Below are 115343 nucleotides of genomic sequence, written 5' to 3' on the forward strand. Positions count from 1 at the left end.
TTCGTTCCGGCAGTGATGCTGGTCGCCTTGCTGACCTTTCTGGTCTGGCTCGTGTTTGGCCCGTCGCCCGCCCTGACTTTCGCCTTGGTCAACGCCGTAGCCGTGCTCATCATCGCCTGCCCGTGCGCTATGGGCTTGGCGACGCCGACCTCGATCATGGTCGGCACCGGCCGCGGCGCCGAGATGGGCGTGCTGTTCCGCAAGGGCGAGGCCTTGCAACTGCTCAAGGATGCCAAGGTGGTGGCCGTGGACAAGACCGGCACCCTGACAGAGGGTCGCCCGGTGCTGACCGACCTGGAAATCGCTGAAGGCTTCAGCCGCGACCCAGTGCTGGCGAAGGTCGCTGCCGTAGAATCTCGCTCGGAGCACCCGATTGCGCGCGCGATCGTCGAATCTGCGACAGAAGGTGGCATCGCGCTGCCGACCATGACCGATTTTGATTCGGTCACGGGCATGGGCGTGCGCGCAACCGTGGACGGTTCCCGTGTCGAGGTTGGCGCCGACCGCTACATGCGTTCGCTGGGCCTGGACGTCGGTGTATTCGCAGGCACTGCCGAGCGTCTGGGCAACGAGGGCAAATCACCGTTGTACGCCGCGATCGATGGCCGCCTGGCCGCCATCATCGCCGTGGCCGATCCGATCAAGGCTAGCACGCCCGCCGCCATCGCCGCGCTGCATCAGCTTGGCCTGAAAGTGGCAATGATCACCGGCGACAACGCGCGTACCGCACAGGCGATTGCCAAGCAACTGGGCATCGACGAGGTGGTGGCCGAAGTCCTGCCTGAAGGCAAGGTGGATGCGGTGCGCCGGCTGAAAGCCAGCCACGGCCAGATTGCTTACGTGGGTGACGGCATCAACGACGCCCCGGCGCTGGCCGAGGCCGACGTGGGCCTGGCAATCGGCACCGGCACTGACGTGGCAGTCGAGTCAGCCGACGTGGTGTTGATGTCCGGCGACCTGCGAGGCGTGCCCAACGCCATCGCGCTGTCGAAGGCTACGCTGGGCAATATCCGCCAAAACCTATTCTGGGCGTTTGGCTACAACACCGCGCTGATTCCGGTGGCCGCCGGGGCGCTGTACCCAGCATATGGGGTGTTGCTCTCGCCGATCTTCGCCGCCGGCGCGATGGCACTCTCCAGCGTGTTCGTGCTGGGCAACGCGCTACGCCTGCGCGGCTTTCGGCCGCCGCTGGCGGCGGATACCACTCATTGAGAAAGGGGAGGAAGACCATGAACATCGGTGAAGCATCCAAAGCATCCAAGGTCTCGGCCAAGATGATCCGCTACTACGAGCAGATCGGCCTGATTCCGCCAGCGGATCGTACCGAATCTGGCTATCGCACCTACACCCAGGCCGATATCCACCGGCTGCATTTCATCCGCCGCGCGCGCGATCTCGGCTTCTCGGTGGCCGAGATCACGAATCTGCTGGGCCTGTGGAACGACAAGTCGCGCCAGAGTGCCGACGTCAAGCGCCTGGCCCAACAGCACATCGCCGAACTGGACCGACGCATCGAGAGCATGCTGCAGATGACAGAAACGCTCAAGGCGTTGATTCATTGTTGCGCGGGTGATGAACGACCAGACTGCCCGATCCTTCAGACGCTGGAGCAACCCGACACCAGTGAAGACGAACCTGAAGAGCGCACTGGTGCCGTACCGCGCCGCTCGCACGGCACCAGAACAGCGAAACGCTCGCGCTGACGACCAGGAGAGACATGCCCAAAATCACTGTTCTTCCCCACTCAGAACTGGCACCTGAAGGCGCGGTGCTGAACGTGCCAGCAGGCACCTCGATTTGTGAGGCCCTGCTGGACAATGGCATCGAGATCGAGCATGCCTGCGACATGAGTTGCGCATGCACCACCTGCCATTGCATCGTGCGCAAGGGGTTCGACTCTCTAAACGAAGTCGAGGAGTGCGAGGACGACCTGCTCGACAGGGCCTGGGGACTGGAGGCGCAGTCGCGCCTGAGCTGCCAGGCCATCGTGTCGACAGAGGATCTGACCGTCGAAATCCCCAAGTACACGATTAACCACGCCAAGGAGAACCACTAGGGCCTGGCGTGCCGCCGCAGACACGCCGGCCTGTGGCCGGATTGTCCTGGCAGGTGGAGAACAGCCTGACGACCTACCCATGAGCCAGGCGCCTACACACTCTTGCGCCAGGGCGGGTTAGGGTAGAGAGGTAGTCTGAAGTCTTTTGCTCACGGTCGGCTCCGCCGACCTCCCTTAAGGAAGACCCCACAGGAGAAGTCCAGCATGTCTGCGCTCAAGCACGCCAAGCTCTACCGCATGGTCATGCCCGACCATACCTGCCCCTATGGGCTGAAGTCGCTCGATCTGCTCAAACGCAAGGGCTACAAGGTCGAGGACAAGCACTTGGCGAGCCGCGAGCAGACGGATGCGTTCAAGCAGGAACATGGAGTCGAAACCACGCCGCAGACGTTCATCGATGGGCGGCGCATAGGGGGCTACGACGAATTGCGTAAATTCTTCGACATGCCCGTGAAGGACAAGAACGCTGTGACCTATACCCCCGTGGTCGCGCTGTTCCTCATGGCCGCCGCGCTGGCGCTCGGGGCGAGTTGGGCCGCCTTCGGCCAGCTACCGGGCATTCAGACCGCAGAGTGGTTCGTGGCCTTTGCCATGTGCTTGCTGGCGTTGCAGAAACTCAAGAACGTGGACAGTTTCGCGACGATGTTCCTCAACTATGACCTGTTGGCCAAGCGCTGGGTGCGGTATGGCTATCTCTACCCGTTCGCAGAGGGTACCGCTGGCGTGTTGATGGTCGCGGGAGTGGGTATGTGGCTGTCGATTCCGCTGGCACTGTTCATCGGCACCGTCGGGGCCGTGTCGGTCTTCAAGGCGGTTTATGTCGATCGCCGGGAACTCAAGTGCGCCTGCGTGGGCGGGGACAGCAATGTACCGCTGGGCTTCGTATCCCTGACAGAGAACCTGATGATGGTGGCGATGGCCCTTTGGATGTGGGTCAAGGTCGCCTATTTCGGGATGCACTGAGCAACAACATGGCGCGTGCGCCAGCATCGCGGCCAACCTGCGTTCAGGTCGACCGCGATCGGATGTTACTGCGCGCGCGGCGGGAAACCAGCCTCGCGCAGGGCTGCGACGATCTGCCCTTCGGATGCCGACGTTTGCACCTCGACCCGGCGGGATGGCGGATCAGTGACGACACTGGCGTTGGGGTCGATCATCTGAATCGTCTTCGTCACGGTGCGGGCGCATCCACCGCAGGTCATGTCATCGAGATGGAATTGCATGGAAAACTCCTTTCGGGTTGGGGTGCTTGGCAGTTTGGTCCTTGCCACGGTTGGAAGGTCAAGTGGTAGTTGCATCGACGGGACGCAGCGGCTGCCAAGTTCCCTCACGCTGTCACTGACGCGCAACCTTATTGATTCGCGCCGATGGCATTTGCAACGAAGCCAAGCAGCACACCGTCATCAAGCCGGCTCCGATCCCTTATCAAGCTCCAGATCAGAGGCAGGAGGTCTTTTTTGATAAAATATATGAACATATGTATTATTGTTCAATCGAATCAATGGCCTTTTGCCCTGCCCTGAAGGGGAGCACCTGCTACTTCATCCACTGAGCACACTTCGGCATCAATGCGCCGTGGCCAATTGAATTGACCAAGATTGCTGAAGGACGCAACCATGGAACTTCGTCACCTGCGCTGCTTTGTGGCGGTCGCCGAAGAACTGCACTTCACACGAGCTGCCGAGCGCTTGCATATCGAACAATCCCCCCTGTCTCGAACGATCAAAGAGCTTGAGGATGAGCTAGGGGTAATACTTTTTGACCGAAACCGTCGAGGCACTGTGCTGACCCCCGCTGGAGCCGTGTTCTTGCAGGACGTCCGCAGACTGTTCACTGTTTTGGAGCATGCACGGGAGAACGTCCAGGCGGTCGCGGCGGGTCTGCGAGGGAGCCTGCGCATCGCTGTCTCCGATGGTGCAATCGATCCCAGGTTATCGGCGTTTCTGGCTCGTTGTCGCGCAGAAGAGCCGGAGGTCGAGATACGCCTATCCGAAGTACCTCTGGCCGAGCAACTGCGTGGTTTGCGATCAGGCGACTTCATGGCCGGATTCGCGCACACTGCCAACGTCGGTTACGGCATCGTCGCCGAACCGATCTGGCAAGACCCGCTGGTTATCGCGCTCCCCGCCCGCCACGAACTACTCGCTCACAAGAAGGTTCCGCTCCATACCCTCGGGGGGCATCCGCTCATCATGTGCGATCCCCAGGCGTGCGAAGGTTGCTGCCTCGAACTGGCTCGACTTCTTCGGCAACTGGAGCATGAACCGAACATCGTTGAGCACGCGTCCTCACTAGACATGATGCTCACCTTGGTCGGTGCAGGCTACGGCATCGGCTTCACGACGACGACCAGGATTACTGCTTACCAGCGCTCTGACGTTGTAATCCGCCCTCTGGCAGTGGAATCAGCGGTCATCACCACCTACTTGCTGTGGCCCGAAAACACCCGTTTGTCGGTTCCACTGGAGCAGTTCATTGCTCGGCTACGCGACCGATTGAGCGACTAACGAAGCTGGCCAAAGAAGGCAAGGCTCAAGAGCCGTTGCCAGAACCAAGGTTGTCCTCTGTTGCAGTCATCAATTCAGCCGAACTTATCCTGAGCGCCACGGCAATTTTCAGTATCAGAGCCAACGTGGCCATGTGCTGCCCGCGCTCAATCTTGCCCATGTGAGAACGTTCGATCCCGGCCAGTGCAGCCAGTTCTTCCTGAGAGATTCCTTGCGCCTTGCGGGCGGCACGCACTGCCTCCCCGAAGGCCTGTGCTGGCTCGGCTTCAAATGTGGTTGTACCTGGGGGACGGCCTCGTTGAACTATACGCTTCTGCATTGACAGAAGCGTCGGGCAGCCATGAGAATTTAACCACGTTAAATTTAACTCATTGCTATCATATTGGGTTGCTTTTTTGCGGCCAGATAGCTTCGCGGGGCTCTCATGCACCACGCCACCAGCCGATCTTTCAAACTCGCTATAGCGCCCGGCGTACCATCCTCTCGGCTATCAACGCTTCTTGCCCTTCAGCGTGCAGAGGAACCGGATATCGCCATCACGTTCTTCGAGGTCGCAGGCGACGACCTAGCTGTCGGCCTTCAAGAAGGTCGCTACGACGCTGGGATGTCACTTCAAGATACGAGCGCCCCGAGCCTGAGCAGCCAGCCCTTATGGTGTGAAAACATGGCCGTTGCTGTACCGCCACGGTTCCCCTTACCGAACCAGGCGATGCTCACGGTTGCTGAGTTGTTGAGCTATCCCGTTTTTCGCTGGCAGGCAGAGGCCTGCCCCCTGCTGGATCAACGGCTGTCTTCCTTGGCGCCGCCGGTGGATCAGCAGAGCATTCAGCACGTCACTTCGTTCAAGCTGTTGGCCCTATGGGTCGCGGCTGGCTATGGTCTTGGCATCTCTGCGCAACCGCGCATCGAGCGCGCCCATGAGTGGAGGATTACGATGAGGCTGCCCTCGGATGGCCCCTACGAAATCGTGACCCACCTGCAGCGCCCCCACCGGCCAACCAATGCTGTTACGGAGCGGTTCGCGCGCAGAGCGCTGCAGGTTGCCAGGGCCGGCGCACGGTAATGACAACCTATGGCCGGGGCCACTTCCCGGCCATAGGTTGCAGCGTGCAGGTTAGGCTTCCTCAAGAACCACCGCACTATCCATCAGCCGACGAACGCTCTGCCGCACGTCCTCGGGGATCGGCTGTGGGATGACCGTCTCAGGGGCATCCGCATGCTCCTGACCGTTCGTGATGATCCGGATGATTTTGGCCAGATTGGTCGGCGTGACGGTATCGATGGCCGTCCGATCGCCCAATTCCGGATGCGGCCGGGTCAACATGCGGTACAGATCCCACGAATCCGCGTCCGGACACCGCTTCATGAGGGTTTGGGCCAGCTTTTGCTTGAGTGGCACCAATTGCCAATCGGGAACGCGTTGTCCCCGGTTGCCCAAACCGATGGACAGCAATTTGCCGGCTTTCAGTTCGCGGTTGATCTGGTCTTTGGACTTCCCGGCCAACTTGCCGAACAACTGAACCGGCATGTTGCACGGCAATTCGTAGATCTCGAGCATTTCCTCGCGCTCACGCTGGATCGCGGACACTTCCGGCTCCGGAACTGGCTCAGGGGGCGGCGGCACCTGTGACAGCCGCTGAAAGGTGCCTCCCGAGGCGTTTGCCGTCACGACGATGGGAGTTGCCGCTACCGGTGGGATGGTGCCAATAAAAGACGCTTCCTCGGCAGAAACGGTATTTTCCGCCTCTACCATCGTTGGCACCCCATCGATACGGATGGTGAGATGCACGCTGGCGGCCTCCACCTGGCCCTGCTCCAGCAGGTCGAGGCGATCGGCCCAATCCTGCATCATCCTGCGGCGCGGCTCCACGTGTTTGGCGTGGTTATAGGCTGAGCTCACCTTGTTCGGGTCCGAGTGCGAGAGTTGCGCGTCCACCCAAATCTTGGGGTAGCCGATTTCATTGAGCGCCGTCGAGAGGGTTCCACGAATACCGTGGCCGGTCAGTTGATCGTCGTAGCCCATGCGCTTCAAAGCCTGATTGAGCGTGTTCTCACTGATGCGCTTCTTGAGGTCGCTGCGATGCGTCAGCAGGTATCGCTGGGCTGGCCGCATTTCTCCCAAGAGGTGGCGTACGATCTCGACGGCCTGGATGGACAGCGGCACGATATAAGGCGGGATGTCTTGCGCACGCTTGCCAGCCTTGCGCATCTCGTCCAGAAGTTGCTTGACGCTCTCTGGCGGGATGATCCACAGACCCCGGTCGAGGTCGAACTGGTCCGGGGTCGCCAGCCGCAGCTCGCCAGTGCGCACTCCGGTCAAAAACAACAGCCGAATGCCGAGCTGGGTCTGCCAACCACGAGTGTTGTAATGCCTGAGCTTCTGGAGAAACGCGGGAAGCTGGGGCAGAAGCAGGTACGGGTTGTGGTTCACCGGAGGTTTAGGCTCGGCTACGACATCAAGATCCGAGGCCGGATTGATCTCCAGTCCCTCAACGATCACCAGAGCGTAGCGGAACATCTGCCGGAACCAGGTACGAATTTTTTCGGCGGTGGTGTAAGCCTTGCGTCCCTCAACCCTTGCCAGCACACCCAGCAGTTGGGGACGACGGATATCGTAGATCGACATCCTCCCGAGGGTGGGCAGCACATCGTTGTCGAAGATACGGAGTATCTGGGACATCGTGCTTTGCCGGCCTTCCTTGAGCTCCTTGCGGCGATGCTCGACCCAGGCGTCGAAAACCGCCTTGAAGGTGTATTCGGACGCCAGCTTGATCGCGTGCCGCTTCTGCTTACGGTCGGTGTGAGGATTGATGCCCTTGGCCAGGAGCGCCCGGGCCTCGTCACGCAATGCGCGTGCTTCGCGCAGGCCGATCTCAGGGTAGTTGCCCAGCGAGATGCGCTTTTGTTTGCCGAGCCAGTAGTAGCGCAGGTGCCACGACTTGCCGCCAGTGGGAGCGACGACCAGGCCGAGGCCATCGGTGTCGGGGAGGTTGTAGGCTTTGTCAGCGGCCTTGGCTTGCCGCACAGTCAGATCAGAGAGAGTCATCTTTGAGCTCCTAAGTTAAGAACTTAGACTCAATGCTCGTCACGACTCCCGCCCAACCCCAGCAACAATCCGGAACCGGCACCACCCGCATTCTTTGGCCTCAATTTTGGCCTCAAAAACGCTGGCTGTCAGTGGATTTCCATGGCTTTTGCTGGAATGAAAAAAGGGCCTTTCGGCCCTCTTTTCAACGACTTACAGACGTCAGTGGAAGTCTGTAGATCATAAATTGGAGCGGGAAAGGAGATTCGAACTCCCGACCCTCGCCTTGGCAAGGCGATGCTCTACCACTGAGCTATTCCCGCAACATGAACGGCATTACTTATGGAAACCGCTTACAGAAACCGGTTAAAACAACCGATGGCGACAACCAGGTGACAGCGTCATGCGAATGGCGTCCCATAGGGGGTTCGAACCCCTGTTCCCGCCGTGAAAGGGCGGTGTCCTGGACCACTAGACGAATGGGACACATATACACGCAGACGACTGGAGCGGGAAAGGAGATTCGAACTCCCGACCCTCGCCTTGGCAAGGCGATGCTCTACCACTGAGCTATTCCCGCTTGATGTCGCTAAAAAACCGGATTGGCGTCCCATAGGGGGTTCGAACCCCTGTTCCCGCCGTGAAAGGGCGGTGTCCTGGACCACTAGACGAATGGGACGCATAAACACGCATGATTTATCACATACGTATTATGGAGCGGGAAAGGAGATTCGAACTCCCGACCCTCGCCTTGGCAAGGCGATGCTCTACCACTGAGCTATTCCCGCAACTCCGATAACCTGAACGATACGATGGCGTCCCATAGGGGGTTCGAACCCCTGTTCCCGCCGTGAAAGGGCGGTGTCCTGGACCACTAGACGAATGGGACGTTTCATTGCCTCGTCGAGGTGGCGCGTATATTAATCAGAGCACCTCTTACTGTCAAGCCCTCTGATATCGAAACGTTTTGTGTCTGCGCAACGAGAGTGCCTGACGGCGATAACCTGCGCGATTATGGTGCACGACATTAGCGCATCCTCACCATACTCCCCCACGGAAGATCCGACAAAGCCCCAAAAATCTTTTATTTAAAATAAAATCGATTTTTTGGCATATCCCTTGCTTTGTACACAGCGTCCCTCGGCGATTGGTGCTCCCCTACCACTGCCGTCTTTCCTTACTGCATGAGGTGCTGTATGTCCTTTACCCGTCGCAAGTTTCTTACCAGCGCTGCTCTGACATCCACTGCGGGGCTGGTGCTGGGCGCCCCTTCCCTGGCCAAGGCGCAGTCGAGCGAACAGTTCAACTGGCGAATGACCAATGCCTACAGCCCCGGCTCCCCGTTCTATGTAGAAGGGCCCGGCAGCCCGCGGGACGTGATTGCCAAGATCAACGCCATGTCGGGCGGACGGCTCAATATTCAGCACTTTGCAGCAGGAGAACTGATCCCGGCTTTCGAAGGCTTCGAGGCCGTGCAGAGCGGCACTATCGAAATGAACGCCGCCAACAGCTACTTCTGGTCGGGCACCACGTTCGCCGCTCAATACTTCACCACCGTGCCCTTCGGTATGAGCTTCATGGGCCATATGGCCTGGCTGTATCACGGCGGTGGCCTGGAGCTATGGGAAGAGGTGTATGAGCCTTACGGCATGATCGCCCTGCCGCTGAACAATACAGGCGTGCAGATGACCGGCTGGTTCCGTGAGCCCATCGAGGACATCGGCCAGTTGAATGGGCTACGCATGCGTATTCCGGGCCTGGCCGGGAAAGTCTATGCCGCGCTGGGGGTCGATGCCCGGGTACTGCCCGGCGGTGAAATCTTCCCGGCGCTGGAGCGTGGCGTCATCGATGCGGCGGAGTTCGTCGGCCCTTACCAGGATCGCCGCATGGGGCTTCACAATGCCGCCAAGTTTTATCACACCACCGGCTGGCACGAGCCTGCCACCACCGGTGAGCTACTGATTTCCAAACAGCATTGGGATGCCCTTCCCGACGATCTCAAGATGATCGTGAAAAGTGCCTGCATGGCAGCGTGCCTGGAAAGCGTCACCTGGTCGGAGGCCGTCAACGGCGAGGCCATGGCCGACCTGGTGGACAACCACGGCGTTACTGCCAGCCCCCTGCCTACTCCTGTGGTCGAAGCGCTGCGTGAAGCGACGATGGATACCCTGTCCACCGAAGCCAACGCCGACCCGCTTGTGCGCAAGGTCCACGATAGCTACATGGCCTTCAAGGCCAACCATGACCGCTGGGCAGGTCCCAGCGAACGCGCCTGGTTAACCGACATCATCGGGGTGTGATATGCAAGCCGTGGAACGTCTTGTCCACGGAATCGAGGCGGTGGTCCGGCTGTTTGGCTTGATCGCTGCCTGGATTTGCGTGGTGCTGGTTGCTCTGGTCGCGGGCGATGTGGTCATGCGCTACCTGTTCAGCATTGGTGCCGTCTGGCTTCAGGAGCTGCAGTGGCACTTGATCTCCCCCATCGCCCTATTCGGCATGTCGTATCTGCTGCTGATGGGCGAACAGGTGCGGGTGGATGTGTTTTACGAGCGTTTTCCCGCCATCGTTCGGCGCATCATCGAAGTGATCGGCGGTCTGCTGCTATTGGTCATGGGGCTCTATATCGCCTGGCTGACCCTGCCCTGGGTAGAGCAGTCGTATGTGCGTAACGAGGCCTCCCCTAACCCGGGTGGCCTGCCCTTCCGCTGGTTGCTGAAATCGTTCATCCCTCTGGGGTTTCTTCTATTGGCACTGCAAGGCCTGGCTCACGCGCTGCGCCAAGGGCTGGCCCTTCCAAGCCGAGGTGAATAACGCATGTCTCCTAATGAGTGGCTAGCGATCGGTATGATCGTGGCCTTTTTCGTACTGCTGCTGATCGGCATTCCAGTGGCCATCAGTATCGCCGTCACGGCCTTCGTGTTTGGCTACCTGGGGTTTGGCCCCATGCTGTTCAACCTGCTGCCCTCGCGCATCTACGGCGTGGTCACCAACTATACCTTCATGGCCATCCCCCTTTTCGTATTCATGGGGGTGATGCTGGAGAAGTCGAAGCTGGCCGAAGAACTGATCGACGTGGTCGGTCACCTGTTCGGGGGACTCTCCGGCGGCATGGGGGTGGCCATCATCTTCGTGGGCGTACTGCTGGGCGCTGCCACGGGTATCGTCGGGGCGACCATCGTCACGCTGGGCCTGTTGACGCTGCCCACCCTGCTGCGCCGTGGCTACCCTAAAACCCTGGCCACCGGCATGATTTGTGCGTCGGGCACGCTGGGGCAAATCATCCCCCCTAGCCTGGTACTGATTCTGCTGGCGGAGATCCTCGGTGAATCCGTGGGCACCATGTTCGCAGCGGCCATGGTGCCGGGGCTGGCCCTGGCCGGGATCTATATTCTGGCGATTCTGATGCTGGCCAAACTCTACCCCGGCATGATGCCGCCCATTCCCGCCGAAGAGCGTGCGCTGCTCAGCAAAAAGCAGCTATTGTTCAAGGTGGCCACTGTAGTGGGGCCGCCGGTGGGGCTGGTGTTTGCCGTGCTGGGTTCGATCATCGGCGGGATTGCCGCCCCCACCGAAGCCGCTGCCATGGGGGCGCTCGGCGCGCTGGTCTTCGTCGCGTGCTCTGGGCGGCTCACGGTGGCCCTGCTGAGCGAGGTCGCCAAGGCCACGCTGATCATTTCTGCCATGGTCTTCTTCATTCTGATCAGCGCTCAGGTCTTTGGCCTGGCCTTCCGTGGGCTGGGTGGAGAGCATCTCGTGGGCCGCATGTTCGACTGGGTCCCCGGGGGCGAGCTCGGCGCGCTGCTGTTCATGCTGCTGCTGATGTTCGTGCTGGGCTTCTTCCTGGAATGGATAGAAATTACCTATATTGCCCTGCCGCTGTTTTTGCCCTTCTTCGTACAAATGGGCATCGATATGGTATGGCTGGGCATTCTGGTGGGTCTGGTGTTGCAAACCTCGTTTCTCACGCCACCGTTTGGCTGGTCGCTGTTCTTCCTCAAGGGCGTGGCCCCCAAGGAGGTCACCACTATCGATATTTACAAAGGCGCGCTGCCCTTCATTGGCCTGCAATTCCTGGCCGTGGCGCTGGTCTTTATCTTCCCAGCCATTGCCACCTGGCTACCCGACGCCATTGGCTGGTAGCCCTTGATAACAGTAGCCCTTAATAACAAAGGATAACGTCATGCTTCATACACAACGTAGTTACGGCGGCAGCTGTGTTGCCCCCCACCACCTGGCTGCCAGTGCCGGTCGCGATGTGCTCAAACAAGGCGGCAATGCGGTAGAAGCCATGGTGGCCGCCGCAGCGGCCATCGCCGTGGTCTACCCGCACATGAACGCGCTGGGTGGCGACGGTTTCTGGCTGATTCACGAACCAGGCAAGCCGCCCATTGCCATCGATGCCTGCGGGCCAGCCGCCGCGCTGGCCAGCGCCGATTTTTACGCTGGCGAATCACACATCCCGGAACGCGGCCCCCAGGCAGCCCTGACCATGGCGGGCACCATCGGCGGTTGGCAGGAAGCGCTCAACGTGGCCGCCCAGTGGGGCTCGGCGCTGCCGCTGACGACCCTGCTGGCCGATGCCATTCGCCATGCCGACGAAGGGGTGGCGGTTTCCCAAAGCCAGGAGGCGCTGACCGCCAAGCACCTTGCCCGGCTCGGCCAAAGCCCCGGCTTCAACGAAGCCTTCCTGCTCGATGGCAAGGTCCCCCGGGAAGGCGAGCGGCTGCGCCAGCCGCGCCTGGCCCGTACCCTCGAACGCCTGGCCAGTGCAGGGCTGGATGACTTCTACCGTGGCGAACTGGCCGCCAGCATGGCCCAGGACCTGGCCGCGCTGGGCAGCCCGCTGCGGCTGGAGGATTTCCACGCCTATCGCGCCCAGCAGGTCACGCCGCTGCATGTACAGGTGCAGGACGCGACACTCTACAACCTGCCCGCCCCGACACAGGGCATGGCCTCGCTGATGATTCTGGGCATCTACGAACGCCTCAAGGCTGCCGAGCCCAACGGCTTCGAGCATCTGCACGGCTTGATCGAGGCCACCAAACGCACCTTCATGCTGCGCGATAGCCACGTCACCGACCCCCAGCGGGTGCCTGCCCCCCTGCAGTCGCTGCTAAGCGCCGAACGCCTGGCCGAAGAAGCCGCCGCCATTGACCCGGCCAGCGCCCTGCCCTGGCCCCATGAGCCCGCGCCGGGCGACACCATCTGGATGGGCACCGTGGATAGCCAGGGCCGCTCGGTGAGCTTCATTCAGAGCATCTACTGGGAGTTCGGCAGTGGCGTCGTGCTGCCGGAAAGCGGCGTGCTCTGGCAAAACCGAGGCATCAGTTTTTCACTCGACCCCAATCATCTGCGCGGCCTGGCCCCGGGGCGCAAGCCGTTTCACACCCTCAATCCGGCGCTGGCCCTGTTCGAAGACGGGCGCACCATGGTGTACGGCACCATGGGCGGCGAAGGCCAGCCACAAACCCAGGCCGCGGTGTTCTCCCGCTACGCGCTACATGGCATGCCACTGCAGCAGGCGGTCACCGCGCCACGCTGGCTATTGGGGCGCACCTGGGGCGAGACCAGCACCAACTTGAAGCTGGAAGCGCGTTTTGACGATGCCTTGGTGACCGCCCTCGCCACGGCGGGCCACGATGTAGAAGTACTGCCCGAGGCCTTCAGCGACACCATGGGCCATGCCGGTGGCATCGTACGCCACCCGGATGGCCTGATCGAAAGCGCCCATGACCCCCGCAGCAACGGCGGCGCCGCCAGCGTTTAGGCCCGGTACTGGCGCTATCGCCCACTTTCGCACATGCTGAACCTGAGCAGGGCTGCCATTGTCACTGGTATAGCGTCAGGCATAACGGTGGTATCCTGCCTGCCCCATAAGCCTCTGCTTATCAGCAACCGGAGGGAGAGGAGAGCCCCATGGCGAAAATAGCGAAATCCCCTGAAGAGTGGCGCCAGCAGTTGACCCCGGAGCAGTACCGCGTCGCCCGGGAGAAGGGTACCGAGCGTCCGTTTACCGGTGACTATCAAGTGAGCGATGCCCAGGGCATCTACCACTGCGTCTGCTGTCATGCGCCGCTGTTCGAGAACGAACACAAGTTCGATGCAGGCTGTGGCTGGCCAAGCTTCGACCGGCCACTGGGCATCCGCTGCGTGGAAGAGCATCGCGATACTTCCCACGGCATGATTCGCACCGAAGTAGTGTGTTCCCACTGCGATGCCCACCTGGGACACGTGTTTCCCGACGGCCCCCCGCAAACGACGGGCCTGCGCTACTGCATCAACTCGGTCTCTTTGGAGTTTCACCCCGACGAATAATTGATCCCAAACGAAGCGCAGCAAGGCGGGCACCATCTGTTAGAATGGCGGCCCGCTTTTTTATGCCGAATGTTAGTGCTTGCAGGAGATCCCCATGCTCGGCTGGTTCCCAGGACACATGAACAAGGCCCGCCGCCAGATCAAGGACGCGCTGCCGGAAATCGATGTCGTGATCGAAGTGCTCGATGCGCGGCTCCCCTATTCCAGCGCCAACCCGATGCTGGCCGAGCTGACCCGCCACAAGCCGGTCCTCAAGATTCTGTCGCGTGCCGACCTGGCCGACCCTGCGCGTACCGACGAGTGGGTCGCGTTTTTCGATGCCCAAGCCGACACACGGGCGCTGGCCATCACCACCACCAACACCCGGGAACTGAAGCGCATTCCCCGGCTTTGCCATGAGCTGGCCGGTGCGGTGCGTGCCGACCGTGATGTTCGTGTGATGGTCATGGGGATTCCCAACGTCGGCAAGTCGACGCTGATCAACGGCCTGGCAGGACGCAAGATCGCCAAGACCGGTAACGAGCCCGCCGTGACCAAGCGCCAGCAAAAGGTACGCATCGATGGCCGCGTGGCACTGATCGATACGCCTGGTGTGCTGTGGCCCAAAATCGAGGATCAGGCCAGTGCCTACCGGCTGGCGGCCAGCGGTGCCATTCGCGACACGGCCATCGAGTATACCGATGTGGCCATGGTGGCCTGTGCCGAACTCGCCAAACGCTACCCCGACGCGCTGACGGCCCGCTACAAGCTCAAGGCGCTGCCCCGCTATGAAGCCCCTGCCACCCCTCAGGCAGAGGTCGATGCCGATGACCCCCAGAAGCCCGACTTTATGGCCATTGCCGGGTTCGATGGCCACGCCATCCTCACCGAAATTGCCAGCAAGCGCGGTGGTTTGCGCCCTGGCGGCGCCGTGGACCTGCACCGGGGCGCCGAAGTGCTGCTGCATGAACTGCGCGACGGCAAGGTGGGCAGGCTGACGCTGGAAACCCCCGAGGACATTCCACCGCCCGTGGAGCAAATCGACCAAGACAGCTCGCCATCAAGCAACGCATAATGGGCGAATAATCAGTCACTCCCACGGCAATGGACACTTTTGGATAACGCACCCCATGGACACCGCGCAGCCTAACGAATCACACACGCTCAAGAAGTCCCATAAACTGCACAATGTCTGCTATGACATTCGCGGCCCGGTTCTCGACCATGCCAAGCGCCTGGAAGAGGAAGGCCAGCGGATTCTCAAGCTCAACATTGGCAATCCGGCCCCCTTTGGTTTCGAGGCACCGGAAGAGATTCTCCAGGACGTCATGCGCAACCTGCCCACCGCCCAGGGCTACTGTGATTCGAAAGGGCTCTACTCTGCGCGCAAGGCCATCATGCAGGAGTGCCAGCGCAAGCAGATCCCCGGCGTCGGTATCGAAGATATCTATATCGGCAACGGCGTGTCCGAGCTGATCGTCATGGCCATGCAGGCGCTGCTCAACGATGGCGATGAAGTACTGATCCCGGCACCGGACTACCCGCTCTGGACCGCTGCTGCCCACCTGTCGGGCGGCCACGGCGTTCACTATCTGTGCGACGAGCAGGCCGACTGGGCGCCGGACATGGCCGACATTCGTGCCAAGGTCACCAGCCGTACCCGGGCCATCGTCATCATCAACCCCAACAACCCCACCGGGGCAGTGTACTCTCCGGAAGTGGTGCGGGAAGTCCTCGAGATCGCCAAACAGCACAATCTGGTGGTATTCTCCGACGAGATCTACGACAAGATTCTCTACGACAGGGTCGAGCACACCGCCACGGGGGCGCTGGCCGACGACGATCAACTGGTCATCACCATGAACGGGCTTTCCAAGAGCTACCGCTGCGCTGGTTTTCGCTCCGGCTGGATGACCATTTCCGGCACGCTGGCCAAACAGCGGGCCAAGGATTTCATTCAGGGCCTGACCATGCTGGCCTCCATGCGGCTGTGCGCCAACGTACCTGCCCAGCACGCCATTCAAACGGCGCTGGGCGGCTACCAGTCCATCAATGACCTGATCCTGCCTGGCGGGCGCCTGCTGGCGCAGCGGGACATCACCATCGAGAAGCTCAACGCCATTCCCGGTGTCTCCTGCGTAACACCCAAAGGGGCGCTCTACGCGTTTCCGCGCTTGGACCCCAAGGTCTTCAATATCAAGAATGACCAGCAGCTGGTGCTGGACCTGTTATTGCAAGAAAAGATCCTGCTGGTGCAAGGCACGGCCTTCAACTGGCCAGACCCGGACCACGTGCGCATCGTGACGCTGCCCTGGGCCGACCAGCTGGGCGACGCGCTGGATCGCTTTGCCAATTTCCTGTCACGCTATCGGCAGTAGTTATTTCAGTCTTCATGTCCGTCGCTACAGCATTAAAAACAGCTACTTGAAACTGTAGCGACGGGCACGCATCTAAGCCATATTCCAGCAAGACCCCGCTATAAACCTGAAGGGAGAAACCCACCCATGATGCGAATTATGCTGTTTCTGGCGACCAACCTCGCCGTCGTACTGGTGGCCAGCTTTACGCTGCGCCTGTTCGGCGTCGAGGGCTATCTGCGCAGCCAGGGAATCAACTTCACTGGCCTACTGCTGTTCTGCTTCATCGTCGGCATGGCGGGCTCGATCATCTCGCTGTTCATGTCCAAATGGCTGGCCAAGCGCTCCACGGGCACGGTGATCATCGAAACGCCCTCCAACGCCACCGAAAAGTGGCTGGTGGACACCGTGGCCGAGCTTTCCCGTGAAGCCGGGATCAAGACCCCCGAAGTGGGCATTTTCCCGGCCCAGCAGTCCAATGCATTTGCTACCGGCTGGAACAAGAACGACTCGCTGGTAGCCGTCTCGGCGGGCCTGCTCAACCGCATGCGCCCCGAAGAGGTCCGCGCGGTACTGGCCCACGAGATTGGCCACGTGGCCAACGGCGACATGGTCACCCTGGCACTGATCCAGGGCGTGGTGAACACCTTCGTGATGTTCTTTGCCCGTGCCGTCGCCCACTTGATCGACACCTTCCTGAAAAGCCGCAGCGACGGTGAAGGCGGCCTGGGCTTCATGGGGTATTTTGCGGTGGTCATGATTGCCGAGATCGTGTTTGGCATCCTTGCGTCGGCCATCGTGGCGTGGTTCTCGCGCTACCGCGAATACCGCGCCGACGAAGCGGGTGCACGCCTGGCGGGCACCGGCGCCATGGTCAACGCCTTGGCGCGCCTGAAGGCCGAAACCGAAATGCCCGACCAGATGCCCGACCAGATGCGCGCCATGGCCATCACCAAAGGCCAGACCCGCTCGCTGATGGAGCGCATGTTCGCCAGCCACCCACCGCTGGACGACCGCATTCGCGCCCTGAAAGAAGCCGCCTACCGTCAGTGATGCTAACCGTCACTTAACGGCAGTCGCTACCATAAGGCCCGCATCGCGGGCCTTATGCGTTTTGTATCCAGCTCTTTTCAGCCGAGCTGGACTTGAAAACCGGCAGCTTCCAAAGCCGCACACAGTGGCTGGGCATCTTCTTTCAACAGCACACTCAGCGTGGCAAACTCGCGACGCAGCGGGTAATGGGCACGGCAGTGATCGAACCCCTTGGCAACCCCTTGCTGCATCACGTTACGCTGCAGCGTGTCGTGGTCACGGCGCACGTCATACACCGCTCGGATACATAGCCGCAGTGCCTCTTCAACGGGCAGTGCCTGTGAGAGGGTCAGCGAGGCCAGCACCGGGGGCGGGCACAAGTCACTGAATGCCAGGCCGGAGGGGCGGCCTTCATGTGCCGCCAGCGCCTGCTGAATCATCCAGGTGCCGCGCAGCTTGCCGTCCAGGCTGTGGCCGGCAATGTGCGGGGTTGCCAAGGCCACCAGATCCCTCAGGCCGGCATCGATGCCAGGCTCCTCCTCCCACACATCGAGAATGGCAGAGATGTCGCCCTTGCCTGCCAGGCGGCTGCGCAGTGCCAGCCCATCGATGCAGTCCCCGCGCCCGGCGTTGAGCAGTACCGTTTGCGGGGCCAGTTCCTGGAGCCGCTCGGCGTTCAACAAATGGTACGTTGCGTGGGGGCCGTGCTTGACCAGCGGCGTATGTAGGCAAATGACATCGCATTGCTCGATCAGGGTATCCAGGTCTACGAAGCCCTCAGGCCCTTCCTGCTCGGCGCGGGGCGGGTCACATACCAGCACTTCCATGCCCAGTGCACTCAGCCGCGTCAGCAAGCGGCTGCCGACGCTACCGGCCCCGACGACTCCCACACGGCGCGACAGCAGCGGCCACCCTTCCCGCTCGCTCACGGTCAACAGGCTGCTGAGCACATAGTCCACCACGGCGTCGGCATTGCAGCCAGGCGCACTGGCAAACCCGATGCCCTGGGCTGAGAGGTAGTTCAAGTCGATATGATCGGTGCCGATGGTGCAGGTGCCGACGAAGGCAACACGGCTGTTGGCCAGCAAGGCCTCATCGACCCGGGTGATGGAGCGCACGATGAGCGCGTCGGCATCGGCCACGTCGGCCGCGCGAATCTCGCGCCCGGGCAGGCGGTGCAAGGTGCCCAGCCCGCCAAAGCACGCGTCGGCGGCGGGGATGTTGGCATCGATGACAAGTTTCATAGGCGTTTTGATTTCCGGGCTTTACAATACGCCCGCAATGGCTTGCTGTGCAGGCGTGAACATGATGGCGTTAAGGAGATGGGTGTGATCGTACGCTGGGAAACCGACCATGACTATGTGTTGGTGCACATTCACCAGGATATGTTCGGCGACTGGATTTTCAGCCGCGCCTGGGGGCAGATCGGCACCCAGTTTGGCGGGCTGAAACATCAGTTGGCCGACACCCTGGCGCAGGCACAGATGTGGCTGGAGGACGAGTCCACCATCCAGACCTCGCGAGGCTTTCGCAAGGTACTGGAAGCCGCCGACCACACCCCCGAAGGCCAGGAGGCCATGCGCCAGCTGTCGCTGCTGGATGTGCTGTAGGCACGCCTACCCCAGAAATCGACGCCCATTACGCTGGTGCGCCCCCACCGGGGGCGTCGGGGCTGGCGGGTTGGTCAGGGCCGCCAGCGCCGCTTCGTCCAGCCAGCCTCGTTGCTCCAGCCATTGGCTCAGCCGCGCCAGGTCGAAGCCACGGTCCAGCTCTTCCCCCTGCTCATCCAGCAACACCGGTATACGCACGCCGAAGCGCTCGACCAGCGCGTCGTCTTCGCTGATTTCGATGCGCCGCAAGTCCACTGGCTGGTTGGCCAGGGTGGTCACCAGCGCTTCGAGTTGAGCGCACAGGTGGCAGCCCAGAGTGGTGTAGATGGAGAGTTTAATCATCGGCTCGGCTCTTGATCAAAAAGACGTGATGCAGGTTGGTGCGGCGCTGGAAATCCGGGTCGAAGGTGCGCGCGGTGATCTCCTCCACTGCGTAGCGCTGCACCAGCGCGTCGTCCAGCTTGAAACGCCGCTGGTTATTCGAGAACACCAGCACGCCACCCGGCGCCAGGCGCGCCATGGCCAGCTCGACCAGCCTTGGGTGGTCCCGCTGGATATCCAGCGTATCGCGCATCTTCTTGGAGTTCGAGAACGTCGGCGGGTCCATGAAGATCAGGTCGAAATCGGCATTGGCCGTTTCCAGCCAGCGGAAGCAGTCGTCCCTGACCACCCGGTGCCGTCGGTGATCCAGCTGGTTCAGGCTGAAGTTGTCTCTGGCCCACTCTAGGTAGGTGTTGGACATGTCGACGCTGACGCTGTCACTGGCCCCGCCTAGCGCGGCCTGCACGGTGGCCGTGGCGGTGTAGCAGAACAGGTTCAGGAAGCGCTTGCCGCTGGCCATGTCGCCCAGCATACGCCGCACGGGGCGGTGGTCGAGAAACAGCCCGGTGTCCAGGTAGTCGCGCAGGTTGACCCACAGCCGCGCACTCCCCTCACGCACTTCGAAACGCTCGCCGCTGGCATCGCGCTTCTGGTACTGGGCGGCGCCGGTTTGCCGCTCACGGCGCTTCACGTAAATCCTGGCGGGGTCCACGTTCAGCGCCTCAGGCAGCACTTCCAGCGCGTCGAACAGCCGCTTTTGTGCCTGAGCAGGGTTCACGGAGCCCGGCGCGGCATACTCCTGCACGTGAACGCGGTCGCCATAGCGGTCGATGGCCAGCGCATACTCCGGCATATCGGCATCGTAGAGGCGATAGCAGGTTTCACCGCTCTGCTTGAGCCACTTTTTCAGGCGCTTCTGGTTCTTTGCCAAGCGGTTGGCAAACATCTGGGCATTTTCCGACACCGCTGGCTTGGCAGGCCGTTCCGGCGCCGGGGCCTCTGCCGTGGCGGAATCGGTGGGCGCGGCGGGCTGCCTGGCTGCGCCGATCTGCATCATCAGCAGCTTGGCATCCAGCGCACCATTCTTCAGCGCATACTGCTTATGGGCGCGCAGCCCCAAGCGATGCCCCAGGTCCGGATTGCCGGTGAACAGCGCCAGCATCCAGCCGGGGAACAACGCCTTGGCCTTTTCCCCCAGTTGGGCATAGAGCCTGACCAGTTCCGGCAATTCGCCCAAACGCTCGCCGTAGGGCGGGTTGGTGATCAACAGGCCCTGCTCGGCGGTGAGGTCGGCGGGGCGAGTGAGCTGGGCCAGGCTTTGGCCATGCAGGCTGATCAGCGCAGGAATGCCCGCACGCATGGCGTTCGACTTGGCGGCACTCAGCGCTGCAGGGCTTTGGTCGAAGCCGATCAGTGGGTTCCTGCAGCGCTTGCGGCCAATCGACGCCCGCGCTTCGGCTTCGCGCTTGAGCTCACTCCAGAGCGCAGGCTCATGCCCCGCCCAGCCATGAAAGCCGAAACGCTCACGGTTGAGGTTGGGGGCCTGGTCGGCGGCCATCAATGCGGCCTCGATCAGCAGGGTGCCAGCCCCGCACAAAGGGTCCAGCAAAGGCTCGCCAGCTCTGGCGCGCTCGGGCCAGCCTGCACGTACCAGCAAGGCAGCGGCCAGGTTCTCCTTGAGCGGCGCATGCCCGACGTCACGCCGGTAGCCGCGCCGGTGAAGGCTCTCACCGGAGAGGTCGATACCCAGGCTCAGGTTGGCGCGATGCAGGTGCGCATAAAGGCGCAGGTCTGGCGTTTTGGTATCCACATTGGGGCGCTCCTGCCCCGAGAGCTGTAGCGAGTCCACCACCCCGTCCTTGACGGTTTGCGCGCCAAACCGGGTGTGGCGAATGTGCTCACTGCGGCCATGAAAATCCACCGCCAGGGTGCGTCCTGGTGCCAGATGCTGACGCCAGGCAATGCGTGCTACCACATCGCGCACCTGCTCGGCGGTCTCGATCATGTTTTCCCGGGCCAGCAGCAGAATGACGCGGTTGGCTAGTCGCGACCACAGGCAGACCCGATAGGCGGTGGCCTGGTCGGCAGTGAAATAGACACCAGCCACGGTGGTTTTACCAGGCTCGGCGCCCAGCGCTTGCAGCTCGTCTGCCAGCAGGCCTTCGATGCCTTTGGGGCAGGTGGCCAGCAGATTCAAAGAGGGTGTTTGGCTCAGCTCGGTCATGTTCTTCGCCGCGCGTCACCGCGCGATATTCCTGTATATGTCAAATGAGTTTACGTCTTATGACAATTTGATGGTCGACAAGTGACCCCATGATGGTCTATCAATAAGAGGGTAGCTACTAAAAACGCATGCGTTGCTTGTCTGGGTCATTACTGTGCACTTCCGCAAGGAGACTCCTGTAACGACCCACGGCTTGTCGAGTCAGCGGCTTTACCTGTTCAGCACGTGAGTGCTAGACACCAAGGTACTGGCGAAGACTCACTCTTGGACTTGAAGTCACCTCTCGAAGCAGAGTTGGCAGCAATGGTCGGCGTCGTGATGACGCTTGAAAGGAGCTCGGTAAACAATGAGCTGCCCAATTGCTGGCTGTTTGCTTCTTATCAAAGGTTTTCGTGAAAAGAGGTTAGCCAATGAAACGACAAAAACGTGATCGCTTCCAGCGGGCTTATGTTCACGGCTACAAAGCGGGTGTTACGGGTCGCTCCCGTGATGATTGCCCCAGTCAAGATGTCAATTTACGCGAATACTGGATGAGCGGTTGGCGTGAAGGTCGCGGAGACCAATGGGATGGCATGGTCGGCGTTTCCGGCATCCATAAAAACCCCATGGTCATGACCTGATTTATTTACCTTTTACACGGACATTTGGAGTACGGAGCCCGCTAGCCAGCGGGCTTTTTATTGCCTACCCCTTTTATTGCCCACCTCTCCCCCAGCGCTTACCCTCTCAGTGGTCAGAAGCCTGCTTCTTGAGCGCCTCGGCACACTGTTTCACCAGCGTCGGCCCCTGATAAATCAAGCCTGAATAGAGCTGCACCAGGTCGGCACCTGCCTCGATTTTCGCTTGCGCTGCCGCCGCGCTGTCGATGCCGCCCACGCCAATGATCGGCAGGTCAGGCAATTCGGCACGCAGCAGCCGGATGACCGTATTGGAAGCCTCGAACACCGGTCGGCCCGATAACCCACCGGCTTCCTGCGCCTGGGGGTCCTGCTGAACGGCCTCACGAGACACCGTGGTATTGGTGGCGATCACGCCATCCAGCCCATTGCGAGAAATACTGCCCGCCACCAGCGCCACTTCCTCAGCGTTCATGTCGGGGGCGATCTTCACCAGCAGCGGCACCTTGCGGCCCAGCGCGTTGTCCAGCGCCTGGCTGCGGGCACGAATCGGCCCCAGCAGGGCATCCAACTGCTCGCCAAACTGCAGCGTGCGCAGCCCCGGCGTGTTGGGCGACGAAATATTCACCGCGATATAATCGGCCACCCCATGCACGGCGTCGAGACACAACAGGTAGTCATCCAGCGCCTGCTCCACCGAGGTGGTCAGGTTCTTACCGATGTTAATGCCTACGATACCGCCGTAGTGGCGCTTCTTGACCTGTGCCACTAGGTGCTCGACGCCCTTGTTGTTGAAACCGAAGCGGTTGATGATGGCCCCGTGTTCGGCCAGGCGAAACAGACGCGGCCTGGGGTTGCCCGGCTGCGCTTTCGGCGTGACGGTGCCCACTTCCACGAAACCAAAACCCAGCTCACCCAGGGCATCCAGGTGATCGGCATTCTTGTCCAGCCCAGCTGCCAGACCGACGCGGTTGGCAAAGCTCAGCCCCATCAGCTCGACCGGGTCGCTGACCGGCTCGCCATACAGCCGCTTCACGCCACCGACTCGGTGCAGCGTATCCAGCGCGCCAAGCGCCAGACCGTGGGACGTTTCCGCATCCAGGCGGAACATGAGCGAGCGGGCAAGGGTATACATCAGCGAGACACTCCTGGGCGATGGGCTGTGGGCGAGGCGGCCGCAGTATAACGCACTTGGCCCAGCGAGGCAGAATGAAAAGGCCGCGCCCTGGTGAACCAGGGCGCGGCCTTGAGTGGGCCTGTCGTCAGGCGTCAGGCTTCGCTATCGCTCTCGGCCAGGTCCACCAGCTCACGGACGGCGACCGCAAACAGGGCAAAACCGCCTTCACTGCCGCTACGCACCTCTTCGATCAAGCGGCACCAGCGACGGTGCAGCTCGGCGTGTTGCTCCAGCCACTGAGCCACGCGCTCCTGGGTGTCGCGGCTGCCCGCTTCCAGCTTCAATACGCTGGTGGTCAGGGCCAGCTGTTGGCGATCGATATCGTCACGGAAGGTTTCGCGGGCCTGTGCCTGCCAGGCATCGCGCACTTCCAGACGAGTCACCTGCTGGATCATCCACGGTAGCTCCAAGCGGCTGCCAATCTCGTGGAAGACTTCCGCCACCCGCTGGGGCTTCTCGTTGGTCAAGCGGGCCGCCTGAATGATCCCCAGGCTGGCGTACAGGCGCGGTGCCGCAGCCACCGTAGCGGCCAGCGACGCCGGTACCCCGGCTTGCTCCAGCTCTTCACAGCGCGCTTGCCACTCCTGCTGCTCTTCACCGCTGAGCAGCTCACCGATGCTCTCCTGCAGCTGCGCCAGACGCGGTCCGAAGTACTCGATGGTGTCCTGAGTCGACAGCCCCAGGTGCTGACGCAGGAACCAGCGGGTGGCACGGCGCACCAGACGCATCAGGTCCAGCATCATGGAGTACTGCACCCGGCTGGAGACCTGATTGTCCAGCGCTTCGATTTGCGCCCACAGGTCCGCCAGGTTGAAGGCATCGCGGGCGACCACGTAGGCCCGGGCAATATCGGCCCGGCCGGCGCCGGTGGAGTCCATCAAGCGGCGCACGAAGACGATGCCCATGTGGTCGACCAGGTCGTTGGCGACCTGAGTGGCCACGATCTCACGCTTCAGGCGGTGCTCGTACATCTCGCCCTGGTAGCGCTCGGTGAGCACCGCCGGGAAGAGCCGCTCGAGATGGCGATGGATGTAGGGGTCGTCGGGCACCTCGGAATTGATCAAATCCCCCTTCAAGGTGCTCTTGGCGTAGGAGATCAGCACCGAGAGTTCCGGCAAACGCATGCCCTGGTCGCTGCTGGCACGCTCCTTGAGCACCTCGTCGGTGGGCAGGAACTCCAGCTCGCGGTCGATCTGACCAGCGGCTTCCAGTTCGCTGATGAAGCGGCGGTACGGCCCCATCCCCTGATGGGAAAGAATTTCCGACAGGTCCAGCGCCTGGGTCTGGCGATAGTTGTCCAGAAGGACCAGGTTGGCCACTTCGTCGGTCATGTCGGCCAGCAGCTGGTTGCGCTGCTTGTCGGTCATGTCGCCACGCTTGACCACTTCGTCGATCAATATCTTGATATTGACCTCATGGTCGGAGCAGTTGACGCCCCCGGCATTGTCGATGAAGTCGGTGTAAACCCGCACGCCGTTGGCGGCTGCTTCCATCCGGCCACGCTGGGTGAGACCCAGGTTACCGCCTTCTCCCACGACTCGGCAGTTCAGCTCCTTGCCGTTGATACGCAGCGCATCGTTGGCCTTGTCGCCCACGTCGGCATCGGTTTCATCGGCGCTTTTCACGTAGGTGCCGATACCGCCGTTCCAGATCAGGTCGACCTGGGCCTTGAGCATGGCGCGAATCAGATCATTGGGCGACAGACGCGCCTCGGTGATTCCGAACACCTGCTGCATTTCCGGGCTGATGGCGATGGATTTGGCACTGCGGCTGAACACCCCGCCCCCTTGAGAGATCAGCTCGGCGCTGTAATCTTCCCAGCTGGAGCGCGGCAGGTCGAACAGCCGTTGACGCTCGGCAAACGCCGCTGCCGCATCAGGGTTGGGGTCGACGAAGATATGCAGGTGGTTGAACGCCCCCACCAGTTGGATCTTGTCCGACAGCAGCATGCCGTTGCCGAACACGTCCCCCGCCATGTCACCGATGCCCACCACGGTAAACAGGTCCTGCTGGGTGTTCACGCCCAGGTTGCGGAAGTGGCGCTTGACCGACTCCCAGGCGCCCCGTGCGGTGATCGCCATTTTCTTGTGGTCGTAGCCGTTGGCGCCGCCCGAGGCGAACGCATCCCCCAGCCAGTGGCCATACTCGACGGAAATGGCGTTGGCGATATCCGAGAACGTTGCGGTGCCCTTGTCGGCAGCCACCACCAGGTAGGTGTCGTCGTCATCGTGGCGCACCACGCTCTTCGGCGGCACGACCTCTCCTGCGACCAGATTATCGGTGACGTCCAGCAGCGCCCGAATGAAGATCTGGTAGCAGGCAATGCCCTCTTTCTGCTGGGTTTCACGGTCGGCATTTTCAGGCATGCGCTTGCACACGAACCCGCCCTTGGCGCCTACCGGCACGATGACCGCGTTCTTCACCTGCTGCGCCTTGACCAGCCCCAGCACTTCGGTACGGAAATCTTCCAGGCGATCCGACCAGCGCAGGCCACCGCGCGCCACCTTGCCACCCCGCAGGTGCACGCCTTCGACACGGGGCGAGCAGACGAAAATCTCGTAGGCCGGACGCGGCTTGGGCATGCCGGTCACTTTCGACGGTTCCAGCTTGTAGGCAATGTAATCCTTGAAGCGGCCATCGTCGGTCTTCTGGTAATAGTTGGTGCGCAGCGTGGCCTGGATCAGCTCCATGAAACGGCGCAGCAGCTGGTCGTCATTGAGGCTGGCAACGCCTTCCAGGTGCTCGTTCAGGCGCGCCAGGCAGTCGTCGGTCTGGCCAGGCTGCTGCTGGGCCGGATCGAAGCGCAGGCGGAACAGCTCCACCAGCGTCTGGGTGATCACCGGGTAGTTGGCCAGCGTGGCGGCAATGTAATCCTGGGACATGCCAAAGCGAATCTGCTTCAGATAACGCGCGTAACCGCGCAGCATGGCCACTTCCCGCCAGTCCAGACCGGCCCCGACGATCAGGCGATTGAAGGCATCGTTATCGGCTTCGCCGGCCCAGATACGCTTGAACGCTTCGCTGAACGTGTCGCGCATATCGCCCAGATTGGCGCCCTGGCTGTGCTCCAGCTCGAAGTCGTGTATCCAGTAGCGCTGCTGAGGCGCATTGATATCGTAGGGGCGCTCGCCGATCACGCGCAGGCCGAGATTCTCCATCATCGGCAGCACGTCCGAGAGCGGGATCTGCGATTCGCGATGGAACAGCTTCAGGTTCATGCCGCCTGCCTGCTCTTCCAGCGGACGATACAGGGAGAGCGACAGCGTGTCGCCATTGTCCAGATTCAACAGGTGCTGAATGTCGAATACCGCCGTGCGGGCGTTGAAGTCTTCGCGGTAGCTGGCCGAAAAGGCATCGTGGAAATTATCCAGCAGGTGGTTGGCGCGCTCTTCTCCAAACCCTTCGATCATGGCCGCGTGCAGGTCGTCGCGCCAGCTGCGCGACAGCCGTGCCACTTTACCCTCCAGACGCTTCAGGTCGTACTGGCTGGGCGTGTCGCCATTGAAGCGCAGGATCAGCTGAATACGCGCCAGCACCGACTCAGAGAGGTAGGTGTTGAAATCGCCAAAGTGCGCATCCAGCTCGTCGCACAGCATGTTCTGAATACGCTGGCGCAGGTCGGTCGAGAACACGTCGCGGGGAACGAAGACCAGGCAGGAGTAGAACTTGCCGCTGACATCGGTGCGGATAAACAAGCGTACCTGACGGCGCTCACGGATGTTCAAGATGCCCAGTGAGGTAGTGGCCAGCTCGTCGGTGCCGATCTGGAACAGATCATCCCGCGGGTACACTTCCAGCACCTGCAGCAGCTGCTTGCCATTGTGGCCCTGAGGGTTGAACCCGGCGATGTCGGTCACGGCTTTCAGCTTGCGACGCAGCAGCGGAATGTTGCGCGGCGACTCGTTATAGACGGTCGCGGTGAACAGGCCAAAGAAACGACGCTCGCCGATCACGTTGCCATCATCATCGTAGCGGTCCACGGTGATGTAGTCGGGATACGTAGGACGATGCACGCGAGAGTGATGGGCGCTCTTGGCAAACGAGAGCAGCTGCGGCACCAGCACGTAGTCATTGTGCTCATCCACCCCCTCTTCGGTGCGGATGCGCTCCCGGTAGCGGGGCTGGTCCAGGCGGAACACGCCCAACACGCTGTTGGGATCACGCTGCAGCTCGCTGCCTTCCAGCAGGTACTCGTCATACCCCAGGAACGTGAAGTTGTCCTTCAGCAACCACTCGAGAAATGCAATCGCTTCTTCGTGGTCGTCAGGGTCGATCTGTGGTGGGCAGTTCTTTTCCAGCTCCTGGATGGCGGAGGTGATCTGCCCGCACATGGCGTCGTAATCACCCACTGCCGTGCGCACGTCGCGCAGCACTTCGTGCAGATTGCGCTCGATATTGGCGAGGAGTTCAGGATCGGTATGGCGATCCACCTCGATGACGATCAAGGATTCGCGGGGCTCGGGGGCATGCTCATCCTTGGGCGAGGTCAGCGCCTTGAGCTGGTGCTGGCCATCGCGGGCCACCGCAAACACTGCGTTCTGAATGGCATGTACGGTCAATCCACGCCGGTTGAGCTCGATACGTACCGAGTCGACCAGAAACGGCATGTCTTCATGCAGCACGGCCACGAAGGTGTGGTTGGACTGCCAGCCGTGCTCTTCGAAATCGGGGTTGAAGATACGCACTTTAGGGTGTTGACGGTCATGATGCTGGAGAAACTGCCAGATCGAGAGCGTGGCCCCATAGAGGTCGTCAAGACGACGGTCGATCAGGTCCTCGACCGGCACCGTCGCGTAGAAATGGCGCGCAAAGGCTTCGACATCCGCCGCTCGCGCTGGCTCCAGTCGCGCATCCAGGCGCTCTTGTAGCTGCTTCAAAAGATCCCGCCGACTCTCTTCAATCGCAACGTAATGCATCCATCACCTCGACTGCCTGGGGCCACAACCTGGGCCAAAAAAACGAAGGACAATAGGCCTTTAGGCCACGCTACCGGATAGCTTACGCTACCCTCGTCCAGCACCCTAACCATCTGGCATGTTATTCATGGTGTATGCCGCTTGTGCATCATAAGCACTATTGACAAGCGGCCCATGACACTTGCGTTCAAGCGCTACGCCGTGTCAACAGCACCCCGCACTCACAGTGATGGGTAAACGGAAACTGGTCGAACAAGGCAAAACGCTCGATCTGATGGGTTTTGGTGAGCTGCGCCAAATTGTCGGCAAGCGTGACCGGGTTGCATGAAATATAGACGATTTGCGCGTACTCGCTGAGCTGTTCGCAGCTCTGCTCGTCCAGCCCGGCTCTGGGCGGGTCGACCAGCACGGTGGAGAAACGGTAATCGTCCAGCCCCATCTCCGCCACTCGCCGCCCGGCTTTTTCGCCTTTCAGCGCCAGCGCAAACTCCTCCGCCGACATGCGCGCCACGTGCGCGTTGTTGATCCCGTTGGCTTCAAGGTTGACATTGGCGCTGGCCACCGAGGTGCGCGAGATTTCCGTGGCCAGCACGCGCCGGAAATTCTCCGCCAGCGCAATGGTGAAGTTGCCGTTTCCGCAATAAAGCTCGACCAGGTCTTCCTGCTGACGTCCGGCCGTCACTTCACGGGCCCAGCTCAACATCGTTTGGCAGATATGCGCATTGGGCTGGGTAAAACTGTTTTCGACCTGCTGATAGTGCAGCGTACGGCCGTCCACCTCCAGGCGCTCCCAGACGTGGTCACGGCTGAGCACCAGGCGCTGTTTGCGCGAACGGCCAATGATCATGATGCCCAGCTCGGCTTCCAGAGCGCGCGCCTGCTCTTCCCAGGCGTCGTCCAGCGGACGATGGTAAATCAGCGTGACCAGCGCTTCTCCCGACAGCGTGGTCAGAAACTCCACCTGAAACAGCCGGCGGCGCAGCACATCGCTGGCCAGAAAGGCATCCCGCAACTGCGGCATCAGCTCGTTGATGCGTTCGCTGGCCACGGCAAACTGGTCCAGACGAATGACCCGCTTCTGTTTGGGGTTGTCAGAGTCGACCTCGAACATGGCATAGAACAGATCATCGTCTTCATGCCAGATACGAAACTCGCAGCGCTGCCGATAATGGCTGGCGGGCGAGGGATACACTTCGAGCCCAGGCGGCGCAAAGTCCGCGAACATCTGTTCCACGTAGGCTTGTTTGTCAGCCAGCTGTTCGGCGTAGCGTGCCGGATCGACGGTAGGGATGGCCAAGGTGGCTCCTATTGACTGGAAAATTGAACTTAGCGGCAGCGGCTCACCGTTAATCAGCGTCGGGCAGCGCGAGCAGCTGGGGGGCACTGAAACCGTACCGCGCCATGCCATCGGCCAGGGCAGCAGCGGGCGCCGTGGTAAAACAACGGCCATCCGGCACGCTGCTGATCAGCGTGGCGGCTACCTGTCCAACGCGCCGCGCGATGGCGTCTCCAGAGTCCACCCAGGCCAGCGGTACGGGGGAGAGTGACACCAGCAGCGGCTGCAGCAACGGAAAGTGCGTGCACCCCAATACCACGGTATCCAGGGCAGGGGTCGCCTGGGTCGCCTCCCAAAGCGGGGCTAACGCCTGCTGAATATGAGCGGCGTTCAGCGGCTTTCCCGCCAACCAGGCTTCGGCTTCCACTACCAGCGGGTCTGCTGCCAGCCGCGTGACGCGGCAGTCGCTGGCGAAGCTTTCGATCAATCCTTGGGTGTAAGGGCGGTTGACCGTGGCCGAGGTAGCCAGCAGGCCAATATGGCGCGTCGTGCTGACCTGCGCGGCGGGCTTGATGGCGGGCACCGTACCAATCACCGGCACCGACAGCGCCTGACGCAGCGCTTCCAGCGCCAGCGTGCTGGCCGTGTTACACGCCACCACCAGCACGCTGGCCTGGCAGGCGGCCACGGCGGCCTGGCAAACGTCCACGATACGCTTGGCCAGTACCACGTCATCGCGCAGACCGTAAGGAAGCCAGGCATTATCGCAGGCGTAACACAGCGAGGCGTGGGGGTAGTGCTGACGCAGCGACTGAGCCACGGAGAGCCCACCCACCCCCGAGTCGAATACCAGTACGGGGCCGGGCATCAGTGGTTACCCAGCCGATCAATCGATATTGGGGATACGTTGCCCACCCTGCGCTGCCCTCTTTGCATGAACGTTTGCATAGATATTGATCAAAACGGGGCGCTAGTTTAACACGCCCCGTGCAGCGCTGAAGGGGGAGACCGCGGGAATTACAGCGAGGGCACCTCGGCACCGCGCAACTCGGCGTAAAGCTCAGGATAGGCCAGCTGTAAACGCTCGAGTTCTTTCTCCGCACCTTCCGGCAGCGCCTGGCGCAGCTCTTCCAGCTCCTCGGACGTGAAGTGCTGGTCGATCAGGGGGAATAGCCCTTCCCGCTCGTGGCGCAGATAGGCGCGGTGCGCTTCCAGATACGACTTCAGGTCGTCCGCGAAACGGTCCATGGGTAGAATGTTGTCCATGAGAATCATATCGATATCATGGGACAGGCGCATCAAGCGAGGCTTTAGCTCACGGTAGTCATCGGCCATTTGGGTCATCAGCGGCTGATGCTCCGTCGCTTGCGCTTGCAGCCGCTCGACGCAGATTCGTTCGAGAGGCGCGGCAAAACCGTCCATGTAAGACAAGATGTAGTCGACCACTTCACGCATTAGTTGAAAGTCAGGCCGCTCTCCTTCGGCCAGCGTTTTATGCTTGAGCTGAAGCACATGCAGCATGCGCGCCATATTGGCATGATCCAGACGCAGTTGGTTTAACATCTTGCCGTCTCCTTTGATAAGTATCGTACCCCGTGCTTCCCCTACCGAAACCAGGGTACGCGACCATGATCAGGGTTCTACTACACTAGCGTTAATCCTTGTCTTGCGCCTGGGGATTTGGCCAACCAATGCAGAACTTCCCAGTTACGCCCAAAGGTAGCCTGACGTAGCGCTACTTACCACAGACACTTGTTAAGCATTGAATGTTCAACGTAACGATTTACAACGGAAGTTGCCATGGACCTTTTTGACGCCCAACCCGCCGAGGAGGCGCCGCTTGCCTATCGCATGCGCCCTCTAACCCTCAACGAATACGTTGGCCAGCAGGCGCTGGTGGGGCCAGACAAGCCGCTGCGCCGCATGGCCGAATCGGGTGTCGTTCGCTCGATGATTCTCTGGGGCCCCCCCGGCGTGGGCAAGACCACCCTGGCCGAACTGCTGGCCCGCGCCTCCGAAACGCACCTGGAGCATTTGAGTGCCGTGATGGCCGGGGTCAAGGAAATTCGGCTGGTGGTCGAGGGCGCCCGCCAGCGTCAGACACCCACGTTGCTGTTTCTGGATGAGATTCATCGGCTCAACAAGAGCCAGCAGGACGCGCTGTTGCCCCACGTGGAGTCAGGGCTGCTGACCCTGATCGGCGCGACCACGGAAAACCCCTCCTTCGAGGTGAATTCGGCGCTGCTTTCCCGCGCTCGGGTCTACGTGCTCAAGGCGCTCTCTCAGCAAGAGCTGATACAGGTGATGCAGCAGGCCCTCGACAGCGATAGCCGAGGGCTCGGCAAACGGCGCATTCAGGTGGAATCGGGGGTGCTGGAAGCGTTGGCCCACGCCAGCGCTGGCGATGCCCGACGGGCTCTGGGGCTGCTGGAGACGGCCTGCGACTTCACCGACGCCGTCGAAGGCCGTGAAGTGCTGCGTAAGGCGGTGCTGGCCGACGTGGTGGGCCACCAGGCTAGCGCCTTCGACAAACAGGGGGATGCCTACTACGACCTGCTGTCGGCCATTCACAAGTCGGTTCGCTCATCGCGCCCGGACGCCGCCCTGCTGTACATGGCGCGCTTTCTTCAGGGAGGCGGCGATCCGCTGGATATCGTGCGCCGTTTGACGGCCATTGCCTCGGAAGATGTGGGCAATGCCGATCCACGAGCACTGCCACTGGTGATCGCCGCCTGGGATGCCTACCTGCGGCTGGGTGATTACGAAGGCCAGCGCGCCATTGCCCATGCCGCCATTCACCTGGCAGTGGCCCCCAAGAGCAACCGGATCGACCAGGCCTGGAAAAGTGCTCGACAGTTCGTGGCACAGCAGCCTCAGCTGGAAGTCCCCAGCTACCTGCGTAACGCCCCGACCAAGCTCATGGAGCAATTGGGCCATGGGCAAGGTTACCGTTACGCCCATCACGAGCCCCACGGCTACCCGGCGGGCAGCGCACACGATTGCTGGCCAGACAAAGTACCAGCAGCCCGTTTTTACGAACCCAGTGAGCTGGGTCAGGAGAAACGCTTTGCCGAGATCATGGCATGGAGAAAACAGCAGGACCAACAAGCAGATCAGGCACCCGAAGGTGCCTGATCAAGAGATGCTAATACAGAGATGCCAAGCGGAAAGAACGTTTTAAACAGAAAGCACGCTGCCTACCACTCTTCGCGAATGACGTCGGTGCCTTCTGGAATGTCGAAGTCGAACAGGCTGCGGTCGATGTTGCCATTGCGGGTGATACCGCTGAAGGTGATCGAAGTACGCTGCCCGGTGCTGTCCATCATCCACAGTTCGGTCAGGGTTTGTTGGTCAAACACCATGCTGAGCTCTTCGAACAGCGTATCGGCAGAGGTGGGAATCAGGGTAAAGACATCATCGCCATCCTGCTGCTCGTAGAACACATCGTAGCTGGCCGTCAGCTCGGTGGCACTTCCGGAAAGCAGTAGCGCCGGCGTGTGCGTGACACGGTCATCCATGGCCTGAACGGTGACCTGCTCCAGGTCCGGGTCGTACAGGTAAACGTCTTCCCCATCGGACACGACGGTTTGCGAATAAGGAGCGTCGACTTCCCAGCGCAGCAAGCCAGGACGTGACAGCCACATTTCGCCATGAGCACTTTGCAGGCGCTGGCCGCTGCCATCGAGAATCCGCTGCTCGAAGCTGGCATGGTAGTTCTCGAGAGGGTCGAGACGCTCGGTGAGGCGTTCGGCCGCTTCGTTGGCCCAGGCCATGGGTGCGGCAAAGGTAAGCCCCAGTGCGCTAGCAGCCAATGCCAATGCAGGCGAGCGACGTTGAGTAGGTTCGCGCATAGTGATTCTCCCTAGGCAGTCATTGCCAAAAGCGGATGAGGCACGGAGCAAGCGCTGCTCCTGATGCCATTCAGACGCGAAAAACGCCGCAGGGTTGCACCTGCGGCGCGACTTTCACGCTTGTTGCATGATTGACGAATACCGATGGCTCAATGGCCCACCGGCGGCGGCGCCAGCACCTCGCGGGAACCGTTGCCCCCCATGGAGGAGACCACGCCTGCCCCTTCCATGGCTTCCACCAGGCGTGCCGCGCGGTTGTAGCCAATCTTGAAACGGCGCTGAACCGCCGAGATGGACGCCTTGCGCGTTTCCGTGACGAACTGGACCGCCTCATCGTACAGCGCATCCTGCTCGGCATCGTCACCCTCTACGCCTTCGGCTTCGAGGCCCGTCAGCGCATCGGCTGAAACACCGCCCGAGAGAATCTCGTCGATGTACTCCGGCTCACCGCGGCGCTTCCAGTCATCGACGACCCGGTGCACTTCATCATCATCCACGAACGCGCCATGGACCCGGTTGGGCGGGCCCGACCCGGCCGGCAGGTAGAGCATATCGCCATGCCCCAGCAGACTCTCTGCACCGCCCTGGTCGAGAATGGTGCGCGAGTCGATCCGTGACGAGACCTGGAACGCCATCCGTGAGGGAATATTGGCCTTGATCAAGCCCGTCACCACATCCACCGAAGGGCGCTGGGTGGCCAGAATCAGGTGAATACCGGCCGCCCGGGCTTTCTGGGCCAGTCGGGCAATCAGCTCCTCCACCTTCTTGCCCACGATCATGAACATGTCGGCGAATTCGTCGATGACCACTACGATATAGGGCAGTTTTTCCAGTATCGGCGGTGTCTGGTGCATCTCCCAGGGCTCCGGCTCCCACAGGGGGTCCGCCACCTGGGCACCGGCGCGGGCGGCCTCCTCCAGCCGACCATTGAAGCCCGCAATGTTGCGCACTCCCATGGCAGCCATCAGCTTGTAACGACGCTCCATTTCCGCCACGCACCAACGCAGGCTGTTGGCGGCCTCTTTCATGTCCGTCACCACGGGGGCCAGCAGATGCGGGATGCCATCGTATACCGACAGCTCCAGCATCTTGGGGTCGACCATGATCAGCTTCAGCTCGTCAGGCTTGGCCTTCAGCAGCATCGAGATCAGCATCGCATTGACCCCGACTGACTTACCCGACCCCGTGGTACCGGCCACCAGCAGATGCGGCATCTTGCCCAGGTTGGCGACCACGGGCCCGCCACCGATGTCCTGGCCCAAGGCCATGGTCAGCGGTGAGCTCTCCTGCTGGTAGCGATCGGAGTCGATCACTTCGCGCAGCCGAATCATGGCCCGATGAGGGTTGGGTATTTCGATACCGACCGTAGGACGGCCCGGAATGACCTCGACCACGCGCACGCTTTTCACCATCAGCGAACGCGCTAGGTCCTTGGCCAGGTTACTGATCTTGGAGACCTTCACCCCGGCGGCTGGCTTGATTTCGAAACGCGTGATGACAGGCCCAGGCCAAGTGTCCACCACTTCTGCCTTGACCCCGTATTCACGCAGCCGGACTTCCAGCAGTTCGGCCATGTCCGCCAGCTGCTCGTCGGTATAGTTGGGCTGATGGGGCTCCGGTGGGGTCAGCAGTTGCAGACTGGGCACCTCCCCCTCGGGCTCATCCTGGGTCTCGAAACTGGGTCGCTGACTCTGCAAATGCTCGACGGTCCACAGCGTAGGGCCGTTATCGGGCTCTGCCTGCGGCGGCGTATCTGCCGCCAGGGTTGGCTCATGGCGTGGCCCTGCCGCCACCGGTGCTGGGCTGACAGGCAGCTCTTCGTCATCCTCGTCCCATACCGGCTCGGGCACGACCTCGGGCACCCGCTCGCGGCGTGGCTCTGCCGCCAAGCGCACCGGGGTCGGTTCAGCCGGTGTCGATGCAGCCAGATGTTCGGGAACGACGGCCAGCGGCACCTCCTGGCGTGTCTCATCGGCCGGGTCGCGGGCGCTCAGCGACGTGGGCGCGGCCAGCGCGGCATCGTCTTCTCGGGAGGCCCTCAGCGGCGCCTCCTCAGACACTGGTTCATCGGCCACTGATTCATCGAGAGCAGGCTCATCGACCACCGGTTCATCGACTGTCGGCTCGTCAATCTTTGAGTCGGGCGCTGTCGGCTGCGACGCGGCAGACGGCGTCTCCGTGGCGGAAAACGACATCATTGGTTCACGCGACGGCTCGACCGGCTCCTTGACGAACGCCCGGGCAGGTACTGCAACCTCGGGAGCGCTCTCTTCCTGCACGGGCGCAGCAGGCGCCTGTGCAGCTGGCTCGGGGCTCGGAGCCGATGAGGCACTCGACGGTGCGGCATGGCGCTCGCTCAGTACGGCCGCTGCCTCCCAGGGGATAGAGGTATCGCTATCGGGAGCCGTTGCCGTAAAACTGGGTTCGCGGCGCTCACGACGCGGAGCAGGTGAGCGCTCGCTTACTTCGTCATCGCCACGGCGGGCTGAAATGGGTGTACTGCTTCCCTGAGGTTCGGGCGTGGCATAGAAGGCATCGTCCGGGTCGGGCTCTGGGTCGGTGCTGGTATCGCTGGGCTCGACCCAGGAGCGCTTTTTCACCTTGCTGGCCGCCGCTTTTCCCGCCGCGCGAACGGCTGCACGTTCGGCACGCTTTTCGCGGCTTTTGGCACGACGCGCACTGAACCAGCCGCCCACTCGGCAGAGCCTGCGCCCTACCTCATCGGCCACTTGCAGCCAGGAAGTACCGCTGAACAGCGGAAAACCAATCAGAATCAACGCCGCAGCAATCAAGCCCACCCCACCGCTGCCCACCAGCGGCTTCAGCGTCCCCACCAACCCTTCTCCCAGAATTCCTCCAGAAGCGTAAGGCAAAATACTGTTGGGATGATAAAAATGCAGTGCACCCAGCGTGGTGGTGCCAAACATCAGCAGCACGAGGCCACCCGCCCGCACGGCAATGGCCACCGGGTCCAGCTCGAAACGCACCTGGCGTGAGCGCATCAACCACCAGGCCGAATAGCCAAACATGGCAGGCCACCATAGAGCGCTGGCCCCCAACAGTGAATAGAGCACGTCGGCCAGCCAGGCGCCGACCGGGCCCATCCAGTTACGTACCTGCGTCTCAGGCCCCTGGTAAGACCAGCCCGGATCTGCCGGGTGATAGCTAAACAGTGATAACAGCAAGAAGACGCAGACGGCCAACATCACCACCACGACGCCTTCACGGGCCGAGCCCTGCAGGCGCAGGCCGAACCGGTGCGCCTTGTCCTTTGCCGCCGTGACACGCGTCGATGAACGAGATGGTGACTGGCGCGCGTTACGCTGCGTTCGCTTGTCTACCGTCTTATTTACTTTCAAGCGATTCTCCCTTTACACCACACTGGTGTCTTTAATCCACTTGCGAGTTGGCATCATACCGAGCATCCTTCCGCCGTCACAGCGCTTCTAATCAAGCTACATGTCACAGGAGCAAGCGATGCTACCCTGGCTCTCTTCGCCAACCCCTTTTTTCCCGTCGACCGAGCAGGCATTGGCGTCGCCCAACGGCCTGCTGGCTGCCGGTGGAGAGCTTACCCCAGCGTGGCTGGTCGAGGCTTACCGAAAGGGTATTTTTCCCTGGTACAGCGATGACGACCCCATTTTGTGGTGGAGCCCGGACCCACGCATGGTGTTATTGCCTGCACAGTTTAAGCTACGTCGCAGCTTAGCTAAACGCCTGCGCCATGGTGGCTTCAGTGTGACCCTGGATCAACACTTTTTAGCCGTGCTGGATGCCTGCGCGGCGCCGCGCCGGGGCGAACCCGGCACCTGGATCACCGCCGAGATGCGCCACGCGTATCACACCCTACATACTCTGGGCATCGCCCATAGCATCGAAGTGCATCAGGCGGGGAATTTGGTGGGTGGCCTGTATGGCCTGGCCATGGGGCCGGTGTTCTTCGGCGAATCCATGTTCTCGCGCGTGCCCGATGGTTCCAAGATCGCTCTCGCCCATCTGGCATATGCCATGCAGTCCCACGGCGGCCAGCTGATCGACTGCCAGATGCACACCCCCCACTTGGCCAGCCTGGGCGCAACAACTGTCGCTCGCCGCACATTCATCAACTATCTTGAACAGTGGTTACCGGAAAAAACATTCTGCTTACCCTCAACCCCTGATCAGACGCCTGTCGTGCCCGCCTCGCTCTGGCTTGATGCGCTGCCGAATGCCATCGAGGCGAGATGATGGCGTCACTATCCACTCAAGGAGGCAAGCCGTGAGTAGTAACGCTCCTCGCCGCCCCGTGCGGGATCTGCGCTTCTTCCTGACCGTTCCTCATGCCTGCAGCTACCTTCCCGACAAGGAAGCGACCACGCTATTTCTCGACCCGCAAGAGTCGCCTGTCCCCGGGGTATACGACTCGCTATCTCTGCTAGGGTTTCGTCGCAGCGGGCGACACTTGTACCGCCCACACTGCGAAGGCTGCAATGCATGTCGTTCGGTGCGCATTCCCGTCAACGGCTTCAAGCCCAACCGCACCCAGCGCAAGGTTTGGCAACGTAATACGGATATCACGGTGCGCGTCATGCCTGCCCACTTCGACCCCGGCCACTACGCGCTGTACGCCGATTATATTCGGCTACGCCATGCCGACGGTGATATGTACCCGCCCAGCCGTGACCAGTACCGTACTTTCCTGACGCTGCAGGAGCCCTACGCCCATCTGATGGAGCTGCGCCTCGAGGATGAGCTGGTGGCCGTGGCCGCCTTCGACCAACTGGAGCACGGGCTGTCGGCCATTTACACGTTTTTCAAAGTGGACGACGCGCTGGAAAAACGTTCGCTGGGTACCTACGCCATCCTGCAGCTCATCGCGCTTTGCGAAAGCAGACAGTTGCCGCACCTTTACCTGGGCTACTGGATAGAGGAGTGCCGCAAGATGCGCTATAAGCAGGCGTTTTCACCCATCGAGGTGCTGGACGGGCGCCATTGGCGGCCTTTAATTCGTTAAACAGGCCAGCTTTTTTGCCTTGACGCCAGGCTTACGGCACAATATAGCGCTGTTGCTGAGCGCATCGGACCTTTGCCGATGCGCGACAAGTGAATATTTGACCAACCACGACGTAAAAAAAGTGAGGATCTGCCTAATATGGCACGCGAAGATCATATTGAAATGGAAGGCGTTATTGTCGATACCCTTCCCAACACCATGTTCCGTGTTGAGCTGGAAAACGGCCATGTGGTCACTGCCCACATCTCTGGCAAGATGCGTAAAAACTACATCCGCATCCTGACCGGCGACAAGGTCAAGGTCGAACTGACGCCCTACGACCTCTCCAAAGGCCGCATCGTTTATCGCTCACGCTAACCGCCTGCAGGCAACGCAGTTTCTTGCCTGCGCTTTACCCCCCTGCCTTTCTCTGCAGGCTGTACCGCACTTACCGTACTGCCACGGTAGCGCCGTATAGTGCCGTACTGCATCGCGCTTTAGCGTATTGTACCGCTCGCTAAAAACGACAACGCCCCGTCGAAGACAGGGCGCTGCGTGTCGTAGGAACCGCGCCCGTCAGGGCGCGTCCGCCATCTCCGTCTCGGTGGAGAGATGCAGCTCCCCCTCCTCCAGACTGACATGTACGATGCCTCCCTGCTCGGCCAACTCGCCAAACAGGATCATCTCGGCCAACGGCTTCTTGAGCTTCTCCTGAATCAAGCGAGCCATTGGACGGGCACCCATGTCCGGGTCATAGCCTTTCTCTGCCAGCCAGTCGCGAGCGATATCGTCCACGTCCAGCTGCACACGCTTCTCGTCCAACTGCGCCTGTAGCTCGATCAGGAACTTGTCGACGACGTTGCGTACCACCAAGGTCGGCAAAGCATGGAACTGAATGATGCCGTCCAGGCGGTTGCGGAACTCGGGTGAGAAAGTACGGCGGATGACCTCCATGGCATCGGTGGAGTGATCCTGACTCTGGAAGCCAATGGAGCGCCGTGACGCCTGCTCGGCCCCTGCGTTGGACGTCATGATCAGAATGACATGGCGGAAATCGGCTTCGCGCCCGTTGTTGTCGGTGAGGCGACCGTGATCCATGACCTGCAGCAGCAGGTTGAAGACTTCAGGGTGCGCCTTTTCGATCTCATCGAGCAGCAGCACGCAGTGCGGCTGTTTGGTGACGGCCTCGGTCAACAAGCCTCCCTGGTCGTACCCCACGTAGCCGGGAGGTGCGCCAATCAGACGCGACACCGTATGGCGCTCCATGTACTCGGACATGTCGAAGCGTACCAGCTCGATCCCCATGATGTGCGCCAGCTGCTTGGCCACCTCCGTCTTGCCCACGCCGGTCGGGCCAGCGAACAGGAAGCTGCCCACCGGTTTGTCAGGAGATTTCAGCCCGGCGCGCGACAGCTTGATGGCTGCCGACAGCGTATCGATGGCTTCGTCCTGGCCGAAGACCAGCATTTTCAGGTCGCGATCCAGCTTCTCGAGCAGCTTGCGATCCGAACTCGACACGCTCTTGGGCGGTATGCGGGCAATCGACGCCACCACGGCTTCGACCTGCTCCACATCGATGGTTTTGGCGCGCACTTCCGGCGGCAGCATGCGCTGGTGCGCACCGGCCTCGTCGATGACATCAATGGCCTTGTCGGGCAGATGACGATCATTGATGTAGCGATCCGCCAGACGAGCGGCACTCTCCAGCGCACCGTCGGTGTACTTCAGCTCATGATGCTCTTCGAAGCGCGAACGCAGCCCCTTGAGAATCTTGATGGTATCTTCCACCGAGGGCGCCAGCACATCGACCTTCTGGAAGCGACGCGCCAGGGCACGGTCTTTTTCGAAGATGCCGCGGAACTCCTGGAAGGTGGTCGAACCGATGCAGCGCAGTTCGCCCGACGAGAGCAGCGGCTTCAACAGGTTGGAGGCATCCATGACGCCACCGGACGCTGCCCCTGCACCAATGACCGTGTGAATCTCATCGATGAACAGAATGGCATTGGGCTGCTTGCGAAGCTCGCCCAGCAGGCTCTTCAAGCGTTTTTCGAAGTCGCCGCGGTATTTGGTGCCGGCCAGCAGCGCGCCCATGTCGAGGGAGTAGACGACGGCATCGGCGATCACGTCCGGTACGTCTTCTTCGACGATACGCTTGGCCAGCCCTTCGGCAATGGCCGTCTTGCCCACGCCCGCCTCACCCACCAGCAGCGGGTTGTTCTTGCGACGACGGGCCAGAATCTGCACGACGCGCTCGAGCTCGTGGTCACGACCGATCAGCGGATCGATCTTGCCCTGGCGCGCCTGCTCGTTGAGGTTGGTGGCATAGCCGGTCAGCGGATGCGCAGCCCCTTCGGCACTGCCCTCCTCGACATCATCGCTCTCTTGTGAAGAAGGTGATGACGATGGACCGTGACCCGACACTTTGGAAATGCCGTGGGCGATGTAGTTAACGGCATCCACCCGAGCAACGCTCTGCTGCTTGAGGAAATAGACCGCCTGGCTCTCCTGCTCGGAGAAGATCGCCACCAGCACGTTGGCGCCGCTCACTTCGCTCTTGCCCGAGGATTGGACGTGGAATACGGCACGCTGCAGCACACGCTGGAAGCCTAGCGTAGGCTGCGTTTCGCGGTCGCCCTGCCCTTCCGGGATCAGCGGCGTGGTCGAGTTGATAAAATCCTGCAGATCGGACCGCAGCTTGTCGAGGTTTGCCCCGCACGCCTTCAGCACATCGACCGCGGAGGCATTGTCCAGCAGTGCCAGGAGCAGATGTTCGACGGTCATGAATTCGTGGCGCTTCGAGCGAGCCACGGTGAAGGCCGTGTTCAGGGTCAGTTCAAGTTCTTTGCTCAGCATGGCAGTCCCCTTTTCGCTACTACCTAGGGCATGTTGCCACCTAGGGCTTGCGTCGGATCAGTTTAATCGACCGGCACTTTCAACATCGGGTACAAATGGCGTGGTTGCAAGCCCCAAGGCTACTTTTTTTCAACGCTGCATGCGGTGCAGCATGATCAATCCGCAGCCTCGATGTCGCTCATCAGCGGGTGCTCGCACTCACGGGCATACTCATTCACCTGATAACTCTTCGTTTCTGCAATGTCGCGGGTAAAGATGCCGCAGGTTGCCTTCCCCTGGGTATGCACCGCCAACATCACTTGTACGGCTTTTTCATTATCCATATTGAAAAAGCCCTGCAGTATTTCGACGACGAACTCCATCGGCGTGTAGTCGTCATTATGCAGCACCACCTTGTACAGAGGCGGCTGGGCCAGCGCAGGCTCGGCGGGCTGTACGGCCAGATCATCTTCATACTCGGGCATACCGGGACGCGTCATGCCTGCATGCAGAGTCGCTGTCACGTCCAGACGTTGTGTATTAGGCATAAGTCACATGCATCATCTTCTTGCTGCTGACAGTCAGGGCCTTGGATCAATTCAAAGACAAGGCTTTTACAGTCCAGGCTTCTACAGACTGTACACCCATGTATAAGACGCCTGCCATCAACAAGGGTTCATGAAAGGTAAAAAATTATCATACAGGAGAGAGTAAAAAACCCTCGCCCGCAAGGCGGGCGAGGGATCGATCAGCCGTTGAAGCGCGACGGCTCAGCGCATGATCAGCCCTTGGCCACCATGGCCAGCGCGTCGTTGAGAGTCTTGCTCGGACGCATGGCCTGGCTGGCCAGCTCACCGTTGGGGTGGAAGTATCCCTGGATATCCACCGGCTGCCCCTGCACGCTGTTCAGCTCATCGACGATGGCGCTCTCGTTGGCTTGCAGCGTCTCGGCCAGACGGCCAAACAGGGATTTCAGTTCGGCGTCCTGATCCTGAGCGGCCAGCGCTTCTGCCCAGTACATTGCCAGGTAGAAGTGGCTGCCACGGTTATCCAGCTCGCCCACTTTACGCGATGGCGACTTGTTGCTGTCAAGGAACTTGCCGTTGGCCTCGTCCAGCGCCTTGGCCAGCAGAGACGCACGGGCGTTGCCGAAGGTGCTGCCCAGGTGCTCCAGCGAGGCAGCCAGCGCCAGGAACTCGCCCAGCGAGTCCCAACGCAGGTGGTTCTCTTCCAGGAACTGCTGAACGTGCTTCGGTGCAGAGCCGCCCGCGCCGGTCTCGAACAGACCGCCGCCGTTCATCAGCGGCACGATAGAGAGCATCTTGGCGCTGGTACCCAGCTCCATGATCGGGAACAGGTCGGTGAGGTAGTCGCGCAGCACGTTACCGGTGACGGAGATGGTGTCTTCGCCCTTGCGGATACGCTCCAGGGAAACCTTCATGGCATCGACCGGCGCCAGGATACGGATATCCAGACCCGCCGTGTCGTGCTCTTTCAGGTAGGCCTCGACCTTCTTGATCAGCTGCGCATCGTGAGCGCGGTTGGCGTCCAGCCAGAACAGTGCCGGAGCACCGCTGGCGCGGGCACGGGTAACGGCCAGCTTGACCCAGTCCTGAATCGGCGCGTCCTTGGTCTGGCACATGCGCCAGATATCACCGGCTTCCACGCTGTGGCTGAACAGCGTCTGGCCTGCGTCGTCGGTCACTACCACGGTGCCATCAGCAGGCATCTGGAAGGTCTTGTCGTGGGAGCCGTACTCTTCGGCTTTCTGGGCCATCAGACCCACGTTGGGCACGCTACCCATGGTGGTGGGGTCGAAGGCGCCGTGCTGCTTGCAGTCCTCGATCACCGCCTGGTAGATGGTGGCGTAGCAGCGGTCCGGGATGACTGCCTTGGCATCCTGCAGCTCGTCGTTGGCATTCCACATCTTGCCGGAATCGCGGATCATCGCTGGCATGGAAGCATCGATGATGACGTCGCTGGGCACGTGCAGGTTAGTGATGCCTTTATGGGAGTTGACCATGGCCATGGCCGGACGCTGCTGGTAGAGCGCATCCACGTCGGCCTTGATGGCCTCCTGCTGGTCGCTGGGCAGCTTCTCGATGGCGCTGTACAGGTCACCGATACCGCTGTTCGGGTTGAAACCTGCGCTCTTCAGCGCTTCGGCATGCTTCTCCAGCACGTCCTTGTAGAACTCTTCGACCACGATGCCGAACATGATCGGGTCGGACACCTTCATCATGGTGGCCTTCAGGTGCAGCGAGAACAGCACACCGCTTTGCTGGGCATCGCTGATCTGGCTGGCGATGAAGCTGCGCAGACGACGGCTGCTCATGCTGGCAGCATCGATGACTTCGCCTGCTTTTACCGCCAGCCCCTCTTTCAGCACGACGCTGCCGCCATCCTTCTGCTGCAGTTCGATCTTCAGCGTGCCTGCTTTTTCCATGACCGCCGACTGTTCGCTGCCGTAGAAATCGCCTTCGCTCATGTGAGCGACGTGGGATTTGGAGTCGGCGCTCCAGGCACCCATGCGATGCGGGTACTTGCGGGCGTAGTTCTTGACCGACTTCGGCGCACGGCGGTCAGAGTTGCCTTCACGCAGCACCGGGTTGACGGCGCTGCCCTTGGCCTTGTCGTAACGCGCCTTGATGGAGGCTTCTTCGTCGTTCTTGGGCTCTTCAGGATACTCGGGCAGCGGGTAGCCCTGGCTCTGCAGCTCTTTGATGGTCGCTTTCAGCTGCGGGCCAGACGCACTGATATTGGGCAGCTTGATGATGTTGGCTTCCGGCGTGGTGGCCAGTTGGCCCAGCTCTGCCAGGTCATCGCTGACCCGCTGTTCGTCGCTCAACACGTCCGGGAACTGCGCCAGCACACGCGCCGCCAGAGAGATATCACGGGTTTCTACTTCGACACCGGCCGAGTCGGTGAAGGCATCAATAATCGGTAACAAGGAGTAGGTAGCGAGCGCAGGAGCTTCATCGGTGAGCGTATAAATGATCTTCGGCGTTTTAGACATTTTGCGTTAACCTCTTCTTTTCAGTCGCTGTGATTATAAAAAACCCTGAGCTACGCGGCTCATACAACGAATAGCCTTGCCGCGAAGCGGGTGGAGCATCCTGTATGCGCTGCCCCTTATGGTCACTCGGTGGTAAAACGACGCCGGTACATCTCAAACGGCTGCGCCGGAGTATACCAGCGCTGCACGGTAATCGCATGAGCGATTGTCGACAAATCAACTGACCCGCTATTCGAGACCATGAGCACGCTATATTTACTGCACAAGCCTTACCGAATGCTTTCCCAATTTACCGACCGGGAGGGCCGCGCCACCCTGGCCGATGTGATCAGCGTGCCCGGGGTCTACGCCGCAGGTCGGCTGGATTACGACTCCGAAGGCCTGCTGCTGCTCAGCGATGATGGTGCCTTGATTCACCGTATTGCCCATCCTCGCCACAAGCAGCCCAAGACCTACTGGGTACAGCTGGAAGGCCAGCTCACCGATGACGCCCTTCACGGGTTGCGCTCCGGGCTGATGCTCAAGGATGGCCCAACGCTACCCGCCAAGGCGCGGCGCATAGCGCCCCCCGACCTGCCAGAGCGAACCCCCGCCGTCGACCCCAAGCGCCACCCGGTGACCAGCTGGCTGGAGCTAACCATCAGCGAAGGCCGCAACCGCCAGGTACGCCGCATGACGGCAGAGGTAGGCTTCCCTACCCTGCGCCTGATTCGCGCGGCCATTGGCCCTTGGCGATTGGAGGGGCTGGCGCCCGGCGAGTGGCGCAAGGAGACCCTCCACGCGCCGCGTCAGGCACCGGCGAAAACGGCGCGCACCCGCCCAACTCGGAGAAAGCCGCGATGAGCCGCCCGATCATTCGCAGCACGGTGGCCTGCGTGGTTCGTGAGGGGGAGCGCTTCCTGATGGTCGAAGAGGACAAGGGTGGCCCGCTGACGCTGTTCAACCAGCCCGCGGGCCATATCGAACTGGGTGAAGGCCCGATGGCCGCGATGCTGCGCGAAGTTCGGGAAGAGACCGCCTGGCACGTTTCACTCACCGGCTACCTGGGCCTCTACGTGCTGCATACCGAACAGGGCGATACCTTTCACAGCCACGGCTTCGTGGCCACGCCGCTCCGCTCGCTCGGCACACCGCTGGATAACGACATCCTGGCCACCCACTGGTTGACCCGCGCCGAGATCGCCGCGCTGGCCAGCGAGCGTCGGCTGCGCAGCCCGCTGGTGCTGCAGCGTATCGACGATGCCCTGGCAGGTCGCCACTACCCGCTGGACGTGATCCACGAGTGAAGCACTCGAAGCATCCGGCTCCCATCGTGTATAATCGCCGCCCACTTGCATACCACTTCAACTGAGGATGCCCATGACATCCACCCATGGCACCGCTACCCAGGCCACCCCCGACACCGCCGCTCACGCCACTGGCAAGGTCATCGTGGGCATGTCGGGAGGCGTCGATTCATCCGTCTCGGCTCTGCTGCTGCTTCAGCAAGGGTACGAAGTCGAAGGCCTGTTCATGAAGAACTGGGATGAAGACGACGGCACCGAATACTGCACTGCCAAGGAAGACCTGGCCGACGCAGAAGCGGTCTGTGCCAAGCTGGGCATCAAACTGCATACGGCCAACTTCGCCGCCGAATATTGGGACAACGTGTTCGAGCATTTCCTGGCCGAATACAAGGCGGGGCGCACTCCCAATCCGGATATCCTGTGTAACCGAGAAATCAAGTTCAAGGTGTTCCTGGAGTACGCCGAAATGCTCGGCGCCGACAAGATCGCGACCGGCCACTACGTGCGCCAGGGCGAGCGCGCAGGTCGACCACGGCTGCTCAAGGGGCTGGATGCCAACAAGGATCAGAGCTATTTCCTGCACGCCGTACCGGAAGCGGCCATTGCCCGTACGCTGTTCCCCGTCGGCGAGCTGGAGAAACCCGCCGTGCGCGCCCTGGCCGAACAACACGACCTGGTGACGGCCAGGAAAAAGGACTCCACCGGTATCTGCTTCATCGGTGAGCGTCGCTTTCGTGATTTCCTGCAGCAGTACCTGCCCGCTCAGCCAGGCACCATCGAAACGCCGGAAGGCGATGTAATTGGCCAACATATGGGGTTGATGTACTACACCCTCGGCCAGCGCCAGGGCCTCGGAATTGGCGGGCTAGCCAACTACCCTGAAGACCCCTGGTACGTGGCAGGCAAGGACCTGACGCGCAACGTGCTGATCGCCGTGCAAGGTAAGCAGCACGCCCTGCTGTATACCAATGCGCTGGCCACCGAAGCGATGGACTGGGTAGCAAGCGAGCCACCTGCCCAGCAAGGCCGGTTTACCGCCAAGACGCGCTACCGTCAGAGTGACTGCCCCTGCGAGATCCGCGCCCAGGCCGACGGCAGCGTCGAAGTCATCTTCGATGACCCGCAGTGGGCCGTGACGCCCGGCCAATCGCTGGTGCTCTACGACAACGACATCTGTCTGGGCGGCGGCGTAATTCGCGCCACCTGGAACACCACGGAGGCCGCGGCATGAGCGCCACCCCCATTCATCGCGCTCCCGACTCTCCGGCAGCGCGCCAGGCCCTGGCTCTGGCCGGGGTCTTTCAGGCCGCCAGTCTGGTGGACGAACTGGCCCGTACCGGGCAGGTAGACACCCGCGCCTGGGACACGCTGATCCATGCCACGGTGGATACCAACCCCGAAAGCTTCGAAGCCATTTACGGCGGACACCCCAACAACCTGCGCCGGGGGCTCGAAACGCTGGAAGCTCTGGTAGGCCGCAAGCAGGCCAATCCGGTGGTGCTGCGCTACGGCTTTTCGCTGCTGCTGTTGATGAACAAGTTGCGTAACGACACGGCCATGATGGACCTGCTGGGCCAGAAACTCTCCCACGTGCAGGGGCAGGCAGAGCACTTCGGCACGACCCACGAAAACGTGATTGCCAGCCTGGGGGAAACCTATCAGGAAACCCTCTCCACGCTAAAGACCCGCATCGTGGTACAGGGTGACCCCTCGCTTTTGCAGACCCGCATGATGCCCGAACGCGTACGCGCCTGTCTCATGGCCGGTATCCGCTTTGCGCTGCTGTGGCACCAGCAGGGTGGCCGACGCTGGAAACTGGTGTTTCAGCGCAAGGCCTTGCGCCGCGCTCTGGATGAGCTGGGGTAGACGCACGCTGCCTCGCCAGCCTGACGCCCCCGACCACTGATGTTCGACCACCGACTCTCGATCACTGACTCTCGACCAACCTGGAAACCAAGCCATGCAACTCTCAGCCTTGACCGCTCTTTCCCCTGTTGACGGCCGCTACGGCGCCAAAGCCGCAGCGCTGCGTGAACACTTCAGCGAATTCGGTTTGATCCGTGCCCGCGTGATCGTGGAAGTGCGCTGGCTGCAGCGCCTTGCAGAGCACAGCCAAATCGTCGAAGTACCGCCGCTTTCGGCAGCCGCCACGGCCTTCCTGGAGCAGTTGATTCGTGAGTTTTCAGTGGCCGATGCCGAACGCATCAAGGAGATCGAGCGCACCACCAATCACGACGTCAAGGCGGTCGAATACTTCCTCAAGGAGAAGATTGCCGATCAGGCCGAGCTGCATGCGGTCACCGAATTCATCCACTTTGCCTGCACCTCCGAGGACATCAACAACCTCTCCTACGGGGTCATGCTGGCCGATGGCCTGAAAGCCATGCTGCCTACCCTGCATGAAGTGGCCGATGAAATCGGCAAGCTGGCCATCGCCCACGCTGGCCAGCCCATGCTGTCGCGCACCCACGGTCAGACGGCGAGCCCCACCACGCTGGGCAAGGAAATGGCCAACGTGGCCTACCGCCTCAAGCGCCAGCTCAAACAGATCGAAAGCGTCGAGATTCTGGGCAAGATCAACGGCGCCGTGGGCAACTACAACGCTCACCTGACCACCTACCCGGATATCGACTGGGAAGCCAATGCGCGCACGTTCGTGGAAGGGCTGGGACTGAGCTTCAACCCCTACACCACACAGATCGAACCCCACGACTACATTGCCGAGCTGTTCGACTCCCTGTGCCGCTACAACACCATCCTGATCGATTTCGATCGTGACGTGTGGGGCTACATTTCGTTGGGCTACTTCAAGCAGCGTACCGTCGAGGGCGAAATCGGCTCCTCCACCATGCCGCACAAGGTCAACCCCATCGACTTCGAAAACTCCGAAGGCAACCTGGGCCTGGCCAACGCCATCCTCAGCCATCTGGCCCAGAAGCTGCCGATTTCCCGCTGGCAGCGCGACCTGACCGACTCCACGGTGCTGCGCAACCTCGGCGTCGGCCTGGCCTACGGTTTGATTGGCTACCACGCCAGCCTGAAAGGCATCAGCAAGCTGGAAGCCAACCCGGCCAGACTCGCCGAAGACCTGAACAACAGCTGGGAAGTGCTGGCCGAACCCATTCAGACCGTCATGCGTCGTTACGGCATCGAGAAGCCCTACGAGAAGCTCAAGGAGCTGACCCGCGGCAAGCAGATCGACCAGGCAGGCTTTGCAGCCTTCATCGACACCCTGGCACTGCCCGACGATGTGAAACAAGAGCTGAAATCTCTTTCGCCAGCCAGCTATATTGGTAATGCGAAGGCGCAGGCCGAAGCCCTTCCGCAACGGCTGGCGGCCCTATAAACGCACGCCGTTTCGATCCGTGCCGCTCACTCACTTCAGGATAACGCCATGAGTCATCACGATAAGCCACTCACCCTGCTGGGTGATTTAACACCCGCCGACTTCTTGGCCCACTACTGGCAGCAGAAGCCCCTGCTGATTCGTGGCGCTATCCCGGACTTCGTCAGCCCCATCGACCCCGATGAGCTGGCAGGCTTGGCCTGCGAGCCGGGCGTGGAAGCGCGGCTGGTGGAAGAGAACGGCCCTGACGGCCCCTGGCAGGTATCCCACGGCCCCTTCGATGACGCTACCTTCGAGCGCCTCCCCGAAGGCCACTGGAGCCTGCTGGTGCAAGCCGTCGACCACTACGTGCCCTCCATTGCTGCGCTGATGGACGAGTTCGACTTCCTGCCCCGCTGGCGCATGGACGATATCATGGTGAGCTACGCGCCCCCCGGCGGCAGCGTCGGCCCGCACATCGACCAGTACGATGTGTTCCTGCTGCAGGCCCGCGGCCATCGCCGCTGGCAGCTGGGCGGCAAGCAGCCGGACAACGCGCCGATCGTACAGGGCATCGACCTGCGTATTCTGGAAACCTTCGAGATCGAACCCGACTCCGACTGGACCCTGGCACCGGGCGACATGCTCTACCTGCCGCCGGGCTGGGCGCATCACGGGGTCAGCCAGACCGACGACTGCATGACCATTTCAGTGGGTTTTCGCGCTCCCTCGGCCGACGAAGCCATCACCTCCTACGCCGACTACGTGGGCGAGCAGATGTCGGAATCCCAGCGTTACAGCGATGCGGGCATGGCACCGGCCCAACATCAGAGCGAGCTGGACGACGCCGCCATCGAGCGTATGCGTCAGTTCATCCTCTCGACGCTGGACAAACCCGAGCAGATAGCCCAGTGGTTTGGCCGCGTCATGACTCAGCCCAAGTACGTCGACCAGCTGATGCCGCTGGACGAGCCGCTGGACGAAGCCGCGCTTGTTGCTCAGCTACAACAGGGCGAGCCGCTGTTCCATATGCCGGGCTCGCGCTTTGCCTGGCGCAGCGATGCCTCCGGCACCACACTGTTCGTGGATGGCGACGGACACGCCTGCTCGGAAGCGCTGGCCAAGCGGGTCGCCGACCCGGAGCCCATGTACGACGAGGTGCTGGAACTGGACGGTGCGGCAGCGCTGCTCACGCAGCTGATCAATAGCGGCAGCCTGGGCTTCATGGGTGAAGACGACGAGGAGTAAGGCGTGAACACAGCCACCACCGTGCAACAAGGCGACTGGCGTGAACTGGGCGACGCGGCGTCGTTGATTCGCCGCGTGGTCTTCATCGATGAGCAGCAGGTTCCTCAGGAAGAGGAGTGGGATGGCCGGGATGGCGAATGCCTGCACTTCCTCGCCACGCTGAATGACGAGCCGGTGGGTACCGCGCGCCTGCTGCCCGACGGCCATATTGGTCGCGTAGCGGTGTTGAGTAGCGCACGGGGCGCGGGCATTGGCTATCGACTCATGGAGGCTGCCATCGCCGCTGCCCGCGAGGCAGGCCATCGCCACGCGGCCCTCAGCGCCCAGCTACACGCCCTCGCCTTCTATGAGCGTTTAGGCTTCGTAGCCCATGGCGAGGTCTTCATGGATGCCGGCATCCCCCACCGCGAAATGACCCTGGTGCTGTAACCCGCCATCAGGCCATCGAACACGCGTTATAGCGCCGCTGAGACAGCGGCGCTTTTTTTTACGTCCAACAGGCGAAAAACGACTACACAAACAGGGCGTTCGACGTAGTCGATGTCGTCGGACTACAACGCCCCCTGCCCCGAAGTGACAATTGTTGAATGCAGCTTCCTGACCGATAGTTATTGCACTGCAGCGACATTGCTTCTCAGCTCTTACGCCATGTCGCTGTATGACGCCAAGCGCCGAGGCACGACGTTTTACTGAGAGACGATTGGCCTATAGACAGCGCCGCAAAATTGCACAATGCTGAACGCTATCTCGCAGGTGCAGCATAACAACAAGCTAGCCTGCGAACGACGATAACCCTGGAGGAATCAGCTCATGTCAGGACTGCTCGACGATATCAAAGCCATGGCCCAACTGCGCGAAGCCCAAGGCGGCAAGTGGTCAGCGATCAAACCTGAATACGCCGCTCGCATGCGTGCCCAAAACCGCTTCCATACTGGCCTGGACATTGCTCGTTACACCGCCAAGATCATGCGTGACGACATGGCCGCCTACGATGCCGACACCTCCCAGTACACCCAATCGCTGGGTTGCTGGCACGGCTTCATCGGCCAGCAGAAACTGATTTCCATCAAGAAGCATTTTGGCACCACCAAGCGCCGCTACCTGTACCTTTCAGGCTGGATGGTGGCAGCCCTGCGCTCCGAGTTTGGCCCGCTGCCTGACCAGTCCATGCATGAGAAAACCTCGGTGGCCAACCTGATCGAGGAACTCTACACCTTCCTCAAGCAGGCCGATGCCTGGGAACTCAACCACCTGTTCCGTGCGCTGGACGACGCCAAGGCCGCAGGCGACAGCGCCAAAGAAAAAGAGCTGATCAGCAAGATCGACAACTACGAAACCCATATCGTGCCGATCATTGCCGACATCGATGCCGGGTTTGGTAACGCCGAAGCCACGTACCTGCTGGCCAAAAAATTCATCCAGGCGGGTGCCTGCTGTATCCAGCTCGAAAACCAGGTATCCGACGAGAAGCAGTGTGGTCACCAGGATGGCAAGGTCACCGTGCCCCATGAAGACTTCCTGGCCAAGATCAACGCCGTGCGCTACGCCTTTCTGGAGCTGGGCGTCGAAGATGGCGTCATCGTCGCCCGTACCGACTCGCTGGGCGCTGGTTTGACCCAGAAGATCGCCGTCACCAATGAGCCAGGCGACCTGGGCGACCAGTACAACAGCTTCCTGGATGGCGATGTCATCGAGAACGCCTCGGACATCAACAACGGCGACGTAGTCATCAAGCAGAACGGCAAGCTGGTCAAGCCCAAGCGTTTGGCTTCTGGCCTCTACCAGTTCAAGCCAGGCACCGGCGAAGACCGCGTGATCCTGGACTGTATCACCAGCCTGCAAAACGGTGCCGACCTGCTGTGGATCGAAACCGAGAAGCCCCATGTCGGCCAGATCGCCAGCATGGTGAACCGCATCCGCGAGGTCGTGCCGGACGCCAAGCTGGTGTACAACAACTCACCCTCCTTCAACTGGACGCTGAACTTCCGCCAGCAGGTCTTCGATGCCTGGGAGAAAGAGGGCAAGGACGTATCGGCCTACCAGCGCGACAAGCTGATGAGCGTCGAATACGACAACACCGAGTTGGGGCAACTGGCCGATGAGTGGACGCGCAACTTCCAGCGTGACGGGGCGCGCGAAGCGGGTATCTTCCACCACCTGATCACCCTGCCCACCTACCACACGGCGGCGCTGTCTACCGACAACCTGGCCAAGGGCTACTTCGGTGACGAAGGCATGCTGGCCTACGTGGCAGGCGTCCAGCGTCAGGAAATTCGCCAGGGTATCGCCACGGTCAAGCACCAGGATATGGCGGGCTCCAACATCGGCGACGATCACAAGGAGTTCTTCCATGGTGAGGCCGCACTGAAAGCTGGCGGCAAGGACAACACCATGAACCAGTTTGGCTAAGCACCTAGCCACTGCAACACACCAAGGGGAGCCACGGCTCCCCTTGGTGTTTTTTGCAGCGTACTTCATGGTCTGTCGATTTTTTGCACACTGCTTTCTTAATGCCTGTCTACACTCTACTTTGTGACCTTTTTTCCAAACGGCTGGTCAAAAGCGTACGCTTTGGGTATCTTTTAGCGAACGCCGTTCTATAATGAGACGCACGCATTGATCTGCGGACGTTCACAGCCAGATGGGCTGATTCTTACTGGAGGTTTGAATGAAACGTTTACTACCCGTTGCAGCGCTGAGCATCCTGGCACTGGCTGGCTGCGCCAACACATCCACCTACTCGGGCGATGTGTACCGCGGCAACCAGGCGCAGACGGGCCAAAGCGTCAGCTATGGCACCATCGTGGCCGTTCGTCCGGTACAGATTCAGGCCGATAGCCGCACCGGCAACCTGCTGGGCGGTGGCGGTGGCGCCGTAATTGGCGGCCTGCTGGGCAGCCAGGTAGGCGGCGGTTCAGGCCGTCAGCTGGCCACCGCGGCAGGTGCACTGGGCGGTGCCGTCGCCGGCACGGCGGTAGAAGACAGCGTCAACCGCGTCAATGCACTGGAAATGGAAGTGCGTCGTGACGACGGTACCGATGTGGTCGTCGTTCAACGTGCCGACCGTCAGTTCCAGGCTGGCCAGCGTGTACGCCTAATTGGTAGCGGCGCCAACCTGAGCGTTGCCCCCTACTGATCGCTCCTCGCACCCGCGCGGGCCACAGCTGACCAGCGCCTGCAAAAGTGCGATCTCGAAAAAAAGCCCGTCCACCAGAGTGGACGGGCTTTTTCATGTCTGCTTCAAGCCATTCTTGAACAACGGGTGGCGGGGTACAGCACATGTCACCCATTGGGCAGGCCTGGTTTCGGCAGACCTGGTTTTGGCAGACCTGGTTTTGGCAGACTTAGTGGGTCACCTTGTTGCTGGCCCAATTGGCCAGCTTGTAAACAACAAACCCGATCAACGCCAACAACAGAGCCACCAGCAGAATATCGACCGGGCGCACCAGCGTGGTGGCCCCCAGAATGGCGATGGCTGCTACCCACAGGTGGCGGTTCTCGCCATGGGTCTTCAGAACACCAGGCAACAGTTTATCCAGTCCCTGGCTAAAGCCATTGTCCCAACGCTTGTTGGCAAAGTAGGCGATCAGCACGAAGGCTACCACCCAAATCAGGAAAACAGTCATATCAAGCTCCGATCACACTTCGTTAGCTTATGGAAAAAAGGTGAGAGTAGGGTATCGCTGGTCACTGTCGGGCGCAATAGTGCCAAAGGCGTGGGGGTTAAAAACCTGGCTTACCCCCTGACAAGCCAGCCCACACGCGTTACCATGTTGGGACATGCACTCACCGAAAGGTTATTCAATGCAAATTGCGCAAAACTCGGTTGTCGCGTTTCACTACACCCTGACCAACGATGCAGGTGAAGTGCTGGACAGTTCCGAAGGCCGTGAGCCGCTTACCTACCTCCACGGTGCCGGAAACATCATTCCGGGCCTGGAAAAAGAGCTGGAAGGCCGCGCCGCAGGCGACAAACTGAACGTCAAGGTAGCCCCTGCCGAGGGTTACGGTGAAGTTCAGGAGCAGCTGATGCAGGAAGTTCCTCGCGATGCCTTCCAGGGCGTCGAGAGCATCGAGCCGGGCATGCAGTTCCAGGCCCAGACCCAGGGCGGCCCGCTGATGGTCACCGTCACAAAAGTGGAAGGTGACACCGTCGTCGTGGATGGCAACCATCCGCTGGCAGGTCAGCACCTGAACTTCGACGTTGAGATTGCTACCGTTCGTGAAGCAAGCGAAGAAGAAGTTCAGCACGGACACGTACACGGCGAAGGCGGCGTTCACCACTGAGCGTAAGCCATCGTCATCAAGGCGGCCGCAGGCCGCCTTTTTTGTGGCCGTTTCCCTGCCCCTTATTCGCCAGGAATCAGTACCAGCTGCCCATGGCGTACGCTGCGTGACGAGGTCACTTCGTCGGCAAACTGCTTCAGGGCACTCCCCTGCCCTTTGAGCAGCGCCACTTCCAGGCAGCTGTCATGATTGATATGCACATGCAGCGTCGACAGCGTGAGGTCGTGGTGGTCGTGGGAGTGCTTGGTCAGCCGCTTGGAGAGCTCTCGCGCCGCATGGTCGTAGACATACACCAAAGCCCCCATGCACGGGGCATCCGGCGCGACCTCTTCCTTGGCCTGAGTCAGCCCGCTGCGGGTCAGGTCTCGAATGGCCTCGGAACGGTTCTGATAGCCACGCTGCTGCATCAAAGCATCCACCTCGCGCAGCAACTCTTCATCCAGCGTCACGGTAATACGTTGCATACGTTCTCCTTTGCTCACCCGAGCGTAGAATGGGCCTGTTGACTACCCGCCGCATGAGTATGATGTTATTGTAAAAACATCATACTCATTCATCGCAGGGTGCTCCATGCGTCGTTCGATACTACTGACCATTGCCAGCACATGCCTGGCGCTCAGCGCTCCCGCGCTGGCCAAAGAGCAGTTGGTGCTTGCCATCGGCGGCGAGCCAGACCAGGGCTTCGACCCGCTGCTGGGCTGGGGGCAATACGGTAGCCCGCTGTTTCAGTCCACGCTGCTCACCCGTGGCCAGGATTTTACCCCTCAAGCGGGGTTGGCCACCGAATGGTCCCTGTCGGACGACCAGTTGACCTGGACACTGCATCTGCGCGAGGACGTGCGGTTTGCCGATGACACGCCGCTCACCGCCCGGGATGTGGCATACACCTTCAATGCCGCCGCCACGGCAGGGGGCCGAGCCGACCTTAGCGCGCTGGCACATGCCGACGCCGTGAATGACCACACCGTCACGCTTACCCTGAAAGCCCCTCGCATCACCTTCATCGACCAGCTGATGACCCTGGGCATTGTACCTGATGCCGAGCGGGAAAATGGCCATCATGCGGGTTACGGCCGCCAGCCGCTGGGTTCTGGCCCCTACCGCATGGTGGAGTGGCAGGAAGGTGAGCAGCTGATCGTCGAGCGTAACCCCTATTTTTACGGCCCTGCTCCGGCCTTCGAGCGCCTGGTATTTCTGTTTACCGATGAGGCAGGCACGCTAAGCGCTGCTCAGGCAGGTCAGCTCGACCTGGCCGTCATTCCCCAGGCGCTGGGCAGCACCATGCCGGGCCAGATGCAGCGGGTCCTGATGGAGAGCGTCGATAATCGCGGGATTCTGTTTCCCATGCAGCCCGACAGCGGGGAGCGCGCCGCCAACGGCGCCCCGATTGGCAACGATGTCACGTCCGACCTGGCCATTCGCCAGGCCATCAACCTGGCGCTATCCCGCGACACGCTGGTAGACGTGGCCCTGAACGGCTTTGGCCGCCCGGCGTATGGCCCTGCCGATGGCCTGCCCTGGGGGCACCCCGAGGAAACCATCGCTTTCGACCTGGAGCAGGCCAATGCCCTGCTGGAGGAAGCAGGCTGGCTGCGCGCAGACGATGGCCTGCGCTACAAGGACGGGCAGCCGGCTCGCTTCCGGCTCACCTACCCGGCCAGTGATACGACTCGCCAGCAGCTCGCGCAAATCAGCGCAGAGATGGTGCGCCCGCTGGGCATCGAGATGCAGCCCACCGGCCGCCATTGGGATGAAATACAGCGGGAAGCCCTGCACCAGGATGCCATTGTGTTTGGCTTTGGCAGCCATAGCCCGCAAGAGATCTACTATCTCTTCCACAGCGAACACGCCGGGTTTGGCTTCTACAACAGCGGCTTTTACACCAATGAGCGCGTCGACCAGCACCTGGAGGCCGCCCAGGCCGCCGCCAGCGCCGAAGAAGCCAACCCACACTGGCAAGCAGCCCAGTGGGATGGCAGCACCGGCTATGGCCTGCAGGGCGATGCCAGCTGGGCCTGGATGGTCAACCTGACCCATGTCTATGCCGCCGACCCGTGCCTGGACGTTGGCGAGCTGGGCGTGGCCCCCCATGGACACGGCTGGCCGATTACCGCCAACCTGCTCGAGTGGCGCTGGACGTGCCACTAGCCCGCTGGCTGGCGTGGAGAAGCCTACGGCTGGGGCTGGTCATGCTGTGCGTGGCCGGTCTCGCCTTCGGCCTGATGATGCTCTCGCCCATCGACCCCATCGACGCCTACCTGGGCCCGCAGATGGCCCAGGTAAGCCCCGAGCAGCGCGCCCTGATCGCCGCACAGTGGGGCTTCGATGAACCGGCAGCCGTGCAGTTCGGCCAGTGGCTGCGTCAACTGGCCAGCGGCGAGCTGGGCTGGAGCCATGTATACCAACAGCCAGTAGGTGACGTCATCAGCCTGCGCTTTCAGCGCTCGTTCTGGCTGCTGTTCAGTGCCTGGCTGCTGTCACTGGTGCTGGGCGTGGCATTGGGTATCGTGGCAGGCAGTCGGGAAGGCTCGCTGCTCGACCGCTTGATCAGCGGTTACGCCTTGGTGACCGCCTCGACGCCCACTTTCTGGCTGGCCATTCTGGCACTGCTGCTGTTTTCGGTGACCCTGGGCTGGACCCCCACCTGCTGCGCAGGCCCCACGGGGGTGGTCAGCCGCGACGTCACGTTCGCCACTCGTCTGCACCACCTGGTGCTGCCGGTGACGACCCTGGCGCTATTGAGCATGGCCACCATCACCCTGCACACCCGCGCCAGAATGGTGGCCTTCATGCGCTCCGACACGGCGCTACACGCCTTTGCCCAGGGCGCTAGCCGCACCGATATCGCCTGGCGGCACGGGCTGCGCCACGCCAGCCTCCCGGCCATCACCCTGGCCTTTGCTTCGCTGGGCGAGCTGTTTGGCGGCTCCATTCTGGTGGAGCAGGTCTTCGCCTACCCGGGGCTGGGCCAGGCCACCGTGGCGGCGGGACTGCGCAGCGATGTTCCCCTGCTGCTGGCCATCGCCCTGTTCACCGCGCTGTTCGTGAGCATCGGCAACCTGACCGCCGATGCCCTGGCACGGGTGACCGACCCGCGCATCCGCTTGGCACACACCCCATGAACACACAGCCACGCCTGGCCGCCGCCGTTTACCTGGTGCTCTTCAGTGTCCTGCTGATGCTGCTGTTGAGCAGCCGTTTGTGGCTGGGTGACAGCCCCCAGCAGATGCAGTTCGAGGCACGTTTACAGCCGCCCAGCCTGCTCCACTGGTTCGGCACCGATGCCTTGGGCCGGGAGCTATGGGCGCGTACCCTGGCGGGGCTGGCGCTGAGTTTTTGGGTCGGTTTGAGCGCGGCCCTGCTGGGCACGGCCATCGCCCTGCTGCTGGCCAGTCTGGCGGCGCTATCGAACACCCTGGATGCGCTTGTGTCACTGCTGATCGATACGCTGCTCAGCGTGCCCCACCTCATTTTACTGCTGCTCATCGCTTTTGCGCTGGGCGGGGGCACCCAGGCCGTGATCATCGCCGTGGCCATCACCCACTGGCCAAGCCTGGCGCGGGTGTTTCGCGCCGAGCTGTTCAGCCTGCGCGAGGCCGAGTACGTGGCGCTCTCGAAAGGCTTTGGCAAAGGGCCGGGGTACATCGTCGCCCAGCACTTCGTGCCCCACCTTTGGCCCCACTGCGTGGTGGGTGCGTTACTGCTGTTTCCCCACGCCATTCTGCACGAAGCGGCTCTGACCTTTCTCGGCGTCGGCCTGGACCCCAACCAGCCCGCCACCGGCGTGCTGCTGGCCGACGCCATGCGCTATCTCAGCGGCGGCTATTGGTGGCTGGGTGTGTTTCCCGGGCTAGGACTGCTGCTGATGGTGCTGGCCATTCAACGGCTGGCCACACAGCTGCGCCAGGCCCTGTAAGGCCAGCGTTTTCAACCATCAAGGGAGCCGAACATGCTGGAGATCACCGACTGGAGCCTGAGCCTGCCCCACTACCCCCGCTGGTGGAAGCGCGAGTGGTCACCCGTGATCGAGTCGCTTTCGCTGGACATTCAGGCGGGGGAAGTACACGCCCTGGTCGGCACGTCCGGATCCGGCAAAAGCCTGCTGGCCCACGCCCTGCTGGGCCTGCTGCCGCCCGCAGCACGGCAGCACGGCACCCTGACCTTCCAGGGCGACCTCTTGACGCCCGAGCGCCAGCGCCAGCTGCGTGGCCGTGAACTGGCGCTGATTCCACAGACCCTGAACGCCCTGGACCCATTGGCACGCAGCCAGCACCAGATACGCTGGGCTGCTCGCCGCGCAGGCCTTTCCCGCGCCAGCGCTCAAGCACGCAGCCACGACCTGCTGCAGCACTACCAGCTCGCCCATGCAGCGCGGCGCTACCCCCATGAGCTTTCCGGCGGCATGGCCAGGCGGGTGCTGGTGGCCATGGCCCAGGCCGGCCATGCCCGCGTGGTGATTGCCGACGAGCCCAGCGTCGGGCTGGACCCGGCCCAGCGAGACCGCGTGCTGACTACCCTGCAGGCACTGGCCAAAGAGGGCAAAGCTGTCCTGCTGATCACCCATGACCTGCGCCATGCCTTGCCCATTGCCCACCGGGTGACCATCATGCGCCAGGGGCGCGCCGTGGAAACGACCTCGGCCCGGGCCTTCCATGGCCAAGGGGAGCAGCTGCACAGCGCCTATGCCAAAGCACTGTGGCAAGCACTGCCCGACAACGCCTTCGGCACCTTACCCATCCAGCCTCATGTTCAGGAGCCCAGCCTTGCTTGAAGCCCACCAGCTCACCTTCGGGTTTGGCCGCGAGCCACCGCTGTTCCAGGCGCTGTCGATGGCGCTGGCACAGGGCGAGTGGGTCGGTTTGAGCGGTGCTTCCGGGGCAGGCAAGTCGACGCTGGGCAAGGTACTGGCAGGCCACTGGGCACCACGTCACGGCTTTTTGCACATCGACGGAGTGCCCTTGCCATCACGAGGCCTGCGCCCTGTGCAGTGGCTGCCTCAATCGCCGGAACGGGCGGTCAATCCGCGCTGGCGGGTGGCACGATTATTGGAAGAAGCCTGGACACCGCCACAGACGCTGAGGGAAGCGTTCGGTATTCAGCCCGCGTGGCTGAAGCGTTTTCCGGGGGAGCTGTCCGGAGGCGAGCTGCAGCGGGTGTGCGTGCTACGCGCCCTGGCCCCGGGTGTGCGCTATCTGATCGCCGATGAGATTTCGACGATGCTGGATCCACTGACCCAACTCAGCCTGTGGCAAGCCGTGAAGGCCCACACCGAACGCCAGGCGCTGGGCGTGCTGGTCATCAGCCACGACATGGCGCTCTTGAATCGGCTTTGTACCCGGCATCTGCACCTGGCGGATGGGCAGCTAAGGAGCGACTAAGCGCTGGCCAGACGACGCTCGACGCGCCGCATACCCAGCGCAATCATCAGGGTCACGGCCAGCAGTAGCCAGGACCCTACGGCCACCCCCTGCCACTGCGCCCAACGCCAGAACGGTTCCAGCCAGAAGCCCCCGATGCTTGCTCCAAGGTAGTAAAACACCAGATACAGTGCCGACGCACTGCCCCTGGCGCCCAGGGCGTAGCGCCCCACCCAGCTGGAAGCCAGCGAGTGGGCCAGAAAGAAGCCAAACGCATTGATGGTCAACCCTACCAGAATCCCCACCAGCGACTCCGCCAGGGTAATGGCCGTACCCAGCATCAGAATGACGATGCCCATGCCAATGCAGCTGGCGGGAGAGAAACGCCCGGCCAATTTACCGGAGACCGTCGAGCCCAGAGTACCGCCCAGGTAAGTGAGGAAGATCAGCCCCAACCCGCTGGCCGCCAAATGATAAGGCGCCTCTGCCAAGCGAAAAGTGATGTAGCTGTACTGATTGATGAAAATCAGAAAATTGATGCCGCCCAGACAGTAAGCCGCCAGCAGCAAAGGCGTGCGCAGGTGGCCCGCCAGATCACTCAGCGCCTGGCGTAGTTTGAACCGTTTGGGCTGGAAGGCCCGGCTATTGGGCAGCAGCCGCCAGAACAGCACGCAGCCGATGATCGTCATGGCGCCCACGGCCAGAAACGCAGCGCCTGGGCCACCTACTGCCGACGCTCCCCCGCCAACGATGCGGCCGCTGATGCCCCCCAGCGAATTGGCCCCGATATAGAGCCCCACGGCGCTCAGCAGGGCGGGCTTGTCGAACTCATCGCCCATCCAGGCAATCGCCACGGCGGGCAGCCCGCCCAGCACGAAGCCCTGCAGCAAGCGCAGCAGCAGCAGACTTTCAAAGGTGGGCGCGAAGGCCAGCGCCAGCGAGAGGCCACCCGCCAACAGCAGCGTAAAGCGCATGATCGCTTCACGGCCAATGGCATCGGAAAGCGGCCCAAAGACCAGCAGCGCCAGTGCCAACGACAAGGTAGAAGCCGACATCAGCAGGCTGATGCCCAGGGTAGAAACGCCGTATGCCTCTTTTAACTCGGGCAGCAGCGGCTGCGGGGCATACAGGTTGATGAATACCAGAAAAGAGCCGAGGCAGAGTGCTGCCGTCGCGCGCCACCAGGCGCGCGTTTTCGCTTCAATCATGCCATGTCCATGGTTAATTGGCGCGATGCCCCCCAGTGCAACGGGGGCCCAAGGCTACTGAAGAAGGCTACTGAAGATAGGACTGTTCGAAACGACCATTCAACTGAGCAAGATTGGTCGGCTCCAGCGCCCGGCGAGACTGCCAGTAGTAGCGCTGCCAGTAGCTATTATCCAGGCTCGAGATGGTCACCCCTTGCGAGGTGGAAGCATGCAGGAAGTAGCCGTCACCAACGTAGATCCCGACATGGTTGTAGCGTCCTGGAGGGCGGAAGAAGACCAGATCGCCCGCCTGCAGCTCCTGGCGGTCGATCGAGCGTCCCTCATGCACCTGATCCTGGGTGGAGCGCGGAAGCTCCATGTTGAACGTATCGCGGAAAACATGTCTAACCAGTGCAGAGCAGTCGATCCCCCTTTCGGTGGTTCCCCCGACTCGGTAAGGAGTGCCGGCCCAGCGCTGGTGCTGTTCGAGGAGGGCCTGGCGAATTACCGTAGGTGGTGGGGTCTGCATGCTGCGCAATTGCGCCATGATCGGATCGGCTGGCGACATTTGCGGCGTGGCGCCGTTCATGCCGGGCAGCACCATCGAGAAATAATCCTCGGGGGGCTCCATATCCTGACGTCCACCGGAGCCTGCACAACCAGCCAACAATGCTACGAAGACACAAACACTTACAACACGGACAGCGGTCACAGCGGGGTGTGGCAACGCAACCATGCGATCAACCTCGTAAAAAATGTATAGGAAAAAGTAAACCGAGCATGAGAAAGCTCATGGACACAAACACTGGACTATAAGCCACTTGTCCCATGTTTGGCGAGCCTCAATGCAAAATACGCTGATCTCCCGGTAACGTATCGATATGTAGCGGCGCAAAATGGCGCGGTTTGTTGCCCGGAAAATCCAGACTGGCCCAGGGCCCCGCCAGAATGGGCGCGCCACACAGCCAGGCCACCAGCGCTTGGCGAAAGCCTGCCAGAAAGCTTTCTCGCTCGGGGGTTTCCCCCATGAAGAACGAGAATCCGGCGTACATCCCCGCCGCATACTCTTGCCAACCGGCGTAATGGTCTGCGGCCAACTGATAGGCGCGGTCCAGCACGTCGGCAAAGGCCTGCTTGTCCAGCCAGCCTAACTGCCGGGCAGCAATGGCCAGGTCCACGAGCTGAGCAATATCCCACGCGGCCATGTCGACGTCGTTACAGCCGTCCTCGTTGGCACTCACTCGGCGCAACCGTAGCAGATGGTGGCGCTCCTCTTCGCCGCAGTCGCCCGATTCGAGAATGGCGATTTCTGCCGCCAGCCGCTCCGGGTTCAACGTGTAGGGCGCGTAATTGATCTGGTACTCCTGACGGTCCCCGGCTTCCAGCATGAAGCTGAGAAACTCTTGCATGTCGTCGGCGCTGGTCAGGTGGTAGTGGCTTTCGACCCACTCGCGAATATCCGCACATTCGCGCGGGCTCTCCAGCTGTGGCTCGCTCCATACGGCGCTATTCAATGGCCCCACCAGAGACATCGCCGTAAAGTGGCTCAGCGTAGGCCGCTCACCTGGCTCACACCAGGCGTCTGGCTGCCAGTTCAGCCAATGAAACAGGCTGCCGGGATCCTCCAGGTGCCAGGCAATTTCACTGATCAAGGAGTCGTGCTCGGGCTCCGGCAGGCAGCTTTCCCAGGCAAACCATGCTTCCAGCAAGCGTTTGGGCGAGGCATAGAAACGGCACAGGCAGCTGCGCAACGCGCTGGCATGCTCCATGAGCGGTTCGCGCTCGAACAGCCCACTGTCCAGCGCCATGTGGAGATAGAACGCGAACTTCTCGGCCATGTGAATGGTAGCGGCGTGTCGGCTGACGCCTTTCACCGCATTGCGCTGCTTCAGCTCGTCGGGGGTAGGCTGGCCGAAATGCGTCTGCGAAGGCGGCATCACCCCATGGACGGCATCCGCCGCCAGCTGATTCAGGTGGTGTGCCTGAGCGGGCAACCAGTAGCGCGCCAGCACTTGATGCCCTTCGTCGGCATGCAGCCCCAACGACTCTTGCAGATACACCGCTGCGTCGGTGCGGCGCTGCTCGCTGATCGGTGCTGCAGGGTTCAGTTGGCGCAGCATCACATCGGGTTCACGCACCCCTGCCAGCGCCAGCAGCCAATGATGAGGGGTATTGCGCCAGCTGCGGATGCGCTGACGTGAAGCGTCGCGGGTGGCATCGTCCAGCAGGGCGCTGGGCGCCTGTTTCCATGGGCTGAACGGGGCGTGCATCAACAGCTTGTGGCGTGGCGAAGGCGTCATGCCCCGGCGATCGACGCCCTCGAACAGGCTCTGACCACGCAGGTAAGCCTTCAGCATGGCATGCCAGTCATGGTAACGACGGCCAATCAGGTCAGCCGCATGGGCCGCCAGGTCGTCTGCTTCGGCCTGGCTCAGCCAGCCGCTGCAAACGCCCGCCCAGGCCAGTTCGACCAGCCGAAGCCAGTCCCAAGCCGCCCACTCCAGGGGCTCCCCCTGGTGTACGAAGGTAGTCAATACGGGCGCATGGGCAGACTCCTGCTCGACACCGCGCTGCCACTCCTGACGCTGGGCATGATCCATGCTCAACAGCTCTCGGGCCTCGATGTCCCAGCGCTGACGCTCGCCCTGAGCGCTCAGCCATAGCATCACTTCAAGCAGTTGCTCGCGGTCGTAGACCTGCCAGACGCGCTCCATCCAGGCGCGGGCCTCGGGCCAGTCGGCGGCGCTGGCGGGATAGCACATCACCGGCCGAAACAGGGCGCCCAGCCGCCAGGGCCGCGCCTCAGGCGCATCGGGCCACAGCGAGGCGGGCGGCGCCAGCTTAGCCAAAGCCGCCTCCAGCGCAGGCCAGGTGATGCCCTCACCGTCGCTTTCAAGGTCGGCCAGCGCCTGGCAGGCGTCGATGAATCGGTCATCGGCGCCGGTTTCCCAGCCCTTGGCACCCATGGCCCGGCGCAGGTCGGCCAGCCAGCCGCGCAGGTCGCTGTAATCCGTGGTGATACGCCGCGCCACGTGATGCGCCCAGCGCTGAGCCTGATCCGGTGCCAGCCAGCCAGCGGCGCCACCCAGTGCGGCCCACTCGAGGGCGCTCAGCAGTCGGTCTGCGTGACCGGCAGGCGCGCCCAGTGCAAAAAACAGCTGATCCGCCAACGTCCCACGGTCCGTGATGCCCAGCTGCAGCAGGCGCTGTTCGGCCGCCACTGCATCTACCGCCAAGGGGTGCGGTGTGAAAGCCCAATCACACAGCACCAGCTGTTGAGCCCACCAGGCATTTAGTGCATCGGCCAAAAGACACCTCGAAGAAACAGAAAGCGATCCATGAAAGCAATACCGCGCGGAGGCAGGGCTGCCAAAAGCGCCATAGTGTAACGGAAACTAACGCCAAGACCGATAGCCCGCGCACAAAACAACGCTGCCCGGCACAAGGGCCGGGCAGCGTAGGGAACAACCGAGAGAAGCGCTAAGCGCTTTTGACTTTACTGATGACCCACAACAACACCACGGCCCCCACGGTCGCCGTCACCAGCGAACCAATGAAACCGCCCGCCTGAAGGCCCAGAAGACTGAACAAGAAGCCCCCGACCAAGGCGCCAATGATCCCTACCCCGATATTGCCCAGCACGCCAAAACCGCCGCCGCGCATGATGTTGCCAGCAATCCAGCCAGCCAAACCACCAATGATCAACCACGCAATAAAGCCCATACATCCTCCTTGGTTTTACCTAGCCTGGGGTTTTAACTTTCGCTTATGGTTGTTCTACCATAGCACACAGCGCCAGGGTGCTGCCCATTTGTTGCCTTTACTCACAAGGCCTTCTTACAAGGACTTCCCATGATTCCCGACTCCCTCACACAGCTGCTTGCCGATGTCGATGGCCACCAACCGGCTACCTGGCAAGGGCGCGACGTCGCGCTGTTCAACATGGACTGGGGCAGTATGGTGATCAGCCTGCAGGGTGCCCAAGTGCTGCACTTTCAACCGCGCAACGAGCAGCCCTGGCTATGGGTGACGCCCACGCCCCAGGCGATGCCGGGAGCGATTCGTGGCGGCATCCCACTGTGCTGGCCCTGGTTTGCCGACGAGCGTTATGCCGACGAAAGCCCCGAGCGCAACGGCCCCTTCCACGGCTTGGCTCGCCACGCCCAGTGGCGCCTCGACGCTGTGGACGATCATGCGGAAGGCATCGAGGTGCACCTGTCTCCCACCCAGCCCCTGCACAGCCAACTGACCGCTCGGCTGGTGGTTCAAGCCAACGCCCAGCGCCTCAATGTCGAGCTGATCACCGAAAACATTGGCGAGGCGCCGGTCAAGACCAGCGGCGCACTGCATACCTACCTGGCTGTCGATGACGTGCATCAGTGCCGCCTGGAAGGGCTTTCCGGCGCCCGCTATCTGGACAAGCTGCGCGACTTCAGCGAAGCACAGCAGCAAGGCACGCTGGCCATCCGGGGCGCCGTCGACCGCATCTACCACACCAACGAAGCCGTCCTGCTCAACGACGGTGTACGCACCCTGCGCATCGCCAAGCAGTCCAGCGACTCGACGGTGGTATGGCATCCCGACAGCGACCTGCCCAGCGACACCCCCGCCGAGGCGGGCCGCCATTTCGTCTGCGTAGAGGCGGCCAACACGCGCCTGGACCCCGTATGGCTGGTGCCCGGCGCCCAGCACCTGCTGGGTACGACATTAAGTCGCGGTTAATGCTGGATTCATCCAGCCCTTGGTAAGGTAGGCCTGTCTGCCATCGAGTAAGGAGCTACTATGAACCCTCAAGATATGCTTGAGGCCGCGACCATCGCGTTCAATCTTGTGGGTATGGTGGTGTGTATCGTGGGGCTGACGCTGGCACAAAAAATGTCGCGCAAGTGGCCAGGCTATGTGATTGCCGTCATCGGCTTTCAGATTGCCACGATGCCGATGTTCTATCAGCTGACGCTGATGCTACGCTACTGATGCCGCCCTGCCCTGCTTCCCATGCCCTGCCTGCGAGAGAGTCGTTATGCGCCAGCCGTTGAGTCGTGAACTAGGCAACCTGTTGGAACGCAGCCGGGATCGCCAGCTGCGGCTGGCCGTCACCGGCCTTTCCCAGGCGGGCAAGACGGCCTTTCTGACCTCGCTGGTCAATCAGCTACGCCACGCAGGCGTGGAAGCACAGCTTGACTTGCTGCCCGTGGCCCGGGAAGGCAGGCTGCTGGGCGCCCAGCGGCTGAGCCAGCCTGACCTGGGCGTGCCGCGCTTCCCCTACGACCCGGGCATGAGCGCGCTGAACGACACCCCGCCGCGCTGGCCGGAGCCGACCCGAGGCATCAGCGAGCTGCGCCTGCAGCTGCGTTATCGCCCAGCAAGGCCGGGCTGGCTCACCCCCGAGATCGCCCACCTGACCCTGGACCTGTTCGATTATCCCGGCGAGTGGCTGCTCGATCTTCCCCTGCTGCAGCATGACTTTTATAGCTGGAGCCAGCAGCAGACCCAGCATCTGGGGCCGCACCGCCGGGCGCTGTTCAGTGAGTGGCTGGCCGAGGCCGAGCAGCTGGACCCCAGCGCCGAGGCGGATGAAGCGCACCTGGCACGCCTGGCGGAGGCCTATGCGCTGGGGCTGCGTCGCGCGAAGCAGGCGGGCTTTTCCGACCTGCAGCCGGGCCGCTTCCTGCTGCCGGGCGAGCTGGACGGCGCGCCGGTGCTGCAGTTCTTTCCCTTGCCTGGACTGGAGACTCCCCAGGAGCGCCTCGACGCGCTTCCGGCCACGAGCCTCTACGCCACGCTGGCATCGCGCTTTCGTTACTATCAGCAGCAGGTGGTGCGGCCCTTCTACCGCGACCACTTCCGGCGCTTTGACCGACAGATCGTGCTGGTGGATGTGCTCGGCGCGCTCAACGCGGGGCCGGAGCGTTTCGAGGACCTTTCCAAAGCGCTGCATCAGCTGATGCAGAGCTTCGATTACGGCAAGCGCAGCCTGTTGACCCGGCTGTTTGCGCCCAAAATCGACCGGCTGGCGATTGCCGCCACCAAAGCCGACCATGTCACCCCCGACCAGCACCCCCATGTGGTGACCCTGCTGGAAGCGCTGCTGGCGGAGCCGCTCAAGGACCTGCGCTACGCGGACATTCCCGTCAAAGCGCTGTCGCTGGCCGCCATCCGCGCCACCGAGGCCAGGGAAGTGCTCCACGACGGCCAGCGCAGCCCGGCCCTCAAAGGCACCACCCTGGAAGGCGAAGAGGTGCTGGTCTACCCAGGCGACGTGCCCAGCCGCTTGCCCAGGGCCGATTTCTGGCAGCAGCAGGGGTTCGATTTCCCGAGTTTCCGCCCGATGCCCGCCAACGGCGAGGCGCTGCCCCACATCCGTATGGACGCCGCGATCGACTGGCTGATTGGAGATAAACTGTCATGAGCAACCCTCAGCCCCGCCGCGACTTTCATAGCGAAGCGCCCCCCGAGCCCGCCGCAGAGACTCTGCGTCAGCACGAGCGTTTTGCCACCACGGACACCCACCAGCCGCTGGCCACCCAGGCCGAGCTGAAAGCCCTGCCGGAAGAAACCCTGGGCGCTCCCCGCAAGCGCCGCTGGGGGCTGATGTTTGCGCTGGCAGGCGGTGCCACGCTGGGCACCGTGGAACTGGTCACCGGCATCCCCGATGCGCTCGCGCAGTCCCAGTGGCTGACCATGGCCTGGCAGCTCTTCGGTATCAGCCTGATTGGCCTGGGCGGTGTCTCGCTGCTGAAGGAGATTGGCCGTCTGGGGCGGCTCAAGCGCCATGACCGGCTGCGGGCCAACCTGGCCGAACTGCCCCAGCGCTCCGGCAAACAGGCGTTGGCCATGGCCGAACAGCTTCGCCAGCAGTTGAAGCTCGGCAACGACGACCCTCACTGGCTGGCCTTTCAGCGCGCCTGCCAGCCCCACCATAGCGGAGAAGAGATCCATACGCTGCTGCGCTACCACCTGTTGGCCCCTCGAGACCGGGAAGCCCAGCGTTTGATTACCCGCATGTCGGGTGAAACCGCCATCATGGTGGCGGTCAGCCCGCTGACGCTGGTAGATATGGCCCTGGTGGCCTGGCGCAGCCTGGCCATGGTAGACAGGCTCAGCCGCCTGTACGGGCTGGAGCTCGGCTACGCCAGCCGACTGAGGCTGTTTCGCCATGTGTTGCACAACATGGCCTTTGCCGGAGCCAGCGAACTGGCCACCGATGCCAGCGTCAACATGCTCTCGCTGGATTTGGCAGGGCGCTTGTCGGCACGTGCAGGCCAGGGGCTGGCCACGGGGCTGCTGAGCGCCCGTCTGGGGCTGCGCGCCCAGCGCCTGTGTCGGCCAGTGGCTTTCAGCCCGGAAGAGCAGCCGCGGCTGGCCGACCTGCGTCAGGATCTCTGGCGACAGCTCAAACGGCTGGACAAAGAGCCCGCCCCTGCCACCACGCGGCACAAGGAGTAGGAATAAGCCTGTCACAGCGCGTCAGGCAGCGGTTCAGGCCAGCTGCATGCGGTTGAAGAGAGCCAGCGGTAACCGCTGCCAATGTCCTCCACGGGGATGCGCCGCTGGTCGAGCACGATATGGCAATAGTCCACCGGCAGCGAACGAAAAAAGCGCATGGTGGACGCAATGCTGAAGGCCATGTTGCTGGAGAGCTCATCGAGCTGCTCCAGCTGTGCCGTGCGGCTTCGACGCAGCACGGCCTTGATACGCGCCAGCAGCTCGCGGATTTCCGGGTCATCATCGACCACCATCAAGGTCGCAGGCGTGGTTGTCATCGTGGAAAGCGCCCCTGGGTTGTTATCGTTTTAGGGGCTAGATGATGGTGGAGCGCTGTCGCTACCGCAAGCGGCCCTCGACTAAGGTGGCAGAGCTAACCCGACAGTCCGAAACGCTCAGCCAACCAGTGGGCCACCGCCGCTTCCCCGTGATGGCCAATGCGCCGGGCATCGGGCACACGGTCGAACAGCGCCGGGTGGGCGTTGGCCATGACCTGCGCCTCCCCGGCCAGGGTCAGCATCTCGGTGTCGTTGAGGTTGTCGCCAAAGGCGAGGCAGTCGGCGGCGGTGAGGCCCAATGACTCCAGCAGCGCCGCCAGCGCCACGCCCTTGTTCACCCCGCCCGCCATGATCTCCAGTGAGTCCACCGTGGAGTAGGTGATGTGCAGCCCCTCACCGTGTGCCGCGTGGGCCTGGGCCTCCAGTTCGGCCAGCGCTTGGGGGTCACCCAGATAGAGCACCTTGCCCACCCCGTGGCGGTCCATCTGTTCGGGCGGCACCACGTCATAGGTGAACCCGGTGGAGGCGTGCAGCGACAGCAGGTGCGGCGCTTCGGCATCGACATGCCAACCCTCATCGCGATACAAGCTCAGGCGCACCTGCGGGGGCCGGGGCAGATGAATCAAGGTGTGTGCATGTTCAGGTGCCAGGTGAGACGCGCTGATCAAGCGGTCATCCGGGGCGTGGGTGTAAGCACCGTTGGTGCTGATCAAATGGGCCGGAATGGCCAGTTCCTCACGAAACACCCGCATGTCGTGGTAATGACGGCCAGAGGCCAGCGCTACATGGTGACCCTTTTGCACCAGGGCGCGCAGTACGTCTACCGTGCTGTCGTGTAACCGGTGGTCGCTACCCAGCAGCGTACCGTCCAGGTCGGAAACAATCAGGCGTGGGGTCATACAGGCTCCTTGGGCGTGGCGCATGAAGTGAGCCTCAGCTTAACCGATTCATCCGCAAGCGGGTAAGTCATTGACCCGCCTGAGCGGGTGTGACTTACCCAAGGGCAACGATTGGCGCGGCCAACGGGAATCCGTATAGTGGCACCCTACTCTCGCCAACTGATCGAACACATGCTTCAAAATAACTCCCTGCTTGCCCAGCTCAAGCAACAGATCCGTGAAACCACTCCCCGCGCCGAAGGGGTGATCAAAGCCACCGAAAAAGGCTTCGGGTTTCTTGAAACCGACAGCGGCGAATCCTATTTCGTGCCGCCGCCTGCCATGAAGCAGGTGCTCCACGGCGACCGCGTCGAAGCCGTGATTCATGAGAACGGCGACAAAAAATCCGTCGAGCCGGAGAAGCTGATCGAAGCGGGCCTGGACCGCTTCATCGCCCGCGTGCAAAAGCGCGAAGGCCGCCTGGCAGTGGTGCCCGATCACCCCTCGATTCGCAATGTGCTGAAAGCCCGCATCAAGAACAGCCTGGACGAAGACAGCATTGGCGACGGCGACTGGGTCGTGGCGCGTCTGGTGCGCCATCCGCTCAAGGAGAACGATCGCGGCTTCTTTGCCCAAATCGACGAGCTGGTCGCCAAGGTCGACAACCCCGCCGTACCGTGGCGTGTCACCCTGGCGCGCCACGCGCTGGAGCAGGAGTGCCCGGATGCCGGTAGCGACTGGCCGCTGCGCGATGAGGGCCTGACTCGGGAAGACCTGACGCAACGCCCCTTCTTCACCATCGATGGTGAGAAGACCCGCGATATGGACGATGCCCTGCACGTGGTGGCGCGTCCGGAAGGCGGCTGGCAGCTGAGCGTGGCCATTGCCGACCCCACGGCGTATGTGGATGAGGAGCACGCGGCCGACCTGGAAGCGCGTGTGCGTGCCTTCACGGTTTACCTGCCGGGCCAGAACGTCACCATGCTGCCGGAGCAGCTGGCCGATGACCTGTGCTCGCTGTGGGAAGGCCAGGAGCGCCCGGCCCTGGCGTGTACGCTGGACATCAACGCCGACGGCAGCCTGGGCGACTACCGCTTCTTTGCCGCCAACGTGACCTCCCACGCCAAGCTGGTGTACGAGCGCGTCTCTGACTGGATCGAAGGCCAGGGCGACTGGGCACCGGCCGAGGAGATTGCCGAGCAGCTCAAAGCACTGCAGGCCCTGACGGAAGCCCGCACCGCCTGGCGCAACGAGCACGCACTGGTGTTCAAGGACCGCCCGGATTACGTGTTCGATCTGGACGAAGCAGGCAACGTGCTGGGCGTGCGTACCGAAGACCGGCGCATCGCCAACCGCATGATCGAAGAGTCGATGATTGCGGCCAACGCCTGCTGTGCAGACTTCCTGGCCAGCCATATCGGCCACGGCATCTTCAACGTGCACCGCGCCTTCGAGCCCGAAAAAGCCGAAGCGGCCCAGGAGTTCCTCGCCAGTCAGGAGATTGAGGTGGCCCAGGAAGCGCTCACCGAGCTGGCGCACTACAAAGAGCTCAAGCGCGCACTGGAAAGCCGTGACGACGCCTGGCTGGATGCCCGCCTGCGCCGTTTCCAGGGCTTCACCAGCATGTCGGCCCAACCTGGCCCACATTTCGGCCTGGGGCTGCCCGCCTACGCCACGTGGACCTCGCCGATCCGCAAGTATGGCGATATGGTCAACCACCGCTTGATCAAGCGCGTGCTCAAGGGTGAACAGGCCCCGGCAGAGGCCAGCCAGCAGCTCACCGAGCAGCTCACCGAACGCCGCCGCCTGAACCGTATGGCCGAGCGTGACGTGAAAGATTGGCTCTACGTTCGCTACCTGACCCCGGCAGCACAGAACCAGGATACCTTCGAGGCCGAAATCATGGCCATCAATCGTGGCGGCATGCGGGTGCGTCTGATCGAAAACGGCGCCACGGCCTTCGTGCCAGCCCCCTTGATGCATAGCGACCGCGACAAGGTGGTGATCGACGATAAAGAGGGCCGCATTCAGATCGAAGGCGAAGAGCGCTTCAAACTGGGCGACAGCCTGCGTGTCTCGCTCACGGAAGCCCGTGAAGAGACCCGCTCGCTGGTGGCGAAACCCGCCGCCTGACCCCGGCATGGCCTCACGGCAGGCGTCGGCGAGGCCATGAGCAGCACCATGCAAAAGGGCACCCGAAGGTGCCCTTTTTTAGCGCTCTGAAAAAGTACGCGGCTTACCAGCCGGTCACTTCTTTCAGTGCATCGCCAATTTGCGCCAAGGAGCGTACGGTTTTGACACCGGCGTCTTCCAGGGCAGCAAATTTCTCGTCGGCAGTACCTTTACCGCCAGAGATGATGGCGCCTGCATGGCCCATACGCTTGCCGGGAGGTGCTGTCACACCGGCAATGTAGGAAACCACCGGCTTGGAAACGTTGGCCTTGATGTAGGCCGCGGCTTCTTCTTCAGCGGTGCCGCCGATTTCACCGATCATCACGATCGCTTCGGTTTTCGGGTCCTTCTCGAACATCTCCAGGATGTCGATGAAGTTGGAGCCCGGAATCGGGTCACCACCGATGCCGACACAGGTAGACTGGCCGAAACCGTGGTCAGTGGTCTGCTTGACCGCTTCGTAGGTCAGAGTACCGGAACGCGATACGATGCCCACTTTACCCGGCTGGTGAATGTGACCCGGCATGATGCCGATTTTACATTCGCCCGGGGTGATCACGCCGGGGCAGTTCGGGCCGATCAGACGTACGCCCAGCTCGTCGCATTTTACTTTCGCTTCGAGCATGTCGAGGGTCGCGATGCCTTCGGTGATGCACACGATCAGCTTGATGCCAGCGTTGGCCGCTTCAAGGATCGAGTCTTTGCAGAACGCTGCCGGTACGTAGATCACGCTGGCTTCTGCGCCGGTTTTCTCGACCGCTTCTTTCACGGTGTTGAACACGGGCAGGCCCAGGTGCGTCTGGCCACCTTTGCCCGGCGTAACACCGCCGACCATTTGCGTGCCATAGGCAATCGCCTGTTCGGAGTGGAACGTGCCCTGGCCACCGGTGAACCCTTGGCAGATGACCTTGGTGTTCTTATCGATCAGGATACTCATTACTTGCCCTCCGCTGCTTTGACAACCTGCTGAGCCGCGTCGGTCAGACTGGTAGCAGCGATGATGTTCAGACCGCTGGACGCCAGCTTCTCAGCGCCCAATTCAGCGTTGTTACCTTCCAGGCGAACGACGACCGGCACGTTGACGCCAACTTGCTCAACGGCACCGATGATGCCTTCGGCAATCATGTCGCAACGAACGATACCGCCGAAGATGTTCACCAGAACGGCTTTGACGTTGTCGTCAGACAGGATGATCTTGAACGCTTCGGCTACGCGCTCTTTGGTCGCGCCGCCGCCAACGTCCAGGAAGTTGGCCGGCTTGCCGCCGCTCAGGTTGACGATGTCCATGGTGCCCATGGCCAGGCCAGCGCCGTTGACCATGCAACCGATGTTACCGTCGAGGGCCACGTAGTTCAGCTCCCACTTCGCGGCGTCGGCTTCACGCTGATCTTCCTGGGAAGGATCGCGCATCGCCTGCAGGTCCGGGTGACGGTACAGGGCGTTGCTGTCGAGGCCCAGTTTGGCGTCCAGGCAGTGCAGGTTGCCTTCGTCGGTGATCACCAACGGGTTGATCTCGAGCAGCGCCAGATCCTTGTCGTGGAACAGCTTGGAGAGACCCAGGAAGATCTTGGTGAACTGCTTCACCTGATCACCTTTCAGACCCAGCGCGAACGCCAGTTCACGCGCCTGATAGGGCTGTGCGCCGACCAGCGGATCGATTTCGGCCTTGAGGATCTTTTCCGGCGTCTCTTCGGCGACGGTTTCGATCTCGACACCGCCTTCGGTGGAGGCCATGAACACGACGCGACGAGTGGTACGGTCAACGACCGCGCCCAGGTACAGCTCGTCGGCGATGTTGGTGCAGGTCTCTACCAGAATCTTGGCAACCGGCTGACCTTTTTCGTCAGTCTGGTAAGTAACCAGGTTCTTGCCCAGCCACTGCTCGGCGAAGGTTTTGGCTTCTGCCGGGTCCTTGATCAGCTTGACGCCGCCCGCTTTACCGCGGCCGCCAGCGTGAACCTGGGCTTTGACGACCCACATGTCGCCGCCGATTTTTTTGCACGCTTCTACTGCTTCTTCGGGAGTGTCCACGGCAAAGCCTTTGGACACTGGCAGACCATAATCGGCAAACAGCTGTTTACCTTGATACTCGTGAAGGTTCATCGATTCATGCCATTGGTTGCATGTGACTCGAACGATGATCAGTCGCCCTGAAGAACATCTTGCAGGTGCTGGTCATCCCCGTACTTTCATGACGGCGAGTTGCCACGCCGCCATGAAAGTGGTGCGCCACCTGACGGTGGCGCTTGGTTGTTGCTTAGCGAATTACTTGCGCTTCTTGCGGTTGGCCATGTGAATGGCATGACCTTCTACCGCCAGAGCAGCTTCGTGTACGGCTTCCGACATGGTCGGGTGCGCGTAGCAGGTCAATGCCAGGTCTTCGGCGCTGGAGCCGAATTCCATGGCGATCACGCCCTGGGCGATCATCTCACCGGCGTGCTGACCCACGATGTGCATACCTAGAATACGGTCGGTTTCCGCATCGGCAATAATCTTGGCGCTGCCTTCGGTGGCGTTGTTGGCCATGGCACGGCCGCTGGCTGCGAAGGGGAAGCTACCGGTCTTGATTTCGATACCCTTGGCCTTGGCGTCCTGCTCGGTCATGCCGACCCAGGCCACTTCCGGGAAGGTATAGATGACGCTGGGGATGGTGTCGTAGTTCATCTCGGCCTTGTGGCCGGCGATGATATCCGCCACCATGATGCCCTCTTCAGAGGCCTTGTGGGCCAGCATCGGGCCGCGTACACAGTCGCCAATCGCGTAAACGCCCGGCACGTTGGTACGGCACTGGTCGTCCACGAAGATGAAGCCACGCTCGTCCAGCTCGACGCCCACGCCATCGGCCACAACGCCTTTGGTGTAAGGACGACGGCCGACACATACGATCAGCTTGTCGAAGGTGATTTCCTGCTCGCCGTCAGCATCGGTGTACTTGACGATGACTTCATCACCATTGGTCTCGGAGCCGGTCACACGGGCGCCCAGTTTGATATCCAGGCCCTGCTTCTTGAGCAGTTTCTGAGTCTCTTTGGCAATCGTGGTGTCGACCATCGGCAGGAAGGAGTCCATCGCTTCCAGCACGGTGACTTCAGAACCCAGACGGTTCCAGACGCTACCCAGCTCCAGGCCGATGACACCAGCGCCGATCACGCCAAGGCGCTTGGGCGTTTCCTGGAATTCCAGTGCGCCGGTAGAGTCGACGATCAGGCCTTCGGTCAGCGGCGTGGGCGGAATTTCCACCGGCACGGAGCCTGCCGCGATGACGATGCTGTCGGCGTCGTAGGCGGTAGTGTTGCCGTCCAGATCGGTGACTTCGACCTGCTTGCCAGATACGACCTTGCCGGTACCTTCGATGGCGGTCACACCGTTGGCCTTGAACAGGCCAGAGATGCCGCCGGTCAAGTTCTTAACGATCTTGTCCTTGCGGGCCATCATTTTCTTGACGTCCATGGTGACGTCACCGGCTTCGATACCCATGTCGTCGAAATCGTGCTTGGCTTCGACGAACTTGTGCGACGCTTCAAGCAACGCTTTGGACGGGATACAGCCTACGTTCAAGCAGGTGCCGCCGTGGACGACCTTGCCTTCCTTGCCAATCCATTTTTCAACACAGGCGGTTTTCAGACCCAGCTGCGCAGCGCGGATAGCCGCTACGTAGCCACCAGGGCCAGCACCGATAACGATCACATCAAACTTGTCAGCCATGTTGGCTCCTTTAGCTTGGTTGCCCCCTCCCGAGTTGATCTAAACCGGGCAGGAGGCAAAGTGCGATTGCAGAGAACGTTTCATCAACAGCGAAGGCGGATCAACGCGCTTCGTTATACGTCCAGCAGCAAGCGAGCCGGGTCTTCCAGCAGCTCTTTGATAGTCACCAGGAATCTTACCGCATCTTTACCATCGATCATGCGGTGGTCGTAGGAGAGCGCCAGATACATCATCGGGCGAATCTCGACCTTGCCATTCACCGCCATGGGGCGATCCTGAATCTTGTGCATGCCCAGGATAGCGGTCTGCGGCGGGTTGATGATCGGCGTCGACATCAGTGAACCGAAGGTGCCACCGTTGGTGATGGTGAAGGTACCGCCGATCATGTCGTCCATGCCCAGCTTGCCGTCACGGCCACGCTTGCCGAAGTCGACGATGCTGCGCTCGACGTCTGCGATCTTCATGCTGTCGGTATCACGCAGTACCGGTACCACTAGGCCACGGTCGGTGGAGACGGCAACACCGATATCCTGATAACCGTGGTAGACGATGTCGGTGCCGTCGATGGAGGCATTGACGTCCGGGAAGCGCTTGAGCGCTTCGGAAGCGGCTTTTACAAAGAAGCCCATGAAGCCCAGCTTGACATCGTGGGTCTTCTGGAAAGTGTCCTTGTACTGGGCACGCAGGGCCATGATTTCCGTCATGTCCACTTCGTTGTACGTGGTCAGCATCGCCGCGGTCTGCTGTGCCTGAACCAGGCGCTTGGCGATGGTCTGGCGCAGACGGGTCATCGGTACGCGCTTCTCTTCGCGCTCACCCGCCACCGCCGGAGCCGCCGCAGCCTTGGCCGGCGCAGAGGACTTGGCAGCTTTCCTGGCCGAACCATCCTTGACGGCTTTCTGAACGTCTTCTTTCAGAATGCGACCGCCTTTGCCGGTACCTTCGATCCTGGAAACGTCCAGATCGTGCTCGGCAACCATCTTGCGAGCAGCCGGTGCCAGCACTTTGTCACCCACCTTCTCATCGGCGCCTTCATCGTCAGCGTCGTTGGAGGCGCTGCTGGAAGAAGAAGCGCTGGCCTGGTCACTGCCACCGCCTTCTACGAAGGTTGCCAGAATCGCTTCGGACTCAACCTGGCTGCCTTCTTCTGCCTTGATTTCCGCCAGGGCACCATCGGCAGGCGCCACGACTTCCAGCACGACCTTGTCGGTTTCGATGTCGGCCAGCACTTCGTCACGCTTGACCGCTTCGCCTACTTTCTTGTGCCAGGTCGCCACGGTGCCTTCCTGAATGGACTCAGGGAAGCTGGGCGCCTTCACGTCGTGCTGCTTGCCACCGGCGGCTGGCTTAGCGGCTTCCTTGGACTCGGCCTTCTCGGCGTTGTCAGAAGATTTTTCTTCTTTCTTACCGCTGTCGCCCGAGGCGCTGCCTTCACCAATCTTGCCCAATACTTGCTCGGACTCGACGGTATCGCCTTCTTCGGCCATCACGTCGGTCAGGGTTCCCGCTTCCGGTGCGACGACTTCAAGCACCACTTTATCGGTCTCGATTTCAACGATCAGCTCGTCGCGTTCGACGCTGTCACCCGGCTTCTTGTGCCACGCGGCCACGGTGCCTTCGGCAACGGATTCCGGAAAGGTTGGCGCTTTGATATCAGTAGCCATGTCGTTTCCCTTATATGTTCTCTAAGCCTGGCGGACGCTTAAATATTAAAAGCGTCTTCCACCAGCTGGCGCTGCTGTTCAGTGTGGACGGACATGTAGCCCGCTGCCGGAGCAGCCGAGGCAGGACGCCCTGCGAATTTCAACTCACGACCCAGGCCGTCTTTCAACAGGTCGGCCACGGCACGCATGTGGTGCTGACTGGAGTACCAGGCGCCCTGATTCAGCGGCTCTTCCTGACACCAGACGATGTCTTCCACATTGGCATATGCCTGGAGCACTTCCAGAAGCTCTTCTTTCGGGAAGGGGTAGAGCTGCTCAAGACGAAGGATGATCGTATCGTCACGCTCGTTCTCAGCACGCCAGTTGGCCAGATCATAGTAGACCTTGCCAGCGCACATGATCACACGAGTGACTTTCTCTGCATCCAGGTTGCCCTGGTCGGGCAGCACCATGTGGAACTTGCCATGGGCCAGATCTTCGAGACTGGACACGGCTTCCTTGTGGCGCAGCAGCGACTTGGGCGACATGACCACCAGCGGCTTGCGCAGCGGGCGAATCACCTGACGGCGCAGCAGATGGAAAATCTGGGCAGGCGTCGTCGGTACGCACACTTGCATGTTGTGCTCGGCGCACAGCTGCAAGAAGCGCTCAAGGCGTGCCGAAGAGTGCTCGGGGCCCTGGCCTTCGTAGCCATGAGGCAGCAGCATGGTCAAACCACACAGGCGTCCCCACTTGGTCTCACCAGAGGAAATGAACTGGTCGACCACGACCTGGGCACCGTTGAAGAAGTCACCGAACTGCGCTTCCCAGATCACCAGATCGTTGGGAGCCGTGGTGGAGTAGCCATACTCGAACGCCAGCACGGCTTCTTCCGACAGGAAGGAGTCGTGGATGGTGAAACGGGGCTGACCATCGGCCATGTTTTGCAGCGGCACGTAGGTCGTCGCGTCTTTCTGGTTGTGCACCACCGCATGACGATGCGAGAACGTGCCACGGCCAACGTCCTGACCGGTAATCCGGATCGGGTGGCCTTGATCCAGCAGCGTGGCATAGGCCAGCGTTTCGGCGAAGCCCCAGTTGAGCCCCATGCCGCCCGCCTGCATCTTGCGGCGGTCTTCATAAATCTTGGCGACCTGACGCTGTACTTCGACACCGTCGGGGATCTCACACATCTTCGCCGCCAGCTGTTGCAGGCGTTTCATGTCGAAGGTGGTGTCGGCATTGCCGGTCCACTCATGGCCCAGGTAGGGAGCCCAGTCGACGAACAGCGACTTGTTGGGTTCCTGAACCAGTGCGTTGGCCACGTGATTGCCTGCCACGAGATCATCGCGGTAGGTTTCCACCATGGCTTTGGCGTCGTCTTCGGACAGCACGCCCTGCTCGATCAGACGCTGCGCATACAGCGTGCGTGAGGAGGGGTGGTCCTTGATCTTGGCGTACATCAGCGGCTGGGTGCCCGATGGCTCGTCGGCTTCGTTATGGCCGCGACGGCGGTAGCACACCAGGTCGATGACGACGTCTTTCTTGAACTGCTGACGGTAATCCAGGGCCACTTGCGTAGCGTGAATGACCGCGTCCGGATCATCGCCGTTGACATGGAAAATCGGCGCCTGAACCATCTTGGCAATGTCAGTACAGTATTCGGTGGAGCGTGCATCGGCCGGGTTGGAGGTCGTGAACCCCACCTGGTTGTTGATGACGATGTGTACCGTACCACCGGTCTTGTAGGCGCGGGTCTGGGACATCTGGAATGTCTCCATGACCACACCCTGCCCCGCGAAGGCAGCATCGCCATGAACGTTGATCGGCAGCACTTTGCTTCCGTCAGCGTCGTTGCGGCGATCCTGGCGGGCACGTACCGAGCCTTCCACCACCGGCGCGACGATTTCGAGATGCGACGGGTTGAACGACATGGCCAGGTGGACTTCGCCACCAGGCGACATGACGTTGGAGCTGAAGCCCTGGTGGTATTTCACGTCACCAGAACCACGCTCGATGACTTTCTTGCCATCGAATTCGTCGATCAGATCCGCAGGGTTCTTGCCCAGGATGTTGACCAGCAGATTCAAGCGGCCACGGTGGGCCATGCCGATCACGACTTCCTTGGTGCCATAGCCACCGGCGCGCTGGATCAGTTCGTCCATCATCGGTACGAACGACTCGCCACCTTCCAGGCCGAAGCGCTTGGTACCCGGGTACTTGGAGGCCAGGTAATTTTCCAGACCTTCCGCAGCCGTCAGGCGCTCCAGTACGTGCTTGCGCACGTCATCGCTGAACTTGGGCGCGCTGCGTACCGATTCGAAACGACGCTGCAGCCAGCGCTTCTCTTCGGTATCCACGATGTGCATGATTTCGCAGCCGATGGAGCGGCAGTAGGTCTGCTCCAGCGCGTCGACGATCTCGCGCAGCGGTGCTTTATCAATACCCAGGAAGAAAGAACCTGTCTGGAACTCGGTATCAAGATCAGCTTTGGACAGCTGATGGAATGACAGGTCGAGGTCGGGGACGGGGGTGGGATTACGCAGACCAAGCGGGTCGATATTGGCCTTTTGATGGCCACGGAAGCGATACGCGTTGATCAGCTGCAGGACTTTGACCTGCTTTTTGTTTTCACCGCTGTCGGACGCGGCGACTACCCGGCCTGGGCGACTTTCACGGCCAAGCTGGTAGAACTGATCACGAATGGGGCTTAGTGGAACATCGTGGGAGGCACTGCCTTCAGCCCGCGGCAACTGATCGAAATAGCTGCGCCACTCGTCTGAGACAGAATCAGGATCGGCGAGGTACTGCTCGTAAAGCGCTTCCACGTAGTGGACATTGCCACCACTAACGTGAGAGGAACGCCACATCAACTCCATTATGCCTTGTTGCATCTCTCGGTCACCCTGCACTGATGGGGTGGTATCGGCATCGCTGCATGCGTGCAACGACATCGCTATTGCCCTGCCGGCGGGGCGGGACGTTTGCCGGCGGCGCCGACCTGAGGCCGGTAGCCCTTGTTCATACACGTATGATGACGCGTTTCATTACCAGTTCATGCTCAAAAGCCGGTACTCGTCGCACCGGCTTTTAAACTTGGCTGATCCATGGTGCGGCGCGTCGCCGCACCATGACAGCCCCTATGATAACAAGCGAAGCGCCACGATTTAAGTAGCTTTGTGATGCAACTTACGTGGTAGTCGCTTTTTTTTCACAGGATTAATGAGTTACGTCGCATCTGCGAGCAACATTTCACGAATTTTACCAATTGCACGAGTCGGATTCAGACCTTTCGGGCATACCGCCACGCAGTTCATGATGCCGCGGCAACGGAATACCGAGAACGGGTCTTCCAGGCTGGTCAGACGCTCACGGGTGGCGGTATCGCGACTGTCGGCCAGGAAGCGGTATGACTGCAGCAGACCCGCCGGGCCCACGAACTTGTCCGGGTTCCACCAGAACGACGGGCAGGACGTGGAGCAGCAGGCACACAGGATACACTCGTACAGGCCGTCCAGCTTGTCGCGCTCTTCTGGCGACTGCAGACGCTCAATGGCGGGCGCTGGCGTGTCGTTTTGCAGATACGGCTGGATGCGCTCGTACTGCTTGTAGAACAAGCCCATGTCCACGACCATGTCACGGATGACCGGCAGGCCAGGCAACGGACGCAGAGTCAGCTTGTTGTTTTTCACGACGTCCGACAGCGGCGTGATGCACGCCAGGCCGTTCTTGCCGTTCATGTTCATGCCATCGGAGCCGCACACGCCTTCACGGCAGCTGCGGCGATAGGCCAGGCCACTGTCCTGCTCTTTCATCAGGTGCAGTACATCCAGCACCATCAGATCGCGACCTTTGGTATCGACCTGGAACTCCTGCATGTAGGGCGCGGAGTCGGTTTCCGGGTTGTAGCGATACACGGATACCTGAAGATTTGACATGGTGTCTCCCTCTCGTCGGTGCGGAGATTAGTAGGTGCGAACCTTCGGCTCGAACGTATCGACTGTTTTCGGCTTGAAGTTGACGTCGCGCTTCTTCAGCTCTTTGCTAGCCGGGAAGTAGAGCGAGTGTTTCAGCCAGTTGACATCATCACGGTCGGGGTAGTCGTAGCGCGAGTGGGCACCACGGCTCTCTTTACGCTCAAGGGCAGCAATCGCCGTTGCTTCTGCCACTTCCATCAGGTTGTCCAGCTCCAGCGCTTCGACACGGGCAGTGTTGAAGGCGTTGGACTTGTCCGGCAGGTGCGCATTGTCGATGCGGCCACGCAGTTCCGCCAGCTGTTTGACACCTTCCTGCATGTTTTTCTCTTCACGGAATACACCGAAAGAGTTCTGCATGATGCTTTGCAGCTCGGCCTTGAGCTCAGGAATGCTTTCACCGCCTTCAGATTCGTTCCAGCGAGTGATGCGCTTCATGGCGGCTTCGATGTCCGACTCGGAGGCATCCAGGTATTCGATACCTTCGTTCAGCGCGCCTTCGATGAACATGCCCGCGGCGCGACCGAAGACCACCAGATCCAGCAGCGAGTTGCCGCCCAGACGGTTGGCACCGTGTACCGATACACAGGCAGCTTCGCCACACGCGAACAGACCGTTGACGATCTTGTCGTTGCCGCTCTCGTCCTGGGTGATCGCCTGACCATGAATGTTGGTCGGGATACCGCCCATCATGTAGTGGCAGGTCGGCACGACCGGGATCGGGTCCTTGGCCGGATCGACGTGAGCGAAGGTCTTGGAGAGCTCGACGATGCCGGGCAGACGCTTGCCAAGTACTTCTTCGCCCAGGTGATCCAGCTTCAGGAACACGTGGTCGCCCTTCTCGCCACAGCCGCGGCCTTCGAGGATTTCCATGACCATGGAGCGCGCCACGACGTCACGGCCCGCCAGGTCTTTGGCGTTGGGCGCATAGCGCTCCATGAAACGCTCGCCATCCTTGTTGACCAGGTAGCCACCTTCACCACGGCAACCTTCGGTGACCAGCGTGCCCGCACCGTAGATACCGGTCGGGTGGAACTGCCACATTTCCATGTCCTGCATCGGGAAACCAGCGCGCAGCGCCATGCCGATGCCGTCACCCGTGTTGATCAGGGCGTTGGTGGTCGACGCGTAGATGCGTCCGGCACCGCCGGTCGCCAGCACGGTGGCTTTCGACTTGACGTGCACCACTTCGCCGGTTTCGATACACATGGCGATACAGCCCACCACGTCACCGTTGGCGTTCTTGACCAGATCCACCGCGTACCACTCGTTCAGGAACGTGGTGTTGTTCTTCAGGTTGTTCTGGTACAGGGTGTGCAGCAGCGCGTGACCGGTACGGTCGGCGGCGGCGCAGGTACGTGCCGCCTGACCACCTTCACCAAAGTTCTTGGACTGACCACCGAACGGACGCTGATAGATGCGGCCATTGTCGAAACGCGAGAACGGCAGGCCCATGTGCTCGAGTTCGAAGACGGCCTTGGGGCCTTCTGAACACATGTACTCGGCAGCGTCCTGGTCAGCGATATAGTCGCCGCCCTTGACGGTGTCATACATGTGCCAGCGCCAGTCGTCGTTCGGGTCGGCGGAGGCAATCGCACAGGTGATACCACCCTGAGCAGAAACCGTGTGGGAGCGTGTCGGGAACACTTTGGACAGTACCGCTGTCTTTTTACCGGACTTGGCCAGTTCAAGAGCGGCACGCAGGCCAGAGCCACCGCCACCCACGATGATGGCGTCAAACGTCAGGCTACGAAGGTTAGACATAGATCAAGCTCCCCACAGAATTTGGATGCCCCACACCAGGTATACGAAGATGGCCAGAATGATCAGCGTCTGGGCACCCACGCGCAGGCGAGTGGACTTGAGGTAATCGGTAGTGACTGTCCACAAACCGATCCAAGCGTGCGCTGCAATGGAAATGAAGGCCAGCAGCGAGAAGATACGCATCCAGGTTTGCTCGAACAGCCCACTCCAGGTGTAGTAATCCAGGTTCGGATTAAACAGCAGGTAAGCGACGATGAAGACCGTGTAAAGGGCCAGAATGACCGCAGATACTCGCTGCATCAGCCAATCGGACAGACCGCTACGGCCAAAACTCGTGATGTTGGTTACCATACCCAAACTCCTGCCAGAATAATCAGAACCGCACTGACTACGACCGTAGCCTGTGCTTTTTTCACACCACCCTCCAGGGTCACGCCAATGTTGGCATCCATGAGCAGGTGCTTGATGCCTGCCACAAAGTGGAATGCCAGGGCAGACAGCAGCCCCCAAGCCACAAACTTGGCGAGGACGTTATTCGCCAGGGCATTGCTGACAGCGTCAAAGCCAGCCGGAGATGACAGGGATTTACCCAGCGCCCAGAAAGCGAAGATCAGCCCGACGAACAGGATCACGCCGGTAATACGGTGCGTAATCGACGTCAGCGCTGGCAGTGGGAAATGTATCGTAGTCAGGTCTAGGTTTACGGGTCGTTTGCTATTCACGGCGTTATACACACTCTCTTGGCCCGCTCAGCGACGGTCGGGCATAACCCGAGCGGGCGGTGGTTGCTGGAAGGGGCTCGGCCGTTGCCAAGTCGGGCACGACCACCTACCTGCCGGTCGCGCGCCGTGGATTATAAGAACCTTAGCCCCTGCTGACAAACCGATCTCAGACTTAACTCGACCATGGTGCAAGAAAATAGCCAATGGTCTGAGTCGATTTTGCGATGCAGCATGGTTATAGTGACATTAGATGGACGGTTTGATAAGCCTGTTAACGTATCGTCAACCCTCTGTCACTTCGGTACTATAGATCTCGGTTAATCATATACAATTATTATCCAAAACAACACATCCTGTACAAGCATGTCTAGCATTACGGCTAATTGACAAAATGTCGCACACTTCTATAGTGGGCAAGCCTTTTCGCCGGCGCGGCATGCGAAACAACGACTTTACGTCCCAAACCGAACTCGAAAGGAGGCCATCATGGCTGACAGGAAAGCGACATTGACGGTAGACGGTCTCGATAAGACGATCGAACTACCCATGTATTCCGGCACACTTGGCCCCGACGTCATCGACGTGCGTGGCCTGGGCGCCGAAGGCCTGTTTACCTACGACCCCGGCTTCATGGCCACCTCTTCCTGCCAGTCCGCAATCACCTACATCGATGGCGGCAAGGGCGTACTGCTGCACCGCGGCTACCCCATCGACCAGCTGGCAAAAGAATCCAACTTCGTCGAAGTGTGCTACACCCTGCTGTTTGGTGAACTGCCCACAAAAGAGCAGTACACCGATTTCGAATCGCGCATTCGCAATCACACCATGGTGCATGACCAGATCAACAACTTCTTCAAGGGCTTCCGTCGCGACGCACACCCGATGTCGATCCTGTGTGGCGTAGTCGGTGGTCTGGCAGCGTTCTATCATGACCACATGGACATCACTCAGGAAGAGGACCGCATCATCAGCGCGATTCGCCTGATTGCCAAAATGCCTACCCTGGCCGCCATGTCGCACAAGTACAACGTTGGCCAACCCTTCAACTACCCGCGCAACGACCTGAGCTATGCAGAGAACTTCCTCTACATGATGTTCAGCAACCCTTGCGAGGAGTACAAGATCAACCCGGTGTACGCCAAAGCCATGGACCGCATCTTCATGCTGCATGCGGACCACGAGCAGAACGCCTCCACCTCCACCGTACGCCTGGCAGGCTCTACCGGCGCCAACCCGTTTGCCTGTATCAGTGCGGGCATCGCGGCACTCTGGGGACCGGCACACGGCGGCGCCAACGAAGCCGTGCTGAACATGCTCGACGAAATCGGCGACGATTCCGAAGAGAATATTCAGCGCTTCGTGGACAAGGCAAAAGACAAGAACGACCCGTTCAAGCTGATGGGCTTCGGTCACCGCGTTTACCGCAACTTCGACCCGCGCGCCAAGGTCATGAAAGAGACCTGCGACGAAGTACTGGCCGAGCTGGGCCTGGCAGATGACCCGCAGCTGAAGATCGCCAAGCGCCTGGAGCAGATCGCTCTCGAAGACGAATACTTCATCGAGCGCAAGCTGTACCCGAACGTCGATTTCTACTCCGGCATCATCCTCAAGGCCATGGGTATTCCAACCAACATGTTTACCGTGATTTTCGCGGTATCCCGTACCATTGGCTGGATCTCCCATTGGCACGAAATGCTCAGCGAAAGCTACAAGATCGGTCGTCCACGCCAGCTTTACACTGGTCATGACCAGCGTGACTACCCTAAGAAGTAATCGGCGGCTTGTACGGCGATAACTGAGCGACACAAAGGCCACCCACGGGTGGCCTTTTGCGTGCAGCCTACCCCTTCATGACACCACTCCCCCATCAACAACAAAGGTGCTTTATGTCTTCTATCACTACCGTTGCCTTTATCGGCCTGGGCGTCATGGGTTACCCCATGGCAGGACACCTGGCCAGGCAGGGCTTGACCACCCGCGTTTATAACCGCACGACCACCAAAGCCCAGGCATGGGCCGATCAGTTTGGCGGCACGGCCCACGCCACGCCCGCCGAAGCGGCCCAGGGCGCCGACCTGGTGCTGGTGTGCGTAGGTAATGACGACGACGTGCGTCAGGTCACCACCGGCGAACACGGCGTGCTGCAGGCCATGGCCCCCGGCAGCTATCTGGTGGACCACACCACGGCCTCAGCCGACCTGGCACTGGAGCTGGATGCCGCCTGCCGCCAGCAGAGCCTTCATTTTATCGACGCCCCGGTATCCGGCGGCCAGCAGGGCGCAGAAAACGGCGCGCTGACCATCATGTGCGGCGGTGAACAGGCCCCTTTCGATGCCGTCGCCCCCGTGCTTGACCACTACGCTCGCGCTGTCACGCTCATGGGCCCCGCCAGCAGCGGCCAGCTCACCAAGATGGTCAACCAGATCTGCATCGCCGGCCTGGTACAAGGGTTAGCGGAGGGTCTGCACTTTGCCGAACAGGCAGGACTGGATCAGCATCAAGTGATCGAGGTGATTTCGAAAGGTGCCGCAGGATCCTGGCAGATGGAAAACCGCCACAAGACCATGATCGCCGATGAGTATCAGCACGGCTTTGCCGTCGACTGGATGCGCAAGGATCTGGGTATCTGCCTGGAGCAAGCGCGCAGACTGGACGCCACGCTACCCGTCACCGCACTGGTGGATCAGTTCTATGCCGACGTGCAGCGCATGCAGGGTGGCCGATGGGACACCTCTTCGCTGTTAAAGCGTCTCCGCAAAGGCGAATAGCGCTTGACATTTTGGCGCTGACAGCCGGATCAGGGTTTTCCACACTATCTGTGGATAACCCTGTTCACAACCACTACAAAACGTCCCGTAATCGCCATGAACAGTGACCCAGCCTTAAATTGGTCATTTTTTAACCTCTCATAAGCCATTGATTTAAAAGAGATTAAGCTAAGACGCTGATTTTTTATGTCATATTCACGAGGCTGTGCACAACCCTTTACCCAGACGAGCAAAAGTGGACAAGTCAAGCACAATATTGACAAAAAAAGCGATAAATTGGCTAAAACGCCAAACAGGAAGCAGCCGAAAAGGCAACGCGACATTGGGTTGCTATCGAGACTTTTTGAAGGGGGAAAATACAAAAAACCAGAAGAAGGTGGCGTCCCATAGGGGGTTCGAACCCCTGTTCCCGCCGTGAAAGGGCGGTGTCCTGGACCACTAGACGAATGGGACGTATCTACCTTTTTACATCATGGTACATCGTTAGCATGGGCTAATGATGGTGGAGCCTAGCGGGATCGAACCGCTGACCTCAACACTGCCAGTGTTGCGCTCTCCCAGCTGAGCTAAGGCCCCACGTGTCGTGAAGACGGAGCGTATATTACTGATTACGCTCGCCTTCGTCAACCCTGTTTTCGCAAGAAGCGTCAAATATCTCGCTCGCCGCTCATCTGACGCTCCCTGCCCCTCTGTACAGGTCGAGTATTTACAGGTCGCGGAACTCTTTTTCGAAGCGTTTCGCCTGCTTTTTCGATACGCCACCCAATAACTCGATGGCGTGGCGCAAGCGAGCCCGCGTCACGTCCGACCCGAGAATCGCCATGGCGTCCATGACGGACGTGCTGGAAGCACTGCCCGTAATGGCAATGAACACCGGCGCCAGAAACGCCTTCATCTTCAGCTCGAAGTGTTCTGCCAGGTGTTTGACTTCCGTCAGCAGCGCTTCCTTGTGCCAGGCATTGACGGCTTCGAAGCGCCACACCAAAAATTGCAGCAGCTTCACCAGCTCTTCGTCTTCCAGCTTGATAGCGTCGAAATCCTGCTTTTCCAACGGGGGCAGCCCAGAGAAGAAGTGGCCCGCCAGCGGAATCACCTGCGAGAGCGTCTCGACCCGCGGGCGAACCTGGGGCAGGATCTGCTTGACATAGGCATCGTTGAACGCCCACTCGCGCAGCGCCTGCAGCAACGCGTCATCATCCAGGTCTTCACGAATATAAACGCCGTTCAGCCAGGTCAGCTTCTCCAGGTCGAATACCGGCCCACCCAGCGATACCCGCTGAATGTCGAACTCAGCCATCATTTCGCTCAGGCTGAACTTTTCGCGTTCGTCCGGCATCGACCACCCCATCCGCCCCAGATAGTTGGTGACGGCCTGAGGCAGAAAGCCCATGCGACGATAATAGTTGATCGAGGTCGGGTTCTTGCGCTTGGAGAGCTTCGACTTGTCCGGGTTGCGCAGCAGCGGCATGTGGCAGAGCTGGGGCATTTCCCAACCGAAGTAGTCGTAGAGCAGCTGGTGCTTGGGTGCCGAGTTGATCCACTCTTCGCCACGCAGCACATGGGTGATGCCCATCAAATGGTCATCGACCACGTTGGCCAGGTGATAGGTGGGCATACCATCGGACTTCATCAGGATTTGCGCGTCCACCTGCGCCCACTCCACCTCGATTCTGCCGCGCAGCATGTCGCTGACCACGCAGACGCCTTCACTGGGCACGTTCATGCGGATGACATACGGCCAGCCTTCCTGCTCACGACGCGCCTGCTCGGCGGCATCCAGCGCCAGGTCTGCAGGCTTCAGGGCCAGATGCAGGCCTGCTTCCTTGCGGGATTCACGCAGCTCGTCCAGCTCTTCACTGGTGCGGTAGCACTTGAAGGCATGGCCTGCATCCAAAAGCTGCTGCGCATACTGAGCGTAGATCTCGCCGCGCTCGCTTTGACGGTAAGGGCCATGCGGGCCGCCTACATCAGGGCCTTCGTCCCATTCGAGCCCCAGCCACCGTAACGAATCGAGAATCATCTGTTCTGATTCAGGGGTAGAACGCACCCGATCGGTATCTTCAATGCGCAAGATGAACTGACCACCGTGCTGACGGGCAAAGCAGAGGTTGAACAGCGCAATGTAGGCCGTGCCTACGTGCGGGTCCCCAGTGGGGGAAGGCGCAATACGAGTACGTACGGTCATCAATCTATCCTTGTGGCGGTAAATGCATCTCCACATTATACGCGCCCCAGCTATATCCAACAGCACCCGCAGGGGAACGAGTTTACCTCAAAAGCGTCATAACCCAAGCTCAATGTCCACGGTGTGAAAGATGCGCGTTAAAGCACAATCGCTTAGTATGGTGTAGTACCCATGATTCGTGTTCATGTATGCGAACGATTCTCATCGTTTACAGCGTGTTCTGAGCGCCACCGAATAGGTGGAAGTACACTTAACGAGCTGATTTAGCTCATCGATAGGAAGATGAAATGGAATCGCTAGGCTCACGTATCAAGCAATTGAGGCTTAGGGCCAAGCTCAACAAAGCTGCCCTAGCACGTAAAGTTGGCGTGTCGGATGTCACCATTTCTTATTGGGAATCTGGGGCAATCAAACAGATCGGCCATGAACGCCTGGTGGCGCTCGCGGACGCACTGGATTGCTCGCTAGCTACCCTATTGGAAGGAGACAGCGCGCCACAACTGCTCACCCTGAACCATACTGGTCCCCTCCCCTGGGAACAGGTTCAGGCCACTGCTATCACCGTGCCGCATCACCTGCCGTTGAAGATCGACTGGAAAGCACCTTGCGTGATGGTGACACCTGCCAAGGAAGCAGATTTTTCACCAGCGTCGGCGGGAGACCTGCTGCTCCTCGGCCCGACACACGTGTTCCACAAGGCTGGGCATTACCTGGTACAACGGGATGATCAATACGTCATTGAGCACTATACAAAAGCGCCCAATAGCACGTCGATCCATGCCGTTCTGCTTGCCCACTGGTGTGCTGCCTAAAGCATCTTTACCTCCCCGTCCCTAATTGTCCTCAAACACGTCCACCTGGTCGCGCGTTCGTCTTGGTTCACTGCCTATCAAGAGACGCCGCGAGTAGGTGGCCACCTGACCCAACCCATGGCGGGACTGGCTGACCAGCTCTCCCGCCAAATGCTCACCCAGATCACCAATCCGTGCCCGCACGCTGGCTGGCTGAACAGCGGCTTCGGAAAGCTGTACTCGCACCACGTAACCGCCATCCGGCAACCCACTTCCCGTACCCAGCGGCCCGACTTCGAACTGCCCTTCCCTGACTTGAGTACGTGCCTGCCAGCGCACTCGGCTCAGCTCACGCTCGACCACGACCTGTACCTGGGCTCCATCCGGCAAGTTGGTCTGGCCCGCAATCATCAATCGGCGATCAGAGAGTAGTTGAGCAGAGGTCGACACCTCCACCTCCAGCGGCTCGATAGGCTCGGCTTCCGCTACTGGCTCGGCCGCGGCGGTCTCTTCCGCCTGGACCGTCTCTGTCGGCGCCTCCTCTTCAGGACCACTGCAGCCCTGCAACATCAATGCACCCAGCAGAGCGGCTCCTGCGTAACCTAGCGCTTTCCCCATCACCACGTCTTCCCCTTGTTATTGGCGGATACCTACCATACCGCCTTTGACCACAAAAAACGCAAAGTGATGCAAGCATTTACCCAATATCAGACCAGGCTTGAGAAGTGCTTTGAAGGACACGCGGAATTGTTGGGGTTATGGATATCGACATCGCTTCGTCCCTTTGCAAAAGCCACCCCATCGAACGCCTTCGCGCGCGTCGCCGCCAGAAGCCACCACCCACCAGCGCGGCCTGAAAGATCGCGTCACCCGCGACCGCCCCCGCGTCGAGTACGCCCAGCGGGTGCGGCTCATCTATCGTAGGGAAAGAGGGATGGCTAGGTAAGGTCGCTCAGTTCAACCTCTAAAGCAGTCGCAATACGGGTCAGCACACTCAACGAGCCGCTTTTTTTCCCTGACTCTATTTCGGAAAGGTACCCTTGGCTGATCCCTGCTTTTTCCGCCAGCTCACCTGCACGTAGTCCACGGTATTCGCGGTACACCTTCACGGGTGCCACGCCATCCAGCAGCGCATCCACAACCGCCACAGGAAATGACTCTTCACCACGCGCCACCACCGCGTTGGCAGCGTCAATATCGTCCTGGTCTTCCAGCCGCGCAAGCAACGCTTGGTACTCCTGCTCAGGCAGAACCACTAACCGCTCGCCCGTGGGCGTTTGAATAATTTGAGGTATGCTCATGCAGCCTCCTGTAAATTGTCTGGTGCGTTATGGGCACTTTATTGATAAACGCCGCCACGGGCACCGATGTTAATAATGTCGAGTACATCGCCATGCTCGTCGATGATCACCCGCCAGTCGCCTACCCGCAGCCGAATATAATCGCTCCCCTTCAAGGCCTTCACATTGTTGCGCTGGCTTTCCGGGTCTTCCGCATAGGCCTTGATTTTGCCTTGTATGCGCTTCGACTCAGGTCGCGGCATTCGCTGCAACACCTTCAACGCGCTTTTACGGTAAGTGATCGTTTTCATTACCACCATTATAGCTAACAGCGAATTAGCAGCAAAAAATTTTAGCTTTTAGCTAAAAAACATCCATCATTCCCGCCAGCCTATTCGGTGTCACTAACCCCACGCTCGGTGGCCAGCCCGGAATCCGTGGAGGTCGTGCTTACCATTCTCTTCCGCGAAGCCGATGGCCAACCCAGCAAAGCGTTGCTGGACGCCGTTCGCAAGCGCGTCGATGAACGCCGCCCGCTGACGGATCGCCTCACCGTGCAAGCCGCCACCCTGCTGCCGTTCAGCATCACGACGATGCTGGCCCTGCGCATCGGCCCCGACCTACTGCCCGAAACACCGCTCACGCTCGCAGGCTTCAAGCCCCAGATCGACGCCACGGCCTGGCTGGTGAGCGAGGTCGCGCACAATTTCACGGAGCAGGGGTATACCTGCAGCATTCGTATGGAGAGGCGGTAGCGGTACACAAACCATTGGCTCTCTGAACAGCAAACAGGGTTGTTGGGGTTATAAATTTTGACAGGCTCACATTGCAGGGTTATAGTAACCCCATGTTCAACGACAAAGGGGCAGGAGGTGAACAGCAGAGTACTGATCAAGGAACTGGAAGCGGATGGATGGACATTACTCAGAGTCAAAGGCAGCCACCACCACTTCAGGCACCCGACCAAACCCGGCACCATCACCGTGCCACATCCGAAAAAGGATCTGAAAACGGGATTGGTCAAAGGAATCAGGAAAAGCGCTGGCCTCGAATGAGGCTGGCCACTGCTGCCCCCACTGATAGAGGTGAGCCATGTTATTTCCCATTGCCATTGAACGCGGCGACGAACAACACGCCTATGGCGTCATCGTGCCCGACCTGCCCGGCTGCCACTCCGCAGGCGACACCTTCGAAGAGGCCCTGGCCAACGCCAAAGAAGCCATCGATGGCTGGCTGGAAGTGGCCGTTGAATACGGCGATCCCATCCCCGAAGCCACGTCCATCGAACACCACATGGACAATCCCGACTTCACTGGCTGGATCTGGGCCGTCGTCGATATAGACGTCACCCCGTACCTGGGCAAAAGCCACAAGATCAACGTCACCCTGCCCGACCTCCTGGTCAAACAGATCGACGACTTCGTCGCCCGCCACCCCGGCGACAAAACCCGCTCTGGCTTTCTCTCCCGCGTCGCCATGGCCGAACTGGCCAGGAACAAACAAGCCAGCTAAGCCCCAAACAAAAACCCCCAGCCATTCCATGGCTGGGGATATCGGTGCCGCATCCTTCTGACGAGGCGGAGTCCGTCCCGCGTGCTTCCAAGCGACTGATTTATCATCTCAAAAAATCATCCAGGCAGCTGTAAGCCATCGCTGATTCTTGTGTAAGAAATTGTCTACACCGCCCAACACCGCGCCTGCCTCACCACCACCCCACGAAACTGCGTCGCCGTGATAAAGCACCCTTCCCCACCCAAAGGCGGCAACAAGCGGCAGCGGCTGCCCACGTGGTGGGTTTTGAAGAGCCAATACTCGCCCTCTACCTCCGCCACCACCAAATCGGCGTGGCCATAAGAGCGCGCTTCGTCCACCACCAGCACGTCGCCCTCCATCCATGGCCCACCTGGGGCACGTCGTCGTTGATCTCCACCAGAAAGCAGGCCGGCGGAATTTTTCGCCGATCTATCTCTGCTACCTCCGGGTGCTCCACACCCACCACGGCAGTCCCTAGGTAGGTCACTCGCATGCTGTTGCCCTGTGCTAGCTCCACATTTGGCGACGTGCCATGGCATTGGCACGTCACGCCCCTAACGCCTTATACTGTATAAGAAACCAGCCATTGACAAGGGTTATGGAAAGGCACTTTCAGCCAATAAGATGTGGGCACCATGGATGTACTGCTCGGGCAGATAGTAAAAGGCAAGGCACGGCACACTTGGGCCTACCGGAAAAAAGACTCCTGGAGCCTACGCTGTGCGAACCGTAGCCACGACGCACTGGGATCTGATGAAGGCGTATACGGATGAGAAGGCAGCAAAATGAGCGCTGACCACATCATTGGTGAGGCACTCAAATGGCGTGAAATAACGCTACGACGCAAGAACGCAATGAAGAAATAACGCACAGGGGGTGTGCCAACGCCATCAGGGAGCGTTAGAATCCCACCTTCTCGAATATCACCATCCCGTGAGGGAGCTAAGGTTTAGGACAACATCATGCCAACAGCAGTGTCACTTTTCTCAGGTTGCGGGGGCTCCGACGCTGGTATCATCAATGCTGGCTTTGATGTGCTGATGGCCAACGATGTGTTGGCCTATGCAAAGGCAGTTTATGAGCACAACCACCCAGAGACTGACTACCGCCTTGGAAGCATAAGTGGAATAGAACATTTCCCTGATGCTGAGTTACTGGTGGGCTGCTACCCATGCCAAGGGTTTAGCCAAGGCGGCGTGCGTGATGCTGGTCGCCAAATCAACACCCTTTATCTCGAATTTGCCCGTGCCCTGTACCAAATCAAGCCAAAAGCGTTCATCGTTGAAAATGTCTCTGGCATGGTGCGTAAGAATTACGCCCACCTGCTTCAGGATCAGCTTCGCGTGTTCACTGAGGCTGGCTATAACGTGTCATTCCAAGTGCTTAACTCAGCAGATTTTGGCGTTGCCCAGGAGCGAAAGAGAATTTTCATCGTCGGGCTTCGTGACGATTTTGGAATTGAGTACGAATTCCCCCAGCCGACCCACGGCGTTGTAGGCGGGCAAGCTAAAGCCACCATAGAAGACGCCATTGGCGGTATGCCTGAGTGGCCGGAAGGTGAGTTTTACGATCTCGATTTTCATTGGTACTACCTCTCCAGAAACCGCCGGAACGGCTGGAAAGAACAGTCAAAAACGATCGTTGCCAACCCGCGCCACATGCCACTGCACCCGATGAGCCCTCCATTGGAGAAGCTTGAGCATAACGTGTGGCGTTTCATACATGATGGACCCGCTCGCCGATTTAGTTATCGCGAAGCAGCCAAGTTACAGGGATTTGGAAATCTTGTTTTCCCGGAACATAAATCGGGCAGCATGAGCATGCGCTATAAAGTTGTAGGAAACGCTGTGCCACCGCCCCTTTTTGAGGCAGTAGCACGGGCTCTACCAAACATTTGGTATTAATAAAAAGAAGTTTCAAGGGCTTCTTGAATTGTTTCTGACTTCATAATTTCCCTAACATTAATTTCGTATTGCTTAGCAATTTTGATAATACGAAAGCGATCAACAACAATAGCTCTAGCAAAGTCTGAATATTTCAACCAGTCCTTCCCGTCATTTGTAAGCATAGATTGGGGCATAAAATAATAAGAAGCCCATTCATACCCTACTTTCAGGTGTAGCGCTAATTTACCAGGGGATGCTTCTAACATTTTCATGCCAAATTCTTCAGCCGTGCAACCACACTGAGCAAAGGCCATAGGGACTAAATTGCGGTCATCGGACATTGGGTGCCACGCCACTAAATCCAACCCACCATCACCTCGATCACGTTCATTAAAATGCGACCGTTTAGTATCTCCTGAATCCGTGAAGCCGGCGCCGACACTTTCCCTATCACCGCCAGCGAGCACTTTTTGATCATTCGCCCCGTGCAAGTTGGCTTTCGCAAGCCCGTTATTGCCAAAACCCACCGTGCTGATCGGTGCTGACGGCCCGTTTTGTCATGCCTTTCCACCCGCCAGGCACGACATATCTGGCGATCACGTGTCGCCTGGAACTGCTTGTGGATAGAGTGTCGCCGATTGACGGTCAGCATGGCGTTCCTCGTGGATAACGCAGTCGGCTCCGCAGCGTCTTGAGCACCGTCATGCGCCCGATATCCTGCCCGAAGTCGAGGATGATCTGCCGTGCCTTGTGAATCACGAGAGCCGCACGGTGCACCAACTCTTGTAGCACGGTGCGCAGCCGGCGCCGCTTGGCCGGGTGGCGAACCGGGCTCAGCTCGCCGGTCATGCCCAGCTGTCCCATCAGGCGCAGGATGTTGTAGGCCAACTGGGCGAGATGCAGGATCAGATCGTTGGTGGCGAACTTGCCGGACGGCAAGCGCTCCAGGTCGAGATCGGTCTTGATCTCGCTGTGAAACTGCTCATGGGTGGCATGCGCCTGGTAGCGCTTGATCACCGCCTCCGGCGCCTCGTCCAGGCTGGTCCACCAGCCTTCCAACTCATAGTCCGGTTCGAGCAGCAACTGGCCATCGCGATCGGCGGTGCGCTCTACCAGGCGCATCACGCGTTGGACGACGTATTCGGTCTTGTTGTCGTCGTGGATCGAGACGGTCTGCGTCCACAGCGCCTGGCGCTTGCCAGGACGCAGCTCTTCCCAGTAGTCCGCCGCCACCGCCAGCCAGGTATCTCGATCAGCCGTGGCCGAGCCGCGCGGGTTCCATTTGACGACATAGTCGAGCCGGCGCCCCTCGTCGGCAAAGACCTGGCGTTGCTGTTCGAGAAGCGCCAGGTGCGCCTGGCTGTCGAAGCCGCTGTCCTCGCGTAACAGGATCGGTTGCCTGGTCAGGCATTGGGCGCGAGGCAGTACCCGCTCGAAGGCGTTGCTCTCCTTCATGGTGTGCTGCTTGCCAGGCCGCAGTTCCAGACCCAGGCACCACCCTTCGTTGCCCAGATAGGCGGCGATCGGGGTGTAGCCATCGACCTTCTGGTAGGTCCGCGAGACGCCTTCCTTCTTCGAGTTGCTGTTGTCCATGACGAAGGTGTCGATGTCCAGGCAGACGTGCGTCGTCTCGGCGGTGATCGGTGCTTCGATCAGTGACAGCAGGGTCGTGGACCAGGTGGCGGTGCGCGCCTGCAGGTCGTTGGCGGCAAGTTTCTCCAGCCGCTGTCGCAGCGTCGCCGCGCTCGGCACCTTCTGCAGGGTCAGCAGTTGTTGGAAGGGCTTGTCGCGGCGGAAGTTCTCGACAGCGTCATAGTCGCTCATGCCCAGACACAGCAGGCCCAGGTAGCTCTTGATCACGTCACTGGTGCGCATGCCCAGCGTGGTGGGGAAGCGGCTGTCGATGCTGTCGACGCCAGCGATCTCGAAGCATTGCCCGATGATGGACAGCCCGGCGTGGCTGGTGAGGGTGCGGCGACTGGCGCGGAACTTTATGTTGGGCATGGCACTGTCTGGGTGAATGGCGATAATGGCTATATTGCCATGCAGGTCAGTGGGTTAGAAGTGCTTCTGAGGGCCGGTCTCACGGATTCAGGTATCTAACTTCCCCCAAACATCTTGTGCAAGAAGTGAAAGTTTATCGTACAAGTGGCCTTCATACCTACTTGACTTGTCTTTACCGAATTGATGTACCACCCAGCCATCTGGCATTAAGCATTTGAATATGGCATAACTAATTTCTTCAAATGGGCCCGTTAGCTCATGACGACGAGAGCGTGGGCAATAGCGTAGCGCAGAAGATATTAAAAGTTGCAAATAAAAATAATGCCAATCATTCAGCTCTTGCCTTAGGTGAATTGACTGGAGTTCTTCATCGAAATAAAAGGGGTAAAGCTCATCGCCATAATGCCTCAGCCTACTCTGTAAATGTACAAAACGCTCGTAAGTTTTCTGTTGCAAACGATCATTTTTAGCTGGAGTAGATTGATACATATCATCATGTTGAAAATCATCAACTTTAATACCTAAATCATAGGCATATTCCTCATCTGAAATATCATCCGCGTCATCTCTCGTATCTGTCATCTCTTCCTGTGTTTCCATCAAATCAGAGCGAGAAAAAGCTTTATCAGGATGAACTAAGCAGCGAAGTTCAATATAGTCACTCCATACAAATACGTCAGGCAGCCTTGGTAAAGAATCTAATTTTGTCAGGATACCATTATTCATCATCTAATCGCCCTTGAATAACCAAACGAATACTTTTTGTTAATTCGAAAATATTTTGAATTTCTTCGTAGTGGCTTTTATCGAGCTCTTTGACCGCGGGCAAAGTTTCATAAGCCAAACTTAACCGCTTTTTTGCCGCTTCAAGCATTTGTGAAAAAGCAACTTGCGGCCCTTCAGTCATAAGAAAGGCTTCATTTAAATCTCCTTTCTTTTTTAGATTCAAAACTGCATCCTGATTGGCCACAACAGCTGCAAGGTCTTTAAGCTTCCTTGAATCAGAGACAATAGTATTTCCCTGTTGATCTTGGGAATATATCCAAGAAAACACGTCCTTGAGTCTATCTTTTTCCACATGCTCACACTGGGTATCAACTTTGCTATCAAGACCAATATAATCTGAAATATTTCTATAACCAATAGCAGTAGTTAACAGTGTAAATTCGATACTTTTTTCATTAATGCCCGGCAAATTGAAAAACTCACTATCTTTCGCCTTATCATATAATTCAAGACCCGTAAGCATAGTTCCAACATAGTCAGATCTACTGCCTATCTCCTTAGCGAGCATTTTGAGTTGCTCATCTTCTGGCTCATTGGCATATATATCTTCTCTTAATTGTTTTAAGTATCTAGCTTTAGCAAGCGGCCCCCAAGCTTTTATCCCAGTAATGTGGCGAAAACCCAAATATCTTAAGATATCTTTTCTCTCTGAAAAAATTATACACGGCACTTTATTAGGTTTTTCGGACGCATCGTCTATTATTGAAACAACACTTTTAAGTCTTTTTGGAGTTTCAAGCTCTCCGTTGAGGAGTTTCAAAGCAGCTAAGCGGCGATTACCTTCAACGACATAATAATCATCACTACTTGGCACCTGCGCCACCAGTAATGGCTCACCTTCAAAGTAGCCTTGAACCCCCACGCTTTGCATAATCTCTGCAACACGCTCATCTCGAATCATCTTCTCTAAGATGACGCTGTCTGCTCCAGACGAAACCTCTCTAGGAAACCTAGGGTTTTCTGGATCAAACAATAACTCACTTGTATATAATTCTTTTGAATAAGGATATTTGGCCATATCGCACCCCAAATTAAAATTCATGCATTAATAGGCTGTTAATAATTATTCATATCAGTAATAAGAAATGCTTTTCTACCAATACGCTGTAAACTCAAACCACCCGCCCAATCCGAACCACACACCGCCCCAAGATTTCCACATCGTGCATATCCTGCGGCTTGATCATTTCCGGCTGGTAATGGTCGTTATCGCTAATCAGATACAGCGCCCCGCCCGCCAGTCGCTGTACCCGCTTAATCCGCCGCTCACCAGCAGCAAGAACACCCCTTCCTACTTCGGGTCGCGGTTGCTGCGATCCACCAGCACCCAGTCGCCATCGGCCAAGGTGCCGTCCATCGAATCGCTGCACGTTGACGAGCCCTTCCTTCAGCGTAAGCTGGCACATGTGCGCGAGCGCTGCGGGTTAAATTACATCGTTTTTGATATTTAGAGCCTAACCCATGAACCCTAATAACACCATTAACCCTAAGCTGAATTATGCCACGTGAGGCTGCCAGCAGCCCATGATGGCCCAGCTCAACAAGCGCGCATGTGCCGAGATGAAGCGGATTCAACAGCTTGAAGTGCTTTACAGGGCGGCCCCTGCTCGCCTGCTGATGTTGCGCGGTATTGCACAGGGCAAACAAGACATCCTCTCCACCGGATAGCACGGTGATGAAATCCTCGACCTGGCCTGCCCACTTCTAAGCCCGAGTGTTGGTGCTGCACGTTTTACTCTGTGAGGGATGGCCTTTCTTCCGTACAATAGTCCGCCACCCCCCTTGCCGCTTCTGAAAACTCGCTATTGGTGTACCACGATTTTTGGAAAGTGGGCGTTCTCCGCCACTAGGTACACTGGCGGTACACTGAGGGCGGTTTTTAACGGTATCAGGTGGCAACATATGTGTATATTCATACAGTTACAGAATTTATTAAATGACTGATTTCATTAGCAACAACAGTGCCGACAGGGGTAGGTTGTTTTCTGTTGCCCCCATGATGGACTGGACCACAAGAGACTACCGTGCGTTTGCTCGCACCTTGACCAGGCGTGCACTGCTGTATACCGAGATGGTGACCACCGGTGCGGTGCTGCACGGCTCCCCGCGTGAGCGCTTTTTGGGGTACAGCGAGGTGGAGCATCCGATTGCCCTGCAGTTGGGGGGCAGCGATGCGGGAGAGTTGGCGGAGTGTGCTGCGATTGCTGAGGCGTGGGGGTATGACGAGGTCAACCTGAACGTGGGCTGCCCCAGTGACCGAGTGCAGAACAACATGATTGGCGCCTGCCTGATGGGCCACCCCGAAAAAGTGGCCGCCGCAGTCAAGGCCATGCAGGCGGCGGTGTCGATTCCGGTGACGGTGAAATGCCGTATTGGTATTGATGACCAGGATGAAGACGCCGATTTGGCGCGGTTCATTGATATCGTGGCTTCGGCAGGCTGCAGCGTGTTTACCGTTCACGCCCGCAAAGCCTGGCTACAGGGGTTATCCCCGAAAGAGAACCGTGACATTCCACCGCTGAACTACCCTCGGGTGCATCGCTTGAAGCAGAGCCACCCCGAGCTGCACATTGGCATCAACGGCGGGATTAAAACCCTGGCCGAGTGCCAGGCGCAGCTGGAGCACGTGGACAGCGTGATGGTAGGCCGCGAGGCGTACCAGAACCCGTGGCTACTGGCCGGTGTCGATGAGCAGCTGTTTGGTGAGCCCGGCCCAACCCGCACGCGCCTGGAGGCGGCCACGGCCTTCCGCCCCTATATTCAGCAGCGCCTGGATGAGGGCGCCAAACTGAATCATATTACGCGGCATTTGCTGGGGCTGTTCCAGGGCTGCCCGGGCGGGCGCCGGTTCCGCCGTCACCTGTCGGAACACGCCCATAAAGAGGGTGCGGGGTTACGCTTGTTCGATGACGCGCTCGGCCTGGTGCGCGAGCCGGAGACCGATACACCGCCAGTGGAAGAGCAAGCAACAAAACAGCCCGTGGCCTGACGGCCAACGGGCTGCTCAAAGCAAACGCCCAGCGAGCTGATCGCTGGGCGTTTTCGTTCAAGAGGCTACTGTTCGCGAACGCCTTGCTCGATACGCTCTCCCACCTCCTGGTCGATATTGCGCCAATACTCAAACGCCCGGGCCAATACCGGTTCAGAGACGCCGCCCGAGAGATGCCCGACCACATTGGATACCAGCCGCTCACGCTGGGCGTCGTCCATCACGTCGCGCACCAGCGCGTGGGCCTGGCCCCAGTCATCGTCATCTTTTCTGAGCGTGTAGGCCGTCCGTATGAACTGGCCGTCGGTCGACCACACGGCGTCTTCCGGGAAGCGCTGCCCATCTGCCTTGGGGCCACCCTTGCTGTTGGGTGCATAGGTAGGGTCGGTGGCGTGACGAATACGCATTGCGCCCCCTTGGCCATAGCTGTACACCGGGCATTTGGGCGTATTGACCGGAATGTGCTTGTAGTTCACCCCCAGCCGAGCACGGTGCGCGTCGGCATAGGAGATCGCCCTTGCCAGCAGCATCTTGTCCGGCGACAGCCCCGTCCCCGGCACCATGCTGTTGGGCTCGAAAGCGGCCTGCTCGATTTCACTGTGGAAATCAGTGGGGTTCCTGTCCAGCGTCAGCTTGCCCACCTCGATCAGCGGATAGTCGTCATGGGGCCAGATCTTGGTCAGATCGAAAGGGTTGATGCGGTAGGTTTTGGCATCTTCGAAGGGCATGATCTGCATCTTCAAAGTCCAGGTAGGGTGATCCCCCCGCTGAATGGCTTCGAAGAGGTCGCGACGGTGGTAGTCGGCATCGCTACCGGCCATCTGGTCGGCCTGCTCCTGGGTCATGCACTTGATGCCCTGGTCGGTCTTGAAGTGATACTTCACCCAAAACCGCTCGCCTGCCTCATTGACCCACATATAGGTATGGCTGGAATAGCCGTTCATGTGCCGCCACGTGGCAGGCACGCCCCGGTCTCCCATCAGCCATGCCACCTGGTGGGCCGACTCGGGCACCAGCGTCCAGAAATCCCACTGCATGTCGTGGTCTCGCAGGCCGTTGTCAGCCCGACGTTTCTGGGAGTGAATGAAGTGCTGAAACTTCATCGGGTCGCGAACGAAAAACACGGGGGTGTTGTTACCCACCATGTCGAAGTTACCTTCTTCGGTGTAGAACTTGATGGAAAACCCGCGGGGATCCCGCCAAGTGTCTGGGCTTCCGCTCTCGCCTGCCACGGTCGAGAAGCGGATCAGCACATCGGTCTTCTTGCCCGGCTGTAGAAAGCCTGCCTTGGTGTACTGGCTGACATCCTGAGTCACTTCAAAATGACCAAACGCCCCGCTGCCTTTGGCATGGGGCTGACGGTCAGGAATCATTTCACGGTTGAAGGCCGCCATCTGCTCCATCAGATAGTGGTCATGCATGACGATGGGACCATCGGCCCCGACCGAAAGCGAGTGCTCGTCGCTGGCAACCGGAATACCGGCTTCATTGGTGGTGGGGTGCTGGTGGCTACTCATGGCGCTTCCTCCTTGTCACATTCGACCAGACGCCGTTGCGTCGTTGGAAATGGCCCACAGCGCACGAGGCTTTCGCCTTTGCGCTGGCTGGCTCCCCCACAGGTATAGTCAACAAGCAGGCATATCGCCATCCATGGCGCCTTAACGTTGGCTATTGAAGCGATCAATATTTGCTATCAAAAAAGCTCAATACAGGGAGTCGGGAGGCGGTTCCAGGCTGGATTGAAAGCTTTCGATGGCCGTCTCGGCTTCTTCTATCTCATCGAAACGAGCGATGTGATAAAGCGCTTCGCCTTCATTGGCCAGCGGCAGGCGGCTCATGCCAATCACGATGCCATCGGCCATGGCCAGCACTTCGCCCTCATCATTGCCGAAGGGGTCCGCTACCTTGCCCAGCACTTCGCCCTTGGCCACGCGCGCCCCCAGGCGCACCTGGGGCCGTAAAATGCCATCGATAGGCGCACGCGCCCAACTGGAGCCATTGGCCAGCTCGGCGGGGGCGGGGGTACGGCGGCGCTGCTCGCCACTCAGCATGCCCAAGCGGCGCATGACTCTGAGGATGCCTTTGACGCCAGGCGCAATCGCCCACTCATCGAAACGCAATGCCTCACCGGCTTCATAGGTCAGCACGGGAATGCCCAGGTTCTGCGCGTAGTGGCGCAGGCTGCCTTCCCGCAGTTCGGCATTCAGAATGACCGGGGCCCCAAAGGCATCGGCCATGCGCTCGGTTTCGCTGCCAGGGGTCAACTGCGCACGAATTTGCGGCAGGTTGGTGCGATGAATCGCCCCCGTGTGCAGGTCGATGATATGCGTCGCATGATCGACGATCTCATCTCTGAACAGCGCGGCGATACGCCCCCCCAGCGAGCCCTTTTCGCTGCCTGGAAAGCAGCGGTTCAAGTCGCGGCGGTCGGGCAGGTAGCGGGTCTGCTGCAAGAAACCGAAGACATTGACCACCGGCACGGCAATCAGCGTTCCGCGCAGGCTGTTGATGGACTTCGAGCGCAGTACGCGCCGCACGATTTCCACGCCGTTGATTTCATCCCCATGAATACCGCCACAGACCAGCATGACCGGCCCCTCCTTGCGGCCATGCACCACCTCGACGGGAATATGCAGCGGTGTGTGGGTGTAGAGGCGTGCCACCGGCACATCGATCTGTGACCGCTGGCCGGGCAACACCTCATGCCCGGCTAGCGTAAAAGGCGCTCGCCCCATGACAACTCCTCGATCAAGCATCGTGCAGTAGCTAAAAGGTTGGAAAACCTGTTGTCTGACAACTCTATTTAGCATTATCCGACATCTTTGTTAACGCACGCCATGAAGTTCTGCGATTAACCATACACTTTTGAATGTAAAAAACCGACGAGTTCATATAAAATACGCCGCATACGTGTCGAGAGTGAGGTGAGGTTCCATGGCAAGAAAAACCAAAGCGGAGGCTGCGGCAACGCGCGAAGCGCTGCTGGATGCGGCTGAAGAGGTGTTTTTCGAAAAAGGCGTTGCTCGCACCTCGCTTGAGCAGATTGCCCGCCATGCGGGGCTGACCCGCGGCGCCGTCTATTGGCACTTCAAGAACAAGGGCGATCTGTTCATGGCACTGGTGGAGCGGGTGCACATGCCCTTCCAGTCATTGATCGATGAAGTCAATAACGCCGACCCACACGTCTCGCCGCTGGAATCCATTCGCCTGGCCTGCCACGCGGGCTTGCAGCGTATCGAACAACCTTCCCATCAGCGTATTCTGTCGATCCTGCTCCATCGCTGTGAATTCTTCAGCGATATCAACCCCATTGCCATGCAGGATGAAATCGGCGAAGAGTGCTTCGACGAAATGCTGCCGGTGTTCCAACTGGCCCAGCAACAGCAGGATATGCGCGAAGATATCAGCCCGGAAACGGCCACCCGCCTGATGCAGTGTACGCTCGGCGGCCTGTTTCATGATTGGCTGCGCACACCCGATGCTTTTTCTGTCTCCGAGCGCGGCGCAGAAATCATCGATACGCTGATCCGCATGATGCGCAAGTAAACGCTCTACTGCACCGCAGCATTGCATCTATACTACAGGCACCACATGACAGGAGCCGTGTATGGATGCCTTGGAGTTTGTACGCGTACGTGAGCTGGAGATTGCGGTTCGCATCTGGAACCCTGACGCCAAACGAACCCTGATTGCCTGGCACGGGCTGGCTCGCCACGGCGGTGATTTTGCCGCCCTGGCCCGCCAGCTAGGCAGCGAATGGCGCGTACTGGCCCCGGACACCCCAGGGCGCGGCCTATCGAGCTGGTCGCTGTTTCCCGCCCATGACTACCTTTACAGCCACTATGTCACCGTTGCCATCGCGCTGCTGGATCACTACCAGTTGGAGCAGGTGGACTGGCTGGGCACCTCCATGGGAGGGCTGCTTGGTATGCTGATCGCCGCCGACGAGCAACACGCAGCACGCATTGCGCGTCTGGTCCTCAATGACGTTGGGCCTGAACTCGACAAGGAAGGGCTGATTGCGCTGTCGAGCTACTTTGGCGTCACCCACCGTTTCAACAACTTTGCCAACCTGCAGGCTGAACTGATCAAGCACTATGCCAGCTTCGGCATCACCAGCGAGGCGGAGTGGCGCGAGCTGGCGCTCAATAGCGCACGACGCCTGCCCGATGGCAGTTGGACCTACCACTTCGACCCCCGCATAGGCGAGCAGTTTATCCACGACACCCCCCGGGATACCTGGGCCGACTGGGCGAAGATTCGCTGCCCGCTCATGGTCATTCGCGGTGAAACGTCGGCTCTGCTGGCCGCCGAGACGCTGCCCAAAATGGCCGAGTCACAGCCATCGTTGGTGACCATGACCGTGCCGGGCTGCGGGCATGCGCCGATGCTCAACGACGCCCAGCAGGTCAAGCCCATACAGCGCTTTCTGACGACTCCGTTAGCCGCGCCGTCCACGGCGACACCTGCCCAGCCAGCTGGCACGTTCAGCCAGTGGCTGGCAGATGTGTGGCGCTACCTGAGAGGCGGTAGATAGGGCTGGTTACGTCGGGTAGCCGTTGGGGTGATGCTTGTGCTGCAAACGCAGCCTGTTGAGGCGTACCCGCGTATCCAGGTAGTCCTGCTCCATGACGCTGCGGTAGGCCCCTTCACTGGCCAGATATTTGACCAATACCCGGTGCTCACCCGGCTGGGGGCAATCCCCCGCCTTGCAATGCAAGCGCACCACGCTGTCCGGCTCATTGAGCAATCGAGCAGTGGCACCGCCCTGCTGGTCTCGCTCGATCACCACCGCGGTAGCGCCCAGCAGGCAACGGCGCTGGAACGGCGCGTAGCGATGCAGCCCACGCTGCAGGGCGTGACACACGGCGGCCGCCAGCGGCGAAGCAACGGCAAAGGAAGCCCACAGCACCAGCACGCCCACGGGCACTCTCAGCATGCCCAGCGGTAGCCAGCGTAGCACCAGTAGTTCGACGGCCAGCGAGATGGCGCCTGCCAGAAGAATGAGCAGGCTCAGCGCCAGCGAGGCCGGCACGCCTGCAAACCCCAGCGAGACGAGCGTGCTCGCCATGTGGTCATCGCGCAGGCTATCGCGTTCGAACAGCTCCAACGGCGCCAATCGCAACAACACCAGCAGCCAATAGAGCGTGCCCAGCACCAGCAACAGGGCAAAGACGATGGTTGGAAACTGCAGAGCAGCAGACATGAAGGTTTGCATGGCGTGTTCTCCTCCGGGCAAGCTGCCCGGTCTTGTTCTCGCCTGAGCCTATTGTCGACCATTATTGTGCTACTCAGGCTAAAACGATGGTCACTTTCAGCTTAGCTCATCTTAGCCATGTCAGTAGCTCGGGCATTGACCCGTATCAGCCTTTGGCCTGACACCCACAAAAAACGGGCACCCCGTGGGGTACCCGTCTGGTGGATCGCTGGCGATCAGGTCAGGTCTGATCGTGACCCAGCGCCGCCTGCTCATCCTCCTTGCGTTCAGGATGACGCTTGCGGTAGAGCCAGTCAGAAACAGTGGCAATCATGGCGTAGAAGCTGGGAATGAACAGGCTGCCCAGAATAGCGACAGACGCCATGCCCACGGCCACCGTGGTGCCGATATGGTGGCTACTGACATCACTGGCCCCGGTGGCCAGGGCCAGCGGCAGCGTACCAAAGATGAACGCCAGCGAGGTCATGACGATGGGCCGGAAGCGCAGCTCGGCCGCCGTGATCGCGGCTTCACGAATCGTCTTGCCCTGCTCTTTACGCTGCAGCTCGGCAAACTCGACGATCAGGATCGCGTTCTTGGCCGCCAGCCCCACGACCACCAGCATACCGATTTGCACGTAGACACTGGTATCCAGCCCGCGCAGCACGATACCGCCAATCCCCCCGAGGAAGGCAAACGGAGTGGCCGTCAAGACCGCCAGCGGCAAGGACCAGCTCTCGTACTGGGCCGCCAGGATCAGGAACACCATCAGGATACCGAACACGATGGCCAGCATGGCGGTATTGCCCAGGTTGGCCTCCTGATACGCGGTACCGGTCCAGCCCATGCCCCAGTTCGGCCCCAGCGTTTCCAGCACGACTTCTTCCATGGCCGCGATGGCTTGCGCCGAGCTGTAGCCCGGAGCCGCCCCGCCCTGGAACTGCGCCCCGATGTACACCCCGAAGCGTGACACCACCGAAGGCCCTACCTGGCGCTCCAGCGTCACGAACTCGGATAACGGGATGCGCTCACCGTTGCCGCCCCGCACGTAGACATTGTTGATGTCTTCGGGGGTCTTGCGGAACTCGTCCTCGTTCTGCAGATACACCTGGAAGTTACGGTTCTGGTAGCTGAAGAAGTTGACGAAGCCATTACCAAAGGTATTGGAAAGTGCCGAAGAGATATTCTCCAGGGCCACGCCGTAGCTCAACGCCTTCTGCTGGTCGATCTCCGCCCGGAACGAGGGAACGTTCATGTTGAACGTGGAGAATACTTGATTCAGCGCAGGGTGCTGGTTCGCCGCCCCCATGATCTGCAGCGATGCTTCATACAGCTCACGGGGCGATGCGCCGTCGAAGGATTGCAGGTAGCCGGTGAAGCCCCCAGTGGTCGACAGCCCCATGATGGGCGGCACGTTGAAGGCCATGGCCGAACCACCGTCGATGCTGGCACCCAGCTGCATGATACGGCCCACCAGCTCGTTGGCGGTCAGGTCGCGCTCCGACCAGGGCTGCATGTTGACGAAAATGATCCCGCGTGCGGTGTTCACCGCGCTGGAGAGAATGTCATACCCCGCCACCGCCGAGGAGTACTGCACGCCGGGGATATCTTCAATGGCAGCACTTAGCTCGGCCATGTAGTTCTGGGTACGATCCAGCGAGGCAGCGTCCGGCAGCGACACGCTGACCAGCACGATCCCCTGGTCCGTTTCGGGCACCAGCGTGGAGGGCGTATTGGCATACAGCCAGTAAGAGCCCGCCCCTACCGCCACGGTCAGCGCCAGCGCCAGCACCCAGAAGCGCACCAGCTTCTTCACGAACCACATGTAGAGCGCCGTGAAGCCTGCGAAGAAACGATCGAACAGGCGCAGCGGCGTGGTAATCGCACGCTTGAAAGCGGACTGACGGGTCTTGTGCAGGTTGTGCTTGATGAAGATCGCGGACAGCGCCGGGGTGAAGGTCAGTGCCATCAGCGCCGACAACGCCACCGAGATCGCCACAGTAATCGCGAACTGCTGGTAGATCTGGCCCGTGAAGCCGCCCATGAAGGCCACCGGCACGAACACCGCCGCCATGATCAGCGACGTGGCGATGACCGGCCCACCGACCTCTTTCATGGCGCGAATGGTGGCATCGCGAACGCTGATATCGTCCTCTTCGCTGAGCACCCGCTCGACGTTCTCCACCACCAGAATCGCGTCATCCACCACGATACCGATCGACAGCACCAGCGCGAACAGCGTCAACAGGTTGATCGAGAAGTCGAACAGGTAGAAGCCGGCAAAGGTACCAATCACCGAGACCGGCACCACCGACATGGCGATGACCGTAAAGCGCCAGTTCTGCAGGAAGATGAACAGAATCACGATAACGATCAGGAACGCTTCGATGAACGTCTTGAGCACCGTCTCGACAGACGCATCGATGAACAGCGTCGTATCGTAAGGCGTCACGTACTCGAGCCCCGGCGGGAAGCGTTCAGCCAGCTCTTCCATGGTCGCCCGAACCGAGTTGGCCGTTTCCAGCGCGTTGGCGCCCGGCTGCTGGTTGATGATGATGGGCGTCATGGTCGCGCCGTTCAATCGCGCATCCACACCGTAGAAAGAGGCGCCCAGCTCGATCCGTGCCACGTCTTCCAGGCGCAGCGAAGAACCATCAGCATTGGTGCGCAGGAAGATATTGCGGAAATCATCCGGGCTGGAAAGACGCCCGCCAGCGGTAATGGTGTAGGTATAAGCACGCGGCTCGCTCTGGGGCGTCGCGGCAAGACTACCGGCCGGAATTTCGGTGTTCTGAGCGCGAATGGCACTGGCCACTTCGCTCGGGGTCAGGTCGTACTGGGCCAGCTTGTCGGGATCCATCCAGATCCGCATGGCAAACTCGCCGCCCCCCAGCACCTCGGCATTGCCCACCCCAGGCACCTGGCGCAGCTCATCGAGAATGTTGAGGGTGGCATAGTTCTGCATGTAAACATTGTTGTAGTCACCGCTGGGCGAGGTCAGCGCGACCAGCATCAGAATGGAGTCGGAACGCAGCTCCACGGTGACACCCTGAGACTGAACGGCCTCTGGCAACTGGGACAAGGCCCCCTGCACGCGGTTGTTGACGTTGATGGTGTTGATATCACCATCGGTGCCGATGTTGAACGCCACGCTCAGGCTCATCAGGCCGTTGTCGGCGCTGTTGGAGGTCATGTACAGCATATCCTCCACGCCGTTGATGGCTTCCGCCAGGGGCGCGGCCACGGTCTGTGCCACGGTCTCCGCATCGGCACCGGGGAACTGCGCCTGTACCGAGACCGTGGGCGGCACCACGCTGGGATACTGCTCGATGGGCAGTATCCGCATCGCCATCGCACCTACCAGCGTCAGGATAATCGCCAGCACCGTGGCGAATATCGGACGACTGATAAAGAAGTTAGAGAAATTCATTATTGAGCACCCTCTTCCCCTTCCGCGGGCGCATCACCGGCGCCTTCGGACATCTCGGCAGCCGCTTCGGCCTGCTCCTGCTGCTCCTGCGCTTCGGCTTCTTCCACGTCATCGACCAGCTGTTCTGCATCGCCATCGAAACGCACCGGGTCGATCACCATGCCCGGCTCGAGACCCGCCGGGTCGCCCACCACGACGCGCTCGCCAGGTTCCAGGCCATCCACGATGATCTGCCAGGGGCCAGCCACATCGCCCAGTTGAACCGTCCGCTCACGCGCCTTGCTCTCGTCATCCAGTACGAAGACACGAGGGCCCATCAGCCCTTGGGTAACGGCAATTTCAGGCACCGCGATGACGTCGAACCGCTTGAGGCCTTCGAGGCGGACGCGCACGAACTGGCCAGGCAACACATCACCATTGGGGTTGTCGAACGTGGCCGAGGCTTGCACCGTACTGGTACCGGTATCCACGCGGGAACCGAGGTAGTTCAAGCGTCCCGCCAGCTCACCCCCAGCGCTACCCGCTAACCCGGGCACGCTGAGATGGGCGGTAATGGAGGACATGTCACCGGCGCTTGCGGCCAACTGGCGACGCAGCTCGAAGGCATCGCGCTGGGGTAGCTGAAAGCGCACTTCCAGCGGATCCAGAGGCGTGATGGTGGCCAGCTCAGTGCCTGACGTGACCAGGTTGCCCACGTTGACTTGGCTCAAGCTGATCATGCCCGAAACGGGCGCGGTGACGTTGGAGTAGCCCAGGTCCAGATTGGCACTGGTGAGCGCGGCTTCCGCTTGTGCCACGCTGGCCTGCGCGACCCGCTGCTCTGCCAGCGCCTGGTCGTACTGCTGGCGGCTGACCGAGTTCTGGCTCAGCAGCTGCTCGAAACGCTGCGCATCCCGCTGGGCGCGTGCCAGCTCTGCCCGGGCGCTCTGCAGGTCTGCTTCACGCTGGTTCACCGTGGCCTGGTACAAGTCCGGCTCGATGGTGTAGAGGCGATCTCCCTCCTCGACCATTTGCCCGGGTTCGAAATGCCGCTCTTCCAGAAAGCCGTTGACCCGCGCCACCAGCGTGACTTCACTATCGCTACGCAGCAGTGAAGGGTAGGACTTGTTGAGCGGAATGTCCTGACGGCTTACTTCAGCGACTTCCACCGCGTGGGGCCGCGCTTCCTGCTGCTGGCCCTGCGGCTCCTGGGATGGCTGTTCCTGGCCACAGGCGGTCAGCGCCAGCACGGCGATCAGCGTCACCAGGCTCGCCCGGGTGGAGTGCATCACTCTTTTCATGCGTCGAATTCCCATTCATTTTTTCTGTACGTTGACGGATCGCAGGCGTGCCCCCACTGGCCGCGCTCAGGCGCCTGGGGTAGGAGGAGCACCAATGTCCATCGCGCGCTGGTAAGTATCAGGCGCGTTGCTTTCAGGCAGGGTGAAGTTGACGCTGTCACCGGTCAGCCAGGCATTGACTTCCTCGATGGCCGCCACGTCCAGCATGCCCGACTGCTGGCGCAGCGACATCAGATTCACCACGTAGTCGTAGCGCGCCTCGGCGTAGCTGGCGATGGCGTTATAGAGGTTCTGCTCGGCATTCAGCACATCGACGATATTGCGGGTACCCACCTCGTAGCCTGCGCGCGTCGCTTCAAGAGCGCTGCGGGTAGACACGATGGCCTGGCGGCGAGCATCCACGGTTTCCACGTTATTGCTGACCTGGGTGTACAGCGAGCGCACCTGTTGGATCGTGGTGCGACGCTGAGACTCGAAGTCGTACTGGCTACTTTCGAGCTGGAAGGTACCCTGGCGAATACGCGCACTGGTGCTGCCACCGGTGTAAATCGGCAGGTTGGCGGAAACGCCTACCTGGCTAGAAGAGTTGTAGCCACTGACCACATCGCTGTCGCTGTCCGAGTATTGATAGTTGGCGAACGCCTGCACGGTGGGTAGACGCCCTGCTCGGGCGACTTCCACACCGGCCCGCGACAGCTCGATGCCTGCCCGCTGGGCCAGCACCTGCGGGTTGCGCTCCAGTGCCTGGTCGACCCAATAGTCACGGTCGGTGGGCGCAGGTAGCGCAATCGGCATGGCGTCGCCCAAGGCATCGATGTTGGCGTAACGCTGCCCGGTCAACTGCTCCAGCGCTTCGAACGCCACTTGCAGGCTGCTCTCGGCGGCAATGCGGTCGGCCCGAGACTGGTCGAAGCTGGCCCGCGCCTCCTCCACTCCGGTAATCGCAATCAGCCCGACCTCGAACTGCTCGCGAGCCTGCTCCAGCTGGCGGCCAATGGCGCGCTCTTGCGCCTGACGCGCTTCCAGAACCTCATGGGCACGCAGAATATCGAAGTAGGCGCTGACCACGTCGATGAGCAGCTGCTGTTCCGTCGCGGCCAGCAGGTAAACCTGCTGATCGATCTGGCGCTCGGCCTGGTTGAGTTCCTGGCGCGTCACGGCATTGAACAGCGCCTGGGTCGCTTCCAACGACAGCGATGCGGTGTTGTAACGGTCATCGCTGACCCCCACCGCGGCCTGGTCGGCACCCACGCCGACGCCCGCTCCCCGCGCAGAACCCTGGCTTTCGTACTGCTGGTTGTGCACGACGCTCCCGGAAGCATTCACTTGGGGCAGCAAGCCGCCGCGCGCTACGTCCCGGCCCGCCTCTACGCCAGAAAATTCGGCGCGTGACGAGGCAAGGGCGGCGTTGTTGTTCAACGCATCACGGGTGATGGTGACCAGGTCAGCCGCCTGGGCAGGCAGAATGAAGGAGGAGGTCAGCACGGCCATTAGCAAGGGGCGTAAAGGGGCATTGACTGCCCAGTGTGCTAGTCGCATGGGATTGCCTCTAGGTGTCAACGTTGGAAGACGCGCGGCGCCAGCCTGAAAGAGTGGGCATTATAGTTACATTCATGTATGTATGCCAGCCTTGAACTTGGCGAATTTGTGTGTACAAAGCGCCTACCCAGCCCAAGCCCTTTTACCTTAGTCCAATGCACCGTTGGTGGGGGGCTTTTTACGCTCACGGCGCTTGAATTGCCGAGGGTCGATGCCCCATTTTTGCAGCCGGGAGGCCAGCGTCGTGGGCTTGATCCCCAATAGCTCCGCCGCCCCACCCGCGCCAGAGATCTTGCCCTGTGTCGCTGCCAGCGCCTTCAGCGCATTGTCCCGCTGGCGCTGCTGTAGCGCCTGTTCGGTCATCGGCGTTTCGGCAAGGGGCTCGGCGCCCTTGTCACGCTCCGCCATGACCTGCCCCGGCACACTGGGCTCCGGCGGCAACAGGTCGTCGAAGCAGAGGCGGCGGTCCTGGGTCACGATCACCTGTCGTTCGATGACGTTTTCGAGCTCGCGGATATTGCCAGGCCATGGGTAGAGAGTCAGCAGCTCCAATTGGGCGGGAGGAATACGCACGCCCGGCTTGTTGAACTTCAAGCAGGCACGGTGCAGAAAATGTCGCGCCAGCAAAGGCACATCCTCAATGCGCTTGCGCAGCGGCACTGAATCGATGGGAAACACGTTGAGCCGGAAATAGAGATCCTCTCGGAAATGCCCGGCGTCGATCATCTCTTTCAAATCACGGTTGGTGGCCGCAATCACGCGCACGTCCACCTCGCGGGTGCGGTTGTCCCCCACTCGCTCGAACTGCTGATCCTGCAATACGCGCAGCAGCTTGCTCTGCAGCTCCAGCGGAATTTCTCCTACCTCGTCAAGAAATAGCGTGCCGCCGTGGGCCAGTTCGAAACGCCCCGGACGGTCCTGCATCGCCCCGGTAAAGGCCCCTTTGACATGGCCAAAGAACTCGCTTTCGAACAGATCTCGCGGTATGGCGGCACAGTTGACCCGAATCAGCGGCCGGTCGCTGCGCCCACTCCCGGCATGAATGGCCCTGGCAATCAGCTCCTTGCCCGTGCCGGACTCACCGCTGATCAAGACGTTGGCCCCGGTCGGTGCCACCATGGCAATCTGCTGGATCAATTTGGCCACCGCCGGGCTGTTGCCCACGATATTGCGGTGATTGACCTCTGCCTTGATCTCCTCCTGTAGGTATTCGTTCTCCAGCTCCAGCCGCCGCTTCAGCGACTCGACCTCCTCCAGGGCATCGCGCAGCTGCTGCTCTGCCCGCTTGCGTTCGCGGATATCGCGAAACAGCACCACGGCCCCCACCAGCCGCCCCATCTCGAAAATGGGGGTGCTCGTATACTCGACGGGAATCGCCTCACCGTTCTTGTGCCAAAACACTTCATCGTCGACGTGGTGCACCTGGCCATCGCTGAACGAGGCATGAATGGGGCACTGCTGCACTGGGAAATGCGAGCCATCGGCATGGGTATGGTGAAACATCAAATGCGCATCGTGGCCCACCATATCCTCGGTGCTCCAGCCCAGAATGCGCTCGGCCGCTGGATTGACGAAAGTGGTTCTGCCCTGCGCATCCAGCCCGTAAATGCCCTCTCCCGCGGCGCTGAGAATCAGCTGGTTCTGCCTTTCGATTCGCTCGAACACCTGCTCGACGCGCTGCCACCCTACATCCCCCTGGCGATGCTGACGCCCCAGCTCGGCCCGGGCGCGCCGCTGCTCGGCCTTCTGCCGGTCGATCAGGGTCAACAACAGCCGCGGGGTGTCCGGCAAACGCTCACCGAAGACTTCTACCCGGCGTGGCTGACGCACGCTGTCCAGCACCACCAGGTCATCCGACCACGCCTGCCCGGTAGTCAACACCTCATCGGTAAAGCTGACCCACAGCGGCAAGGAGGCGCTCAACCGATGGCTGAACGGCGACGCCCGCCAATCGCCCTCTTCCAGCATCAACAGTTGGCAGGCCGCCGCATTGGCAGCCACCAGCTCATCGGCCAGCGGGTCGACCACTAGCATGGCCAGCGGGGCATGGCTGGCCATGAGCTTGAGCGACGGCTCGCTCATCAACGGCTCGGTCGTCATGGGCATGGGGGGCATCTGCATCTCCTGGCGATGGCGGCGACATACCCACTACCCATACAAACAACGGGCCAATAACGATATTTCGTCATTTAAACAACGAAATATCGTTATTAACGAAAAATCGTTGTTTTCAAGCATGGCCTCCAAGATTCCACCAAACACCACAACTTATTGAATTTATGAATCTTTAAACAAAACGAACGGTTGTGGCACACAAGTCGCACTACCGAAACAGTGCCGCAACGCTCTGTTTCGCACCAAGACGGCGCAGCTAGAAGCCCATTTGCTCCTGAGAGGTGAACGCCCATGAAAGAGAACAATGACCACAGCAGTCTCGGCAACCCTTTCGATCACCGTCAATCGCTGATCCATGGCCGCCAGTGTGATTGCCACCAGTGCCACCCTGCCCGCCCCAGCGTACCTTCCCATCAGGCCACCCTGGCCGGTGGCGAAGCGCCGCCCAGCAATGCCGAACAGATCATGGATCGGGTGGTGGAGAGCGCGCTGGTTCGTGGCATCTTTGGCCATAGCGACATGCACCGCCGGCAATTCATGAAGCTGGTGGGTGGCGGCACCGCGGCGGCTGCCCTGGCCACGCTGCTGCCCATGGAGTCGATCAAGGCGGCGGTCAAGGAGAACCTCGGCCCGCTGGAGAAAACCGAGCTGGACATCGGCTTCATTCCGATCACCTGCGCCACGCCCATCATCATGGCCCACCCCATGGGGTTCTATGAGCGTTACGGCCTGAACGTCAATGTGATCAAGACCGCTGGCTGGGCGCTGATTCGCGATAACTCGCTGAACGACCGGTACGATGCCGCTCACATGCTCTCCCCCATGCCGTTGGCCATGAGCCTGGGGGCAGGTTCGACCCAGCGGGCCTTCGTGACGCCTGCCATCGAGAACGTCAATGGGCAAGCCATCGTGCTGCACAACGACCACCAGGACAAGCGTGACCCGCAGCAGTGGAAAGGCTTCACCTTCGGCGTGCCCTTCGAGTACTCCATGCACAACTTCCTGCTGCGCTACTACGTGGCCGAGCATGGCCTGGACCCGGATCAGGACATTCAGATTCGCGTCATTCCGCCCCCCGAAATGGTCGCCAACCTGCGCGCGGGCAACATCGATGGGTTTCTCTCCCCCGACCCGTTCAATCAGCGCGCCGTGTTCGAGCGCATCGGCTTCATCCACCTGCTCACCAAGGAGATCTGGGACGGCCACCCGTGCTGCGCCTTTGCCACCAGCGCTCGCTTTGCCCAGCAAAACCCCAACACCTACGGCGCGCTGCTGCGGGCGATCATCGATGCCACCCAATACTCGTCCGACCCGGCCAACCGTTCGGAAATCGCCGAGGCCATTGCCCCGACCAACTACCTGAACCAGCCGGTCACGGTGATCGAGCAGGTGCTGACAGGGCGCTTTGCCGATGGCCTGGGCAATGTTCAGAACGTGCCGGACCGGATCGACTTCGACCCCTTCCCCTGGCACTCCATGGCCGTCTGGATCCTGACCCAGATGAAGCGCTGGGGCTACATCGAGGGCAGCGTCGATTATCAGCAGATTGCCCGGGATGTCTTTTTGGCCAGCGAAGCACGCACGGTGATGAACGAGCTGGGCTACGACGCCCCCGAAGAGACCTCGCGCAACTACCAGATCATGGGCAAGACCTTCGACTACACCGACCCCGAAGGGTATCTGGCCAGCTTTGATATCCGCAGGAGCTAATCATGGACCGCACCACTACCGACTGGAACATCAGCCTGAACGTGCGCGCTGGCTTGTTAGCCTTCGTCCTGCTTGCCGTGCTGCTGGGGCTATGGGAAGGACTCGACCGCTCGCCGCTGCTGGGCGGCACGGAAGAGCTGAGCGAGTACGAACTGCTGCTGGGCGGGGCCGATGAAACGGCCCGCGTTCCCCCGCCGTCGGCGATTTTCGAGCGGGCATGGGAGCAGCTTTCCAACCCTTTCTATGATGCAGGCCCCAACGACAAGGGGATCGGCATCCAACTGGGTTACTCCCTTTACCGCGTGCTCAGCGGCTATCTCATGGCCGCCGTGGTAGCGATCCCCATCGGCTTTCTGATTGGCATGTCACCGCTGGCGTATAAAGCGCTCAACCCGTTTATTCAGGTCTTGCGGCCGATTTCTCCCTTGGCCTGGATGCCTCTGGCGCTGTTCATCA

At 60.4% G+C, this 115343-nt stretch carries 102 protein-coding genes, 8 tRNA genes and 1 pseudogene (2 of these 111 only partly in view); 53 read left to right on the forward strand and 58 right to left on the reverse strand.

All coding sequences use genetic code 11. The features are described 5' to 3' along the window. The 4 genes from KVY02_RS12235 to KVY02_RS12250 form a co-directional block, all read left to right on the forward strand. On the forward strand, positions 1–1212 hold the end of the coding sequence (locus KVY02_RS12235) for a heavy metal translocating P-type ATPase (RefSeq protein ID WP_106763579.1). Its footprint begins 1284 nt before the window's first position; only the last 1212 of its 2496 coding nucleotides appear in the window; the start codon falls outside the window, past its left edge; its stop codon occupies positions 1210–1212. 17 nt (positions 1213–1229) lie between these two features. After that, positions 1230–1703 carry a Cu(I)-responsive transcriptional regulator gene (gene cueR, locus KVY02_RS12240; RefSeq protein ID WP_106763581.1) on the forward strand — a complete coding sequence of 158 codons (474 nt, stop codon included), beginning with the start codon at positions 1230–1232 and terminating at the stop codon, positions 1701–1703. Positions 1704–1717: 14 nt separating this feature from the next. Next, entirely contained in the window at positions 1718–2056 is a 339-nt protein-coding gene (gene fdx, locus KVY02_RS12245; protein WP_106763583.1) for an ISC system 2Fe-2S type ferredoxin, read from the forward strand. Between the two features lie 204 nt (positions 2057–2260). Next, positions 2261–3019 carry a MauE/DoxX family redox-associated membrane protein gene (locus KVY02_RS12250; RefSeq protein ID WP_106763585.1) on the forward strand — a complete coding sequence of 253 codons (759 nt, stop codon included), beginning with the start codon at positions 2261–2263 and terminating at the stop codon, positions 3017–3019. Between the two features lie 65 nt (positions 3020–3084). On the opposite strand, the gene KVY02_RS12255 is transcribed toward KVY02_RS12250, so the two are convergent. Then, positions 3085–3279: a heavy-metal-associated domain-containing protein gene (locus KVY02_RS12255; protein WP_106763588.1), complete on the reverse strand. Its 195-nt coding sequence runs from the start codon at positions 3277–3279 to the stop codon at positions 3085–3087. A gap of 393 nt (positions 3280–3672) precedes the next feature. On the opposite strand from KVY02_RS12255, the gene KVY02_RS12260 reads away from it, so the two are divergent. Continuing rightward, positions 3673–4563, forward strand: coding sequence for a LysR family transcriptional regulator (locus tag KVY02_RS12260; RefSeq protein ID WP_106763590.1), 891 nt, complete (start codon positions 3673–3675; stop codon positions 4561–4563). 25 nt (positions 4564–4588) lie between these two features. Here the strand turns inward: KVY02_RS12260 and KVY02_RS12265 are convergent, their stop codons facing one another. Beyond that, on the reverse strand, positions 4589–4882 hold the full coding sequence (locus KVY02_RS12265) for a helix-turn-helix domain-containing protein (RefSeq protein WP_106763593.1): 294 nt from the start codon (positions 4880–4882) through the stop codon (positions 4589–4591). A gap of 105 nt (positions 4883–4987) precedes the next feature. Here KVY02_RS12265 and KVY02_RS12270 point away from each other — a divergent pair, with 105 nt between their 5' ends. Continuing rightward, positions 4988–5626, forward strand: coding sequence for a substrate-binding domain-containing protein (locus KVY02_RS12270; protein ID WP_106763595.1), 639 nt, complete (start codon positions 4988–4990; stop codon positions 5624–5626). A 51-nt stretch (positions 5627–5677) separates the two neighbouring features. On the opposite strand, the gene KVY02_RS12275 is transcribed toward KVY02_RS12270, so the two are convergent. The 7 genes from KVY02_RS12275 to KVY02_RS12305 all read right to left on the reverse strand — a co-directional run bounded on the left by KVY02_RS12275 (position 5678) and on the right by KVY02_RS12305 (position 8477). Further along, a complete protein-coding gene (locus KVY02_RS12275) occupies positions 5678–7609 on the reverse strand; it encodes a tyrosine-type recombinase/integrase (protein ID WP_106763598.1) in 1932 nt (643 codons plus the stop codon). 227 nt (positions 7610–7836) lie between these two features. Beyond that, positions 7837–7911: transfer RNA gene (locus tag KVY02_RS12280), tRNA-Gly, on the reverse strand. A gap of 87 nt (positions 7912–7998) precedes the next feature. Next, positions 7999–8074, reverse strand: a tRNA-Glu gene (locus KVY02_RS12285). Positions 8075–8093: 19 nt separating this feature from the next. Then, positions 8094–8168: transfer RNA gene (locus KVY02_RS12290), tRNA-Gly, on the reverse strand. A gap of 23 nt (positions 8169–8191) precedes the next feature. Then, positions 8192–8267: transfer RNA gene (locus KVY02_RS12295), tRNA-Glu, on the reverse strand. A gap of 34 nt (positions 8268–8301) precedes the next feature. Continuing rightward, positions 8302–8376: transfer RNA gene (locus KVY02_RS12300), tRNA-Gly, on the reverse strand. Positions 8377–8401: 25 nt separating this feature from the next. Beyond that, positions 8402–8477: transfer RNA gene (locus KVY02_RS12305), tRNA-Glu, on the reverse strand. A gap of 307 nt (positions 8478–8784) precedes the next feature. On the opposite strand from KVY02_RS12305, the gene KVY02_RS12310 reads away from it, so the two are divergent. The 8 genes from KVY02_RS12310 (at position 8785) to htpX (ending at position 17292) form a co-directional block, all read left to right on the forward strand. Beyond that, the gene (locus KVY02_RS12310) at positions 8785–9888 is read left to right on the forward strand and encodes a TRAP transporter substrate-binding protein (protein WP_218313594.1); all 1104 of its coding nucleotides are present in this window, start codon (positions 8785–8787) and stop codon (positions 9886–9888) included. A 1-nt stretch (position 9889) separates the two neighbouring features. Continuing rightward, a complete protein-coding gene (locus tag KVY02_RS12315) occupies positions 9890–10399 on the forward strand; it encodes a TRAP transporter small permease subunit (protein WP_081195619.1) in 510 nt (169 codons plus the stop codon). Positions 10400–10402: 3 nt separating this feature from the next. Continuing rightward, positions 10403–11728, forward strand: a complete 1326-nt coding sequence (locus tag KVY02_RS12320; protein WP_218313595.1) for a TRAP transporter large permease subunit — start codon at positions 10403–10405, stop codon at positions 11726–11728. 40 nt (positions 11729–11768) lie between these two features. Next, entirely contained in the window at positions 11769–13355 is a 1587-nt protein-coding gene (locus tag KVY02_RS12325) for a gamma-glutamyltransferase family protein (RefSeq protein ID WP_081195617.1), read from the forward strand. Between the two features lie 149 nt (positions 13356–13504). Further along, positions 13505–13903, forward strand: a complete 399-nt coding sequence (gene msrB / locus KVY02_RS12330) for a peptide-methionine (R)-S-oxide reductase MsrB (protein ID WP_016914471.1) — start codon at positions 13505–13507, stop codon at positions 13901–13903. A 94-nt stretch (positions 13904–13997) separates the two neighbouring features. After that, positions 13998–14957, forward strand: a complete 960-nt coding sequence (gene ylqF, locus KVY02_RS12335) for a ribosome biogenesis GTPase YlqF (protein WP_218313596.1) — start codon at positions 13998–14000, stop codon at positions 14955–14957. Positions 14958–15012: 55 nt separating this feature from the next. Next, positions 15013–16260 (forward strand): pyridoxal phosphate-dependent aminotransferase, encoded by a 1248-nt coding sequence (locus tag KVY02_RS12340; RefSeq protein WP_016914473.1) that lies wholly within the window; start codon positions 15013–15015, stop codon positions 16258–16260. Positions 16261–16386: 126 nt separating this feature from the next. Beyond that, positions 16387–17292: a protease HtpX gene (gene htpX / locus KVY02_RS12345; protein WP_016914474.1), complete on the forward strand. Its 906-nt coding sequence runs from the start codon at positions 16387–16389 to the stop codon at positions 17290–17292. Positions 17293–17369: 77 nt separating this feature from the next. Here htpX and pdxB read toward each other — a convergent pair whose 3' ends face one another. Continuing rightward, the gene (gene pdxB, locus KVY02_RS12350; RefSeq protein WP_218313597.1) at positions 17370–18515 is read right to left on the reverse strand and encodes a 4-phosphoerythronate dehydrogenase PdxB; all 1146 of its coding nucleotides are present in this window, start codon (positions 18513–18515) and stop codon (positions 17370–17372) included. An 84-nt stretch (positions 18516–18599) separates the two neighbouring features. Here pdxB and KVY02_RS12355 point away from each other — a divergent pair, with 84 nt between their 5' ends. Next, entirely contained in the window at positions 18600–18881 is a 282-nt protein-coding gene (locus tag KVY02_RS12355) for a hypothetical protein (protein WP_039176935.1), read from the forward strand. A gap of 6 nt (positions 18882–18887) precedes the next feature. On the opposite strand, the gene KVY02_RS12360 is transcribed toward KVY02_RS12355, so the two are convergent. Together KVY02_RS12360 and rlmKL are read right to left on the reverse strand one after the other, a co-directional pair. Then, entirely contained in the window at positions 18888–19223 is a 336-nt protein-coding gene (locus tag KVY02_RS12360) for a glutaredoxin family protein (RefSeq protein WP_218313598.1), read from the reverse strand. Next, positions 19216–21426 (reverse strand): bifunctional 23S rRNA (guanine(2069)-N(7))-methyltransferase RlmK/23S rRNA (guanine(2445)-N(2))-methyltransferase RlmL, encoded by a 2211-nt coding sequence (gene rlmKL, locus KVY02_RS12365; RefSeq protein ID WP_218313599.1) that lies wholly within the window; start codon positions 21424–21426, stop codon positions 19216–19218. Before rlmKL ends, KVY02_RS12360 begins: the two co-directional genes overlap by 8 nt. Positions 21427–21836: 410 nt before the next feature. Here rlmKL and rmf point away from each other — a divergent pair, with 410 nt between their 5' ends. After that, complete coding sequence (gene rmf / locus KVY02_RS12370; RefSeq protein WP_016914479.1) at positions 21837–22046, forward strand: ribosome modulation factor; 210 nt, start codon at positions 21837–21839, stop codon at positions 22044–22046. A gap of 106 nt (positions 22047–22152) precedes the next feature. Here rmf and KVY02_RS12375 read toward each other — a convergent pair whose 3' ends face one another. From KVY02_RS12375 to KVY02_RS12395, 5 genes are all read right to left on the reverse strand, one after another. Further along, on the reverse strand, positions 22153–23178 hold the full coding sequence (locus tag KVY02_RS12375) for a quinone-dependent dihydroorotate dehydrogenase (RefSeq protein ID WP_218313600.1): 1026 nt from the start codon (positions 23176–23178) through the stop codon (positions 22153–22155). Between the two features lie 134 nt (positions 23179–23312). Then, the gene (locus tag KVY02_RS12380) at positions 23313–28136 is read right to left on the reverse strand and encodes an NAD-glutamate dehydrogenase (RefSeq protein WP_218313601.1); all 4824 of its coding nucleotides are present in this window, start codon (positions 28134–28136) and stop codon (positions 23313–23315) included. A gap of 187 nt (positions 28137–28323) precedes the next feature. After that, positions 28324–29433 carry a tRNA (uridine(54)-C5)-methyltransferase TrmA gene (gene trmA, locus KVY02_RS12385; protein ID WP_218313602.1) on the reverse strand — a complete coding sequence of 370 codons (1110 nt, stop codon included), beginning with the start codon at positions 29431–29433 and terminating at the stop codon, positions 28324–28326. Between the two features lie 49 nt (positions 29434–29482). Then, a complete protein-coding gene (gene murI / locus KVY02_RS12390) occupies positions 29483–30280 on the reverse strand; it encodes a glutamate racemase (RefSeq protein WP_218313603.1) in 798 nt (265 codons plus the stop codon). Between the two features lie 149 nt (positions 30281–30429). Further along, a complete protein-coding gene (locus KVY02_RS12395; RefSeq protein ID WP_081195609.1) occupies positions 30430–30975 on the reverse strand; it encodes a hemerythrin domain-containing protein in 546 nt (181 codons plus the stop codon). Between the two features lie 237 nt (positions 30976–31212). Between KVY02_RS12395 and KVY02_RS12400 the strand changes: the two genes are divergently transcribed. Next, positions 31213–32547, forward strand: coding sequence for a replication-associated recombination protein A (locus tag KVY02_RS12400; RefSeq protein ID WP_218313604.1), 1335 nt, complete (start codon positions 31213–31215; stop codon positions 32545–32547). Positions 32548–32609: 62 nt separating this feature from the next. Here the strand turns inward: KVY02_RS12400 and lolA are convergent, their stop codons facing one another. Both lolA and KVY02_RS12410 read right to left on the reverse strand, forming a co-directional pair. Continuing rightward, on the reverse strand, positions 32610–33263 hold the full coding sequence (gene lolA, locus KVY02_RS12405; protein ID WP_218313605.1) for an outer membrane lipoprotein chaperone LolA: 654 nt from the start codon (positions 33261–33263) through the stop codon (positions 32610–32612). A gap of 149 nt (positions 33264–33412) precedes the next feature. Next, positions 33413–36622, reverse strand: coding sequence for a DNA translocase FtsK (locus KVY02_RS12410; protein ID WP_218313606.1), 3210 nt, complete (start codon positions 36620–36622; stop codon positions 33413–33415). Positions 36623–36740: 118 nt separating this feature from the next. Here KVY02_RS12410 and aat point away from each other — a divergent pair, with 118 nt between their 5' ends. The 3 genes from aat (at position 36741) to infA (ending at position 38613) form a co-directional block, all read left to right on the forward strand. After that, entirely contained in the window at positions 36741–37490 is a 750-nt protein-coding gene (gene aat, locus KVY02_RS12415) for a leucyl/phenylalanyl-tRNA--protein transferase (RefSeq protein ID WP_081137501.1), read from the forward strand. 31 nt (positions 37491–37521) lie between these two features. Further along, positions 37522–38256 carry an arginyltransferase gene (locus KVY02_RS12420; RefSeq protein WP_039176223.1) on the forward strand — a complete coding sequence of 245 codons (735 nt, stop codon included), beginning with the start codon at positions 37522–37524 and terminating at the stop codon, positions 38254–38256. 138 nt (positions 38257–38394) lie between these two features. Continuing rightward, a complete protein-coding gene (gene infA, locus KVY02_RS12425; protein WP_007111068.1) occupies positions 38395–38613 on the forward strand; it encodes a translation initiation factor IF-1 in 219 nt (72 codons plus the stop codon). A 198-nt stretch (positions 38614–38811) separates the two neighbouring features. On the opposite strand, the gene clpA is transcribed toward infA, so the two are convergent. From clpA to KVY02_RS12440, 3 genes are all read right to left on the reverse strand, one after another. Then, positions 38812–41088 carry an ATP-dependent Clp protease ATP-binding subunit ClpA gene (gene clpA / locus KVY02_RS12430; RefSeq protein WP_218313607.1) on the reverse strand — a complete coding sequence of 759 codons (2277 nt, stop codon included), beginning with the start codon at positions 41086–41088 and terminating at the stop codon, positions 38812–38814. 155 nt (positions 41089–41243) lie between these two features. Next, positions 41244–41567 carry an ATP-dependent Clp protease adapter ClpS gene (gene clpS / locus KVY02_RS12435; RefSeq protein ID WP_371317426.1) on the reverse strand — a complete coding sequence of 108 codons (324 nt, stop codon included), beginning with the start codon at positions 41565–41567 and terminating at the stop codon, positions 41244–41246. A gap of 281 nt (positions 41568–41848) precedes the next feature. Then, the gene (locus KVY02_RS12440; protein ID WP_100731189.1) at positions 41849–44083 is read right to left on the reverse strand and encodes an NADP-dependent isocitrate dehydrogenase; all 2235 of its coding nucleotides are present in this window, start codon (positions 44081–44083) and stop codon (positions 41849–41851) included. Positions 44084–44323: 240 nt separating this feature from the next. Here KVY02_RS12440 and KVY02_RS12445 point away from each other — a divergent pair, with 240 nt between their 5' ends. The 9 genes from KVY02_RS12445 (at position 44324) to KVY02_RS12485 (ending at position 53078) form a co-directional block, all read left to right on the forward strand. Next, positions 44324–44926 carry a pseudouridine synthase gene (locus KVY02_RS12445; protein WP_026001784.1) on the forward strand — a complete coding sequence of 201 codons (603 nt, stop codon included), beginning with the start codon at positions 44324–44326 and terminating at the stop codon, positions 44924–44926. Continuing rightward, the gene (locus KVY02_RS12450) at positions 44923–45369 is read left to right on the forward strand and encodes an NUDIX domain-containing protein (protein ID WP_218313608.1); all 447 of its coding nucleotides are present in this window, start codon (positions 44923–44925) and stop codon (positions 45367–45369) included. The genes KVY02_RS12445 and KVY02_RS12450 overlap by 4 nt, the downstream gene beginning before the upstream one ends. Before the next feature lie 73 nt (positions 45370–45442). Then, a complete protein-coding gene (gene mnmA / locus KVY02_RS12455; RefSeq protein ID WP_218313609.1) occupies positions 45443–46600 on the forward strand; it encodes a tRNA 2-thiouridine(34) synthase MnmA in 1158 nt (385 codons plus the stop codon). Beyond that, positions 46597–47235, forward strand: coding sequence for a high frequency lysogenization protein HflD (hflD, locus tag KVY02_RS12460; protein WP_218313610.1), 639 nt, complete (start codon positions 46597–46599; stop codon positions 47233–47235). Before mnmA ends, hflD begins: the two co-directional genes overlap by 4 nt. Positions 47236–47329: 94 nt before the next feature. After that, a complete protein-coding gene (gene purB, locus KVY02_RS12465; RefSeq protein ID WP_218313611.1) occupies positions 47330–48715 on the forward strand; it encodes an adenylosuccinate lyase in 1386 nt (461 codons plus the stop codon). Between the two features lie 48 nt (positions 48716–48763). Next, complete coding sequence (locus tag KVY02_RS12470) at positions 48764–49942, forward strand: cupin domain-containing protein (protein WP_081195598.1); 1179 nt, start codon at positions 48764–48766, stop codon at positions 49940–49942. Between the two features lie 3 nt (positions 49943–49945). Continuing rightward, complete coding sequence (locus KVY02_RS12475; RefSeq protein ID WP_081137491.1) at positions 49946–50371, forward strand: GNAT family N-acetyltransferase; 426 nt, start codon at positions 49946–49948, stop codon at positions 50369–50371. A 381-nt stretch (positions 50372–50752) separates the two neighbouring features. Then, complete coding sequence (locus KVY02_RS12480) at positions 50753–52351, forward strand: isocitrate lyase (RefSeq protein WP_081195597.1); 1599 nt, start codon at positions 50753–50755, stop codon at positions 52349–52351. A gap of 259 nt (positions 52352–52610) precedes the next feature. Next, a complete protein-coding gene (locus tag KVY02_RS12485) occupies positions 52611–53078 on the forward strand; it encodes a glycine zipper 2TM domain-containing protein (RefSeq protein ID WP_081195596.1) in 468 nt (155 codons plus the stop codon). A gap of 208 nt (positions 53079–53286) precedes the next feature. Here the strand turns inward: KVY02_RS12485 and KVY02_RS12490 are convergent, their stop codons facing one another. After that, positions 53287–53568 (reverse strand): hypothetical protein, encoded by a 282-nt coding sequence (locus KVY02_RS12490; protein WP_016914502.1) that lies wholly within the window; start codon positions 53566–53568, stop codon positions 53287–53289. Positions 53569–53746: 178 nt separating this feature from the next. Between KVY02_RS12490 and KVY02_RS12495 the strand changes: the two genes are divergently transcribed. Further along, positions 53747–54229: an FKBP-type peptidyl-prolyl cis-trans isomerase gene (locus KVY02_RS12495; RefSeq protein ID WP_081195595.1), complete on the forward strand. Its 483-nt coding sequence runs from the start codon at positions 53747–53749 to the stop codon at positions 54227–54229. A gap of 62 nt (positions 54230–54291) precedes the next feature. Here KVY02_RS12495 and nikR read toward each other — a convergent pair whose 3' ends face one another. Continuing rightward, a complete protein-coding gene (gene nikR, locus KVY02_RS12500; protein ID WP_081195594.1) occupies positions 54292–54693 on the reverse strand; it encodes a nickel-responsive transcriptional regulator NikR in 402 nt (133 codons plus the stop codon). Between the two features lie 106 nt (positions 54694–54799). On the opposite strand from nikR, the gene KVY02_RS12505 reads away from it, so the two are divergent. The 5 genes from KVY02_RS12505 to KVY02_RS12525 are packed head-to-tail and all read left to right on the forward strand — an operon-like array spanning position 54800 to position 59607. Beyond that, positions 54800–56377: an ABC transporter substrate-binding protein gene (locus KVY02_RS12505; protein WP_081195593.1), complete on the forward strand. Its 1578-nt coding sequence runs from the start codon at positions 54800–54802 to the stop codon at positions 56375–56377. Beyond that, positions 56368–57351: an ABC transporter permease gene (locus KVY02_RS12510; protein WP_371317378.1), complete on the forward strand. Its 984-nt coding sequence runs from the start codon at positions 56368–56370 to the stop codon at positions 57349–57351. Before KVY02_RS12505 ends, KVY02_RS12510 begins: the two co-directional genes overlap by 10 nt. Then, positions 57348–58145 carry an ABC transporter permease gene (locus tag KVY02_RS12515; protein ID WP_100731183.1) on the forward strand — a complete coding sequence of 266 codons (798 nt, stop codon included), beginning with the start codon at positions 57348–57350 and terminating at the stop codon, positions 58143–58145. The genes KVY02_RS12510 and KVY02_RS12515 overlap by 4 nt, the downstream gene beginning before the upstream one ends. 33 nt (positions 58146–58178) lie before the next feature. Next, positions 58179–59000, forward strand: a complete 822-nt coding sequence (locus tag KVY02_RS12520; RefSeq protein ID WP_218313613.1) for an ATP-binding cassette domain-containing protein — start codon at positions 58179–58181, stop codon at positions 58998–59000. Then, positions 58993–59607, forward strand: a complete 615-nt coding sequence (locus KVY02_RS12525; protein ID WP_218313614.1) for an ATP-binding cassette domain-containing protein — start codon at positions 58993–58995, stop codon at positions 59605–59607. The genes KVY02_RS12520 and KVY02_RS12525 overlap by 8 nt, the downstream gene beginning before the upstream one ends. Here KVY02_RS12525 and KVY02_RS12530 read toward each other — a convergent pair. From KVY02_RS12530 to KVY02_RS12545, 4 genes are all read right to left on the reverse strand, one after another. Next, a complete protein-coding gene (locus tag KVY02_RS12530) occupies positions 59604–60794 on the reverse strand; it encodes an MFS transporter (protein WP_100731180.1) in 1191 nt (396 codons plus the stop codon). The two genes, KVY02_RS12525 and KVY02_RS12530, sit on opposite strands and share 4 nt — an antisense overlap. Before the next feature lie 67 nt (positions 60795–60861). Next, positions 60862–61404: a C40 family peptidase gene (locus tag KVY02_RS12535; protein ID WP_081195587.1), complete on the reverse strand. Its 543-nt coding sequence runs from the start codon at positions 61402–61404 to the stop codon at positions 60862–60864. A 211-nt stretch (positions 61405–61615) separates the two neighbouring features. After that, positions 61616–64081 (reverse strand): DUF1266 domain-containing protein, encoded by a 2466-nt coding sequence (locus KVY02_RS12540; RefSeq protein ID WP_218313615.1) that lies wholly within the window; start codon positions 64079–64081, stop codon positions 61616–61618. Between the two features lie 172 nt (positions 64082–64253). Then, positions 64254–64496 carry a GlsB/YeaQ/YmgE family stress response membrane protein gene (locus KVY02_RS12545; protein WP_009098790.1) on the reverse strand — a complete coding sequence of 81 codons (243 nt, stop codon included), beginning with the start codon at positions 64494–64496 and terminating at the stop codon, positions 64254–64256. Positions 64497–64625: 129 nt separating this feature from the next. On the opposite strand from KVY02_RS12545, the gene KVY02_RS12550 reads away from it, so the two are divergent. From KVY02_RS12550 to KVY02_RS12565, 4 genes are read left to right on the forward strand one after another with little or no spacing between them, the layout of a single operon-like run. Further along, entirely contained in the window at positions 64626–65495 is an 870-nt protein-coding gene (locus KVY02_RS12550) for a D-hexose-6-phosphate mutarotase (protein ID WP_081195585.1), read from the forward strand. Positions 65496–65555: 60 nt separating this feature from the next. Further along, complete coding sequence (locus tag KVY02_RS12555; RefSeq protein WP_016914514.1) at positions 65556–65747, forward strand: hypothetical protein; 192 nt, start codon at positions 65556–65558, stop codon at positions 65745–65747. 46 nt (positions 65748–65793) lie between these two features. Next, entirely contained in the window at positions 65794–67182 is a 1389-nt protein-coding gene (locus KVY02_RS12560; protein ID WP_081195584.1) for a YcjX family protein, read from the forward strand. Next, positions 67179–68219, forward strand: coding sequence for a YcjF family protein (locus tag KVY02_RS12565; protein WP_081195583.1), 1041 nt, complete (start codon positions 67179–67181; stop codon positions 68217–68219). The genes KVY02_RS12560 and KVY02_RS12565 overlap by 4 nt, the downstream gene beginning before the upstream one ends. 71 nt (positions 68220–68290) lie before the next feature. Here the strand turns inward: KVY02_RS12565 and KVY02_RS18570 are convergent. Both KVY02_RS18570 and KVY02_RS12575 read right to left on the reverse strand, forming a co-directional pair. After that, a pseudogene (locus KVY02_RS18570) lies at positions 68291–68443 on the reverse strand (two-component sensor histidine kinase); the annotation flags it as partial. Positions 68444–68631: 188 nt separating this feature from the next. Next, entirely contained in the window at positions 68632–69435 is an 804-nt protein-coding gene (locus KVY02_RS12575) for a Cof-type HAD-IIB family hydrolase (protein ID WP_218313616.1), read from the reverse strand. 171 nt (positions 69436–69606) lie between these two features. Between KVY02_RS12575 and KVY02_RS12580 the strand changes: the two genes are divergently transcribed. Continuing rightward, positions 69607–71547 (forward strand): exoribonuclease II, encoded by a 1941-nt coding sequence (locus KVY02_RS12580; protein ID WP_218315083.1) that lies wholly within the window; start codon positions 69607–69609, stop codon positions 71545–71547. Positions 71548–71650: 103 nt separating this feature from the next. Here the strand turns inward: KVY02_RS12580 and sucD are convergent, their stop codons facing one another. The 9 genes from sucD to sdhC all read right to left on the reverse strand — a co-directional run bounded on the left by sucD (position 71651) and on the right by sdhC (position 83394). Further along, positions 71651–72523, reverse strand: a complete 873-nt coding sequence (sucD, locus tag KVY02_RS12585) for a succinate--CoA ligase subunit alpha (protein ID WP_016914525.1) — start codon at positions 72521–72523, stop codon at positions 71651–71653. Beyond that, positions 72523–73689, reverse strand: a complete 1167-nt coding sequence (sucC, locus tag KVY02_RS12590; RefSeq protein ID WP_100731173.1) for an ADP-forming succinate--CoA ligase subunit beta — start codon at positions 73687–73689, stop codon at positions 72523–72525. Before sucC ends, sucD begins: the two co-directional genes overlap by 1 nt. Positions 73690–73851: 162 nt before the next feature. Beyond that, positions 73852–75291 carry a dihydrolipoyl dehydrogenase gene (gene lpdA / locus KVY02_RS12595; RefSeq protein WP_193460709.1) on the reverse strand — a complete coding sequence of 480 codons (1440 nt, stop codon included), beginning with the start codon at positions 75289–75291 and terminating at the stop codon, positions 73852–73854. Positions 75292–75404: 113 nt separating this feature from the next. Continuing rightward, on the reverse strand, positions 75405–76955 hold the full coding sequence (gene odhB / locus KVY02_RS12600; protein WP_081195581.1) for a 2-oxoglutarate dehydrogenase complex dihydrolipoyllysine-residue succinyltransferase: 1551 nt from the start codon (positions 76953–76955) through the stop codon (positions 75405–75407). A gap of 38 nt (positions 76956–76993) precedes the next feature. Continuing rightward, positions 76994–79828 (reverse strand): 2-oxoglutarate dehydrogenase E1 component, encoded by a 2835-nt coding sequence (locus KVY02_RS12605; protein ID WP_039176946.1) that lies wholly within the window; start codon positions 79826–79828, stop codon positions 76994–76996. Positions 79829–80161: 333 nt separating this feature from the next. Next, on the reverse strand, positions 80162–80872 hold the full coding sequence (locus KVY02_RS12610) for a succinate dehydrogenase iron-sulfur subunit (protein ID WP_016914530.1): 711 nt from the start codon (positions 80870–80872) through the stop codon (positions 80162–80164). A 27-nt stretch (positions 80873–80899) separates the two neighbouring features. After that, positions 80900–82672, reverse strand: a complete 1773-nt coding sequence (gene sdhA / locus KVY02_RS12615; protein WP_218313617.1) for a succinate dehydrogenase flavoprotein subunit — start codon at positions 82670–82672, stop codon at positions 80900–80902. Between the two features lie 3 nt (positions 82673–82675). Then, a complete protein-coding gene (gene sdhD / locus KVY02_RS12620; protein ID WP_016914532.1) occupies positions 82676–83023 on the reverse strand; it encodes a succinate dehydrogenase, hydrophobic membrane anchor protein in 348 nt (115 codons plus the stop codon). Further along, a complete protein-coding gene (sdhC, locus tag KVY02_RS12625) occupies positions 83017–83394 on the reverse strand; it encodes a succinate dehydrogenase, cytochrome b556 subunit (protein ID WP_170919473.1) in 378 nt (125 codons plus the stop codon). Before sdhC ends, sdhD begins: the two co-directional genes overlap by 7 nt. Before the next feature lie 486 nt (positions 83395–83880). Between sdhC and gltA the strand changes: the two genes are divergently transcribed. Beyond that, a complete protein-coding gene (gene gltA / locus KVY02_RS12630; protein WP_218313618.1) occupies positions 83881–85167 on the forward strand; it encodes a citrate synthase in 1287 nt (428 codons plus the stop codon). A 113-nt stretch (positions 85168–85280) separates the two neighbouring features. Further along, positions 85281–86162: an NAD(P)-dependent oxidoreductase gene (locus tag KVY02_RS12635; RefSeq protein WP_218313619.1), complete on the forward strand. Its 882-nt coding sequence runs from the start codon at positions 85281–85283 to the stop codon at positions 86160–86162. 377 nt (positions 86163–86539) lie between these two features. Here the strand turns inward: KVY02_RS12635 and KVY02_RS12640 are convergent. From KVY02_RS12640 to gltX, 3 genes are all read right to left on the reverse strand, one after another. Further along, positions 86540–86615 (reverse strand) — tRNA-Glu (locus KVY02_RS12640). Positions 86616–86662: 47 nt separating this feature from the next. Beyond that, positions 86663–86738: transfer RNA gene (locus KVY02_RS12645), tRNA-Ala, on the reverse strand. A gap of 130 nt (positions 86739–86868) precedes the next feature. After that, positions 86869–88347 (reverse strand): glutamate--tRNA ligase, encoded by a 1479-nt coding sequence (gene gltX / locus KVY02_RS12650; protein WP_218313620.1) that lies wholly within the window; start codon positions 88345–88347, stop codon positions 86869–86871. A gap of 287 nt (positions 88348–88634) precedes the next feature. On the opposite strand from gltX, the gene KVY02_RS12655 reads away from it, so the two are divergent. After that, a complete protein-coding gene (locus KVY02_RS12655; protein ID WP_016914537.1) occupies positions 88635–89159 on the forward strand; it encodes a helix-turn-helix domain-containing protein in 525 nt (174 codons plus the stop codon). Between the two features lie 21 nt (positions 89160–89180). On the opposite strand, the gene KVY02_RS12660 is transcribed toward KVY02_RS12655, so the two are convergent. The 3 genes from KVY02_RS12660 to KVY02_RS12670 all read right to left on the reverse strand — a co-directional run bounded on the left by KVY02_RS12660 (position 89181) and on the right by KVY02_RS12670 (position 90738). Continuing rightward, the gene (locus tag KVY02_RS12660; RefSeq protein WP_198517461.1) at positions 89181–89756 is read right to left on the reverse strand and encodes a hypothetical protein; all 576 of its coding nucleotides are present in this window, start codon (positions 89754–89756) and stop codon (positions 89181–89183) included. Positions 89757–90076: 320 nt separating this feature from the next. Further along, positions 90077–90439, reverse strand: a complete 363-nt coding sequence (locus tag KVY02_RS12665) for a helix-turn-helix domain-containing protein (protein ID WP_039176367.1) — start codon at positions 90437–90439, stop codon at positions 90077–90079. Between the two features lie 38 nt (positions 90440–90477). Further along, a complete protein-coding gene (locus tag KVY02_RS12670; protein WP_371317379.1) occupies positions 90478–90738 on the reverse strand; it encodes a type II toxin-antitoxin system RelE/ParE family toxin in 261 nt (86 codons plus the stop codon). 78 nt (positions 90739–90816) lie between these two features. Here KVY02_RS12670 and KVY02_RS12675 point away from each other — a divergent pair, with 78 nt between their 5' ends. The 3 genes from KVY02_RS12675 (at position 90817) to KVY02_RS12685 (ending at position 91930) form a co-directional block, all read left to right on the forward strand. Next, on the forward strand, positions 90817–91173 hold the full coding sequence (locus KVY02_RS12675) for a baseplate J/gp47 family protein (protein ID WP_081137459.1): 357 nt from the start codon (positions 90817–90819) through the stop codon (positions 91171–91173). Positions 91174–91290: 117 nt separating this feature from the next. Continuing rightward, positions 91291–91473 carry a type II toxin-antitoxin system HicA family toxin gene (locus KVY02_RS12680; RefSeq protein ID WP_081137457.1) on the forward strand — a complete coding sequence of 61 codons (183 nt, stop codon included), beginning with the start codon at positions 91291–91293 and terminating at the stop codon, positions 91471–91473. A 37-nt stretch (positions 91474–91510) separates the two neighbouring features. Then, positions 91511–91930: a type II toxin-antitoxin system HicB family antitoxin gene (locus tag KVY02_RS12685; protein ID WP_081137456.1), complete on the forward strand. Its 420-nt coding sequence runs from the start codon at positions 91511–91513 to the stop codon at positions 91928–91930. Positions 91931–92094: 164 nt separating this feature from the next. Here KVY02_RS12685 and KVY02_RS12690 read toward each other — a convergent pair whose 3' ends face one another. Further along, entirely contained in the window at positions 92095–92310 is a 216-nt protein-coding gene (locus KVY02_RS12690; protein WP_081137454.1) for a hypothetical protein, read from the reverse strand. A 603-nt stretch (positions 92311–92913) separates the two neighbouring features. Here KVY02_RS12690 and KVY02_RS12695 point away from each other — a divergent pair. Then, positions 92914–93855: a DNA cytosine methyltransferase gene (locus tag KVY02_RS12695; RefSeq protein ID WP_081137453.1), complete on the forward strand. Its 942-nt coding sequence runs from the start codon at positions 92914–92916 to the stop codon at positions 93853–93855. Here the strand turns inward: KVY02_RS12695 and KVY02_RS12700 are convergent. The 5 genes from KVY02_RS12700 to KVY02_RS18575 all read right to left on the reverse strand — a co-directional run bounded on the left by KVY02_RS12700 (position 93852) and on the right by KVY02_RS18575 (position 98033). Further along, the gene (locus KVY02_RS12700; protein WP_218313621.1) at positions 93852–94364 is read right to left on the reverse strand and encodes a hypothetical protein; all 513 of its coding nucleotides are present in this window, start codon (positions 94362–94364) and stop codon (positions 93852–93854) included. The two genes, KVY02_RS12695 and KVY02_RS12700, sit on opposite strands and share 4 nt — an antisense overlap. A 118-nt stretch (positions 94365–94482) precedes the next feature. Continuing rightward, positions 94483–95841 (reverse strand): IS1380 family transposase, encoded by a 1359-nt coding sequence (locus KVY02_RS12705; protein ID WP_218313622.1) that lies wholly within the window; start codon positions 95839–95841, stop codon positions 94483–94485. Positions 95842–95928: 87 nt separating this feature from the next. Beyond that, positions 95929–96567, reverse strand: coding sequence for a hypothetical protein (locus KVY02_RS12710; protein ID WP_218313623.1), 639 nt, complete (start codon positions 96565–96567; stop codon positions 95929–95931). Then, positions 96560–97645: a ParB N-terminal domain-containing protein gene (locus KVY02_RS12715; RefSeq protein WP_157808955.1), complete on the reverse strand. Its 1086-nt coding sequence runs from the start codon at positions 97643–97645 to the stop codon at positions 96560–96562. The genes KVY02_RS12710 and KVY02_RS12715 overlap by 8 nt, the downstream gene beginning before the upstream one ends. Positions 97646–97739: 94 nt before the next feature. Further along, positions 97740–98033 carry a helix-turn-helix transcriptional regulator gene (locus KVY02_RS18575; RefSeq protein WP_371317380.1) on the reverse strand — a complete coding sequence of 98 codons (294 nt, stop codon included), beginning with the start codon at positions 98031–98033 and terminating at the stop codon, positions 97740–97742. Positions 98034–98154: 121 nt separating this feature from the next. Here KVY02_RS18575 and KVY02_RS12725 point away from each other — a divergent pair, with 121 nt between their 5' ends. Together KVY02_RS12725 and dusA are read left to right on the forward strand one after the other, a co-directional pair. Then, positions 98155–98295, forward strand: coding sequence for a hypothetical protein (locus tag KVY02_RS12725; protein WP_016914551.1), 141 nt, complete (start codon positions 98155–98157; stop codon positions 98293–98295). 268 nt (positions 98296–98563) lie between these two features. Then, positions 98564–99616: a tRNA dihydrouridine(20/20a) synthase DusA gene (gene dusA, locus KVY02_RS12730; RefSeq protein WP_040460883.1), complete on the forward strand. Its 1053-nt coding sequence runs from the start codon at positions 98564–98566 to the stop codon at positions 99614–99616. Between the two features lie 65 nt (positions 99617–99681). On the opposite strand, the gene KVY02_RS12735 is transcribed toward dusA, so the two are convergent. Both KVY02_RS12735 and KVY02_RS12740 read right to left on the reverse strand, forming a co-directional pair. Beyond that, complete coding sequence (locus KVY02_RS12735) at positions 99682–101133, reverse strand: catalase (RefSeq protein WP_218313625.1); 1452 nt, start codon at positions 101131–101133, stop codon at positions 99682–99684. 186 nt (positions 101134–101319) lie between these two features. Beyond that, on the reverse strand, positions 101320–102351 hold the full coding sequence (locus KVY02_RS12740; protein WP_100731161.1) for a succinylglutamate desuccinylase/aspartoacylase family protein: 1032 nt from the start codon (positions 102349–102351) through the stop codon (positions 101320–101322). A gap of 199 nt (positions 102352–102550) precedes the next feature. Here KVY02_RS12740 and KVY02_RS12745 point away from each other — a divergent pair, with 199 nt between their 5' ends. After that, a complete protein-coding gene (locus KVY02_RS12745) occupies positions 102551–103162 on the forward strand; it encodes a TetR family transcriptional regulator (RefSeq protein WP_218313626.1) in 612 nt (203 codons plus the stop codon). A gap of 61 nt (positions 103163–103223) precedes the next feature. Continuing rightward, on the forward strand, positions 103224–104153 hold the full coding sequence (locus KVY02_RS12750; protein ID WP_218313627.1) for an alpha/beta fold hydrolase: 930 nt from the start codon (positions 103224–103226) through the stop codon (positions 104151–104153). Between the two features lie 6 nt (positions 104154–104159). Here the strand turns inward: KVY02_RS12750 and KVY02_RS12755 are convergent, their stop codons facing one another. The 5 genes from KVY02_RS12755 to KVY02_RS12775 all read right to left on the reverse strand — a co-directional run bounded on the left by KVY02_RS12755 (position 104160) and on the right by KVY02_RS12775 (position 113168). Then, the gene (locus KVY02_RS12755; RefSeq protein WP_218313628.1) at positions 104160–104834 is read right to left on the reverse strand and encodes a hypothetical protein; all 675 of its coding nucleotides are present in this window, start codon (positions 104832–104834) and stop codon (positions 104160–104162) included. A gap of 220 nt (positions 104835–105054) precedes the next feature. Beyond that, positions 105055–108243 (reverse strand): efflux RND transporter permease subunit, encoded by a 3189-nt coding sequence (locus KVY02_RS12760; protein WP_218313629.1) that lies wholly within the window; start codon positions 108241–108243, stop codon positions 105055–105057. Beyond that, positions 108243–109523 carry an efflux RND transporter periplasmic adaptor subunit gene (locus tag KVY02_RS12765; RefSeq protein ID WP_218313630.1) on the reverse strand — a complete coding sequence of 427 codons (1281 nt, stop codon included), beginning with the start codon at positions 109521–109523 and terminating at the stop codon, positions 108243–108245. The genes KVY02_RS12760 and KVY02_RS12765 overlap by 1 nt, the downstream gene beginning before the upstream one ends. A gap of 66 nt (positions 109524–109589) precedes the next feature. Next, positions 109590–111062 carry a TolC family outer membrane protein gene (locus KVY02_RS12770; protein ID WP_218313631.1) on the reverse strand — a complete coding sequence of 491 codons (1473 nt, stop codon included), beginning with the start codon at positions 111060–111062 and terminating at the stop codon, positions 109590–109592. A gap of 147 nt (positions 111063–111209) precedes the next feature. Beyond that, a complete protein-coding gene (locus tag KVY02_RS12775; protein WP_371317427.1) occupies positions 111210–113168 on the reverse strand; it encodes a sigma 54-interacting transcriptional regulator in 1959 nt (652 codons plus the stop codon). 300 nt (positions 113169–113468) lie between these two features. Between KVY02_RS12775 and KVY02_RS12780 the strand changes: the two genes are divergently transcribed. Together KVY02_RS12780 and ntrB are read left to right on the forward strand one after the other, a co-directional pair. Then, on the forward strand, positions 113469–114887 hold the full coding sequence (locus KVY02_RS12780) for a CmpA/NrtA family ABC transporter substrate-binding protein (RefSeq protein ID WP_100731156.1): 1419 nt from the start codon (positions 113469–113471) through the stop codon (positions 114885–114887). Between the two features lie 2 nt (positions 114888–114889). Beyond that, positions 114890–115343, forward strand: the 5' portion of a protein-coding gene (gene ntrB / locus KVY02_RS12785) for a nitrate ABC transporter permease (RefSeq protein WP_096922563.1). Its footprint extends 404 nt past the window's final position; 454 of the gene's 858 nt are visible here — the first part of the coding sequence; it begins with the start codon at positions 114890–114892; its stop codon lies off the right edge, out of view.

The sequence above is a fragment of the Halomonas sp. 18071143 genome (genome assembly GCF_019211725.1).
GTDB lineage: Bacteria > Pseudomonadota > Gammaproteobacteria > Pseudomonadales > Halomonadaceae > Vreelandella > Vreelandella stevensii.

Coding starts and splice junctions, on each gene's coding strand:
- KVY02_RS12660 (WP_198517461.1), bottom strand. CDS start 89,756: ATGGGGAAAGCGCTAGGTTACGCAGGAGCCGCTCTGCTGGGTGCATTG.
- gltA (WP_218313618.1), top strand. CDS start 83,881: ATGGCTGACAGGAAAGCGACATTGACGGTAGACGGTCTCGATAAGACG.
- KVY02_RS12535 (WP_081195587.1), bottom strand. CDS start 61,404: ATGGAGCCCCCCGAGGATTATTTCTCGATGGTGCTGCCCGGCATGAAC.
- KVY02_RS12520 (WP_218313613.1), top strand. CDS start 58,179: ATGCTGGAGATCACCGACTGGAGCCTGAGCCTGCCCCACTACCCCCGC.
- KVY02_RS12450 (WP_218313608.1), top strand. CDS start 44,923: ATGAGCCGCCCGATCATTCGCAGCACGGTGGCCTGCGTGGTTCGTGAG.
- KVY02_RS12265 (WP_106763593.1), bottom strand. CDS start 4,882: ATGCAGAAGCGTATAGTTCAACGAGGCCGTCCCCCAGGTACAACCACA.
- KVY02_RS12260 (WP_106763590.1), top strand. CDS start 3,673: ATGGAACTTCGTCACCTGCGCTGCTTTGTGGCGGTCGCCGAAGAACTG.
- murI (WP_218313603.1), bottom strand. CDS start 30,280: ATGCCCGGCCCCGTACTGGTATTCGACTCGGGGGTGGGTGGGCTCTCC.
- KVY02_RS12400 (WP_218313604.1), top strand. CDS start 31,213: ATGGACCTTTTTGACGCCCAACCCGCCGAGGAGGCGCCGCTTGCCTAT.
- msrB (WP_016914471.1), top strand. CDS start 13,505: ATGGCGAAAATAGCGAAATCCCCTGAAGAGTGGCGCCAGCAGTTGACC.
- KVY02_RS12275 (WP_106763598.1), bottom strand. CDS start 7,609: ATGACTCTCTCTGATCTGACTGTGCGGCAAGCCAAGGCCGCTGACAAA.
- KVY02_RS12770 (WP_218313631.1), bottom strand. CDS start 111,062: ATGCGACTAGCACACTGGGCAGTCAATGCCCCTTTACGCCCCTTGCTA.
- KVY02_RS12555 (WP_016914514.1), top strand. CDS start 65,556: ATGAACCCTCAAGATATGCTTGAGGCCGCGACCATCGCGTTCAATCTT.
- KVY02_RS12775 (WP_371317427.1), bottom strand. CDS start 113,168: ATGCCCATGACGACCGAGCCGTTGATGAGCGAGCCGTCGCTCAAGCTC.
- KVY02_RS12610 (WP_016914530.1), bottom strand. CDS start 80,872: ATGTCAAATCTTCAGGTATCCGTGTATCGCTACAACCCGGAAACCGAC.
- KVY02_RS12445 (WP_026001784.1), top strand. CDS start 44,324: ATGAGCACGCTATATTTACTGCACAAGCCTTACCGAATGCTTTCCCAA.
- sucD (WP_016914525.1), bottom strand. CDS start 72,523: ATGAGTATCCTGATCGATAAGAACACCAAGGTCATCTGCCAAGGGTTC.
- KVY02_RS18575 (WP_371317380.1), bottom strand. CDS start 98,033: ATGTGCCAGCTTACGCTGAAGGAAGGGCTCGTCAACGTGCAGCGATTC.
- lpdA (WP_193460709.1), bottom strand. CDS start 75,291: ATGGCTGACAAGTTTGATGTGATCGTTATCGGTGCTGGCCCTGGTGGC.
- KVY02_RS12545 (WP_009098790.1), bottom strand. CDS start 64,496: ATGGGCTTTATTGCGTGGTTGATCATTGGTGGTTTGGCTGGCTGGATT.
- aat (WP_081137501.1), top strand. CDS start 36,741: ATGCTACCCTGGCTCTCTTCGCCAACCCCTTTTTTCCCGTCGACCGAG.
- KVY02_RS12755 (WP_218313628.1), bottom strand. CDS start 104,834: ATGCAAACCTTCATGTCTGCTGCTCTGCAGTTTCCAACCATCGTCTTT.
- KVY02_RS12490 (WP_016914502.1), bottom strand. CDS start 53,568: ATGACTGTTTTCCTGATTTGGGTGGTAGCCTTCGTGCTGATCGCCTAC.
- lolA (WP_218313605.1), bottom strand. CDS start 33,263: ATGCGCGAACCTACTCAACGTCGCTCGCCTGCATTGGCATTGGCTGCT.
- KVY02_RS12320 (WP_218313595.1), top strand. CDS start 10,403: ATGTCTCCTAATGAGTGGCTAGCGATCGGTATGATCGTGGCCTTTTTC.
- sdhD (WP_016914532.1), bottom strand. CDS start 83,023: ATGGTAACCAACATCACGAGTTTTGGCCGTAGCGGTCTGTCCGATTGG.
- KVY02_RS12580 (WP_218315083.1), top strand. CDS start 69,607: ATGCTTCAAAATAACTCCCTGCTTGCCCAGCTCAAGCAACAGATCCGT.
- KVY02_RS12735 (WP_218313625.1), bottom strand. CDS start 101,133: ATGAGTAGCCACCAGCACCCCACCACCAATGAAGCCGGTATTCCGGTT.
- rlmKL (WP_218313599.1), bottom strand. CDS start 21,426: ATGACCGAGCTGAGCCAAACACCCTCTTTGAATCTGCTGGCCACCTGC.
- KVY02_RS12750 (WP_218313627.1), top strand. CDS start 103,224: ATGGATGCCTTGGAGTTTGTACGCGTACGTGAGCTGGAGATTGCGGTT.
- KVY02_RS12360 (WP_218313598.1), bottom strand. CDS start 19,223: ATGATTAAACTCTCCATCTACACCACTCTGGGCTGCCACCTGTGCGCT.
- KVY02_RS12440 (WP_100731189.1), bottom strand. CDS start 44,083: ATGTCTAAAACGCCGAAGATCATTTATACGCTCACCGATGAAGCTCCT.
- KVY02_RS12495 (WP_081195595.1), top strand. CDS start 53,747: ATGCAAATTGCGCAAAACTCGGTTGTCGCGTTTCACTACACCCTGACC.
- KVY02_RS12760 (WP_218313629.1), bottom strand. CDS start 108,243: ATGAATTTCTCTAACTTCTTTATCAGTCGTCCGATATTCGCCACGGTG.
- KVY02_RS12605 (WP_039176946.1), bottom strand. CDS start 79,828: ATGCAACAAGGCATAATGGAGTTGATGTGGCGTTCCTCTCACGTTAGT.
- KVY02_RS12515 (WP_100731183.1), top strand. CDS start 57,348: ATGAACACACAGCCACGCCTGGCCGCCGCCGTTTACCTGGTGCTCTTC.
- KVY02_RS12480 (WP_081195597.1), top strand. CDS start 50,753: ATGTCAGGACTGCTCGACGATATCAAAGCCATGGCCCAACTGCGCGAA.
- KVY02_RS12780 (WP_100731156.1), top strand. CDS start 113,469: ATGAAAGAGAACAATGACCACAGCAGTCTCGGCAACCCTTTCGATCAC.
- htpX (WP_016914474.1), top strand. CDS start 16,387: ATGATGCGAATTATGCTGTTTCTGGCGACCAACCTCGCCGTCGTACTG.
- KVY02_RS12670 (WP_371317379.1), bottom strand. CDS start 90,738: ATGGTGGTAATGAAAACGATCACTTACCGTAAAAGCGCGTTGAAGGTG.
- nikR (WP_081195594.1), bottom strand. CDS start 54,693: ATGCAACGTATTACCGTGACGCTGGATGAAGAGTTGCTGCGCGAGGTG.
- dusA (WP_040460883.1), top strand. CDS start 98,564: ATGACTGATTTCATTAGCAACAACAGTGCCGACAGGGGTAGGTTGTTT.
- odhB (WP_081195581.1), bottom strand. CDS start 76,955: ATGGCTACTGATATCAAAGCGCCAACCTTTCCGGAATCCGTTGCCGAA.
- KVY02_RS12715 (WP_157808955.1), bottom strand. CDS start 97,645: ATGGCCAAATATCCTTATTCAAAAGAATTATATACAAGTGAGTTATTG.
- KVY02_RS12685 (WP_081137456.1), top strand. CDS start 91,511: ATGTTATTTCCCATTGCCATTGAACGCGGCGACGAACAACACGCCTAT.
- KVY02_RS12395 (WP_081195609.1), bottom strand. CDS start 30,975: ATGTTAAACCAACTGCGTCTGGATCATGCCAATATGGCGCGCATGCTG.
- KVY02_RS12560 (WP_081195584.1), top strand. CDS start 65,794: ATGCGCCAGCCGTTGAGTCGTGAACTAGGCAACCTGTTGGAACGCAGC.
- cueR (WP_106763581.1), top strand. CDS start 1,230: ATGAACATCGGTGAAGCATCCAAAGCATCCAAGGTCTCGGCCAAGATG.
- ylqF (WP_218313596.1), top strand. CDS start 13,998: ATGCTCGGCTGGTTCCCAGGACACATGAACAAGGCCCGCCGCCAGATC.
- clpS (WP_371317426.1), bottom strand. CDS start 41,567: ATGACGCGTCCCGGTATGCCCGAGTATGAAGATGATCTGGCCGTACAG.
- KVY02_RS12690 (WP_081137454.1), bottom strand. CDS start 92,310: ATGGAGGGCGACGTGCTGGTGGTGGACGAAGCGCGCTCTTATGGCCAC.
- KVY02_RS12505 (WP_081195593.1), top strand. CDS start 54,800: ATGCGTCGTTCGATACTACTGACCATTGCCAGCACATGCCTGGCGCTC.
- KVY02_RS12550 (WP_081195585.1), top strand. CDS start 64,626: ATGATTCCCGACTCCCTCACACAGCTGCTTGCCGATGTCGATGGCCAC.
- KVY02_RS12745 (WP_218313626.1), top strand. CDS start 102,551: ATGGCAAGAAAAACCAAAGCGGAGGCTGCGGCAACGCGCGAAGCGCTG.
- KVY02_RS12485 (WP_081195596.1), top strand. CDS start 52,611: ATGAAACGTTTACTACCCGTTGCAGCGCTGAGCATCCTGGCACTGGCT.
- rmf (WP_016914479.1), top strand. CDS start 21,837: ATGAAACGACAAAAACGTGATCGCTTCCAGCGGGCTTATGTTCACGGC.
- KVY02_RS12655 (WP_016914537.1), top strand. CDS start 88,635: ATGGAATCGCTAGGCTCACGTATCAAGCAATTGAGGCTTAGGGCCAAG.
- KVY02_RS12250 (WP_106763585.1), top strand. CDS start 2,261: ATGTCTGCGCTCAAGCACGCCAAGCTCTACCGCATGGTCATGCCCGAC.
- KVY02_RS12380 (WP_218313601.1), bottom strand. CDS start 28,136: ATGCATTACGTTGCGATTGAAGAGAGTCGGCGGGATCTTTTGAAGCAG.
- KVY02_RS12470 (WP_081195598.1), top strand. CDS start 48,764: ATGAGTCATCACGATAAGCCACTCACCCTGCTGGGTGATTTAACACCC.
- KVY02_RS12575 (WP_218313616.1), bottom strand. CDS start 69,435: ATGACCCCACGCCTGATTGTTTCCGACCTGGACGGTACGCTGCTGGGT.
- KVY02_RS12740 (WP_100731161.1), bottom strand. CDS start 102,351: ATGGGGCGAGCGCCTTTTACGCTAGCCGGGCATGAGGTGTTGCCCGGC.
- clpA (WP_218313607.1), bottom strand. CDS start 41,088: ATGCTGAGCAAAGAACTTGAACTGACCCTGAACACGGCCTTCACCGTG.
- fdx (WP_106763583.1), top strand. CDS start 1,718: ATGCCCAAAATCACTGTTCTTCCCCACTCAGAACTGGCACCTGAAGGC.
- KVY02_RS12255 (WP_106763588.1), bottom strand. CDS start 3,279: ATGCAATTCCATCTCGATGACATGACCTGCGGTGGATGCGCCCGCACC.
- KVY02_RS12635 (WP_218313619.1), top strand. CDS start 85,281: ATGTCTTCTATCACTACCGTTGCCTTTATCGGCCTGGGCGTCATGGGT.
- KVY02_RS12375 (WP_218313600.1), bottom strand. CDS start 23,178: ATGTATACCCTTGCCCGCTCGCTCATGTTCCGCCTGGATGCGGAAACG.
- gltX (WP_218313620.1), bottom strand. CDS start 88,347: ATGACCGTACGTACTCGTATTGCGCCTTCCCCCACTGGGGACCCGCAC.
- KVY02_RS12765 (WP_218313630.1), bottom strand. CDS start 109,523: ATGAAAAGAGTGATGCACTCCACCCGGGCGAGCCTGGTGACGCTGATC.
- KVY02_RS12530 (WP_100731180.1), bottom strand. CDS start 60,794: ATGATTGAAGCGAAAACGCGCGCCTGGTGGCGCGCGACGGCAGCACTC.
- KVY02_RS12725 (WP_016914551.1), top strand. CDS start 98,155: ATGGCCCAGCTCAACAAGCGCGCATGTGCCGAGATGAAGCGGATTCAA.
- KVY02_RS12710 (WP_218313623.1), bottom strand. CDS start 96,567: ATGAATAATGGTATCCTGACAAAATTAGATTCTTTACCAAGGCTGCCT.
- KVY02_RS12310 (WP_218313594.1), top strand. CDS start 8,785: ATGTCCTTTACCCGTCGCAAGTTTCTTACCAGCGCTGCTCTGACATCC.
- KVY02_RS12270 (WP_106763595.1), top strand. CDS start 4,988: ATGCACCACGCCACCAGCCGATCTTTCAAACTCGCTATAGCGCCCGGC.
- infA (WP_007111068.1), top strand. CDS start 38,395: ATGGCACGCGAAGATCATATTGAAATGGAAGGCGTTATTGTCGATACC.
- KVY02_RS12565 (WP_081195583.1), top strand. CDS start 67,179: ATGAGCAACCCTCAGCCCCGCCGCGACTTTCATAGCGAAGCGCCCCCC.
- sucC (WP_100731173.1), bottom strand. CDS start 73,689: ATGAACCTTCACGAGTATCAAGGTAAACAGCTGTTTGCCGATTATGGT.
- KVY02_RS12325 (WP_081195617.1), top strand. CDS start 11,769: ATGCTTCATACACAACGTAGTTACGGCGGCAGCTGTGTTGCCCCCCAC.
- sdhA (WP_218313617.1), bottom strand. CDS start 82,672: ATGTCTAACCTTCGTAGCCTGACGTTTGACGCCATCATCGTGGGTGGC.
- hflD (WP_218313610.1), top strand. CDS start 46,597: ATGAGCGCCACCCCCATTCATCGCGCTCCCGACTCTCCGGCAGCGCGC.
- KVY02_RS12695 (WP_081137453.1), top strand. CDS start 92,914: ATGCCAACAGCAGTGTCACTTTTCTCAGGTTGCGGGGGCTCCGACGCT.
- purB (WP_218313611.1), top strand. CDS start 47,330: ATGCAACTCTCAGCCTTGACCGCTCTTTCCCCTGTTGACGGCCGCTAC.
- KVY02_RS12665 (WP_039176367.1), bottom strand. CDS start 90,439: ATGAGCATACCTCAAATTATTCAAACGCCCACGGGCGAGCGGTTAGTG.
- KVY02_RS12315 (WP_081195619.1), top strand. CDS start 9,890: ATGCAAGCCGTGGAACGTCTTGTCCACGGAATCGAGGCGGTGGTCCGG.
- pdxB (WP_218313597.1), bottom strand. CDS start 18,515: ATGAAACTTGTCATCGATGCCAACATCCCCGCCGCCGACGCGTGCTTT.
- KVY02_RS12705 (WP_218313622.1), bottom strand. CDS start 95,841: ATGCCCAACATAAAGTTCCGCGCCAGTCGCCGCACCCTCACCAGCCAC.
- KVY02_RS12340 (WP_016914473.1), top strand. CDS start 15,013: ATGGACACCGCGCAGCCTAACGAATCACACACGCTCAAGAAGTCCCAT.
- mnmA (WP_218313609.1), top strand. CDS start 45,443: ATGACATCCACCCATGGCACCGCTACCCAGGCCACCCCCGACACCGCC.